The sequence below is a fragment of the Lacibacter sp. H407 genome (genome assembly GCF_037892605.1).
Taxonomy (GTDB): Bacteria; Bacteroidota; Bacteroidia; order Chitinophagales; family Chitinophagaceae; genus Lacibacter.
In genome coordinates this window covers 2479875-2595217 of record NZ_JBBKTU010000001.1, presented here as the reverse complement: position 1 = coordinate 2595217, position 115343 = coordinate 2479875, and the positions used below count along the sequence as shown (strand labels likewise).

Annotated in this window: 94 protein-coding genes, 2 tRNA genes and 1 riboswitch (2 of these 97 cut by a window edge); of the genes, 35 read left to right on the top strand and 61 right to left on the bottom strand. The window is 40.4% G+C overall.

Translation table 11 applies throughout. The annotated features are described in order from the left end of the window. The 3 genes from WG989_RS11320 to WG989_RS11310 all read right to left on the bottom strand — a co-directional run. Positions 1-895, bottom strand: the 5' portion of a protein-coding gene (locus tag WG989_RS11320) for a sulfatase-like hydrolase/transferase (protein WP_340429497.1). 587 nt of this gene lie to the left of the window's left edge; the window shows 895 of its 1482 coding nt (coding positions 1-895); it begins with the start codon at positions 893-895; the stop codon falls past the left edge of the window. Positions 896-1057: 162 nt separating this feature from the next. Continuing rightward, on the bottom strand, positions 1058-6112 hold the full coding sequence (porU2, locus tag WG989_RS11315) for a putative type IX secretion system sortase PorU2 (RefSeq protein WP_340429496.1): 5055 nt from the start codon (positions 6110-6112) through the stop codon (positions 1058-1060). Positions 6113-6115: 3 nt separating this feature from the next. Then, a complete protein-coding gene (locus WG989_RS11310) occupies positions 6116-7237 on the bottom strand; it encodes a putative type IX sorting system protein PorV2 (protein ID WP_340429494.1) in 1122 nt (373 codons plus the stop codon). A gap of 220 nt (positions 7238-7457) precedes the next feature. Between WG989_RS11310 and tyrS the strand changes: the two genes are divergently transcribed. After that, a complete protein-coding gene (tyrS, locus tag WG989_RS11305; protein ID WP_340429493.1) occupies positions 7458-8735 on the top strand; it encodes a tyrosine--tRNA ligase in 1278 nt (425 codons plus the stop codon). Here the strand turns inward: tyrS and WG989_RS11300 are convergent. Together WG989_RS11300 and WG989_RS11295 are read right to left on the bottom strand one after the other, a co-directional pair. Next, on the bottom strand, positions 8732-9397 hold the full coding sequence (locus tag WG989_RS11300) for an SGNH/GDSL hydrolase family protein (RefSeq protein WP_340429492.1): 666 nt from the start codon (positions 9395-9397) through the stop codon (positions 8732-8734). The genes tyrS and WG989_RS11300 overlap by 4 nt on opposite strands. A gap of 38 nt (positions 9398-9435) precedes the next feature. Then, the gene (locus WG989_RS11295) at positions 9436-10332 is read right to left on the bottom strand and encodes a cyanophycinase (protein ID WP_340429490.1); all 897 of its coding nucleotides are present in this window, start codon (positions 10330-10332) and stop codon (positions 9436-9438) included. A gap of 122 nt (positions 10333-10454) precedes the next feature. On the opposite strand from WG989_RS11295, the gene cphA reads away from it, so the two are divergent. Together cphA and WG989_RS11285 are read left to right on the top strand one after the other, a co-directional pair. Further along, complete coding sequence (gene cphA / locus WG989_RS11290) at positions 10455-13085, top strand: cyanophycin synthetase (RefSeq protein WP_340429489.1); 2631 nt, start codon at positions 10455-10457, stop codon at positions 13083-13085. A 57-nt stretch (positions 13086-13142) separates the two neighbouring features. Beyond that, a tRNA-Gln gene (locus WG989_RS11285) sits at positions 13143-13213 on the top strand. Positions 13214-13271: 58 nt separating this feature from the next. On the opposite strand, the gene rfbD is transcribed toward WG989_RS11285, so the two are convergent. The 7 genes from rfbD to WG989_RS11250 form a co-directional block, all read right to left on the bottom strand. Then, positions 13272-14138, bottom strand: a complete 867-nt coding sequence (gene rfbD, locus WG989_RS11280; protein ID WP_340429488.1) for a dTDP-4-dehydrorhamnose reductase — start codon at positions 14136-14138, stop codon at positions 13272-13274. 9 nt (positions 14139-14147) lie between these two features. Further along, a complete protein-coding gene (rfbC, locus tag WG989_RS11275; protein ID WP_340429486.1) occupies positions 14148-14702 on the bottom strand; it encodes a dTDP-4-dehydrorhamnose 3,5-epimerase in 555 nt (184 codons plus the stop codon). Between the two features lie 66 nt (positions 14703-14768). Next, entirely contained in the window at positions 14769-15833 is a 1065-nt protein-coding gene (gene rfbB, locus WG989_RS11270) for a dTDP-glucose 4,6-dehydratase (protein ID WP_340429485.1), read from the bottom strand. Beyond that, positions 15833-17122, bottom strand: a complete 1290-nt coding sequence (locus tag WG989_RS11265) for a nucleotide sugar dehydrogenase (protein ID WP_340429483.1) — start codon at positions 17120-17122, stop codon at positions 15833-15835. Before WG989_RS11265 ends, rfbB begins: the two co-directional genes overlap by 1 nt. Positions 17123-17166: 44 nt before the next feature. Next, positions 17167-18150: a UDP-glucuronic acid decarboxylase family protein gene (locus WG989_RS11260; protein ID WP_340429482.1), complete on the bottom strand. Its 984-nt coding sequence runs from the start codon at positions 18148-18150 to the stop codon at positions 17167-17169. Between the two features lie 32 nt (positions 18151-18182). Next, a complete protein-coding gene (locus WG989_RS11255; RefSeq protein ID WP_340429480.1) occupies positions 18183-19493 on the bottom strand; it encodes a UDP-glucose dehydrogenase family protein in 1311 nt (436 codons plus the stop codon). A gap of 14 nt (positions 19494-19507) precedes the next feature. Continuing rightward, entirely contained in the window at positions 19508-20659 is a 1152-nt protein-coding gene (locus tag WG989_RS11250) for a DegT/DnrJ/EryC1/StrS family aminotransferase (RefSeq protein WP_340429479.1), read from the bottom strand. 64 nt (positions 20660-20723) lie between these two features. Between WG989_RS11250 and WG989_RS11245 the strand changes: the two genes are divergently transcribed. After that, positions 20724-22025: a 3-deoxy-D-manno-octulosonic acid transferase gene (locus WG989_RS11245; RefSeq protein WP_340429478.1), complete on the top strand. Its 1302-nt coding sequence runs from the start codon at positions 20724-20726 to the stop codon at positions 22023-22025. Here the strand turns inward: WG989_RS11245 and WG989_RS11240 are convergent. Continuing rightward, positions 21995-22804 carry a DUF8457 domain-containing protein gene (locus tag WG989_RS11240; RefSeq protein WP_340429477.1) on the bottom strand — a complete coding sequence of 270 codons (810 nt, stop codon included), beginning with the start codon at positions 22802-22804 and terminating at the stop codon, positions 21995-21997. The genes WG989_RS11245 and WG989_RS11240 overlap by 31 nt on opposite strands. A 73-nt stretch (positions 22805-22877) precedes the next feature. On the opposite strand from WG989_RS11240, the gene WG989_RS11235 reads away from it, so the two are divergent. The 6 genes from WG989_RS11235 to WG989_RS11210 all read left to right on the top strand — a co-directional run bounded on the left by WG989_RS11235 (position 22878) and on the right by WG989_RS11210 (position 28403). Continuing rightward, a complete protein-coding gene (locus WG989_RS11235; protein ID WP_340429475.1) occupies positions 22878-23447 on the top strand; it encodes a thymidine kinase in 570 nt (189 codons plus the stop codon). Between the two features lie 60 nt (positions 23448-23507). Continuing rightward, positions 23508-24170 carry a heme exporter protein CcmB gene (locus WG989_RS11230; RefSeq protein WP_340429474.1) on the top strand — a complete coding sequence of 221 codons (663 nt, stop codon included), beginning with the start codon at positions 23508-23510 and terminating at the stop codon, positions 24168-24170. An 88-nt stretch (positions 24171-24258) separates the two neighbouring features. After that, on the top strand, positions 24259-24933 hold the full coding sequence (gene ccsA, locus WG989_RS11225) for a cytochrome c biogenesis protein CcsA (protein ID WP_340429473.1): 675 nt from the start codon (positions 24259-24261) through the stop codon (positions 24931-24933). Beyond that, entirely contained in the window at positions 24926-25132 is a 207-nt protein-coding gene (locus tag WG989_RS11220) for a CcmD family protein (RefSeq protein WP_340429472.1), read from the top strand. Before ccsA ends, WG989_RS11220 begins: the two co-directional genes overlap by 8 nt. A 35-nt stretch (positions 25133-25167) precedes the next feature. Then, positions 25168-26586, top strand: coding sequence for a Glu/Leu/Phe/Val family dehydrogenase (locus WG989_RS11215; protein ID WP_340429471.1), 1419 nt, complete (start codon positions 25168-25170; stop codon positions 26584-26586). Positions 26587-26900: 314 nt separating this feature from the next. Continuing rightward, a complete protein-coding gene (locus WG989_RS11210; RefSeq protein ID WP_340429470.1) occupies positions 26901-28403 on the top strand; it encodes a trypsin-like peptidase domain-containing protein in 1503 nt (500 codons plus the stop codon). Positions 28404-28457: 54 nt separating this feature from the next. Here the strand turns inward: WG989_RS11210 and WG989_RS11205 are convergent, their stop codons facing one another. Continuing rightward, entirely contained in the window at positions 28458-29747 is a 1290-nt protein-coding gene (locus WG989_RS11205) for an alpha-amylase family glycosyl hydrolase (RefSeq protein ID WP_340429469.1), read from the bottom strand. A 104-nt stretch (positions 29748-29851) separates the two neighbouring features. Between WG989_RS11205 and WG989_RS11200 the strand changes: the two genes are divergently transcribed. Beyond that, positions 29852-31099 (top strand): 4-hydroxy-3-methylbut-2-enyl diphosphate reductase, encoded by a 1248-nt coding sequence (locus WG989_RS11200; RefSeq protein WP_340429468.1) that lies wholly within the window; start codon positions 29852-29854, stop codon positions 31097-31099. Positions 31100-31145: 46 nt separating this feature from the next. On the opposite strand, the gene WG989_RS11195 is transcribed toward WG989_RS11200, so the two are convergent. The 5 genes from WG989_RS11195 to WG989_RS11175 form a co-directional block, all read right to left on the bottom strand. Next, positions 31146-32699, bottom strand: coding sequence for a T9SS type A sorting domain-containing protein (locus WG989_RS11195; RefSeq protein ID WP_340429467.1), 1554 nt, complete (start codon positions 32697-32699; stop codon positions 31146-31148). 289 nt (positions 32700-32988) lie between these two features. Continuing rightward, a complete protein-coding gene (locus WG989_RS11190; RefSeq protein WP_340429466.1) occupies positions 32989-34593 on the bottom strand; it encodes a T9SS type A sorting domain-containing protein in 1605 nt (534 codons plus the stop codon). Positions 34594-34968: 375 nt separating this feature from the next. Continuing rightward, entirely contained in the window at positions 34969-36102 is a 1134-nt protein-coding gene (locus WG989_RS11185) for a T9SS type A sorting domain-containing protein (RefSeq protein WP_340429465.1), read from the bottom strand. A 300-nt stretch (positions 36103-36402) separates the two neighbouring features. Continuing rightward, entirely contained in the window at positions 36403-37086 is a 684-nt protein-coding gene (cmk, locus tag WG989_RS11180; protein ID WP_340429464.1) for a (d)CMP kinase, read from the bottom strand. A gap of 110 nt (positions 37087-37196) precedes the next feature. Then, positions 37197-39734, bottom strand: a complete 2538-nt coding sequence (locus WG989_RS11175) for an ATP-dependent Clp protease ATP-binding subunit (RefSeq protein WP_340429462.1) — start codon at positions 39732-39734, stop codon at positions 37197-37199. A gap of 84 nt (positions 39735-39818) precedes the next feature. Here WG989_RS11175 and WG989_RS11170 point away from each other — a divergent pair, with 84 nt between their 5' ends. Together WG989_RS11170 and WG989_RS11165 are read left to right on the top strand one after the other, a co-directional pair. Then, entirely contained in the window at positions 39819-40205 is a 387-nt protein-coding gene (locus WG989_RS11170; protein ID WP_340429461.1) for an STAS domain-containing protein, read from the top strand. Between the two features lie 43 nt (positions 40206-40248). After that, a complete protein-coding gene (locus tag WG989_RS11165) occupies positions 40249-41151 on the top strand; it encodes a ribonuclease Z (RefSeq protein WP_340429460.1) in 903 nt (300 codons plus the stop codon). On the opposite strand, the gene WG989_RS11160 is transcribed toward WG989_RS11165, so the two are convergent. From WG989_RS11160 to WG989_RS11130, 7 genes are all read right to left on the bottom strand, one after another. Beyond that, a complete protein-coding gene (locus WG989_RS11160; protein WP_340429459.1) occupies positions 41139-42200 on the bottom strand; it encodes an alpha/beta hydrolase in 1062 nt (353 codons plus the stop codon). The genes WG989_RS11165 and WG989_RS11160 overlap by 13 nt on opposite strands. A gap of 97 nt (positions 42201-42297) precedes the next feature. Further along, positions 42298-43191, bottom strand: coding sequence for a 4-hydroxy-tetrahydrodipicolinate synthase (gene dapA, locus WG989_RS11155; protein WP_340429458.1), 894 nt, complete (start codon positions 43189-43191; stop codon positions 42298-42300). Between the two features lie 39 nt (positions 43192-43230). Next, on the bottom strand, positions 43231-44205 hold the full coding sequence (locus tag WG989_RS11150) for an acetyl-CoA carboxylase carboxyltransferase subunit alpha (protein ID WP_340429456.1): 975 nt from the start codon (positions 44203-44205) through the stop codon (positions 43231-43233). A gap of 121 nt (positions 44206-44326) precedes the next feature. Continuing rightward, complete coding sequence (locus tag WG989_RS11145; protein ID WP_340429455.1) at positions 44327-45769, bottom strand: SusD/RagB family nutrient-binding outer membrane lipoprotein; 1443 nt, start codon at positions 45767-45769, stop codon at positions 44327-44329. Between the two features lie 18 nt (positions 45770-45787). After that, positions 45788-49009, bottom strand: coding sequence for a SusC/RagA family TonB-linked outer membrane protein (locus WG989_RS11140; protein ID WP_340429454.1), 3222 nt, complete (start codon positions 49007-49009; stop codon positions 45788-45790). Between the two features lie 141 nt (positions 49010-49150). Continuing rightward, the gene (locus WG989_RS11135; RefSeq protein ID WP_340429453.1) at positions 49151-51202 is read right to left on the bottom strand and encodes a ComEA family DNA-binding protein; all 2052 of its coding nucleotides are present in this window, start codon (positions 51200-51202) and stop codon (positions 49151-49153) included. Further along, positions 51199-52029, bottom strand: a complete 831-nt coding sequence (locus tag WG989_RS11130; protein ID WP_340429452.1) for a PorV/PorQ family protein — start codon at positions 52027-52029, stop codon at positions 51199-51201. The genes WG989_RS11135 and WG989_RS11130 overlap by 4 nt, the downstream gene beginning before the upstream one ends. Before the next feature lie 111 nt (positions 52030-52140). On the opposite strand from WG989_RS11130, the gene WG989_RS11125 reads away from it, so the two are divergent. The 4 genes from WG989_RS11125 (at position 52141) to dprA (ending at position 56809) form a co-directional block, all read left to right on the top strand. Then, entirely contained in the window at positions 52141-53016 is an 876-nt protein-coding gene (locus tag WG989_RS11125; protein ID WP_340429451.1) for a bifunctional 5,10-methylenetetrahydrofolate dehydrogenase/5,10-methenyltetrahydrofolate cyclohydrolase, read from the top strand. Positions 53017-53038: 22 nt separating this feature from the next. Then, on the top strand, positions 53039-53692 hold the full coding sequence (locus WG989_RS11120; protein WP_340429450.1) for a 7-carboxy-7-deazaguanine synthase QueE: 654 nt from the start codon (positions 53039-53041) through the stop codon (positions 53690-53692). An 87-nt stretch (positions 53693-53779) separates the two neighbouring features. After that, positions 53780-55684, top strand: coding sequence for an OmpA family protein (locus tag WG989_RS11115; RefSeq protein ID WP_340429448.1), 1905 nt, complete (start codon positions 53780-53782; stop codon positions 55682-55684). Between the two features lie 24 nt (positions 55685-55708). Further along, positions 55709-56809, top strand: a complete 1101-nt coding sequence (dprA, locus tag WG989_RS11110; protein WP_340429446.1) for a DNA-processing protein DprA — start codon at positions 55709-55711, stop codon at positions 56807-56809. A 56-nt stretch (positions 56810-56865) separates the two neighbouring features. On the opposite strand, the gene WG989_RS11105 is transcribed toward dprA, so the two are convergent. Next, positions 56866-57411, bottom strand: a complete 546-nt coding sequence (locus WG989_RS11105; protein WP_340429445.1) for a hypothetical protein — start codon at positions 57409-57411, stop codon at positions 56866-56868. 181 nt (positions 57412-57592) lie between these two features. On the opposite strand from WG989_RS11105, the gene guaB reads away from it, so the two are divergent. The 12 genes from guaB to WG989_RS11045 all read left to right on the top strand — a co-directional run bounded on the left by guaB (position 57593) and on the right by WG989_RS11045 (position 71602). Continuing rightward, positions 57593-59089: an IMP dehydrogenase gene (gene guaB, locus WG989_RS11100; protein ID WP_340429444.1), complete on the top strand. Its 1497-nt coding sequence runs from the start codon at positions 57593-57595 to the stop codon at positions 59087-59089. 111 nt (positions 59090-59200) lie between these two features. Next, positions 59201-60829, top strand: a complete 1629-nt coding sequence (lnt, locus tag WG989_RS11095; RefSeq protein ID WP_340429442.1) for an apolipoprotein N-acyltransferase — start codon at positions 59201-59203, stop codon at positions 60827-60829. A 72-nt stretch (positions 60830-60901) separates the two neighbouring features. Continuing rightward, on the top strand, positions 60902-61711 hold the full coding sequence (locus tag WG989_RS11090; protein WP_340429441.1) for an alpha/beta fold hydrolase: 810 nt from the start codon (positions 60902-60904) through the stop codon (positions 61709-61711). Positions 61712-61721: 10 nt separating this feature from the next. Further along, positions 61722-64367 (top strand): PKD domain-containing protein, encoded by a 2646-nt coding sequence (locus WG989_RS11085; RefSeq protein ID WP_340429440.1) that lies wholly within the window; start codon positions 61722-61724, stop codon positions 64365-64367. 155 nt (positions 64368-64522) lie between these two features. Further along, the gene (locus WG989_RS11080; protein ID WP_340429439.1) at positions 64523-65233 is read left to right on the top strand and encodes a hypothetical protein; all 711 of its coding nucleotides are present in this window, start codon (positions 64523-64525) and stop codon (positions 65231-65233) included. A 50-nt stretch (positions 65234-65283) separates the two neighbouring features. After that, positions 65284-65685: an energy transducer TonB gene (locus tag WG989_RS11075; RefSeq protein WP_340429438.1), complete on the top strand. Its 402-nt coding sequence runs from the start codon at positions 65284-65286 to the stop codon at positions 65683-65685. 243 nt (positions 65686-65928) lie between these two features. Beyond that, complete coding sequence (locus WG989_RS11070) at positions 65929-66513, top strand: hypothetical protein (protein WP_340429437.1); 585 nt, start codon at positions 65929-65931, stop codon at positions 66511-66513. A 252-nt stretch (positions 66514-66765) separates the two neighbouring features. Continuing rightward, positions 66766-67158, top strand: a complete 393-nt coding sequence (locus tag WG989_RS11065) for a hypothetical protein (protein WP_340429436.1) — start codon at positions 66766-66768, stop codon at positions 67156-67158. Positions 67159-67261: 103 nt separating this feature from the next. Beyond that, on the top strand, positions 67262-68563 hold the full coding sequence (locus WG989_RS11060) for a glycerate kinase type-2 family protein (protein ID WP_340429435.1): 1302 nt from the start codon (positions 67262-67264) through the stop codon (positions 68561-68563). A gap of 169 nt (positions 68564-68732) precedes the next feature. Continuing rightward, complete coding sequence (locus WG989_RS11055; protein ID WP_340429433.1) at positions 68733-70109, top strand: Gfo/Idh/MocA family protein; 1377 nt, start codon at positions 68733-68735, stop codon at positions 70107-70109. 52 nt (positions 70110-70161) lie between these two features. Further along, the gene (locus WG989_RS11050) at positions 70162-70923 is read left to right on the top strand and encodes an SDR family NAD(P)-dependent oxidoreductase (RefSeq protein WP_340429431.1); all 762 of its coding nucleotides are present in this window, start codon (positions 70162-70164) and stop codon (positions 70921-70923) included. Between the two features lie 190 nt (positions 70924-71113). After that, on the top strand, positions 71114-71602 hold the full coding sequence (locus WG989_RS11045) for a hypothetical protein (protein ID WP_340429429.1): 489 nt from the start codon (positions 71114-71116) through the stop codon (positions 71600-71602). Between the two features lie 133 nt (positions 71603-71735). Here WG989_RS11045 and WG989_RS11040 read toward each other — a convergent pair whose 3' ends face one another. The 18 genes from WG989_RS11040 to WG989_RS10955 form a co-directional block, all read right to left on the bottom strand. Next, on the bottom strand, positions 71736-72911 hold the full coding sequence (locus WG989_RS11040) for an O-succinylhomoserine sulfhydrylase (protein WP_340429428.1): 1176 nt from the start codon (positions 72909-72911) through the stop codon (positions 71736-71738). Positions 72912-73008: 97 nt separating this feature from the next. Further along, on the bottom strand, positions 73009-74229 hold the full coding sequence (locus WG989_RS11035; protein WP_340429427.1) for a sterol desaturase family protein: 1221 nt from the start codon (positions 74227-74229) through the stop codon (positions 73009-73011). A 10-nt stretch (positions 74230-74239) separates the two neighbouring features. Further along, complete coding sequence (locus WG989_RS11030; RefSeq protein ID WP_340429425.1) at positions 74240-74563, bottom strand: carboxypeptidase-like regulatory domain-containing protein; 324 nt, start codon at positions 74561-74563, stop codon at positions 74240-74242. A 10-nt stretch (positions 74564-74573) separates the two neighbouring features. After that, complete coding sequence (locus WG989_RS11025) at positions 74574-75458, bottom strand: aldo/keto reductase (RefSeq protein WP_340429423.1); 885 nt, start codon at positions 75456-75458, stop codon at positions 74574-74576. After that, positions 75451-76209: a DUF2490 domain-containing protein gene (locus WG989_RS11020; protein ID WP_340429422.1), complete on the bottom strand. Its 759-nt coding sequence runs from the start codon at positions 76207-76209 to the stop codon at positions 75451-75453. The genes WG989_RS11025 and WG989_RS11020 overlap by 8 nt, the downstream gene beginning before the upstream one ends. 19 nt (positions 76210-76228) lie before the next feature. Next, positions 76229-76299 (bottom strand) — tRNA-Cys (locus WG989_RS11015). A gap of 96 nt (positions 76300-76395) precedes the next feature. Beyond that, entirely contained in the window at positions 76396-78978 is a 2583-nt protein-coding gene (locus WG989_RS11010) for a TonB-dependent receptor (protein ID WP_340429420.1), read from the bottom strand. Between the two features lie 228 nt (positions 78979-79206). Next, positions 79207-80694: a TSUP family transporter gene (locus WG989_RS11005; protein ID WP_340429419.1), complete on the bottom strand. Its 1488-nt coding sequence runs from the start codon at positions 80692-80694 to the stop codon at positions 79207-79209. Then, the gene (locus WG989_RS11000; RefSeq protein ID WP_340429417.1) at positions 80678-81358 is read right to left on the bottom strand and encodes a DUF2490 domain-containing protein; all 681 of its coding nucleotides are present in this window, start codon (positions 81356-81358) and stop codon (positions 80678-80680) included. Before WG989_RS11000 ends, WG989_RS11005 begins: the two co-directional genes overlap by 17 nt. A gap of 4 nt (positions 81359-81362) precedes the next feature. After that, positions 81363-83045: an assimilatory sulfite reductase (NADPH) hemoprotein subunit gene (gene cysI / locus WG989_RS10995; RefSeq protein ID WP_340429416.1), complete on the bottom strand. Its 1683-nt coding sequence runs from the start codon at positions 83043-83045 to the stop codon at positions 81363-81365. 29 nt (positions 83046-83074) lie between these two features. After that, positions 83075-84793, bottom strand: coding sequence for a diflavin oxidoreductase (locus WG989_RS10990; RefSeq protein WP_340429414.1), 1719 nt, complete (start codon positions 84791-84793; stop codon positions 83075-83077). A gap of 8 nt (positions 84794-84801) precedes the next feature. After that, on the bottom strand, positions 84802-85611 hold the full coding sequence (cobA, locus tag WG989_RS10985; protein ID WP_340429412.1) for a uroporphyrinogen-III C-methyltransferase: 810 nt from the start codon (positions 85609-85611) through the stop codon (positions 84802-84804). 69 nt (positions 85612-85680) lie between these two features. Next, on the bottom strand, positions 85681-86922 hold the full coding sequence (locus WG989_RS10980; RefSeq protein ID WP_340429410.1) for a sulfate adenylyltransferase subunit 1: 1242 nt from the start codon (positions 86920-86922) through the stop codon (positions 85681-85683). A 71-nt stretch (positions 86923-86993) separates the two neighbouring features. Continuing rightward, a complete protein-coding gene (gene cysD, locus WG989_RS10975; protein ID WP_340429409.1) occupies positions 86994-87902 on the bottom strand; it encodes a sulfate adenylyltransferase subunit CysD in 909 nt (302 codons plus the stop codon). A gap of 102 nt (positions 87903-88004) precedes the next feature. After that, complete coding sequence (locus tag WG989_RS10970; protein WP_340429407.1) at positions 88005-88739, bottom strand: phosphoadenylyl-sulfate reductase; 735 nt, start codon at positions 88737-88739, stop codon at positions 88005-88007. Between the two features lie 2 nt (positions 88740-88741). Beyond that, positions 88742-90004 carry a homoserine dehydrogenase gene (locus WG989_RS10965; protein WP_340429405.1) on the bottom strand — a complete coding sequence of 421 codons (1263 nt, stop codon included), beginning with the start codon at positions 90002-90004 and terminating at the stop codon, positions 88742-88744. A gap of 1 nt (position 90005) precedes the next feature. Beyond that, the gene (locus WG989_RS10960; protein WP_340429403.1) at positions 90006-91058 is read right to left on the bottom strand and encodes a homoserine O-acetyltransferase family protein; all 1053 of its coding nucleotides are present in this window, start codon (positions 91056-91058) and stop codon (positions 90006-90008) included. 151 nt (positions 91059-91209) lie between these two features. After that, positions 91210-92535 carry an O-acetylhomoserine aminocarboxypropyltransferase/cysteine synthase family protein gene (locus WG989_RS10955; RefSeq protein ID WP_340429401.1) on the bottom strand — a complete coding sequence of 442 codons (1326 nt, stop codon included), beginning with the start codon at positions 92533-92535 and terminating at the stop codon, positions 91210-91212. Positions 92536-92796: 261 nt separating this feature from the next. On the opposite strand from WG989_RS10955, the gene WG989_RS10950 reads away from it, so the two are divergent. Continuing rightward, on the top strand, positions 92797-92964 hold the full coding sequence (locus tag WG989_RS10950) for a hypothetical protein (RefSeq protein ID WP_340429400.1): 168 nt from the start codon (positions 92797-92799) through the stop codon (positions 92962-92964). Beyond that, positions 92963-93081, bottom strand: a riboswitch (SAM riboswitch). (Overlaps the previous gene by 2 nt.) Positions 93082-93135: 54 nt before the next feature. Here WG989_RS10950 and WG989_RS10945 read toward each other — a convergent pair. Continuing rightward, positions 93136-93609 carry a hypothetical protein gene (locus tag WG989_RS10945; RefSeq protein WP_340429399.1) on the bottom strand — a complete coding sequence of 158 codons (474 nt, stop codon included), beginning with the start codon at positions 93607-93609 and terminating at the stop codon, positions 93136-93138. Positions 93610-93894: 285 nt separating this feature from the next. On the opposite strand from WG989_RS10945, the gene uvrA reads away from it, so the two are divergent. Then, positions 93895-96729, top strand: a complete 2835-nt coding sequence (gene uvrA, locus WG989_RS10940) for an excinuclease ABC subunit UvrA (RefSeq protein WP_340429397.1) — start codon at positions 93895-93897, stop codon at positions 96727-96729. Positions 96730-97538: 809 nt separating this feature from the next. On the opposite strand, the gene WG989_RS10935 is transcribed toward uvrA, so the two are convergent. The 12 genes from WG989_RS10935 to WG989_RS10880 all read right to left on the bottom strand — a co-directional run bounded on the left by WG989_RS10935 (position 97539) and on the right by WG989_RS10880 (position 108653). Then, entirely contained in the window at positions 97539-97670 is a 132-nt protein-coding gene (locus WG989_RS10935; protein WP_340429395.1) for a hypothetical protein, read from the bottom strand. Positions 97671-97703: 33 nt separating this feature from the next. Beyond that, complete coding sequence (locus tag WG989_RS10930; protein WP_340429394.1) at positions 97704-98699, bottom strand: hypothetical protein; 996 nt, start codon at positions 98697-98699, stop codon at positions 97704-97706. Between the two features lie 156 nt (positions 98700-98855). After that, the gene (locus WG989_RS10925) at positions 98856-99320 is read right to left on the bottom strand and encodes a GNAT family N-acetyltransferase (protein WP_340429393.1); all 465 of its coding nucleotides are present in this window, start codon (positions 99318-99320) and stop codon (positions 98856-98858) included. After that, on the bottom strand, positions 99320-100672 hold the full coding sequence (locus tag WG989_RS10920; RefSeq protein ID WP_340429391.1) for a M28 family metallopeptidase: 1353 nt from the start codon (positions 100670-100672) through the stop codon (positions 99320-99322). The genes WG989_RS10925 and WG989_RS10920 overlap by 1 nt, the downstream gene beginning before the upstream one ends. A gap of 12 nt (positions 100673-100684) precedes the next feature. Then, entirely contained in the window at positions 100685-101941 is a 1257-nt protein-coding gene (locus tag WG989_RS10915) for a replication-associated recombination protein A (RefSeq protein ID WP_340429389.1), read from the bottom strand. A 73-nt stretch (positions 101942-102014) separates the two neighbouring features. Then, on the bottom strand, positions 102015-102860 hold the full coding sequence (locus WG989_RS10910; RefSeq protein WP_340429387.1) for a prolyl oligopeptidase family serine peptidase: 846 nt from the start codon (positions 102858-102860) through the stop codon (positions 102015-102017). Between the two features lie 46 nt (positions 102861-102906). Next, positions 102907-103428, bottom strand: a complete 522-nt coding sequence (locus WG989_RS10905; protein WP_340429386.1) for a hypothetical protein — start codon at positions 103426-103428, stop codon at positions 102907-102909. Between the two features lie 11 nt (positions 103429-103439). Beyond that, positions 103440-105578, bottom strand: a complete 2139-nt coding sequence (gene aspS, locus WG989_RS10900; protein WP_340429384.1) for an aspartate--tRNA ligase — start codon at positions 105576-105578, stop codon at positions 103440-103442. 125 nt (positions 105579-105703) lie between these two features. Then, positions 105704-106150, bottom strand: coding sequence for a hypothetical protein (locus WG989_RS10895; RefSeq protein WP_340429382.1), 447 nt, complete (start codon positions 106148-106150; stop codon positions 105704-105706). Between the two features lie 180 nt (positions 106151-106330). Further along, positions 106331-107494: a molecular chaperone DnaJ gene (gene dnaJ / locus WG989_RS10890; protein WP_340429381.1), complete on the bottom strand. Its 1164-nt coding sequence runs from the start codon at positions 107492-107494 to the stop codon at positions 106331-106333. A 76-nt stretch (positions 107495-107570) separates the two neighbouring features. Next, on the bottom strand, positions 107571-108122 hold the full coding sequence (locus WG989_RS10885) for a nucleotide exchange factor GrpE (protein ID WP_340429379.1): 552 nt from the start codon (positions 108120-108122) through the stop codon (positions 107571-107573). A gap of 168 nt (positions 108123-108290) precedes the next feature. Beyond that, positions 108291-108653, bottom strand: coding sequence for a hypothetical protein (locus WG989_RS10880; RefSeq protein WP_340429378.1), 363 nt, complete (start codon positions 108651-108653; stop codon positions 108291-108293). 79 nt (positions 108654-108732) lie between these two features. On the opposite strand from WG989_RS10880, the gene WG989_RS10875 reads away from it, so the two are divergent. Then, entirely contained in the window at positions 108733-109905 is a 1173-nt protein-coding gene (locus tag WG989_RS10875) for a class I SAM-dependent rRNA methyltransferase (RefSeq protein ID WP_340429377.1), read from the top strand. Between the two features lie 156 nt (positions 109906-110061). Here the strand turns inward: WG989_RS10875 and WG989_RS10870 are convergent, their stop codons facing one another. From WG989_RS10870 to WG989_RS10860, 3 genes are all read right to left on the bottom strand, one after another. Further along, positions 110062-110304: a T9SS type A sorting domain-containing protein gene (locus tag WG989_RS10870; protein ID WP_340429375.1), complete on the bottom strand. Its 243-nt coding sequence runs from the start codon at positions 110302-110304 to the stop codon at positions 110062-110064. Between the two features lie 216 nt (positions 110305-110520). Continuing rightward, positions 110521-110991, bottom strand: a complete 471-nt coding sequence (locus WG989_RS10865) for a redoxin domain-containing protein (protein WP_340429374.1) — start codon at positions 110989-110991, stop codon at positions 110521-110523. Positions 110992-111148: 157 nt separating this feature from the next. Continuing rightward, positions 111149-111574, bottom strand: a complete 426-nt coding sequence (locus WG989_RS10860; RefSeq protein WP_340429372.1) for a hypothetical protein — start codon at positions 111572-111574, stop codon at positions 111149-111151. 142 nt (positions 111575-111716) lie between these two features. Here WG989_RS10860 and WG989_RS10855 point away from each other — a divergent pair, with 142 nt between their 5' ends. From WG989_RS10855 to recN, 3 genes are all read left to right on the top strand, one after another. Beyond that, positions 111717-112811 (top strand): Nif3-like dinuclear metal center hexameric protein, encoded by a 1095-nt coding sequence (locus tag WG989_RS10855; RefSeq protein WP_340429371.1) that lies wholly within the window; start codon positions 111717-111719, stop codon positions 112809-112811. Between the two features lie 91 nt (positions 112812-112902). Next, positions 112903-113655, top strand: a complete 753-nt coding sequence (locus WG989_RS10850) for a zinc ribbon domain-containing protein (RefSeq protein ID WP_340429370.1) — start codon at positions 112903-112905, stop codon at positions 113653-113655. A 110-nt stretch (positions 113656-113765) separates the two neighbouring features. Further along, on the top strand, positions 113766-115343 hold the 5' portion of the coding sequence (gene recN / locus WG989_RS10845; protein WP_340429369.1) for a DNA repair protein RecN. The gene runs 78 nt beyond the window's last position; the window shows 1578 of its 1656 coding nt (coding positions 1-1578); the start codon lies at positions 113766-113768; its stop codon lies off the right edge, out of view.

The window sequence follows — 115343 nt, the reverse complement described above, 5'->3', positions numbered from 1 at the left end:
TTATCCCAATATCGACAGGAATGAAACGATTTGCATAAAATGGTTTGGCATTTTCAATCGCAAAGGGTGAGAAGTTTTGAATTTTATAGCCTAACTCTGAAAAAGTTTTAATAGTTTTATTCTTATAAATTGCTTGCATAGAAATGCGATACCGGTCACCACTATAAATGGAGTATTGATTTGAGAAATCCATAAAGCTACCATTTAGAAGCGAAGCAATTGAAGGTACTGTGTAAGAATAATTACTTTTTGCATTTTTTATCACTTTGAATTCCTGTTCTTCTAGTTGCTTCAAAAAGACATTGTTTGAGAACCCGTATTTTACAAGCGTTTCAGAGCCGGCGTATTCATCCAATAATATTAAATAAACAGAAGGGAGCCGTTCACTATTACTAACTGAGTATGTTTCATCTAAAAATGACTGTTGGACAAACTTCCCCTTTTCAGAAAATTTCATACTCAAACTTATTAGCTCAATAACTAATAAAACACTGAATAGTAAATTTAGAAATAAAACGGTCCGTTCTCCTTTGACAGGTTTTTTTTTGAAATAGAAAAAAGAAATTATTAAAAAAACCACTACTAGCCCCTTTACAAACAACCCTGAATAGTTCCCTATTAGGAGTAAAACAGTTTTCTCAATCACACCAAAGAATAAGAAAAAAGAAAACGATAATGTAGTAAATAACGAGGCGCTTTGTTTATTTCCGAAGAAAAAAACAACAACTCGAAAATAAATTATGGCAACTATGGAGATAACTAACCATAAAATTAAAACAGAAGTTGTTGGAATCATTATTACATAATCACTCCAAGCATGTGCTAAAAAAAACAGGATGAGTAAAATGAAGCAATAATTACTATAATAAAAACGCATCAGTAATGTCCTAACCATAAATCATATTTATCAAAAAAAGTAATCTTAAATTTAAATTGAAGAAAGTCAAAACCTCTGATATCATTAATCCGAATTACCAAAAACATTGCTCAAAAAAAAACAATTTACCAAGGAATTAATTCTTTGGCAAATTGTCCGACTATTCTTTTTAAAGTTGGATTACCTCATCAAATACATCTTTCCATATCCCTTATTAAAATACTGATCTGTATTCTCCCCTTCAGACTTATACCTATCTAGTGACTTACCGTTGAGGTTTGTTATAACACGATAAAGGTAAATCCCATTACCAAGTTTGTTCCCAAACTGATCTGTACCATCCCATTTGAAGTCTGTTATATTTCTACCTATTCGTAATGAACCCAATTCCGCTTTTGTTATTTCCCTTACCACCTTACCAGTAATTGTCAATATCTGAATTCGTAAATTCTGAGGTATTTCGGAACCTGTAATTGTGAACACGAAAGCAGTAGAAGAAGTAAAAGGATTTGGATAATTTAACAGGTTTGAGATCATAGGCTTGTTAATAACCTGAAATGCAACCTTGTAATCAAGTTCGCCGGCTTTGTTACCACTTACGTCATTTCCCGTTACAATCAACTCATACTCTCCATCTTGGGTAAAATAAGGATAAAGGTCGATCGTAGCTGCATTGTTCCCGTTAGTTAGATTTGCTGGTGTAAATCTAACGGAATCTGAATTAGGCTTATATTCTCGAATTGTATTATCAGGGAATCGAATTTTTATCTTCATGCCTGATGTATCATTTAGAGCAAGAAAACGACTATCATCTTTCAATTGAACCAATATATGTGGCTTGGATGAAACAATATCCCTGTTAAGTATGTGTGAACCATCAAACGTTACATCCAACCATGGCTTATAATTGTCTTGCTTTACAAAGAAATCCTTATATATAAAATTATTAAATAGTACTTGCTCCGGCTGATCCTCATCGGGATTAACCATGAGATAAAGCGTATTTAAGCCTTCAAAATCTTTTGTATCAAATATGTAGGAAACTACGATTGAATCCCCTGCTGCAAGAGGCTTCTTTTTAGGCAAGGGAATATTATGCGGCACATTATTTCGATCAGTGACAATCAACTTCAGCTTCAAGCTGTCAAAAGCTGTTTCACTTACATTACGGAATGCAATTGAAAAATCAAGCGGCTCGCCTAAATCAAGCGAATCTTTAAATCGAAATGCCACATTAGGCGCTATAGCACCCTCAGGAACATAATCGGCGTAAAGCCGCCACATACTTAATTGATGAGGGGTTACATTAATCTTATCAAAATTATTTAACCGCAACTTTAAATAAGGGAACGAAAGCGGACTGATGAAATCCAATGTCGTATCCCGAATATTCCTGAGTGTTGATAGTAAAAATTCACTACCTGAATTTGTTCTACCTATTATATCAATTGTAGTGCTATCTGGGGTCTGAGGTTCAATATTACTTCCCTCCCATTTTAGTTCCTTCCATGATTTTACAGGACCAAACCAAGGCGATTCAATTTTACCGGAGGTATAACTACTTGGTAGTTCAAGAACATGTGTCAGCAAATCACGAGGATTGCCTACTATTTGAATTGGCGTAAAGGAAGGGTCGTTCTTCTTGTAAACAAAAATCATTGGCCGATCGCTTCTGAAAGAATCAATCATTGTAAACCCTTGGTTATATAATTTATGGTACAGCGAATTCCCAGGGCCAAGAGTGGCTTCTTCTTCTTTCAAAGCACTGGGTCCAACGATAGAATAAGCTGCTGTACCGTAATTTATAACTATAACATAAGAATTGGCGGGAATTGAATCCATAAAACTCATCGCCCATGATCTATAAGCAGAAAAATAGTAAGAGTATTCAAAATAAATTTCTTTAGTTGAACGTAAACAATTTATAGGATGACTAAAAAACCGTGCCGCCCATGGAAGCTCCATCCAATTCTCCATTGGCTTCAGCGTCTTCTCATTCAAAACATAAAATTTAAAAGCACCAAGATTACAACCTTGCCGTGAGATAATATTATAATCCAACGACAAATCATTACTTGTAATAGGATGATAGGGCGATATAGCGGTTTGAATTTGAAGTTTCGAAATTACAGAATCAAACATATACCTTCTCTTAACAGAATCTAGTAGAATTGTTTCTGAGTTGTTCTGCTGAAGTTGGAAAAAATGTGATTGATTAAATCCAGTTTGATTTGAGCCGGGGATATATACAAAACTGAAATTATTCCAAAGAATATTCGAATTTTGCTCTGGTCTCATTCCTACACGCCAATAATAAACAACACTATCTGCAAAATTTATTCCACTTGGCTTAAACGATATTGAACCGCCTACTGAAGATAACGAATCACTTTTTCTTAGAGCCGAATTAAACTTTTGTGTAGTATCTATTTCAAAATAATATTTCCTTAACGTTCCCAAAGGATTTGCTGTGGACGCATAATAAGTAATGTTTTGCTTATTGACAATAGAATAGTTGTATGGATAAACAGGTCGAATCTCATCTTCAAAAATGAAAAAGTCTTTAATAACCGAATTATTGGTCTCACAATTTTCGTTCACCAAATTATCCGGATCTATTTCAACTTTCAATTTATTACTCCCCTTGTCTTTAAATGGGTCAATTCTCAACTTCAATTGAACTGAATCTGAATAAGGAACACGTTTAATTTTCTGATCAAACGCAATTATTGAGGAACCATTAGGATATATCCTTGTAATCCTTAATTGCACAGAATCTGTCGTTGCCTTTCCGATATTTACAATTTTGATATTTGCATCAAAAGTGCTGTCTGCAATAGAGATGAACTCCGGCGAAACTCTAACCATTGATTCTTCGATTGCATAATCAGGTTTCTCATAACTGAAGAATTTAATAGCTGGATCCCCATGGAGCGTTATTTGCTCAAGGTGATGACGTATGTAAAAATCATTAAACGAATAAATTTTTGATAATGAATCACTTACATTAGCCATAATACGTCCAATTGATTTTCCATATCCATCAGTCTTAGACAGCTGATTGTAAAACTCTTCCGTGTATACATGCAGGTAATTAGCTATTCCAAGATGTGTAGATGCAATAAATGCTACAGATCCTCTATCTGGGGTAAGAACCCATTTCTCAGTAATAATATAATTTCCTGTAAGCCTATTAACATCGGACAAAAACATATTTCCTGCTTGGCACCCGTTCACCATGATAATTGGGTATTTTCCAATAGATGGGTAGTTGGTAGGGTCGTCAAGGTTATACTCTAATGTTGTTGGAGAAGAATGACCATAATATGTAAGTAGAGAGAACCCCTCTTGGAAGAGCCTTGAAATATTTGAATTTGCAATTGTTTGAATATTTGCTACTCCAGTTTTTTGTAAAGAATAAACACTTGCACCAAAGGAGGTATCCTTTAACATGTTGCCATACTGGTTTAAATAAAATCGAATTTGCTCACCCAAATAATCATTGGCTCCAGCTACATGAATTACATTCTTTTTCCAAATTTCATCTTGAATATTACAAGAATTGATATTGTAAAACTGTTCATACTGCTTTACTTTATTCAAATACGCTCTTACTTCGTTTCCATTAACAACTGTTAATCGTCCGATGGGAATTCGAGGTACAATACTACCTTCATTAGATGAAAGTAACATATCGGATGCAGGATGACCAAAGCTTGGGACTAGATTTAATTGGTCAATCACGGGATTTGATTCCGCAGTCCTGTAATTTGTATAAACGACCCCTTTCCCAATAATTAAACAATACGAAGGTTTAACTGCAAATCCGGCATAAGCGAAACGCAGGAAATTTTTTAGCGCATACCCATTATTTTTTATTCCATAGCCAAACTGATCAAGAATGTCCTGTACCTCATAAATTTTAACGTTGTACCCACCTCCTGTAATACTGCTACGATATAACCGATATTGCTCAACCTGATTTACTCCATTTGCGTCGGAATAGAGTTTTGGGTTTGAAATAATTATGTAATTTGACTGATTTACAGGTAATGAAAAATTAGTGAAGTTTCTGGCTACGAAATCCGCAGCTGAACGAATATTACTGGCATTTTGACTAACTAAAACGAGCTTTCTATCAGTGCCGGAGGCAGGGAGTACTACCCTGATTTGTGTAGGAGAAACAATACTAGCGGTAATTCGCAAACCATTTGTAAGATCGTATAGAACTGGGGGCACACCTCCAAAATTAAAATTATCGATTACCAAATTATTACCACCAGCATTACCTGAAAGTTCAAATTCAAAATTAGTTTGACCTCCAAAATTAAACTGCCGTGGATAGCTGAGTTCATACATTCCAACTACCATTCGATCAACCACACTGTCGGATGTATTTGTAAACACTACATTAGCAGTATTGCCTGAAATCAAAGACAGCGGTATATTATTTGCAGATTCATCAACGAGGGAGTTGAAATAATTCATCTGTTTTTCAACTACTATTGTGCCGTTTACAGAAACTCTAACGGAACGTGGATTCAATGCACGACCCACAGCCGAAAACTTCAGCTTCGCATTGGGGCCACTGGCTGCTACAAATAAATTATTTTGTGCCGAAATTAATGGGTTGGCCGGTCTAAATTCGGCGCTTGTAAAGCCCTCACCCTTGTCAAAAGAAGATGAATTTACATAGCTTTCCAAAACCGCCGCAAAACCAAGATTCAAGTTATTACGGTAATACAATGCAGCCTTATGAATAAAATAAGGTTCCGCAGGCAATGGCGACGAAAGATCATTTGTAGTTTCTACAAACCGTTTATTTTCTGAAGCAACTGTATTAACAGTTAAAAAATAGGCTGACGTATCAGTATAAACGCTCCAGTTATCATTTATCTGGTAAGAAGGATCTAGGTACATTCGCTTTTCCCATTTACCGTCATTTACCTGTCCCCAAAATTCAATAAATCCATTCGTTGGCAATGTGCCACTTGCTGCTGAAGTGTAAACGGGCACTTGTTGACCGTTGCGCCACAACTGAAAGTGTGATGCATCGGCATTTGCAATACCCATTGCATTTAATTGCGACTGGGAGATACGGTACACGCCGGTGGCACCAACCTTAAATTTAAAATAGGTTTTATTAAAATCGATCCACTCATTCATGTAAGTTTGAGCGGTAGCTGCTGTGATTCCACAGAACAATATGGTGACGGAAAGTAAAAATCGTTTCATTACTTACTTATTTTTCTTTTGGTTTTTAGGCTTCATAAGGTCGAGACGTAGCGATACTATATGAGTATATAACGGATTTGACTGGTTGGCCAGATTTGTAAAAGCATAATCTACATAAAAAGAATTACCGAGCTTGAAGCCGGCACCTGCACCAGGTTGATAGATCCACACTTTCTTTTGATTCAGCGTGTCGCCATCTGCCAGGGTTTTCTGGAAATTAAACACTCCTCCACGCAGGAAGAATACATCCTTGATATTTAACTCAACACCAATACGTGGATCAGCATTGATCACATCCGAACTGATCAATGTATTCCGCTGTCCATCAAATGTAAGATCAAGATTGGCTTCTGCTTTCAGCGACAATCCTTTGCGGAAACGAAAATCATAAGCACCGCCAATTACCAAACGTGGTGCAGTTAACTCAGTAGATTTAACCGGAATTTCATTATTTGTAAGAAATAAAACTTCTTTTTCTCGTTCAGTAAAACTGAACGACCATGCGTTAAACGTAGTTGTAATATCTCTTGCAGCAGCGCCAATTGACCAATTCTTTCCTTTCATTTGAAATCCCACATCCAACCCAAAACCCCAAGCCGTAGCAAAACTACCCACCTTACGATGGATCACTTTTGCATTTACACCCATACTCATGGATGTAGTTTCTGTTTCTTTAATTTTTTGTGCTACTGAAAGTATTACAGCATAATCCGCTGATGAGAAGGAACGCAGGTTGGCATAGTTCACACTGCCATCTGGCTCGATCAAATAAAGTGTGTTGGGAATATCATCAACTGCAAAGCGCAAAAAAGAAAGACCGATCGTACGTTTATTGTTTGCAACAGGAATTGCTAATGCCCCAAAATCGTATTTACCAATGCCTGCAAAATACTCTGCATGCATTAAAGACAATGAAGGATCATTTTTTACACCTGTTAAGCCGGCAGGATTCCAATAACCAGCCGTTGCATCACTTACAGACGCAACTTGTGCACCACCCATACCAAAAGCACGGGAGCCGGCACCAATATTTAAAAATTCGTTGGAATAAATACGGATCTGTGTGGATGCACGCAAACACATCAACAGGGTAACAGATAGGATCAGGGTTAATCGGGTTATCATCCGGTCAGTTTTCAGATAAACAATTAGTTTCTTATTAAGAGTCAGACCTTCTCTTGAAAGCTGCTCAGGCATTGACAAAAGTAAACATTAAAATACCGAAAGCAAAGCTCTGTTTAAGAAAGTACCAATGTCGACAAACGTTGATTTTCAATGTTTATTGCCCTTGTTTTCGAAAAATGACATTTACTGCCCTACTTTTGCGCAAAATCTCAGCAAAAAAATGAACCTGATTGATGAATTACGCTGGCGGGGAATGATCCAGGATATAATGCCCGGAACCGAGGAACAATTAAACAAAGAAATGACGACCGCATATATTGGCTTCGACCCAACGGCGGACAGTCTTCATATTGGCAGCCTTGTGCCCATTTTATTGCTTGTACACCTCCAAAAAGCGGGGCATAAACCGATTGCCTTGGTGGGTGGAGCAACAGGCATGATCGGAGACCCCAGCGGAAAAAGTCAGGAGCGGAATTTATTGAACGAAGAAACGCTGAACAAAAATGTGGCAGGGGTAAAAGCACAATTAGAGAAATTTCTTGACTTCGATGCTTCGAAAGCCAATGCCGCTGAAATGGCCAATAACTACGATTGGTTCAAAAGCATATCATTCATTGATTTTTTGCGTGATACCGGCAAACATATCACCATCAACTATATGATGGCAAAGGATAGTGTAAAGAAGCGGATTGAAAGTGAGGTTGGTTTAAGCTATACAGAATTTGCTTACCAACTGATGCAGGGCTATGATTTTTATTGGCTGTACGAGCACAAGAATTGCAAACTGCAAATGGGCGGTAGCGATCAGTGGGGAAACATCACCACAGGAACCGAACTGGTCCGCAGAAAAGCAAATGGTGAAGCGTTTGCCTTTACCTGTCCATTGATCAAAAAAGCAGATGGCACCAAGTTTGGCAAAACTGAACAGGGAAACATTTGGTTGGATGCAGATAAAACCACTCCTTATCAGTTTTACCAGTTCTGGTTAAATGCGAGTGATGCTGATGCTGAAGGATGGATCAAGATATTCACCTTTCTTACAAAAGAAGAAGTTGATGGCTTGATAGCTACACATACAGCCGATCGCGGCAAACGTATTCTGCAAAAAAGATTGGCAGAAGAAGTAACAAAATTTGTGCATGGTGAAGAAGCACTGAAAGAAGCTGTTGCAACTACAGAAAAACTATTCGCTAATCAAACAGCATCGGCAGAAAGTTTAAGTGTGGAAGATCTCGAAGCAATGGAAGGTGTAGTGAAATTTGATTTTGCTGCTGATAAGTTGCAGGAAGGCATCGATGTTGTTTCTTTCCTTGCAGAAACAACCATTTTCCCAAGCAAAGGCGAAGCACGCAAAACAGTGCAAGGTGGAGGTGTAAGCATCAACCGTAAAAAAATAGAAGCGATCGATATGAAGATCGACATATCGTTATTGCTTCACAGTAAATACTTACTTGTACAGAAAGGAAAGAAGAATTATTATTTGGTATCGGCTGTTTAAAGAGCCTGAATCGCTTTCCATATTTCATCGGCGACCAGTTGGTTGCCGATTGCGTTTAGATGAACACGATCGGTGGTTAAAATGCCACGGTCTTTATTTTCCTTGTTGTTCTTGTTATTATATTCGATAAATGCTTTCCGCAGATCCACCAATAGTAATCCATTTTTTTGTGCAAGTCCACGAATGATCTTGCTATATTCTGTCAGATCACCATCTTGTTGATTACTACCATCAGTCTTCTCTCCTATTACTGCAGGTGTACATAAAATGATCTTCGCATTTTTTGCTTTTATCTTATCAATCACAGCCTGGTAAAACTTTGCAAATTTATCAGCATCAGTTCCAGTACCGGAAGATGCTTTATGCCACACATCATTCACGCCAATATACAGCACCACTACATTTGGACTTTTCGATAACACATCGTCTTCCATTCGCAGGTACAGGTCGTAAATTTTATTACCACCAATGCCGGCACCAATAAAATCATAATTCATTTTCCCTTGTACACGTGCCATGCTGTCGATACGTTTTACATACCCACCAGGATTAACGCCTGCCTGTGTAATAGAATCACCAAAAAAAATGACTTTGATTTTATCCTGACGGGTGAATGCCATAAGCATGAGAGCGGAAAGAAGAACAAAACTTATTTTTTTCATTTTGATAGTTGATAGATGATTACATTAAACCAATTTACCTATTCGACATGAACTTGCTTTTTGATAAGTGCGCCATCTTTCGCCTCCATTAAGAACTTACGTTCTTTTACCATGTAGCCATTTCCTTTTTCACAGAAATGCACCCGCAGATTTTCGATACTGATCGGATTGCCATCAGGAATATCAGCAATATTGGAATGCATCATATCGTGTCCATCAATAATGATCACCAATCCGCTTCCAATTGCTTCCATCTTATTTCCTTCGGTGATAAGCATGCCTGTATCTTCTCCCAAACCAATACCAATGCAGGATGGGTTTGTGGCAACAGCCTGTGTTAAACGAACAAACCGTCCACGTTTTTCAAAATGACTATCAATAATAACGTTATCAATAAAACCCAGACCCGTCGTCATTTTCACTTCACCTTTCAAATATGCACGAACTGCATTTCCTTCGTAGATCATTGTCTTACTCATTGCCATAGCACCTGCAGATGTACCTGCGACTACAAAACCCGGCTCTTCCTGGTAACGTTTTTTCAGGATAGCCAAAAAATCAGTACCGCCATCAGTTACACTTAAGCGCAACTGATTACCGCCTGAAAACATAACTGCATTGCAAGCTTTAATACGTTCAAGAAATTCAGGATTGGCTGTATCCTGCCTGTTGCGAATATGTAACACGCCAATATTGGTACAACCAATTTTTCCAAACGCATTCATGTAATTATCGCCCACTTCGTATGGAATGGTGGAAGCAGTTGTAATTACTTCTATACGGGCATCAATACCGCCTGCTTCTTCTACTACCCGCCTGAGTATCCCCAGCTCAAAAAAATTAAGATTATTACGGTAAATTTCTCCCGCTTCAAGATTGGTTCCTTTATCTTCTGCACCGCCGATAGCGATCAGCTTTCCTTTTGGATACTGCAATGATTTAGATTTTTAGTTCCAAACAAAATTAAGGGGAAAATATTTCCTGTGCTGCCCTGCTTTTATGAACAGCATCGGATAAATTTTGATATATTCGGAATCCAACATCAACTACAACGTGTATGAAAATTCTTGAACTGAAAATACTTCGTGGTCCCAATTACTGGAGTGTGCGCCGCACAAAACTGATCCAGATGAAATTAGACCTCGAAGAACTGGAGCAACGCCCCACCAATACCATTCCCGGTTTTCGTGAACGGCTGGAGAAATTATTTCCCACCATGTACAGCCACCGTTGCAGTGTTGGCAAACCAGGTGGTTTTTTTGAACGGGTTGATGAAGGCACATGGATGGGCCATGTAATAGAGCATGTGGCATTAGAGCTGCAAACATTGGCAGGTATGGATACAGGATTTGGAAGAACACGTGGCGCCAATGAAAAGGAAGGTGTGTATTATGTTGTGTTTACTTATCTCGAAGAAGATGCAGGTGTGTATGCAGCCAAAGCAGCAGTGCGTATTGCAGATGCGTTGGTTGCAGGAGAAGAATATAATCTTGAAGATGACATACAAAAACTGAGAGAAATAAGGGAAGATACAAGGCTTGGCCCATCTACCGGTTGTATTGTTGATGAAGCAGCCAAACGAAACATTCCTTACATACGATTGAATAAACAAAGTTTGGTGCAGTTGGGTTATGGTGTTCATCAAAAACGAATCCGTGCAACCATCGCATCAACCACATCAAACATTGCAGTAGATATTGCATGTGATAAAGAAGAAACAAAACTATTGCTTGAAGCTGCTGAAATTCCTGTACCAAGAGGAACAGTGGTTCGTACTGAAGTGGGTTTAGATGAAGCGATTGAAAAATTCGGTTATCCTTTAGTGATCAAACCAATTGATGGTAATCATGGAAAAGGAAACACCACCAACATTACCAATAAAGAACAGGCATTAAAAGCATTTGAAGCAGCGAAAGTATATAGCCGTAGTGTTATTGTTGAACGTTTTATTACAGGTTTTGATTTTCGTATTCTCGTCATCAACCATAAATTTATTTGTGCAGCCCTGCGTACACCAGCCAGTGTAATTGGTGATGGCGAACATACCATTCAATTGCTGATCGATGAAACCAACAAAGATCCACGACGTGGTTACGGTCATGAAAAAGTGTTGACACAAATAACGGTTGATGGCAGCACCATGAAGATGCTGGAAGAAAAAGGCTACACATTAGAAACAGTTCCACCAAAAGGAGAATTGGTACTGTTAAAAACTACTGCTAATCTTTCAACCGGCGGTACATCAACTGATGTTACAGATGAAGTGCATCCTGCAAATGTGTTTATGTGCGAACGAATCAGCAAGATCATCGGTCTTGACATTTGTGGTATTGATATAATGGCAACAGACTTGCGCACTCCTGTAAACGAAAATGGCGGTGCAATACTTGAAGTAAATGCAGCACCGGGTTTCCGTATGCACATTGATCCGGCTGAAGGTTTGCCACGTAATGTTGCAGAGCCTGTAATTGACATGTTATTTCCGAAGGGAACTGAAGGACGCATTCCGATCATCGCTATTACCGGAACAAACGGGAAAACAACCACTACACGGTTAACGGCGCATATTGCAAAAAGCGCAGGTAAGAAAGTTGGTTACACTACCAGTGATGGTGTGTATATCCAAAACCATTTAATGATGAAGGGGGATTGTACTGGTCCAATCTCGTCAACTTTTGTGTTGAAAGATCCAACTGTTGATTTTGCTGTATTGGAATGTGCCAGAGGCGGTATACTCAAATCAGGTCTTGCATTTCAAAATTGCGATGTAGCCATTGTTACAAACGTGGCTGCGGATCATATTGGATTGGGCGGCATTTACACGGTTGAACAAATGGCAAAAGTAAAAGCAGTTGTGCCCGAAACTGTTTTTCCGCATGGATATGCGATTCTGAATGCAGAAGATGATCTGGTGTATAAAATGAAAGCCGATCTGAAATGTAATGTTGCATTATTCAGCATGGATGAAAACAATCCCCGAATTAAAGAACACTGTGCAAAAGGTGGTTTGGCCACTGTTTTTGAGAATGGTTACATCAGTATTATGAAAGGCACATGGAAGATCCGTGTAATGCTGGCAAAAGATATACCCTTAACGTATGAGGGGAAAGCAGTTCATAATATCGCCAACTGTTTACCTGCTGTACTTGCTACTTATCTCTACAGAGATATCAGTATTGATGATATTCGGCAGGGATTGCTAACGTTCATACCGGGAGAAAGTTTAACTCCGGGACGTTTGAATTTTTTCCACTTTAAAAATTATACGTTCCTTGCTGACTTTGCACATAACCCTCACGGTTTACAATTGCTGTGCGATTTTGTGAGCAAGCTTGATTACAAACACAAAGTGGGTGTGATCAGCGGTACTGGTGACAGAAGAGATGAAGACATCCGTGAGTTAGGCGAGATCAGTGCCCGCCATTTTGATGAGATCATTATCCGTTGCGATAAAAACCTGCGTGGCCGAACTGCCGATGAAATTATTGCACTGCTGAAAGAAGGGATCGAGAAAGTGAATTCAAATGTTCCAACAAAGGTGATTGCGAATGAGAATGAAGCGCTGGAATATATTTACGCAAATCCGGTTCAAGGTGCTTTGTACACGATCATGTGCGATGTGGTGGCCGGAGCATTGGATAAAATCAGGGAATTGAAAGATCGGGAAGACAATAGTTCACCAAATTGATAAAATTTTTGGTTGATCTTGTGTAGCGCCTTATTTTTGCAACCCCGAAAGGGAGATTGGCCTATAGTATAATGGTAGTACGACAGATTTTGGTTCTGTTTGTCTTGGTTCGAATCCAGGTAGGCCAACAAAAACCCTCCACAATGTGGAGGGTTTTTGATTTTACTCGCTTTTCAGGAAGTGGTATCAGGCATTTTGTAAGATGCTGATGCATTTCTGCAAACTTTCTTTCCACTCGGGAACAGTCAGGGCGTATGTTGACTTTATCTTGTCTTTACTAAGTAAGGAGAATTTTGGTCGCCTTGCCGGCGTTGGATACTCGGCTGTTAAAATGGGATGTACAACGGCCTTGCTGCCAGTTAATTCTTTAATCGCCTGCGCAAATTCAAACCAACTGATCTTTCCTTCATTGCTGTAATGATAAATACCACTCTCCCATTTCCCGGAAGAAATTATGTCCATGATCGCTTTTGCCAAATCAGCAGCATAAGTTGGAGAACCAATTTGATCACTCACTACATTCAGTTCATTGCGTTCATTCATTAACCGCATCATCGTTTTCACAAAGTTGTGACCGAACGATGAATACACCCATGAAGTTCGTATGATGATTGCATCTGCATCTTCTTTGATGCACAACTGCTCACCCAGCAATTTTGATTTACCATAGGTATTTATGGGACCGGTTGTATCATCTTCTTTGTAAGGTGTTTCACTTTCACCATCAAATACATAATCAGTGGAGATATGAATAACCTTTGTTTGATACTTTTTACAAACAGCTGCCAGATTGCCAACAGCTTCGCCATTTACAAGCATCGCCATATCCTGCTCTGCCTCTGCTTTATCAACAGCCGTATATGCAGCACAGTTGATGCAGTAATGCGGTTTGGCAGCAATAAAGAAATTTTCTACTAAACCAAAATGATGAAGCTTTAGATCTTCCCGTGAAGCAAATACGAAATTGAATTGAGAATAGTTATCAGCAATTTGTTTCAACTCTTTTCCGAGCTGACCATTGCTACCTGTAACAAGTATAACCGGCTTCTCCATATGTATGAGTTAAAAGAAACTATCTTCCTGTAAATCGGCCATTGCTGAATTGACCAAATCTTTTCCTGAAACAATCTCCTTCCCTGCCTCTATTTTCCAATCAATTTTTAAAGATGGATCGTTGTACAACAATCCGCCTTCGCTTTGTTTATTGTAGAAATTATCGCACTTGTATAACACCTCGGCCGTTTCGCTTAATACAGAAAAACCATGTGCAAAACCACGTGGCACTAACAATGCATTCTTTTTCTCTGAATTCAATTCAACAGCATACACCTGTTTAAAAGTGGGTGAATCTTTACGCAGGTCGACTACGACGTCTAAAATTTTTCCGCTTAAACAACGAACCAGCTTTGCCTGCGCATGTTCGCCTTTTTGAAAATGCAAACCACGGATAACACCATAAGTTGAACTGGATTGATTATCCTGTACCCAGTTATAGTGAATTCCCTCTTTTTCAAAAGACTGTTGATTGTATGATTCAAAGAAATAACCCCGCTCGTCGCCAAAAACATTTGGCTCGAACACTACTAATCCGGGGAAACCTGTTTGTAAAAAAGCCATAAAGCTATGTCTGATTTAGAATGTATGATTGCTGATTTTAACTACACGCCATTCACTACTCACCACTCACCTTTTTTCATACTGAACATCATAGTATTTCTGATAATCACCACTCGTTACATGATTGATCCATTCTTCATTACTCAAATACCACTCGACTGTTTTTTCTAAGCCTTCTTCGAACTGTAATGATGGACTCCAGCCTAATTCTTTATTAAGTTTGGTTGCATCAATTGCATAACGCAGGTCATGACCGGCACGGTCTTTCACATAAGTGATAAGCTTCGCACTCTCTCCTTCTGCACGACCAAGTTTTTTATCCATGATGCTGCAGAGCAAATGAACAAGATCAATATTTTTCCATTCGTTAAAACCACCTACGTTATAGCTTTGGCCGAGTTTCCCGTTATGGAAAATGGTATCAATAGCTCTTGCATGATCTTCTACAAATAACCAGTCACGTACATTTTCACCTTTACCATAAACCGGCAATGGTTTGTTGTTCTTAATATTGTTGATCATTAACGGAATTAATTTTTCCGGAAAATGATGCGAACCATAGTTGTTGCTGCAATTACTCATTACCACCGGCAAACCATAGGTATCATGATAAGCCATCACAAAATGATCAGATGCAGCCTTCGATGCAGAGTAAGGTGAATGCGGATCGTAAGGTGTTTCTTCAGTAAAGAAACCTGTTTCACCTAATGAACCGTATACCTCATCTGTTGAAACATGATAGAACAGCTTGCCTTCATGATTACCCGCCCAATGCTTGCGACATGCATTCAGCAAAATAGCAGTACCCAATACATTTGTTTTTACAAACGCTAATGGATCAAGAATGCTGCGGTCAACATGACTTTCAGCTGCCAGATGAATCACTGCATCAAAATGATATTGATTGAACAACTCTTCCACTCCTGCTTCATCAGTAATATCAATTTTCGCAAATGCATAATTTGGTTGATTCTGTACATCTTTCAGATTTTCCAGATTACCTGCATAGGTTAATGCATCGCCATTTACGATTTTGTAATTGGGATATTTATTTACAAACAGGCGAATTACATGACTGCCGATAAAACCGGCGCCGCCTGTTACCAATATTGTTTTGTCAAATGTGCTCATTATAAACTCCAGTATTTGAGTTTTGAAATTTTATTACGGTAGATGCCTTTGAGATCAGCAAACATGGCCTTCTCATTAGCAATAGACAACAAATATTCTTCTGTAAATGCTGTGTACGGATGATGCGCTACTGCTAACACAATTGCATCGTATCCTGTTCCAATTTCAGCAGCAAGTGTTAACCCATATTCATGATGTACTTCAGTAGCATCTGCATGCGGGTCAACAAAATCAACTGACACATGATATTCCAGTAATTCTTTCACCATGTCTGCCACTTTTGAATTGCGGATATCAGAAACGTTTTCTTTAAACGTTGCACCCAACACCAACACTTTCGCAGTAGCAGGATTTGGTGCATGTTTAATGATATGCTGAATAATTTTCTTTGCTACATAACGTGGCATCTCATCATTTACAAAACGTCCACTTGCAATTACTTTTGAATTGTAACCAAGCTGTTGTGCTTTGTAGGTTAAGTAGTATGGATCAACGCCAATACAATGTCCGCCAACCAAACCCGGTGTGTATTTATGAAAGTTCCATTTAGTTCCTGCAGCTTCCACCACATCAAATGTGTTGATGCCGATGCGATCAAAAATGATCGACAGTTCATTCATCAATGAAATGTTCAGATCACGCTGTGCATTTTCAATGATCTTTCCTGCTTCTGCTACTTTAATATTTGGTGCTCGGTGTACACCAACGGTCACTACACTTTCATACACCGCAGCAATCTCCTGTAACGATTCATCATCGCAACCGGAAACGATCTTGATGGTGTTGCTTAATGTATGGTGTTTATCACCCGGATTAATTCGCTCAGGTGAGTAGCCAATTTTAAAATCAACTTTTCCTTTTAAACCGGAAAACTGTTCAAGGATCGGCATGCAATCTTCCTCGGTGCAACCGGGATAGGTAGTGCTTTCGTAAATTACATAATCACCTTTCTTCAACACCTTACCCACCGTTTCACTTGCTTTCTCCAATGGCGTGAGATCAGGAACTTTATGATCATCAACCGGTGTTGGCACAGTCACAATAAAGAAAGAAGCTTCTTTCAATACATTGATATCATCTGTAAATACAATATCCTTCTCTGCAAATCGATCAGCTTCTACTTCCTTGCTCGGATCTTCATTCCGATGCATCATTTCAATGCGCTTCTTGTTGATATCAAAACCGATCACCTGCATGTGCACAGCCAGTTCCAATGCCAATGGCAATCCCACATAGCCCAACCCAACGACTGCTACTTTCTTTTCTTTATTAATTAATGATTGATACATTTTCGATTTCTGATTTAAACTCATCGCTTATCACTCACTACTCATCATTTCATACTCACAAACTCTTTCGGCAATTTGCTCCACTCTTCCTGCGGAAGATTCTTGAAATACTCATAGGTGATCTTCAATCCTTCTGCACGACTTACCTTTGGCTCCCAACCAAGCAATGTCTTTGCTTTTGTAATATCCGGCTTGCGTTGTTTCGGATCATCAACAGGCAAATCTTTGTAAACAATTTTTTGTGATGTACCTGTTAACTTGATTACTTCTTCTGCAAATTCTTTCAATGTAATTTCAGTTGGATTACCAATATTCACCGGCATATCATAATCGCTCATAAGTAACCGATAAATACCTTCAACCAGGTCATCCACATAACAAAAACTTCTTGTTTGGCTTCCATCACCAAACACAGTTAAGTCTTCGCCACGTAAAGCTTGTCCGATAAAAGCAGGTAACGCACGACCATCATTGAGTCGCATACGTGGACCATATGTATTAAAGATGCGGATGATTCTTGTCTCAACACCATGAAAGCGGTTATACGCCATCGTAATACTTTCCATGAAACGTTTTGCTTCATCATACACACCACGTGGACCAACAGGATTTACATTCCCCCAATATTCTTCAGTTTGCGGATGCACCAACGGATCGCCATATACTTCAGAAGTTGAAGCAACAAGAATGCGTGCACCTTTTGCTTTTGCCAAACCTAAACAATTGTGCGTTCCATGTGCACCAACTTTCAATGTCTGAATAGGAATTTTTAAATAATCGATCGGGCTTGCAGGCGATGCAAAGTGCAGGATATAATCAAGCTTGCCGGGAATGTGAATGAACTTGGTTATATCGTGATGATAGAACTCAAATTGTTCCAGCTTGAACAGGTGTTCAATATTTTTCAAATCACCGGTAATGAGATTATCCATTGCAATTACATGATAACCTTCTTTGATTGCACGGTCGCATAAATGCGAACCAAGAAAACCTGCAGCACCCGTAATTAATATTCGTTTGCGATCCATTATGTTGTTATTATGCTATTCGTTAATCAGAATTATTTCACTGCTTCTCTTCCTACACTTTCGTAGAAGAACCCGAGTTGCTTCATTTGCTCTCTGTCGTACACATTTCTTCCGTCAAAAATTACTTTGTTTTTTAAGGTCGAAGATATTTTTTCAAACTCGGGCGTGCGGAACTCACTCCACTCAGTTGCAATGATCAATGCATCAGCATTTACCAATGCATCATACTGGCTCTCTGCAAAATCGATCTTATCACCTACTACCTGTTTTACATTTGGCATAGCTTCCGGATCGTACGCATGAACTGTTGCACCTGCTTCTGTTAATGCATCAATCATGTATAAAGCCGGTGCTTCACGGATATCATCGGTGTTAGGCTTAAAGGCCAATCCCCACAATGCAAAACGCTTTCCTTTGAGATCGCCGTTGAAATACGAGTTGATCTTTGGCATGAGGAATAATTTCTGTTCTTCATTCACCTTCATCACTGCATTCAGTATTTCAAAATCATAATTCACTTCGCTGGATGATTTTACCAATGCCTGCACATCTTTCGGGAAGCAACTTCCACCATAACCAATACCCGGAAACAAGAAGCGTTTACCAATGCGTTCATCGCTACCAATTCCTTTACGCACCATATCCACATCAGCACCCAACAATTCACATAACCTGGCTACCTCATTCATGAACGAAATCTTTACAGCAAGAAAAGAGTTAGCTGCATACTTTGTCAATTCTGCACTTTTCTCATCCATAAAGATCACCGGATTACCGCTGCGAACAAAAGGTGCATATAATTCTGTCATGATTTTTTTTGCACGCTCATCGCTTGTACCAACAACTACACGATCAGGTTTCATAAAATCTTCTACCGCCACACCTTCACGCAAAAATTCCGGGTTACTTACTACCGCAAAGGCTCCTTTGAAGTTTTTCGCAATTGCTGCCTGTACTTTATCGGCTGTACCAACCGGCACAGTGCTCTTATCAACGATCACTTTATAATCTGTCAGAATTTTTCCGAGATCATCGGCCACACCTAAAATGTATTTCAGATCAGCACTTCCATCCTCACCGGGAGGTGTTGGCAAAGCAAGAAATATGATTGTTGCATCTTTCACTCCTTCTGCTAAGTTTGTGGTAAAATGCAAACGACCTTCTTTGAGGTTACGGAGAAATATTTTTTCAAGTCCGGGTTCGTAAATAGTGATTTGCCCGTTCGATAATTTATCAACTTTGATCTTGTCAATATCAACACAAATTACCTGGTTACCTGTTTCTGCAAAACATGTTCCTGTTACGAGGCCTACATAACCTGTTCCTACTACTGCGATTTTCATCTGTTAATTTCTGTTTATGATTTTGTATTAAGGTATTCTAACACTTTGCTTGTGATCAATTGCAATTGCTCTTCTTCCAATTCGGTATGCATAGGCAAAGAAATTACACGATCAGTTAACCAATCAGTAATTGGTAAATTGTAATCAGCACCACCAAACGAAGCAAACATTTGCTGACGATGAGCCGGCACCGGATAATAGATCATGGATGGGATTTTCTGTTCAGCTAAAAATGCATTCAGCCCATTTCTTACTTCCGCTACATTCTCAAATCCATCGAGCGTTAATGTGTATTGATGAAACACATGATTACTGTATGGCGCACGATAAGGTGTTGTGATGTTCTTATGGCCTGCAAATGCAGCATCATAATAATCCGCAGCCTTCCGACGTGCAGCAATGTATTCATCAAGTTTTTTCAATTTGATCTTCAATACAGCTGCCTGCACAGTATCAAGTCGTGAGTTGCATCCCACTACTTCGTGGTAATAACGAACTTTTTGACCGTGATTCGCAACCATCTTCAACTGATCAGCCAATGCATCATCGTTGGTAAACATGGCACCACCATCACCATAACAACCTAAATTTTTTGATGGGAAGAAGGAAGTGCAACCAATGGTACCAATTGAACCTGTTTTCTTTTTTGTGCCATCGGGATAAATATAATCTGCACCAATGGCCTGCGCATTATCTTCAATTACAAACAGGTTATGTTCTGCAGCAATCTTCATGATTTCATCCATATTGGCAGCGTGACCATACAAGTGAACCGGAACAATCGCTTTTGTTTTTGGGGTGATGGCTTTGCGGATCGCATCCGGATCAATGCAAAATGTTTTGGGATCAACTTCCACAAACACCGGTTTTAAACGGAGCAATGCCACCACCTCAACAGTTGCGATATACGTGAAGGATGCTGTAATTACTTCGTCTCCGGGTTGCAGGTTAAGTGCCATCATGGCAATCTGCAACGCATCAGTTCCATTCGCACAGGGAATTGTATGTTTTGAACCCAGGTACTGGCTCAGATCGCCGGCCAGTTCCTGCACGGGTTTACCATTAATAAAAGCTGAACTGTCAAGAACATCGAGAACTGCAGCGTCCACTTCCTGCTTAATGGCAAGGTATTGCTGCTTAAGGTCAACCATCTGTATAGGTCGCATAAATAAGCTTGTTTAAACGGTGGCGAAAGTACGTGAAAAATGCCGTTTTGCGACTTACAAACCAATGCAATACGTTAAGTTTTCACGATCCATTCCATTCCACTTAGATTTGTGGCGCATGATCTTCTTTTACAACATATTTCGGGTTATATACAAAACAGCTATCGGCTTGGCCGCTAATTGGAATACAAAGGCGAAAAATTGGGTCGATGGACGTAAGAATTGGAAGGAAGAATTAACAGCTAACTGGAAAAATGAATCCGGCAAGCCGGTTGTTTGGATGCATTGCGCCTCTTTGGGTGAATTTGAACAAGGACGACCGATTATTGAAGAAATCAAAACCAAATATCCGAATACAAAAATTCTTCTTACTTTCTTCTCTCCATCGGGTTATGAAGTGAGGAAGAATTACAAGGGAGCTGATCATGTAATGTATTTGCCAATGGATAGTTCTGTGAATGCAAAAGATCTTCTCGATCTGGTGAAGCCGAAGCTGGCCATTTTTGTGAAATACGAATTTTGGCATTATTACCTCGCTGAGTTGCATAATAGAAAAATCGAAACCATTCTGGTTTCGGGCATTTTTCGTCCCTCACAAGCGTTTTTTCAGTGGTGGGGAGGTTTTAACAGAAATATGCTGCAACAGTTTTCACACCTGTTTGTACAAAATGCCGCTTCAAAGGAATTATTGGATGGAATCGGACAGGGCGATAAAACAACCGTAGCCGGTGATACCCGCTTTGATCGTGTACTAACTGCAGCTGAACAATGGAAACCAATTGACATTGTTGATACTTTTTGCGGGACTGATTCTGTGCTGGTGGCGGGAAGCACGTGGGCCGAAGATGAAAACATCCTTGCAGATTGGATGAAAGAAAACAATCGGTACAAACTCATCATTGCCCCACATGAGATCAAAGCAGAAAACATCGATCGTTTAAAAACATTATTCCCTGACTCAATAAAGTTCTCCGACCTATCTACACATAACTCACAACCCATAACTCATAACTGCCTTATTGTTGACAACATCGGCTACCTCTCTCGTCTTTACAAATACGCATCGGTTTGTTATGTTGGTGGAGGTTTTAACAAAAGCGGTCATCATAACATTTTAGAAGCCGCAGTCTTTGGCAAGCCCGTAATAACCGGTCCTAATTTTGAAAAGTTTAAAGAAAGTGTTGAGTTGAAAAAACTCGGCGGAAGTTTCTCCATCAATAATGTTATTGAATTGAAAGAAGTAATGCTGAAAATGGATAGTTCAGCAGCAGGAACAATTGCAGAAAACTATGTAAAGGAAAATGCGGGAGCAACCACAGCCATACTCAACTGGCTTCAGGAAAAACGTCTTTTAACCAACGCATAAAACTCCTGTGTTGCAGGACGCTCATTATCCCAACCTAATTTAATTTTTAATTCACGCTCCATCCAATATTGCGCTTCGGGGTAAATCGAAAAATTATTGATGGTTTTAATGCTGCGTTCGTACATCACTTCATCACCACGGAACAATTCATTGATGAAAACAAAGCGATCGTTGATTCCAATCGCCTTTTTCAAATCCTTGATGGAATTTGATTCTGTAAGCCTGTGTCCAAGCTCAGTCTTTTTTTCACTCAACTGTTCATTCAATGAAAGCTGTGAACCTGTTGATGCATCATTTACTTCTTTGGAAGGTGCAGTTTTTACAGGCTCCGTATAATTTGGCTGATGAATAAGCGTTGGAATCTCCGGCTCGTCTTCAAATAATAAAACCGGTTTATGTTGTTGCTGTTGCTGAACCTGTACTTTCTTGGCGAATTCAGCTTTGCGGCGAATTTCTTCCAGTTCAGCTTCCAGTTCTTCTTCATCAACCTGTAGAACTTCTACAATTTTTTCTACGGCTTTCTCTTCTGTTTTTACAATAGCAGGTGGAACGAGTTTGGTTGCCACTGCAGGTTCAGAAACAATTTCTGCAGGTTGAGACACTCTGGCCGCCGGCATCACCACTGCTACACTTTTACTACCCGACGATTCTTGTTTTTGTTGAGAAGTATGTTCAAGTTCAGCTCGCAGCATATTGGTGAGCACCAGCATATGTGCCGGATCAGCATTGCGTTGTAAAGCTTGTTGTAATTGATCGATAAGAGAAGCAATTCGTTCCATGAATAGTGCTTACTTTTGGCGGTATTGGAAATTTGCCGTTAAGTTACAAACTGTTTGGCATAAAATATTGATAATGTTTATTGAACCGAATATAAAAGGCGACCGTAGAGGATGGATAGAAGTGATCTGCGGATCCATGTTCAGTGGAAAAACAGAAGAGCTTATCCGCCGTTTAAAACGTGCCCGTATTGCAAATTTAAAAACGGAAATTTTTAAACCGGCTGTGGATGTCCGTTATGATGATATAAAAATTGTATCACATGATGAGAACGCAATCCAATCAACCCCTATTGATAATTCTCAAAAAATCTTATTGCTGTCGCAGGATGTGGAAGTGATCGGCATTGACGAAGCCCAGTTTTTTGATGTGGAGATCACCAATGTATGTGAACAATTAGCGTTGCGTGGTGCTCGTGTAATAGTGGCTGGTCTTGATATGGATTACAAAGCGCAGCCGTTCGGTCAAATGCCCAACCTGCTTGCAGTAGCCGATTATATTACCAAGCTTCATGCTATTTGTGTGGTGTGCGGTAATATTGCAAATTACTCCTACCGTACATCAACTGAAGGCGGACAGGTAGTATTGGGCGAAAAAGATAAATACGAACCACGATGCAGGCATTGTTATCATCTGAAATCGTAATCCGTTGAGCAAACATCAAACTAAAAACCATTTCAACTTCAATCAACTTTCATATTCACATTGGCTTCAACAAATAAAATAGTTGCACTTTTTAAAAAGGATCTCTTGCTTGAAATCAGGCAACAGTACACCTTCTATGGCATCTTGCTTTATATTGCCAGTACCATTTTTGTGTTATATCTCGCCATGGGTCAGCCGGAAGCAGCTGCATGGAATGGGTTATTTTGGATGAATCTCTTGTTCATTTGTATTAATGCCGTTGCAAAGAGTTTTTTGCAGGAGAGCAGGGGCCGCATGCTTTACTATTACAGCATTGCAGGTGCATTGGATTTTATACTGGCCAAGTTGTTATACAATGTTTTATTGATGCTGGTAATGAGTTTGCTCAGCCTTTTAATGTTCAGTTTTTTTCTTGGCTCTCCATTTCTCAACAACCTTCAGTTTATCGGAATCACAATACTGGGCGGTGTCAGTATCAGTCTTGTTTTTACATTGTTGGCGGCCATTGCTGCCAGGGCAAACCAAAATGCAGCACTCATGGCCATCCTTGGTTTCCCCTTGATTATTCCACAATTACTATTACTGGTAAAAATTTCGAAAAGTGCTTTTGGTGAAGTATTTAATGATGGTGCTCTCCGCCAAATGGTTTTATTGTTGAGCGGTTTAGACATCATGGTTGTGTTCCTCAGCCTCATTTTGTTTCCCTTTTTGTGGAAAGATTAGACCCAACACCCTAACTTTGCCGCACCGAAAACGAAGGATAGTAAGTTTAATAAAACCTACGTGACCGGTAAAAGAATAATCACTCCATATGCAAAAATCCTGGTGGAAGATATTGGCAGTCCTGCTTTTGCTCTACACATTTACCGCAGGCTTCCTTATTCAAGTTCCGATCACTGGCAATTTATATCAAACAATCCGCAACCTGTTTTTTCATGTACCGATGTGGTTTGGGCAAATGATCCTGTTGCTGGTTTCTATGATTTTCTCCATCCGTTACTTACGCAGCGGTAACCTGGCCGATGATATTAAGGCAAGAGAATATGCACGTACCGGAATTATTTTCGGTTTTTTAGGACTGATCACGGGTGCTATCTGGGCCAACTATACCTGGGGCGAACCATGGAGTAACGATCCCAAACAAATTGCCGTAGCAATTGCCTTACTTATTTATCTGGCTTATTTTGTTTTACGTAATTCGATGCCCGACATGGACAAGCGTGCAAGAGTAAGCAGTGTCTATAACATTTTTGCCTATTTTATTTATGTACCTCTTATTATGGTGTTGCCACGGTTAGTGCAATCACTGCATCCGGGTGGAGAAGGTGTTGAAGGTAACCCTGCGTTGAACGGACAAGATCTTGACCCTGCTATGCGAATGGTATTTTGGCCTGCCGTAATGGGCTGGACCTTATTAGGTGTTTGGATGACAACATTACTCATCCGTGTTTCAAAACTCAAAGAAAAAAACTGGATCCATGCGTAAATATTTTGCCCTGCTGATTTTATTTCTCAACTCAGCACTTTTATCATCAGCCCAAACTCCAACTGATGGAACAGCCATGGAAGCCCATGGGAAAATATATGTAGTGATGGCCGTATGCCTCACCGTTCTGGTTGGGTTGATCATTTATCTTGTTATGATCGATCGAAAAGTGGCAGCACTGGAAAAAAAGAAAGATTAAACGATTGCTATATTAAATATTAAAAAAACGATTGTATGTCAACTACGAATTACAGTTTTTTCGGAGCAGTAGAACAAAGCTTCGATAAAGCAGCAGGATTTACCAAATGGGACAAAGGAATTCTTGAACAGATCAAGCAGTGTAACAGTGTGTACCAGATGCGCTTCCCCGTTAAGATGGACGACGGAAATATTGAAGTAATTGAAGCTTACCGTGTACAACACTCTCAGCACAAATCGCCATGTAAAGGTGGTATCCGTTTCAGTGAAGAAGTTAATCAGGATGAGGTAATGGCATTAGCGGCTTTAATGACTTATAAATGTGCCATTGTTAACGTTCCTTTCGGTGGTGGCAAAGGCGGTATCAAGATCAATCCACGTAACCACTCAGCTTATGAACTTGAAAAGATCACTCGCCGCTATACTTCAGAGCTGGTAAAGAAAAATTTCATTGGCCCCGGTATTGATGTTCCTGCTCCGGATTATGGAACAGGCGAACGTGAAATGGCATGGATAGTTGATACGTATTCATCCCTACGCCCCGGCGAAATTGATGCGGCAGGTTGTGTTACGGGTAAACCAATTTCACAAGGCGGTGTACGTGGCCGTAAAGAAGCTACTGGCTTAGGTGTATTTTTTGGTATCCGTGAGGTTTGTAATATGGAAGATGTGATGAGTAAGCTTGGCTTGCCAACGGGTGTAAAAGATAAAAAAGTAGTTGTACAGGGTATTGGTAACGTAGGTTATCACTCGGCAAAATTCTTTCGGGAAAATGGCGCAAAGATCATTGCCATTTCTGAGCACGATGGTGCCGTATATAATCCCGATGGATTGCATGAAGATGAGCTGATCGAGTTCCGGAAAAAAACCGGTTCTATTATTAATTTCCCCGGTGCCACAACATTGGCAAAAACAACGGATGCATTGGAGCTGGAATGTGACATTTTAATTCCTGCTGCATTAGAGAACGTGATCAATGGAGATAATGCACCACGCATCAAAGCAAAAATTATTGGTGAAGCAGCCAACGGACCTTTAACACCTGAAGCTGACGAAATATTTGCTGCAAAAGGTGTATTGGTAGTACCTGATATGTTTTTGAATGCCGGTGGTGTTACCGTTTCGTACTTCGAATGGTTAAAGAATTTAAGTCACGTTCGCTATGGCCGTTTGGAAAAACGCTTTACTGAAAACCTCAATACAAACATTCTTGGCCAGATGGAATTCCTGAGTGGCAAGAAGGTAAAGAAAGAACATAGAGATATCATTACGCATGGCCCGGATGAAGTAGATCTGGTTTACAGCGGTTTGGAAGAGACCATGATCACGGCCGTAAATGAAGTAATGGAGTGCTGGAAACAAAACCCGTCTATTCCCGATATGCGTACAGCAGCGTACGTAGTAGCTATTAACAAAGTTGCTACGAGTTATGCTGAACTTGGCATATTCCCATAATTCTTCAACTGCTGTTGGAGAAACAGACCAATTGCTTATTCTCATCCCGTTGGATTACCAACGGGATTTTTTGTGCTCATATTTCCGTCGTTGAACTAAACCATCGAATACAACGTTAAATGAGCTGAAGTTTGGCAGTTTGACAACATCTTGCCGACCAGAAATCTGTAACTTTAGCATGAACTACGAAGGCCTTCATAACTGTTTGTTAAATGTGGCTTCATGGTAGTTCTGAAATGATGTCAGGTTTGTTATTTTACAAACAGAAAGGCACATGCTTTGATTCAGAAACACAATAAAATCAGATAATAAATATGAAAGCAAAACACATTTTAGTAACCGTACTTGTGAGTGCCGTTACAGCTCTCTCAAGTGTTTTCCTCTATGCAAAACTCAGTAACAAAGGCAACTCGGTTTCACAAAGCCAAGGTCAGCTTCCTGTAAATTATGCAGGTTTGTTTGATAGTGGTGGTGGAACTCCCGGCCCTGTTAGTTTTGAAGGAGCTGCTACTACTTCCATCCCGGCCGTAGTACACATCAAAACAAAAACAAACCCTACACAAACAAACAATACAAAACGTAAGAGCCCATTTGGCGAAATGTTTGGTGATGATTTCTTTGATGATTTCTTTGGGGGACCAAATAGTAACCGTCCGCAAATGGCAAGTGGAAGTGGTGTGTTTATTTCTGCTGACGGGTATATTGTTACCAATAATCACGTAATTGATGGTGCAGATGAAGTGACTGTTACTCTGCACAACAAAAAGCAATACAAAGCAAAAGTGCTTGCAACTGATGCAAATACAGATCTGGCCGTTGTGAAAATTGAAGGCAATGGTTTCCCTTATCTTTTATATGGTAATTCAGATGAACTGAATGTTGGTCAGTGGGTATTGGCAGTTGGTTATCCGCTCACATTGGAAACTACTGTTACTGCCGGTATCATCAGTGCCAAGTATCGTTTCCTCGGTATTAACCAACGGAAGGCTGGACGTAATGCAAATGTGGTTGAAAGTTTTATTCAAACAGATGCTGCCGTAAATCAAGGTAACAGTGGTGGTGCGTTGGTAAATACCAACGGGCAATTGATCGGTATCAATGCAGCCATTGCATCTCCTACTGGCACCTACGCTGGTTATTCATATGCAATTCCTGTAAACATTGTGAAAAAAGTAGTGGATGATTTGATCAAATTCGGAACGGTTCAACGTGCATTCCTGGGTATTCGTCCTGAAGCAAATGCAGATGAGAATACTGATTCACAAATTAAAGAAGGCGATGGTGTTGTTGTAGGTGAAGTAATGAGCAAAAGTGCAGCAGAAGATGCAGGCTTGAAAAAAGGTGATAAGATCGTTAAGCTGGATGGTAAAACGGTATCAACCTGGTATGAGTTAACAGGTACGGTGGCAAGTTATCGTCCCGGTCAAAAAATAAATGTTACATACTTGCGCAATGGTAAAGAAGGTGTAGCGGTTCTTACATTGAAAAACAGCAGTGGTAATACGGAGATCGTTAAAACATCTGCTGCTGATAAATTAGGTGTAGAATTAGAAACACTGGATTCCAAGAAAGCAAAAGAATACGGCGTTGAAGGTGGTGTGGTTGTAAAAACATTAAGCGACGGTTTAATTGCGGAGCAAACAACCATTAAGAAAGGATTTATCATTATCCGTGCAGGTGGTAAAACAGTGAAATCAGTTGATGATCTCAAAGCTGCAATTGAAAGCGCAGGCAACAGTATCATCATTGAAGGTATCTATCCCGGATATGAAGGAGTTTACCAGTATGCAATCAACGATTTAAGAAATGAGCCATAAATGCTCAACAGCGAATACATAAAAAAATCCCCGGAAAAATTCCGGGGATTTTTTTTATTTCACCATTACTTTATAACCCCACGGGGCAAGCGATAGCTGATCGGTACTTTGTAATTCTTCTTCTGTAAAAATGTCTTTAAATAATCCTCTTACACGTAAATCATGGAGAAGGCAGACGATGGGCTGATCGGAAAAATTGATCAACACCAATACTTCATCTTCTTTGTTCTTACGTACAAAACAAAAAATCTGTTCAGGATGATCGGTTGCTATACGCCATGTAATACCATGTTCATGTCCGCTTTGCATCGCTGGATTTTGTTTCCGTAACAACAACAGCTTTTGATAAAACTGATGTAATGCAGGTGCATCTTTCCATTCTATTTCATCTTTTTCAAAAAACTGGAGCCGCTTCGTGTTGGGCAATTCCTGTCCGCTGTACAATAGTGGAATTCCATCCCATGTACAACTGAAAACCGCTAATGGCAATGCCATTGCACCATACTTTTCATACTCACTTCCATTCCAGCTGTTCTCATCATGATTGCTGGTAAAAAAAGAATGTAAATGTTGAGCAGGTTGTTTTTTGTTGTAGTCGCTCAGCACTTTATCTAATTCAACCATCCTTCGATGATTTTTATAATATTCTTCCGAAATATGCATCCAATGCCAACTGTAACTCACATCAAATGCATGTGCATACGGTTCATCATTCCACTGATCAAATTCGCCGAGCCAAAATAAAGGACGCAGCTTGTCTAAAGCAGTTCTCGCTTCAAACCAAAAATCTGCAGGAACGAGCATCGCCATATCGCAACGAAAACCATCGATACCACATTCATCCACCCAAAATTGCATGGCATCGATCATAGCTTTCCGCATAGCCGGGTTGTAGAAGTTGAGATGAATTACATCTTCCCAATTATCGACCGGTGGTTTAAAATTTCCATGATGGTCCTGCGTATAAAAGTCGGGATTTGAAATCGTCCATTCATGATCCCAACCTGTATGGTTGGCAACCCAATCGATGATCACTTTCATGCCTAACGATTGAATTTGCTGGACCAGTTCTTTAAACTCATCGGTTGTTCCAAACTCCGGATTCGTAGTTACATAACTGGAGCAGGCATAATAACTGCCCAATGTTCCCTTTCGGTTTTTTACTGATATGGGAGTGATTGGCATAAACCATAATACTTCCACACCCATCTCCTTGAGTCGGGGTAAATGCTTTGTAAAAGCAGCAAATGTTCCCTCCGCAGTATATTGACGCAGGTTTACCTCATAAATATTCGTGGAATGTACCCACGCAGCCGGTTTAAATACAGTTGACAGTTCACTCATAATTCGCCTCAATGATACGAACCAATCGGCAAACGAAGCGTAGTCAATTGTGTGAAAATCGACTTGGACCGAATTGGATAAACCAACTTTCAAACCTTGTACCTTTGCAACTGTTATTATCCACCATGAAGAAATTTGAAGTCCCGAATATTTACCGCAGCGATCTCATCACAGCAATTAAGGCCAGGCGAAAGGAAGAAGATAAATTGAAGAAAGACTTCTCCCCTACACTTCTGGATCTGGGTGCTGTACAATTCTATCTGGCCCGCCATTTTGGCTTTTGTTACGGAGTAGAAAATGCCATTGAAATTGCGTTTAAAACAATTGAAGAAAACCCCGGCAAACGGATTTTTCTTTTGAGTGAAATGATTCACAACCCACAGGTGAATGCAACACTGGTCGAGAAGGGTGTTCAGTTTTTACAAGACACTTATGGGAAACAGGTAATTCCGTTTGAAGAAGTTACTGCAGATGATGTAGTGATCATCCCTGCATTCGGCACAACAATAGCAATTGAACAAATGCTGAATGCGAAAGGCATCAGCACAGAAAAATACAATACCACCTGCCCCTTTGTAGAAAAAGTATGGAACCGTAGTGAGCAGATTGCGGCAAAAGGTTATTCAATAGTAGTACACGGTAAACCGAAACACGAAGAAACAAGAGCTACATTTTCGCATGCAAGTTCACACACACCTACTGTGATTGTAAATGACATGAAAGAAACAATTGAGCTTGGCAAATACATTACCGGCGAAAAACCGGCAGAACAATTCTACGAAGAGTTCAACGGACTTTATTCAGACGGGTTTGATATCAGTAAAGACTTACAACGCTTTGGTGTAGTTAACCAAACCACACAACTTGCAAGCGACACACAAGCTATTGCTGAATATTTGAAAACATTGGTGATGAATCACTATGGTTTAACTGCACAAAACATCAATGAACGGTTTGCTGATACCAGAGATACACTTTGTTATGCCACGAACGATAACCAAACTGCAGTAACCGGCATGCTTGAAACAGCTGCAGATATTGCAATCATTGTAGGTGGCTATAACAGCTCTAACACGACGCACTTGGTTGAATTGTGTGAAGAGAAATTACCCACGTATTTTATTAACAGCGTTGACAAAATAATATCACCCACAGAAATTCTGCACTTCAATTTTCATGATAAAAAAGAATATCTCACAAGAGATTTTCTACCTGCAACGTCGCCTGCAAAAATACTGATCAGCAGCGGTGCATCCTGTCCGGACTCATTAGTGGAGGCTGTGATGGAGAAGTTAGCTTCGCTTTATAAAAGTGAACATGCATTCAGGCAACTAAAAGAAACCTATCAATAAAAAGCGGGGCCATTCGGCCCCGCAATCTCAATCAACCTCTCCGTTCTTATTGAACGATTACTCTCTCTGTAACAGTTTCGCCTGTTTCACGGAACCATATCTTCAACATATAAACGCCTGGTAAAAGTTTATTTACTTGGAAGGACTGAATTCTTAAAGAACGTTCTACTCTAATCATTCGTCCACTATAATCTGTAAGAATCATATCATACAAACCGGCATCGGCAGGAACTGCGATTGTGAACATACCTTTTGTTGGATTTGGATAAATGGCTACCAACAGTTTTTTCGCATTGTTGCGAATCGCTTTCACATCACTGTAAGTAAAGCTGCCGTCTTTGTCTAACAAACGTAAACGATACAACAGCACTTCGCCTGAAGGCAGATTGGCATCTGTAAATTGATAAGAAGCTCTTTCACCTTCCATTGCTCTTGCCTGCACAAATCCAATGCTTGTAAAATTTCCGTTACCAGCTTTTCTTTCAACATCATATCCGCTGAAATTAAATTCCTGCGCAGTTTCCCACGTTAGTTTCACTTTACTTGAATGTGCAATTGCAGAAAAGCTTGTGATAGTTACCGGTAATGGGGCACAAGGGTTCACAAGAATACCGGTTGTACCTGCACCGATGTAACCGGGAGTTGTTACGTTCACCAATGCAATCAAATTTTTCGTTTGATTTGTATCTCCAACTGTGTAAACATAATTATTAAATGGTAAGAGAGACGCTACATATGCACTTTGGAAACCCGGACGAACTGTGCCCGGTACCAATGCAGTTGTAAAGTTTGTGCTTGTTTGTACCAGTATGTCGGTCTCTTCATTGAGCAACTCATTACGATCAACGTCAATATACAAACGATAACTACCTGTAATTGTTTGAATACCGGGAATTGTTACATCATCAAACTTACTTTGAATGTTGATGTTGTATGTTCTTGGACTGGTGCAGTTTACTGTACCGGACACATTTGGATCACCTACTACAAATGTTTGACCACAGCCCCAACATTGCGGCCTGTTGTCGCCAACTGTAGACCAGCTGAATGCCCTTACCTGTAGAAAATCAATTACTCCATTACTTACTACAAATGTGAGATTCTCAACATAGATATGGTCTACGTTGGGGTCTGTAGCATGGGCAACTCTGTAAATAGTGGTTCCCTGAGAATTCGGAAAAACCGCAGGGTCATAATGGTAAGCAGTAAAAATGCCGGCTGTTCCGGGAACATCACGATTAATGGCGTTATCATCGAATCCAAATGTAAGAAAGGCTTTGTCCAACACATCCAGATGAGTATTGGCTTGTGTAAAAGTTGAAGGGGTCGGGGCTACACTTTGATTACCGGTACAATTATACCGCTCCATTGGTACTGAAGGATAATCACTCTCCCTCCACATGTGCAGCCATATATCCTTGTTACCATTATTTACAGAGGCATTAAATTGCAAATCGATCGTGTACATCATACTATCAGGACCATAAGGATTGGAACGAACGTTGCTGACAACCACATTTGTTACGTTACATTGTGCAGATATCATGTTATACCAAGGCATTAATACCAACAGCAATAACAGGAGTAAATTCTTTTTCATAAAGAACAGTTTAGAAGTTGAAGAATTCCGGCTTGTTGTAAGATGGTTTGAGCTACTGTTCTTTTTTTTGATTACGCCGGACTATCAGAAACCAGTAGCGTGGAGTAGATGTTGCATGTCACTTATTTTGATAAAGATATGTAGCGTAAGATGGTAAAAACAATGATACGGGTTAGAAGAATCACTTTAAAAGCTGACAGTTATCACTCTGGCAGAAAAACGAAGAAGCCCCCTTTCGGAGGCCTCTTCTTCTTCGGTTTTATCTGGTTTTTCCTGTCCAAAGAACTATTTATTGAACTACGATTCGCTCAGTAATAATTTCGCCGCTTTCACGCAGGTTAATACGCAACATATAAATACCTGGCTTCATGTTATTGATTTGCAGATTACGAACGCTGATACCGTTCCAGCGTTGAATAGATTTACCAGTGTAATCATCTAATGAAACATCCATCTTACCTGAACCTTCAGGAATAGCAACATTCGCTGTACCACGGCTTGGGTTAGGATAAATTGAAATAACCAGATTACTGTTACCGGCTCTTACAGCTTTTATTTCACTGTAAGTAACACGCCCATCCAGATCAACCTGACGTAACCGATAGTATGTTACACCTTTTGATAATGTAAGGTTATCATCAAAACTGTATGAATAAACAGCAGTACCAGTTCCGTTTGGAGCTTTAGAATCAACAAATGCAATTTTTTGGTATTGACTGTTGCCAGCACTTCTTCGCTCAACTTCAAAACCATCATTATTGCTTTCCTGATCAGTTTCCCATGTTAAGAATGCCTTATTATTTCTTTGAGTAGCATTAAAACTTTTTAAAGAAACAGGAAGTGTGGCGCAACTGTTAAACAGACTACCTTCAATATTTCCTGAATACCCAACAGTAGTTACGGTAACTCGGACAATCAGCGGATCAGTTGACTTCTCATCTCCCAATCCCAGCACAACCCCTTCATAAGGCTGGTTAAATGCAGTAAATCTGCTTGTAAAACCAGACGGAGCTCCGGCCAAAGATGTTGTAAAGTTTTTTGGAGTGTTTGTAATTTTTAAATTCGCTTCTTCAGTGGGATCGACTAATCCATTTCTGTTATCGTCAATAAACACGTTGTATGTTCCGCTAATCGTAGCAGCTGTACCAAGTGGGTTTTCAAATTTCGAATCAATAAATACATTATAGGTTCTTGGATTAGTGCAGTTAACTGAACCTGAAATTGCCGGGTCACCATATACCTGACGATTTCCGCAAAAATAGCATTGTGCTTTTGAACTAGCTGCATTGCTGTTACTTGCCCAAACGAACGATTTTACAGCAAGCAAATTACTTCCACATAGATAATTTGGAATTGTAAATTTTAAATTTTGGATCGTAACACGAACATAACCTGACCCAAGTGGTGATGTATTTTTTGAGATCAGAGTAGGGTTATTAGGGTCTCCAGATGTAGCGTTCATTAATACGCTTCCATCAGGCCCATAAGTGGTAAAAATACCTGTAGCAGCCGGAGTACTTGTAACTAGATCAACGTTAAATCCGAAATTTATAAACGAATTGTTCAACATACCTGCTGCATTTCCACCCACCTTAGTTGGTGGATCTTTAGCCGGCGTTTGGTTATTGGTTACTCCACACGTAATTCCATAAACGTTAGAAACAATCGTTTGAGGAAACTGAGATTCCGTCCAAACATGAAAAAAGGTAAACTTGTTTCCAGAATTGGTTTGAAGATCAAAAATTACATCAATCAAAACCTCGCAATTTGCATTTACCTGTGTCAATCGAATGTCAGAAGTTGTTGGGTTCTGAACATCACACTGTGCAATAGTAACGTTCGATAATGTCAAAGCAATAACAAAGAAAGAAATGAATTGTAAAAACTTTTTCATAAAAAGGTTTTTTGAGGTGAAAAAAATCAGAGGTTATTCGAAGGACACCTTTTGAAAAAGTTAATCATTGGGATATAGGTGAATAGCAACTTTATCTAAAAAGATTCAGATAATTCAAAGGAAGCTTGGAATACTTAACAACTAATAGTTCGGCTGAAAATGAGTCTTGTAAAAAATTTCAGGTTAGTCGTAGGATGAAGAAATTAATGGAAAGGTGTTCGTAGGATGGAGAGTAGATTAGGCTGTAAAAATAGCAGTGAATATTTATATAAGCAAGCTATTTCTAAAATAATTTTTTAAATAAAAGCAAAAAGCCTCACTTGCGTGAGGCTTTCCTTTTGTCTTTATCTTATCTGGTTTTTCCTGTCCCGTATTTTATTGCACTGCAATTCTTTCTGTGATCGTTTCACCAGTTGCACGAATGCTTACACGCAACATGTACATACCTGGTTTCAAATTATTCAGCTGCATGTTACGTGAAGTTAATCCACTGAAACGTTGCACTGATTTTCCTGTAAAGTCATCAACTGAAACATCAAACGTACCAATACCATCAGGAATTGCAACATTTACAGTTCCACGACTTGGGTTTGGATATACTGAAAGGATGATTGCACCATTGCCTGTTCTTACAGCTTTAATTTCGCTATATGTAGCACGGCCATCAAAATCAACCTGACGTAAGCGGTAGTAAGAAACTCCTTTTGGCAATACAGTGTTGTCTTCAAAAGAATATGAAAACTCTGCGCCATTTCCGCCCGGAGCTTTTGAATCTACGAATGCAATTTTTTGATAAGCACCAGCACCAATACGACGCTCAATTTCAAAACCATCATTATTCAGCTCAGTTGAAGTTTCCCAAGTAAGGCTTACTTTACTGCTACGTTGAACTGCATTGAAATTTTTCAAAGTTACTGGCAGCGGACCATCAACAGTAGTGATAACTTTGAACTCATCTAAAATATATTTTGTGCCATTCTGATTGCAGTTGTCAGCAACACTGAAATCATACAACACACGATAGCTACCTCCTACCGGGACATTCGTGGAAGGGACTACAAGAATATTTGCAGTATTTGCCTGTACAATCTGCACTTGACTTTCATTGTAAATTTCACTTGCGGGTGGAATTGATGCGCTTGTCCATGTTGGTTTCACCAAATATACTTTTACGAAAGTTACGCATGGAAGATCTTTTTTACTTTCACATTTAAGATTTGAGTCAAAAATGTAAATTGTAAAACCCGCATTTACAAAGGATGAAGCCACAGTATATGCAACCGATGGAGTCAAAACTTTAGCTGGATTATTTCCGCCGACACCAGGAGTTAATAACCCAAAATCACTTGCACAATTATTGTCTGGATTGTTGTAGGAAGTAACTTGCATTCCCTGTGCAACATCCCATCCGGTCGGCAAAACACCGCCATTAAAACTTTCAATAACCTGAGCATTAGACGATAAAATTATCGCCAACATTAAAACCGAAGAGAGTAAAAACTTTTTCATAAAAAAGGTTTAGAGGTAAAAAATAGATTGGCGGTTCAAAGGACACCTTTTGAAAAAGCAATTCAATGGAGGATATAGTGATTACTGTGCCGTAAAACGACATAGCTCATCACAGGAAGATGGACAGTATAACCAGAAATTAAATTAGATTCAGAAAAAATTGGATTGTTCGGATGAACGGATTTAAGGGGAGGTTAGTCGGATATGAGGATCAGATAGAAGACGAAGATAGAGGTTGGTTTTGAATTAGCAAAGCTTTTGTGAAAAATATTTTTCGCAGGAGGATACCAGTCTCTCACTTTACTGCTTCATCCTTACATACTTAAGGGCAACTTGCAATTGCTGCTGAGGGGTGATATCAGTATTATCAATTACAATGGCATCAGTTGCTTTTTGCAAAGGACTCACCTCACGGTGTGAATCGATGTAGTCCCGCATTTCAAGATTCGCCTTTACTTCTTCAATGGTAATATTTGGGTTTTTCTCATACAATTCTTTAAATCGGCGCTCTACCCGCACTGCATTATCGGCCGTCATGAATATTTTCAGCTCTGCTGATGGGAAAACCGTGGTGCCAATATCTCGCCCATCCATTACAATTCCTTTCCCAGCACCCATTTGCTGTTGCCGCTCCACGGCAAATGAGCGAACAGCAGCAATTGCAGCCACATCACTTACCTTCTCAGCAACCACCAGGTCCCGAATTACATATTCAATGTTCTCACCATTGAGGTATATTTCAGATGCACCGGTTTGGCTATTGGGCTTAAACTCTAATTCAATATCGTTCAACGCTTCCTTCACCTCTTCTTCACTGGTCCAGTCAATGTGATTCCTCAGAAAATAAAGTGTAATGGCCCGGTACATGGCTCCGCTATCTATATATATATATCCAAGTTCCTTGGCTAACTGTTTTGCCAGTGTGCTTTTACCACAACTGGACCACCCATCAATGGCAATTGTAATCTTCTTAGTTTGTTCCACCGGGCAAAACTAATTAAAAAACCCCGCTGAATAAGCGGGGTTTGGTTAAGGTTGCCAACCTTTTAAATTAATGTGAATACGTAAATTCTGCGTTCTAAGGTTGGCAACCCTTATGCCTCTGATGACTTCGCTGATTTTTTCGCTTTTTCTTTGAATGTGAATTTAATGATCTGATTTTCTTTATCAAGATCAGCAATCAACACATCTCCATCTTTAATATTCATGTTCAAAATTTCCTCTGCTAACGGATCTTCCAAATACTTCTGGATAGCTCTGTGCAACGGACGGGCACCAAACTGTGCATCATACCCTTTATCAGAAATAAATTCCTTCGCTTCTTCCGTGAGCTCAAGAGCAAAGCCAAGGTTTTTCAACCGTGCACTTACTCCTTTCATCAATATATCAATGATGCGGAAGATATGATCTCTAGTAAGTGAGTTGAAGATCATTACATCATCGATCCTGTTCAGGAATTCAGGTGAGAAGGTTTTCTTCAATGCTTTTTCAATCACCGCTTTGTTATTCTCATCGGCATTCTGCATACGGGTTGCTGTGGCAAAACCTACACCCTCTCCAAAATCTTTCAATTGGCGAACACCAATATTTGATGTCATGATAATGAGTGTATTCTTGAAATCAACTTTACGTCCAAGGCCATCGGTTAATTGTCCATCATCCAGCACCTGTAACAGAATATTGTAAATATCCGGATGTGCTTTTTCAATTTCATCTAACAAAACAACGGAGTAAGGTTTACGACGAACACGTTCTGTCAATTGACCACCTTCTTCATAACCTACATAACCCGGAGGTGCACCAATTAAACGACTTACAGTGAATTTTTCCATGTACTCACTCATATCAATACGAATCAGTGCATCATCACTATCGAACATGTAACGTGCAAGGGCACGTGCCAATTCGGTTTTACCAACACCGGTAGGGCCAAGGAATATAAATGTACCGATCGGCTTCTTTGGATCTTTCAACCCTACTCTGTTACGCTGAATGGCTTTTACTACTTTGCTGATGGCTTCATCCTGACCAATTACTGCACCTTGCAGATCATCAGCCATACGACGAAGCTTATCGGTCTCAGCCTGTACCATTCGCTTCACAGGAATACCTGTCATCATACTTACGACTTCAGCAATTGCTTCTTCATCGATTGGATAACGCTTGTGCTTACTTTCTTCTTCCCACTTTGCTTTTGCTTTTTCCAACTCTTCTCCCAATCGCTTCTCGGTATCACGAAGTGAAGCAGCTTCTTCAAAGCGCTGACTCTTCACCACTTTATTCTTTTCCAGTTTGATGTCTTCGATCTTTTTCTCCAGATCAAGAATTTCCTGCGGCACATTGATATTCTTCAGATGCACTCTTGCACCCACTTCATCCAACACATCAATTGCTTTGTCGGGTAACAGTCTGTCGGTCATATAACGATCGCTCAACTTTACGCAAGCATTGATGGCTTCATCGTTATAAGCAACATTGTGAAACTCTTCGTACTTCGATTTGATGTTATGAAGAATCTGAATGGTTTCATCGATACTTGGTGGGTCAATGATCACTTTTTGAAAACGACGATCTAATGCACCATCTTTCTCAATATACATTCTGTATTCGTCCAAAGTTGATGCACCAATACATTGCAATTCACCTCTTGACAACGCCGGTTTGAAAATATTTGAAGCATCCAAAGAACCACTGGCGCCACCTGCACCAACAATGGTATGGATCTCATCAATGAACAAGATCACATCTCTGTTCTTCTCTAATTCATTCATGATCGCTTTCATCCGCTCTTCGAACTGACCACGGTATTTTGTACCAGCCACCAATGCTGCAAGATCAAGCGATACTACACGCTTATCATATAACACACGTGAAACTTTACGTTGAACAATACGAAGTGCAAGACCTTCCACGATCGCCGTTTTACCAACACCAGGTTCTCCAATCAGAATAGGGTTGTTTTTTTTACGACGGGAGAGAATTTGAGATACACGTTCAATTTCTGCTTCACGACCAACAATGGGATCCAATGAGCCGTTTTCTGCAAGACGTGTTATATCTCTTCCGAAATTATCCAATACAGGTGTTTTGCTTTTTGCACCAGCCTGCTGTTTGGAACGTGATTGTGAATACTTCGACTTTTCGTCGTCAAAGTCTTCTTCGCCGGGATCGTCATACTCGGCACGGGGATCGTTTGATTTTACCATACCTAATTCATTTCTGAAAATATCGTAATCAATTTCAAACTGGTTCAAAATCTGTGTAGCGATATTTTCCTTGTTTTTTAATATTGATAACATCAGGTGTTCTGTTTCCACCTGCGGACTTTTCAATGCTTTTGCTTCGAGTACCGTAACACGAATAACTTTCTCAGCCTGCTTGGTTAATGGCAAGCTATTGATGTTGGCAATGTTCTTTCCTGTTTTATCTTTAACTGCCAGTTCAATTTCCTTTCGCAGTTCATAGAGGTCAACATGAAGGTTTTTTAATACTTTAATTGCAGTGTTTTCTCCTTCCCTGATCATCCCTAAAACGAGATGTTCAGTTCCGATGAAATCATTTCCAAGCCTCAACGCTTCTTCCCTGCTGAACGAAATGATCTCTTTTACTTGTGTTGAAAAATTATGATCCATAGATGGATATTCGGTTTTTACAATTATAACGAATAATTTTGATCGAAGTTTGCTTTAAGTTACACACTATCTGTTAATAAAACTATGACTGTCAAAATTGATACCAAGGAGAAATTCCATGTTTTAACACCCATGGAAACAGCGCTTTCTGAAAATATGACAGAAGAATTCAGACAATTGTTGCTTGACTGCCTGAAAAAGGAAGTAAAAAACGTTGTGTTGAACCTTGGCAACGTAACATTGCTGGATCAACAGATAGCCGAAACCATGCTCAACTGTCAACAGGAGTTTTATGAACAACAATACTCCTTTGTGATCTGTGAGATGAAACCTGAGGTGGAGCAATTCTTTGATGACAAAGAAATGCTTGATCTTATTAATTTCACACCTACCGAAAGTGAAGCCTGGGATATTGTGCAGATGGAAGAGATCGAACGGGAATTATTCGGCGATGAAGAAGAAACAAATTAACATTTGAAAAACATACTTACTAACCACAAAACTATCTCTGTTCATGTTGGCTGTTACAATTCTTGGAAATAATTCTGCCATTCCTGCATTTGGTCGCCACCCTACTTCACAAATCATTACAACAGCTGATGATCTGCTGATGTTTGATTGTGGTGAAGGAACACAAATACAAATCCTGAACTATCGGATCAAACGTAGCCGCATCAACCACATCTTTATATCGCACCTGCATGGTGATCATTATTTTGGTTTAATTGGATTGCTGAACAGTTTTGCTTTGTTGGGTCGTATTCAGCCATTACATGTGTACGGCCCTGCTCCATTAATTGAAATTATTGAACTGCAATTCCGCATCTCCAACACAATGCTTCCGTTTTCATTTACATTTCATGCAATTGAACAACCGGGATTGTTGCTCGATGCAAAAAGTTATACTGTAGAATGTTTTTCTACACAACATCGTATTGAATGCTGGGGGTTTGTTGTAAAAGAAAAAAGACATGCACGTAAAATTGATATTGAAAAAGTAACTGCTTACAATATTCCAACTGCCTCTTACCAAAAACTGCAGGATGGTGAAGACCATATAAATGCCGATGGATCGATCATCAAAAATGAATTGCTTACCATCGAAAATGTAAAACCAAAGAGTTATGCATTTTGTGCCGATACAATTTATGATGAAAGCCTGTGCAGTATCATTGCTGATGCAGACCTGATGTATCATGAAAGCACATACCCCGCAGCACTTGTTGAAAAAGCTGCAGAACGCTTTCACTCCACAACAAAACAAGCTGCAACTATTGCAGTAAAAGCCAATGCAAAAAAATTACTCATTGGTCATTTTTCAGCAAAGTTTGAGAATTTATTACAATTTGAAAGTGAAGCGAGAGAAGTGTTCAGTAATACAGAACTGGCAGCTGAAGGAACTACTTATCTTGTTTGATCAAATAACCATTCGTAAAAGTCATCCATTTCTGTTTGCCAGAAGCGTTCATTATGCTGGCCGTCTTTTACTTGCTTATAGACGGTACGTTTGAGTCCTTTTTGTTGTAACAACAGGTAAAGCTGTCGCATATCTTTTGTCATTTGATCGCCTTCCAATTCACCACAAACAAAATATACCGCTTGCTTGAAGCCTGTCATACTTTCAATTTTTTTTGTCAACTCCGGTGCGATCCAGAAAGCCGGCGAAAACACTCCTGCGTTTCCAAATACAGCTGGATATTTCAATACTGCATACAGCGAAATCAAACCACCCATTGAACTGCCTGCAATAGACGTATTAGCCATATCAGCTTTTGTACGAAACCGTTGATCAATTTGCGGTTTCAGCGTTTGAACAAGAAAATCAACGTATGCATCACCTTCGCCATCACCAAATCTCGACTTGTAAGGATTATACTCTGTCAATCGCTTTGAATCTCCATGATCGATGCCAACAATAATGCATTGCTTTCGCAGCTTTACTGTATCCATCATTTCATCAACTCCCCATTCTCCAAACGATGAGGTAAGTGCATCAAATAGGTTTTGCCCATCGTGCATGTATAATACAGGATATCGTTTATTTGAGAATGCATAATTCTCAGGCAGGTACACCCAGATGCGCCGTTTCCGATTCAATTGCGGCATAAAGAAAGCCGTATCAAGCACAAATACATTTTTTGTTCGGGTTGAAACAGGAGGACGACCGGGAATATCATCGGCCCATGCTTGTACATTAATATAGAGTGTAGTATCGGAACTGATTTGTGCAATGCGATTTTCAATTGAAGTACCATTGGCAGCACATTCAACTTTTGTCCAGGAGCCCCGGGTTATTTTGTATTCGAGCAAACCCTTCGCAACGCCAGTTAATTCAAGTTTGTTTTGATTGGCAAATTGTGAAAAACGATAGTTGCCAAGGCCGGGGTTCCATCCGTTAAAATTTCCGGCAATAAAAAGTGTGTCAGTTTTATGTGTACCAGGTCTGTTTTGTATTTCAATCCTCACATTATACTGAGCAAATAATGCAGTACTCAATAACACAGCAGCAGAAAAGAACAGTATCTTCTTGTTTAGTTTTTGCCAACTATGGTTATTGCAATGCTCAACCATTTGTAAGCTGCCCCATGTATTTTTTTACAGATGTATGTAAACCCTCGCTTAATGGAACTACCGGCAAACGAAGATTATTTTCGATCAATCCTAATTCAGTTAAAAATGCTTTTACACCAGCGGGGTTATTTTCAGCAAATAACAAATCGTACGCCTCGAGCATTTGATCATTCAATTGTTTTGCTCGGGCAAAATCACCTTTCAATGACAAACGAACCATTTCACTGAATTCGTAAGGCAGGCAGTTTGCCGCAACGCTGATCACACCATCCATACCACATGCAATTTGCGGCATTGCCAATCCATCATCGCCACTCACAACTAAAAAATCAGCCGGTTTGTCTTTCAATATCTGCATGCTTTGCAACATATCACCGCTGGCTTCTTTAATACCTGCGATCATTTCAAAATCTTTGGCTAACCGCAAGGTTGTGGCTGCTGACATATTTCGCCCCGTACGTCCGGGCACATTGTATAAAATGATTGGCTTAGGCGTTACCTCAGCCAATGCTTTGTAATGCTGGTAAATACCTTCCTGTGATGGTTTGTTATAATAAGGGCTGGCACTTAATATAGCCGCCGCATTTTCCAATGGAAATGTTTCCAGATCCTTAATGATCGATAATGTGTTGTTACCGCCAATACCCACAACAACCGGCACTCTGTTGGCAACAATTTCATTTGTAAACCTGATCAATTCAAGTTTTTCATCTTTACTCAAGGTTGGTGTTTCGCCAGTTGTTCCTAACGTAACAACATATTCAACACCTTTATCAATAACAAAATTGATAACACGTTCAAGGGCAACAAAATCGATCTCCATATTCTGTTTAAATGGAGTAACCAAAGCAACACCTGTACCTCGTAATTGATCCTGAAGATTCATATAAAAAAAAGGAAATTATAATTGTAAAGTTGATATCATTTAAAGTTCATCCCAGAAACCCATCTTACTATACCGTTCAATGCGTTGATTAATGCGATCTTCCGGTGAAATTGTTTTTAATTGTTGCAACACGGGGATCAATTCTTTTTTTAGCATTTGAGCCGCTTCGTCATAATCCCAATGTGCTCCGCCATCCGGTTCGGGGATGATGCCATCCACAATACCAAATTTGTACATATGGTCGGGCGTAAGCTTCAATTGTTCTGCTGCAATTTCTTTTTTATCCCAGCTTCTCCATAAAATGGAACTGCAACTTTCAGGTGATATTACTGTGTACCATGTATTCTCCATCATCAATACTTTATCGCCTACTCCAATTCCTAATGCACCGCCACTGGCACCTTCGCCAATCACTACGCAAATAACCGGCACCTTCAACCGGATCATTTCATAAATGTTGCGTGCAATAGCCTCACCTTGTCCTCTTTCTTCGGCTTCAAGACCGGGAAAAGCTCCCGGCGTATCGATCAATGTAATAACGGGTTTATTAAATTTTTCAGCCAGCTTCATCAAGCGAAGTGCTTTACGATAACCTTCGGGATTGGCCATTCCAAAATTCCGTTGTTGACGCATTTTGGTATTGATCCCTTTCTGCTGCCCAATGATCATCACTGTTTCGCCGTCCAGCTGTGCAAAACCTCCGACCATTGCCTTGTCGTCTTTCACGCCACGGTCGCCATAGAGTTCAACAAAGTTGTCGCACATTTTTGTGATGTACTTAAGCGTATATGGCCGATCGGGATGCCGGCTCAACTGTACTTTTTGCCAACTGGTGAGATGTTGTGTGATTTCTTTTCGTTTTGCAACAATGCCTTCTTCCAGTTGCTGGATAGTTGCAGAATAATCCACTTTTGCATTCTTCTCTGCCCTGTGACGGATCTCCTTTAATTCATCCACCAATTCCTTAATGGGCTTTTCGATTTCGATGAACTGACGGTTTTCGAGTGATGGCATAATAATATGAGAATATTAGAATGATAAAATTAACTGATTGGGCTGCAATATTAATGAAAAAGGCCGCCTCTTTTGAGAGGCGGCCTTGATATCAATAAAATTCACTAAAAAATCCTTGTAATTATGGTTTATCCCACCAAACTCTTGCATCCTGAGAGTTGTTTGAATATCCTGCAGCTGCTGCAGAATAATTCTCAGGGTTATACAATGGTTCGTTAGGTCCATAAGGGATACGACGTGGCACTTGCTTTCCTGAACCTGGGGCAGGTGCTAATACAGGGAAGCCAGTTCTGCGCCATTCAGCCCAGCCTTGGTTTCCATCAGGGAAGTGTGATACCCAACGTTGCTCAGCAATTTTTTTAGCATCACCAACGCCGGTAAGTGCTACCGAAGGTTGAAGAAGGTAAGCTGCAATTGCAGCACCATCAGTAATACCCCAACGGTTCATTTCCGCTGTAATTCCGCTTGCATACATTGTTGCAGCAACTTCAGCAGTCCAGCCAAGTCTCGCAGCTTCAGCACGTGCCAAAAACATTTGACCTGCTGTTACAAGATATACTGGCATTGTTTGCGGTGTACCGGTGAACCCAAGTAAGAATGCAAAATTTGGGTTTAACGTTTGCCATGCTAATGCATCGTTACGGGTTAAACCGTAAGGGAACCCTTGTGAAGTGTTTCCAAATTTAGAGATCCGGGGATCATTTAAACCACTTAGGTGATTGGTCATTGTTTCACTTACTGCAAAGTCAAAACGCTGTGTGATCACATAATAGTTGTAAATCGGATTTCTGTAGTTACCACCCGGGTAAGGGATACCTGCATTATCTGCATTCGCATCAATTACGCCCGCAGCCACAGCTGCCGCAAATTCAGTTTTACCTAAAGTTGCATTGGCTTTTGACATACGTAAAGCTGCAATTGCACGAATTGAATTTGCAAACTTCTTCCATTTTGTTGTGTTACCACTAAACATTACATCACCTTGTGCTGTTGCACCGGCATCAAACTGAGCCGCAGCTTCCTTCAACTCGTTGATGATTGCAGGATATACATTCTCCTGTTTATCGTAAGGGATCGTACTCTTACCCTGTAATGCTTCTGTAAAAGGAAGATCACCAAAAGCATCAGTCAATATCAAATAATAATACGCCTTCAAAATGCGTGCAATTGCAATTTGATTTGCATTTGATCCAAACTGAGCAGCAATAGGAGCTGTTGCAGGATCTGTATTGGTATTGATGATATTCTGAAGATCATACATATCGCCCGCATAAAAACCATCCCAGTTGAGTGTTGGAGTAGCATAACGGGAAATATCTGTGTACTGCGTTTCAGACATGTACTGTGCGTACAAGCCGGCTGTTGTATTCACACCATCGCCCCATACTGTATTGCCCACATTTGCCAACACGTTTGTTAACAAGGCAGAAGTAATAGGAACTGTAGTTGCGTTAGGGTTTCGATTAAGGTCACCAAAATCATCGATTCCTTTTTTACAACCCGTAAAGGCTAAAGCGGAAACCCCTAACACGATCGCTATTTGTTTTATGTTCATTCGTTTCATATTCTGTATTTAAGGGTATTAGAAAATAAGTTTCAGGTTAAAACCAACCGAACGTGAACCAGTCAACTGGCCATCTTCTCCAAATACACCGCTGATCTCAGATGGATCGAAGTTTTTGGAATCACGATAGAAGAAGAACAGGTTACGTCCTATTACAGAGATATTTGCTCCCTGGAATGCTTTTCCAAATTTGCCCATTTTTTCTACCGGTATTTGATATCCCAAACTCATTTCACGCATTTTGGCAAATGACAAACTGTGTACAAATGGTTCAGCGATCTGCTGGTAGTAGAATTGGTGATAGTAATCGTAAGCAGAAATGTACACATCAACAGGAGTTCTGCCATCAGAAGCCTGTACCCCAGTAACACGTACACCACCACCGCTTGCAGGATCATCACGTTTAGGATTACCCTTATCGTTTAAACCTGCAGTTGCTTCAAACAAACCAGAGAAATGACCCCACTGTTCTGACAATGAGAAGAATTTACCACCAATCTGGTAGTCCATCGTCATACCCAATGAGAAGTTTTTATAAGTAATGAAGTTTTGTAACCCACCAGTTGTTTTTGGAACAACAGGGCCCCATCTTTTTGTAGCATCACGTTGATACCAACCGAGACCACCACTGAAGCCATTTGTAGTAATCAATGGCTGACCTGCATCGTTACGTGCAATTCCACCACCGGTTAACATACCCCATTGCTCACCCACATAATGGAACGCACGGGCAAAACGAGTTCCAAATGAACCACCTGCCAATGTATAACTTGAAAGGCCTGGCGCCAATGCTTTCACTTTGTTATCAATCAGATAAGCAAAGGTTGTGTTTACATTCCAGGTGAAATTCTTTTGCTTAACAATAGCAGCACCAACTTCAACTTCAATACCTGAACGTTGTACCCAAGCTGCGTTGATTGTTTGAGAAGTAAAGCCACTAACACCACTTACAGTTACACCCAAAGGTTCGTCTTTGTTATCTTCTTTATAGTAAGTAAGTGTAACATTGAGTCTGTTCTTTAAGAACCGCAGATCTAATCCTGTTTCCCATGTAGTTGTTAATGCTCCACGAAGATTTGGATCTGGAGAGCCATTTGGTGTACTCATCAGGAAGTTCGTTCCCCATAACAATGGATTTACGCCGTAATTCAGATTCAATGCATATGGATCCAATGTTTTTGGTTTCTTTCCCCATGAAGCAAACACTTTACCAAAGTTTAACCAGGATAATTTATCCTGTGTGAACTCGGTAAATACAAATGATGCTCCGATTGATGGCGACAACAACGAGTTGTTACCCGCTGGAAGTGTAGAGAACCAGTCGTTACGAACAGCCCATGTAACACTTGCAAACTTTCTGTATTCAAAATCACCGAAAGCAAACAATGAATTTGCAGCCTGACCAGAACGGGCGTTACTAATTGTTGGTGTCGTTTTAGAGTTTGAGATCGCATACAATTCCGGAACACTTAATCCATTATTTGTATTTGCAGCTATTTGTCTGTTTCTGATTTGCAAACGGTTTGCACCGGCATTTACAGAAACACCCAGGTCACCAAAAGTTTTGTTGTAGCTGGCAACACCTTCAAAGTTCCATTCTCTGTTAACTGTATTGCTTGTACCATAACCGGCAAGTATACCTGTTTGCACACCAGAATATTCCAGAATATTTGGAATAATGTTTTCTACGTTGCCATTGAACTGATCTGTACGTACCGTACCCTTGATCTTAAAGTTATTGTTTAACTTAAAGAGAAGGTTCACGTCACCATAAATACGATCACGTTTTTGAGCGTAGTTAATATTCTCGTAGTAAGAATTCATATTGTACCAATAGTTTCCACCCCATACACTGTTACGTGGTGCAGCTGCACTCCATGAACCCGGATTACGACGGAAATTCCATGAAGCCAATGTTCCAATTGGTGTTTTTAATCCTGATAACTCTTTCAATTTGTTCATGTCAAGGTCACGATGGAACCATTGGTTGAAGTTACCAGATGAATTGTTAGCGTAGCCATCACCAAATTCACCATTGATCTGTTGGTTGGTGTAAGTTACGTTTGCACCAACGGTAAAGAATTTACCAAGATCCATATTGAACGTGGTAAAGAGGTTATGCCTTACTGATTTTGTATTCGGCAACATCCCTTTGATTGTCTGATTTGTGTATGAAACACGCAGACTTTGGCCAGTGCCACTGCTTTGCGTAAAGCTTACATTGGTATTATTCGTAATACCGGTTTCCCAGAAATCACGTGAGTTATTTGGCTGTGGAGTAAACGCAGCTGTTTTACCAGATGCATCATGACCCGGGATAAATGCATACCAGGGAATATATTCACTGCCATCCATTTTAGGACCCCAGCTTGCATCATCTGTAAAATCATGATATCTTTTACCATTCAAAGCCTGCCATTCTGCGGGCATCGTATTGTTGTAAGTAAACGTTAACCAATCGCCATCACCACCACCATATTCATTCTGGTAACGTGGCAAGAAAGCTGCTTTGTCAAAAGTTACACTTTGGTTTACTTCAATACCAATCCCTTTTTTACCAGTACCTTTTTTAGTTGTGATCACTATGGCACCGGCAGCAGCACGGCTTCCAAATAAGGCAGTTGCATTAGCCCCTTTTAACACAGTAATATCCTGTACATCATCTGGGTTAATATCAAATGAGTTGGTGAGTGTACCATCAACTACATAGATAGGAGCCGCATCAGTAAGTGAACCACCACCTCTGATACGCAGGAAACCCTGATCGTTCAACTTTACAGAAGACTGACCACGAAATTGCACACCAGCAACTTTACCGGCTAATGCATTATTCAGATTTGGCTGACGAATTACAGTCAACTGCTCAGCATTAATAACCTGTGAACTGAATGCAGTTGTACGTTGTGATTTCTTTACGCCGAAGGCGCTTGTAACTAATACTTCCTGCAGTTCGTCGGCTTTGGTTTTAACCGAGATGTTCATGTAAGTTGAGGAAGCATCCACTTCTGTGGTTTCGAAACCAACCGCTGTAATAATGAGCTTAGCGCCCTGCTTTACCCGGATGGTGAATGTTCCGTTCGCTTCTGCGGTAACGGAGTTTTTGGTGCCTTTTTCCTGTACTGTAGCGTTTGGTACCGGGCCGTTTTCGTCGGACACCCGTCCTTGCACTACAACTGTTTGGGCACTTACTGCTATAGCACTAACCAGCAGCAATGCCACCATTGCAAGAATTTTTCTCATGTTGATTTATTTAGTTTAAGAATCAGACCAAATATAAGCCTTCATATTAAAAAACAAAAAATTGTTAATTTTTTTAAAAGGCATATCGAAGTTATTGACAGTATCTTCTGATGATAAGCTGCCCAAGTGGAGAAAAAAAAGCTATAACCGCCACAATACCTGCATTTTCAACTCACTACGCCGGTTACCCGGGATAGCATCCAACCCAGATCCCACTTCTGTTCGATTTCGATAAATAAATTGTGCCCAGCGGGCCCAAACGGAGATCTTTTTAGACAGGTCGTAGTTTAAGTTGAGATAATAGCGGAACCCTTTATCTGAAAAAGGGGGAATTGAAAACCCATACAACACATCATTTTCATAGGCGTAGATCCGGCTGTTAAAATCGTCGGTTTCAAAATACTGCAGCCGCATATTGGCCGAAAAAGGTTTGAGCATGGGTTTGTAAAACACATCAAAAAAACTTAGAAAGCCACGACTTTCCAGCGGTCCGCCTACATCGTACCACATCGCATCGAACCGTTGGCGCAGGGTAACAGATGGGCTTACTTTAAATTGAATTTGTGTTCGCCAGTTCTTTCGTACAACGGGATCAACCAAGGCTGTTACAAACTCACCATTTTCACCGGTATAATTTAATGCTTTACTCTCCTGCCGGAAACGGGTATAAATTTCAATTTGTTTATTGGGCCGATGCGTTAACTGAACCAAATAATCCTGTCCGTTAGAAGGTGCATCAACACGAAAACGCAGATACGGAAACCGATAAAAATCAAGGTATGCATCCAATTTCCATTTAGCTGATGGTTTGATCGATGTACCTGCAAACAATCCTTTTTCATTTGTTGGAAACGTACCTTCAGTAAATGCATTACCGAAAATGGATTGATAGCCTTTCTGCATATTGCGGTACACAAATGAAAGATCAACTTTCGGATCAGCACTAATGAGTAAGCCGCTCATCATCGCATAATTTGTTGTGTTATGGTTGGCTGCTTCGCCAAACCAATGCATGTTTCGCCAGGTATAACTCCAGTCAACACTTACATTGGTAAGCTTTGTACCACGAAATGCAAAACGATTGTATGGTTGATCATCACGGTTAAAAGGTTTGTCAAATTGAAAATGTACTGCGTTAATACCGATATGCAGATTCCCATCATTGTAACCAACATTCCCACCAAATGAATTCATCTGTACCGCATTTTTATCGGACTGTTCATTCGGCGTTCGATGCAAACCAGATGTAATGAGTGATGTGAAATAATCTTCCGAGTTCAATGTATCAACAGTTAAATTTCCACTAACCTTTCGAAATGAGGCGAACCCTGTTACCTGAAAACGATTTTTCTCCAACGTAATGCCCGCCCCTCTGTTGAAAAAATATTCGTTGGTTGAGTTGAATGGACGAAGGATGGCTGCCTGCCGTTTTGTATTAATTACTTCCACACTTTTTTTAAACGCAAGCGATTGCCATTGGATCAACCCTTGCCCCATGTTTACTGTAAAGTCGCCAAGTGCCAGATGTTTGATGACGCCGGCATTTCGTACAAACAAATGCGCCGAGTAATAATCAAATCCATTTCGTTGTGCACCTTTAAACCATTGCTCACCAGGATCTTTCTCTGCTGTAACTCCATACTGCAATAAATTCTTATAAACATATTTGTAGCGAAACAACACACGTTCTCTGCCACCTGGATAAAAAGTGGTAGATGCTGTATCTTTTTTTCTTCGGAAACCTTCCGACTCTTCCAACACATAAGTGAGCCTTGATAAAATAGAATGTTCTCCATCCTTGAAACGCTGACCAATATCCTGTGTAATTGAAACGGCGGGACCTGTGATTACAAACGGCAGTATTTTTTGAATCAATTCATTATCCCATGTTGGAATAGCCTGCAATTCATAGATGCTGATGAATTTTCCAAACAACCGACGATAGTTTAAAAAATTAGCGATCTGCAACGGAGATATAAAAGGAAATTCCTTCAACTCTGTTTCAGAAGCTGTATTCAGATTTAGTTTATTGCGTTGATAATGCCGCAGCGATTGGATGTAGGAATCATCTTCTGTTTCCGATTCATTTACTTCGGTAATATTCTCGATCTGCTGTTCGGTAGTTTGGGTTTCCTGCGCAAAAGATCGCAGTATGCAAAGAGAGAAAAATAATATGAAAGTGGTTGTTCTCACTCTCCGCTATTGTCTTTCTTTTTCAAATCAAACAACAACATTACCGCAGGTGAAACACCTAACTGCGGATGATATGCCGTGGCCACATCAACTCTGAATTGTCCAAACTTCAATCCCACCCCGGCAAATGGTTGCTTACTTACAGTATTGATCCCTGCACGTAACAAAAATTGTTTCACCAGTTCATATTGCAGCACTGCATTTACACCTGCATTCTTATTTTCTTCTTTAATAATTTCTGCACTGATGAAAAAACGATCTGATACTTCATATCCAAGCCCGCCTCTGTACACCGAGGCAATTTTTTCATTAGCCGATTTATTCAATTCGCCGCCAACCGGATTAAATACACTAAAACCTGCATGAAGCTTTTCACTGAGATGCAGCAACACACCTGCTTCAAAATGAAAGGCAGAAGCCGAGGTATAAGCAGGAATGCGGAGATTGTAATAATTAAACTTTGCCCCAACATCCACCTTGCTTCCTAACGACCGTGCATAACCGAGACCGATCTGGGTTTCGTTGTAATTGGAATAGCCAAAATAATCAGCCTGCAATCCAAATGATCCCGAATTGGTTTGAAAGCCTGCAACTGCTGTGTATTGACTGAAGGCGTTGAGTAGAAACCTGCGTTCGCTGTAAACACCTGCGCCACCATTTTTTAGATTTGCTAAAGCAGCAGGATTTACAATAAACGAAAATGCATCTGCTTCGTTTTTGCTATAGGCCCCTAAACCCGGGTAGCTGCTCATCAAAGGCTGACGCACTGTTTGAGCTGTAAGCTCACTACCAATCACACACACTATAAGTAATAGAAATGTTCTCAAGCAGAAAGTTTTGAAACTGAAATTTAAGCGTTTCGGTTGTATAGCCGAAGGGAATTGATTTTATTTTTTGTGTGCTTCAAAAGCAATTGCCTGCTGCGTTATTTTTGCAGCATGCAACTACTCGACGGAAAGCTGGCTGCCCAGGCCATTAAAGAAGACCTCAAATTAAAAACAGCCGCATTACAGGAAAAAGGAAAACGATCGCCACACCTGGCAGCTATTTTAGTGGGAACCGATGGTGCCAGTGAAACTTATGTGGCATCAAAAGTAAAAACCTGTGCAGAGATCGGGTTTGAATCTACTCTGAAACGTTTTCCATCTACCATTACGGAGGAAGAGTTGTTACGTGAAATTGAAGAGCTCAATCAAACAGAAGAGATCGACGGCATTTTGGTGCAGCTTCCGTTACCAAAACATATCAGCGACGACAAAGTGATCAATGCTATCAACCCGTCAAAAGACGTAGATGGTTTTCATCCCGTAAGTGTGGGCAACATGGTAAGTGGTACGCCTACGTTCATACCCGCAACTCCTTATGGCATTTTGTTGCTGTTGGAACATTTCAAAGTTGAAACAAAAGGAAAGCATGCGGTTGTAATTGGCCGCAGCCATATAGTTGGCACCCCCATGAGTATTTTGCTGAGCCGCAAAGCATACCCCGGCAACTGTACGGTTACCATTTGCCACTCTGCCACCACCAATCTCAAAGAAATTTGTTTGCAGGGCGATATTATTGTAGCTGCATTGGGTCAGGCTGAATTCTTAACGGCTGATATGGTGAAAGACGGTGCTGTCATCATTGATGTAGGTATTACACGTGTGGCCGATGCATCAAAGAAAAGTGGCTTTGCTTTAAAAGGAGATGTAAAGTTTGATGAAGTAGCTCCTAAAAGCAGCGCTATTACTCCTGTTCCCGGTGGTGTTGGGCCAATGACCATCGCCGGTTTATTGATGAATACCTACAATGCTTACATGAAGAAGCAGTAAGCCTTTGTTATCTTTGCATTTCATGAATGAAACAATAATTGAAACAACACAACAGGTATTGCCTGTAATGGAATCGTTCTACACTTTACAGGGTGAAGGATTTCATCAAGGCCGTGCTGCGTATTTTATTCGCCTAGGCGGATGTGATGTTGGTTGTGTGTGGTGTGATGTGAAAGACAGTTGGGATGCAGAGAAACATCCAAAGTTTCGTGTTGATGAGATTGTAGAAACACTTGTTGAAGAAACAGGCAATAAGCAACATGCAACAAGCCATAAACCCATTGTTGTTATTACCGGTGGAGAACCATTAATGCATGATTTAACAGAACTCACAAAAGCTATTCATGCAGCGGGTTTTCAAACAAATATTGAAACGTCGGGAGCACATCCATTAAGTGGTGAATGGGACTGGATCTGTTTATCGCCCAAAAAATTTAAAGCACCATTGCCGGAAGTTGTGCCACATGCCAATGAATTAAAAGTGGTGATCTTCAATAAATCTGATTTTAAGTGGGCCGAAGAATACGCAGCACAAGTATTGCCCAGCTGTAAATTATATCTGCAACCGGAGTGGGACAAAGCAGCAGAAATGACACCACTCATTATCGACTACATCAAAGCACATCCACAGTGGGAATTGAGTCTGCAGTTGCATAAATACATCAATGTGCCGTAAACGTAACACACTTTAGCAGCAATTTATAGCTTCAGAAACGTTCGCTTTGTTGATTCATTTGTATATTGAACCACAAATTCAATGTGCATGAAAACGATCTTCACCTGTATCACTATATTCATTTGTTTTTTTTCCTCGGCACAGTGGTACGATCCAACCAAAGTAAATACAAAGCTGGGCTATAAATATGCAGAAGCGATCAATGAAGCACGCAGCAGAAATTACACAAAAGCTATTCAATTATTAGATGAATGTATTGCAACAGATGCAAAATTTGTTGATGCCTATTTAAGCAAAGCAGGCGTTTTTTCTGAACAAAAGAAATACAAGCCGGCTGTTGAATTTTACAACAAAGGACGGGCACTTGATTCAGTTTATTTTTCTACCTATCTGCTTCCTTACTCCATTGCGTTAGCAGGCAATGGCGATTTTACTGATGCATTAACTGCCATCAACCGTTTTTTGCAAAAACCAAATCTCAACGAACGCATTACAAAATCAGCAGAGTACCGGAAACGCAGTTATGAATTTGCTGTAAAGCAACAGGCAGATGTTCCGATCGGCGATTATGTATTTACACCTGAAAATTTAGGCGACAGCATCAATTCCAAACTACTGGAATATTTTCCATCTGTAACAATTGATGGTAACACGTTGGTATTTACACGCCGTATTGGACAGGAAGATTTTTTTGTAAGCGAAAAGAAGAATGGTGTGTGGAGTACGGCGGTTTCATTACCCGGCAATTTAAATACGGAAGAAAACGAAGGTGCACAAACCATTTCGCAAGATGGCCGCATGCTCATTTTCACCGGTTGTAATATGGAAGATGGACAAGGCAGTTGTGATCTTTATTTTTCTTATCTCACCAAAAATGGTTGGGGCGAACGTATCAATATGGGCCGCATTATCAATACAGAATATTGGGAAAGCCAACCAAGTTTATCACCCGATAAACGCACCTTATACTTTGCGGCTCGTGATCCGTCAGGCTTTGGCGGCAGCGATTTATTTGTGTGCTATCTGCAAGCAAATGGACAATGGGGAACACCACGTAATATGGGGCCGGAAATCAATACCAGTGGCGATGAAAGTTGTCCGTTCATTCATGCAGATAATCAAACATTTTATTTTACCAGCAACGGACATCCCGGTTATGGTGGCACAGATCTTTATTTCATGCGTCAACAGCCCGATGGAAAATGGGGCAAGCCGCAAAACTTAGGTTATCCTGTCAACACGATTGACGATGAAGGTTCGCTCATTATTGCCAGTGATGGTAAAACAGCGTACTATGCAAGTGATGGTGCCGATAGCAGGGGCGGCTTGGATATTTACAGTTTTCAATTACCCAATCAGGTGCGTCCGTTTAAAACATTGTGGGTAAAAGGAAATGTGTTTGATGAAAAAACAAAACAAGGCTTGCCGTCGGCTGTTGAGTTGATCAATTTAGCAACCGCACAAACCATCAGCAAAGTACAAACCGATGAAGAAGGAAATTACCTGATCACATTACCGATCGGAAATGATTATGCATTCAATGTAAACCGAAAAGGTTATTTGTTTTATTCGGAAAACTTTTTTCTGAAACAATCCAGCACCGATACAACCTACACGATCGATATTCCACTTACGCCTATTGAAATCAATGCAAGCATTGTACTGAAGAATATTTTCTTTGATGTAAACAAAGCTGAGCTGAAACAGGAATCGATGATTGAATTAGACAGAGTGATACAACTCTTGAAAGAGAACCCGGCTGTAAAAATTGAAATTGGCGGACATACTGATAATGTTGGCAAACCGGCCGATAATTTAGTGTTGTCGAATAACCGTGCAAAGTCTGTGATCAATTACTTCTTGTACAAAGGCATACCGGCCGATCGTATTTCGTCGAAAGGATTTGGTGAAACAAAACCGGTTGCAGAAAATACAAGTGAAGCGGGCCGTGCAAAAAACAGGCGCACAGAATTGCGGGTAGTGGCGAAATAAATTTTGTGTTATCTTAGAAATAAGATGAACACCGAACTGATCTATCAACTCGCCTTAACCCAGGTACCACATATCGGAAATGTGCAGGCAAAACTGCTGGCCGAAGAACTCGGCTCTGCAGAAGCGATTTTCAAAGCAAAAAAATCATCACTCGAAAAAATTGAAGGCATTGGCGAAGTGCGTGCCAACAGTATTAAAAAATTTGATGGCTTTGCAAATCAGGAAGACGAAATCAAATTCATTGAGAAGTATAAGATCAAACCATTGTTTCTCACAGACGATGATTACCCCAAACGTTTATTGCATTGTTACGATCCGCCAACAGTTTTATTTTACAGAGGAACTGCAAATCTCAACACATCAAAGATCATATCCATCATCGGCACACGCAGCAATACAGATTATGGAAAAATGATCACCGAAAAAATTCTTGATACCCTTGTTCCCCATCAACCATTGGTCGTAAGCGGACTTGCCTATGGTATTGATGCAATTGCCCACAAGTATTCAGTAAAACAACAATTGCCAACTGTTGCGGTATTAGCACATGGGCTTGATAAAATCTATCCATCGCAACACACAGCACTTGCAAAAGAAATGATTGCAGAAGGTGGCGGCATCTTAACTGAATTCAGAAAAGAAACGAAACCCGACCGACATAATTTTCCTACAAGAAACAGAATTGTTGCCGGCATGTGCGACGCAACAATTGTAATAGAAACAGGATCCAAAGGTGGCAGTATGATCACTGCTAATCTTGCATACAGTTACAACAGGGATGTATTTGCCGTGCCCGGCAAAACAACCGATAGTAAAAGTGAAGGCTGCAACTATTTAATTCAAAGTAATAAAGCAGTGCTCATCCGAAACGGAGACGATGTAATTGAACAGATGGGCTGGGAAGAAAAGCAAAAGAAAAAAAATATTCAGCAACAACTTTTTGTTGATCTGGATGAGAATGAGAAAACAATCATTCAACTCCTGCAGCAAAAAGAACACATGCACATTGATGAGTTAAATATTTTAAGCAATATCAACAGCAGTTTGGTAGCAGCAGCCGTATTACAACTTGAATTAAAAAATATTGTTGATTCATTGCCGGGAAAACTCTACAAACTAAAATGACCGTTACTGTATAATCACTTTTACAGCAACGGTCATCAATTATTCTTTCTAAAAATTTAATGAACAGGTAAGCTGAATGTTTGTGCTACCTGTAAATAATTCTTATAGTCAATACTATAGCGGCCATTAACAACAGTTGCTGCGGGAATTACTACAATACGAAGCGCCGTAAAAGCCTGGTCACCAGTACCGGTTAAACGGGTCATATAAAAGCGGGAAGTAGTTGTAGTGGGGCTACCGTAATACGCTCTGTATTCAAATGTGCTTGTAACCGACCCCGGAATAGGATACCAAAAGCCTCCTGCTGTTTTTACATAGGCGTGTACAATACTTTTATCGAGGTTCGCTTGCGTAACAGCAAAATCCCTGCTGATCTCAACACCGGAATGAGTAAATCCCGGAAAACTGTATTGGGTAACATTTGCAGAACCTGTTGCACCGGTAGCACCCGTGGCACCTGCAGGACCGGCAGCACCTGTGGCACCAGTAGCACCAGCAGGGCCGGCAGGACCTGCTGGACCGGCAGGACCCGCATCCCCTTTACATGAACTTAAAAAAGAAACCGAAAGAAATAAGATCGCAGCTGAAAATAAAATTTTCATGATGAATGATTTTGATTTAATGATTAATATTTGATTAACAGGACAAAACTATTTTTTAAAAATATGTTCAGCAATACCACAATTGGGTAATCAGCATACAACTTTGCGGGTATAAATTGTCTTGATGTTCGTTTAAAAGAGTCGATTTGGAAGCAATACTATCCTCCCCTTACCTTTGCACATGGCATCAAGAAATAATTCCACACTAAGCAAAGCGGTTCTCAACAAATTTTTTGGCGAAGGTTACACGTTTGACGATGTACTACTAATGCCGGCCTATTCACAGGTACTTCCAAGAGAAACCAACATCAGCACACAACTCACAAAATCAGTACGGCTCAACATTCCCATGCTGTCGGCAGCAATGGATACTGTTACCGAAGCTACATTGGCAATAGCCCTCGCAAGAGAGGGCGGCATTGGTATACTTCATAAGAATATGAGCATTGAAGAACAGGCCGCACAGGTACGTAAAGTAAAACGTAGTGAGAGCGGACTCATTCTCGACCCCATCACCTTACATATCGAAGCTACACTGGCCGATGCGTTACAATTAATGAAAGAAAATAAGATCGGCGGTATTCCAATTGTTGATCAAAAAAATAAACTGGTGGGAATTCTCACCAATCGTGATCTGCGATTTGAAACCAATTACAAAAAGAAGGTGAGTGAAGTAATGACTTCCACCAACCTCATTACTGCACCGGAAGGAACAGATCTAAAAAAAGCACAAACGATACTCAGTCACCATAAAATTGAAAAGCTGCCTGTTGTAAAAAAAGACGGCACACTTGCAGGCTTAATTACATACCGTGATATGCTGCAGGTGCAAAGTCATCCCAGTGCAGTAAAAGATTCATTTGGAAGATTATTAGTAGGCGCTGCCCTCGGCATTACGGCTGATATGCTCGACAGAGCTGCCGCTTTACAAACCGTAGGCGTTGATATTGTTACGCTTGATAGTGCACATGGTCACAGCAAAGGCGTAATTGATTCATTGAAACTATTGAAAAAGAATTTCAAAAAATTACAAGTGATTGCCGGCAATGCTGGTACAGGTGCCGGAGCAAAAGCATTGGCAGATGCCGGTGCAGATGCTGTGAAAATTGGTATTGGTCCCGGTTCTATTTGTACCACACGTATCGTTGCGGGCACAGGCGTTCCGCAGTTAACCGCAATTATGGAAGCGGCACATGCAGTAAAAGGAAAAGGCATTCCAGTAATTGCGGATGGTGGTATCCGTTATACAGGTGATATGGTAAAAGCATTGGCTGCAGGTGCATCCACTGTAATGATGGGTAGTGTGTTTGCAGGTACAGAAGAAAGCCCCGGCGAAACCATTATTTACGAAGGACGGAAATTCAAACAATACCGTGGTATGGGATCGATCGGTGCCATGCAGCAAGGAAGTGGTGACCGTTATTTCCAGGATGTGGAAGATGGCATCAAGAAATTAGTACCCGAAGGAATTGAAGGCCGTGTTCCGTTTAAAGGAAACGTTAGTGAGATCGTTCATCAGTTCACCGGTGGGCTTCGTGCCGGTATGGGTTATTGTGGTGCACAAACCATCAAAGACTTACAAGGCGCACAATTCATCAAGATCAGTAATGCAGGTATGAAAGAAAGTCATGCACATGATGTGATCATTACCAAAGAAAGTCCGAATTATTCAAGATAATAGTTCAATTAGCACGAGCGTCCTTCGACTTCGCTCAGGATCGAAATCTTTTAACATACAAAATGCCGGATGTATTCGTCCGGCATTCCTATTTTTACAAAAATCAGTTACTTGAAAAAGTTCCAACCTATTCTGCTTTCATTACTGTCGGGCTTATTGTTTTTTCTTGCATGGCCGATGATCAACATCACTGTTGCTATCTTCTTTGCATTTATTCCCTTGCTCGTTCTTGAACAGCAGAACTATTCAAGGCTGAAATTTTTCGGACTCATCTATCTTGCTCTCTTCATCTGGAACATCAGCACAACGTGGTGGATCTGGAATGCGTCCATGGTAGGAGCATGGCTGGCCATTTTTGTCAACAGTTTGCTCATGAGTATTCCGTTGATGGGCTTTCGATACATGAAGAATCGTTTTGGTTCTCTGATCGGCTATACATCCTTCATCATTTTCTGGATGAGCTTTGAATATTTACACTTGCAGGATTGGGGACTCAGTTGGCCCTGGCTCACACTGGGCAATGTATTTGCCGGTCGCATCAACTGGATTCAGTGGTATGAATATACAGGAACAAGTGGTGGAACCTTGTGGGTGTTGTTGGTGAATGTGATGTTGTTCCAACTGATTCGTGTACGAAGTAAGAAAGATGATGTACGAGGTACGATGTACGATGTACGAATGTCATCACTCCTGCTAATTTCAGCGGTATTGGCGTTGCCCATCATTCTGTCACTATTCATCAACAAAAACCAAACGTCAAAACATCCGACATCCGACATCATCAATCCTACATCTCCCAACATAGTAGTTATTCAACCCAACATCGATCCATACGAAAAACTTTCAACCGGAACATTTGAAGCACAACTACAAAAACTCATCCGCTTAAGCGAATCAAAAATTGACAGCAACACTACGTTGTTGGTTTGGCCCGAAACAGCTTTGTACTCACCCAATGGTTTTGATGAAGTAAATCTCAAACAAAATTTCTTTCTCAATCCACTCTTTGATTTTTTACGACGTCATCCAAAAATAAATCTGTTTACGGGTATTGAAAGTTATCGTGTGTATCCGGAACGTGTATCCGCATCTGCACGACCTATTGACGGCACTTCCGATTTTTACGAAGTATATAACGGCAGCGCCGTACTCGACAGCAGCGGCGCAATTCAACTCTATCATAAATCGATGCTGGTACCCGGTGTAGAAACATTGCCACGCTTTTTATTATTCCTCGGACCTGTATTTGAAAAACTCGGCGGCACAGCAGGCGGTTATGCAAGGCAGGAAGAACGCACCCCACTTCCTACCAACAATGGTTATGTAATTGCACCCGCTATTTGTTACGAAAGTATTTATGGCGAATACATGAGTCGTTATGTAAAAGCCGGCGCCAACATTATTGCGGTGATCACCAACGATGGATGGTGGGGCAACACGCCCGGCTACAAACATCACATGTTGTATGGAAAACTGCGAGCCATTGAAACACGGAAATGGGTGTTACGCAGCGCCAATACAGGCATCAGTTGTTTTATTGATCCAACAGGGAACGATTATCAATCACAACCCTGGTGGACCGAAGCCGCCATTAAAATGAATATACCCGTCAACAAACAGCAAACATTCTTTGTCCGTTTTGGCGATCTGTTCAGCAAACTGGCACTGATCCTTACTGCATTGCTGTTATTATTTGCGCTCTATCACAAGTTTACAGGCAACCGCAGCAAACAGTTGTAAACATCTGGTAAAATTCATCGATTTGTTACACAAACGGCATTGCCAGCCTTTATTTTTTTGTAATTTCCCCACATGCAACATAAGATGTCAGAAGGCACTCATTCGCTATCCTACTCAAACACCGGAACCGGCGATACAATTGTGCTCATCCACGGCTTTGGAGAAGATAACCGCATCTGGAATCATCAGGTTGCATTTCTGCAAAACAATTATCACTTACTCATTCCGAATTTACCCGGCACCGGACAATCAGCAATCGGCAACAGCGAATTATCAGTGGAGTCAATGGCCACCGGCATCAAACAAATGCTGGATCAAGAAAAGATCGATCGATGTATCATGCTCGGGCATTCCATGGGCGGATATGTAACGTTAGCATTTGCAGAAAAATATCCCGAACGTTTACAGGCATTCGGATTGATCCATTCAACTGCATATGCAGACGGCAATGAAAAAAAAGAAGCACGGCAAAAGTCGATCGGCTTCATTAAGGAACATGGTGCAGCGGAATTTATGAAAACCACCATCCCTAATTTATTTGCAAAAAAATTCAATGAAGAACAGAAGCCGCTCGTAGATGAACTCATCGAACAAGGCAATCAATTTACTGCCGAAACGTTAATAGCTTATTATACGGCCATGATCAACCGGCCCAACCGATCCCATATCCTGCAAAAAACAACTGTACCTGTTTTATTTTTTATTGGTGAAGAAGACAAAGCCGTAAGTCCCACCGATGCCTTGGAACAAACCGCATTACCTGCTGTGTGCATGGTAAAATTGGTGCCGGGTATTGCACATATGGGTATGTTGGAAGCAACAGATGAATTAAACAGAACCATCGGAGAATTTTGTACAACAGTAAAGGAACAATCACTGTAACCACAATTGCATGAAACGAATTTTATTGGTCTTATCTATTTTATTGCTGCTGCAGGAAACCAAAGCCGGGCATATATCAGGAGGAGAAATGTATTATGTGTATGTTGGTCCGGGTACAGCGGGCAACAGTATCTACCGTGTAACACTCCGTTTGTTTCGTGATTGTAATCCTATCAATACCGGCGGTGCTCAAATTGCACCACTGCCCGGAAACGTAGCAGTGGGTTTTTTCAACAGAGGAACCAATGCAACAGTGATCGACAGTATATTGGTACAACGAACCGATTTCAGAACCATCACATTGCAAAATCCATTCAGTTGTATCATCAATGCCCCGCCAGTTTGTTACGAAGTAGGATTATATACTGTAGAAGTTCAATTGCCCATCAATACACAAGGTTACACAGCTGCTTTTCAAACCTGTTGCCGTATTAACGGTTTATCCAATGTAAGTGGTGGAACCACTGGTGCAACTTATGTTACCAATATTCCCGGCACAGCTATTCTTGGAAATGAAACCAACAGCAGTCCCGTGTTTGATGTAAATGATACCGCACTTGTTTGCCGCAACAAACGTTTTGTACTTCCCTTCAGTGCGAAAGATCCCGACGCAGGCGATTCGTTGAGTTATAGTTTTTGTGATGCCTACACCAGCACCGGGCCCACCAACTCTGCCACAGTAAAACCAAATAACCCCACCTATCCATCTGTTCCCTACAATCCGGGATATAGCGGCAGCTCACCACTTGGTGCCAATGTAACTATCAACCCGATTACGGGTGTAATTTCAGGTATTGCTCCAACGGGTGTTGTAAACCCAAGTGGTGCATCGTTCTTTGTAGTAAATGTGTGTATTACCGAATGGCGCAGAGGTGTTGCCATTTCAACACATCGAAAAGATTTTACCATCCGTATTTCTGATTGTGATTTTGCAGATGCAGAACTTCCATTGGAAAACAGAAGCTGCGATGGCTTTACACAAACATTCAACAATCTTACACCGAGTACTGAAATTAAAAGCTGGTATTGGGATTTTGGCGTGCCCTCCTCCACTACTGATACGTCAACACAAAGCATTCCAACATTTGTATATGCCGATACAGGTGTTTACAAAGTGATGCTGATCGTTAACCGTGGTGATATTTGTACCGATACTTCCTATTCTGATATTTATGTATATCCCGGTTTCTTTCCTGCATTTGATTCGTATGATGGATGTAAAGATGTACCCATTCAATTCACCGATCAAACAACATCCAACTATGGTTTCCCCAACAGTTGGAAATGGAATTTCGGAAACCCCGCCACCACTGCCGATACATCCCGACTTCGAAATCCCTTGTACACGTATCCTGCAAATGGAAGTTATAACGTACAGTTAATAACGGGAAGTAACAAAGGTTGTTTGGATACCATTACAAAACCGATCAACATCACCGATAAACCGGCGTTGCAATTAACGAACGATACATTGATCTGCTCCATTGATACGTTGCAATTAAATGCAGTAGGACAAGGAACTTTTCAATGGTCGCCCTCTTACAATATCAACAATCAAACAATTGGCAATCCTTTGGTGAGTCCTGATGTGCCAACAAAATATTATGTAACCGTTACATTGGCACCGGGTTGTTTTAATACCGATTCGGTGTTGGTAAATGTGGTCGACTTTGTTACACTGCTTGCACCAAACGATACAACCATTTGCAGAGGAGATTCGGTTGTACTGAAACCTAGTACCGATGGCTTGCAATATACCTGGAGCCCGCCCAATTTGTTTTCAAATCCGAATGTGCGTGATGCAGTAGCTTATCCAACCGATCCATCAACGGTGTTTACGGTTGTATCAACCATTGGAAAATGTAATCAAACAAGAACAGTAACCGTAAATACAGTTCCCTATCCACTGGTAAATGCTGGACCGGATGATGCGATTTGTTTTGGTGATACCACGTTGCTCACGGCCAATGGTGATGCAGAAAATTGGTTATGGTCGCCGGCAGCAACATTGGGCACTCCCACAAATGCTGTTACAACCGCCTTTCCATTATCTACAACAAATTATATTCTGAGGGGTACGTCTACGTTAGGTTGTCCAAAGCCTGTGTTTGATACAGTGCTGGTGCAGGTAGTGCCACCGGTACCTGCCTTTGCAGGAAACGATACATTGGTGGTGGTAGGCCAACCGTTGCAATTGAACGGAAGCGGCGGAACGATTTATCAATGGACGCCTCCTGATTTTCTAAATAATACCGGTATTCCGAATCCCGTTGCCATATTTGATGCATCACGTGAAAACTTCAGCTATATCATGCGCACCGAAACACCCGAAGGATGTTTTGCATACGATACCATCAACATCCGCATTTTTAAAACAGCACCGGATATTTTTGTACCCACCGGTTTTACACCCGATGGGAATGGACTCAACGATGTATTGCGACCCTTTGCCGTAGGTATTGCACAGTTTGATTATTTCCGTGTGTTCAACCGTTGGGGACAGGAAGTATTTGCCACCACTTCCTTAGAGAACGGATGGGATGGAACATTTAAAAGTATTCAACAAGACCCCGGCACTTATGCTTGGATGGTGAGCGGTATTGATTTTCTTGGAAGACGAATATTGAAGAAGGGGACAGTGGTGTTGATACGATGAGGAAGGATTGTACTAATGACAATACAAAATATATAACACTAAGGCCTTGTATTTCAATTTATCGTTTTTAATCAATATCACATATTTATATCATAAATTATAGCGCTAGCAATAAGCAAGGGAGGCCATATCCTATCAGACAGAAATTAAAGACAATGAATATTCTTCAAATTATAGCTCGGACAATTATTAAGAAGTCGTTTCATTTATCGGTTTGGACAATTGAACAATTTCACGACATTGCAATCTATGAACAAAAGGCGAGGGAACTTCAAGAACTTCCAGACGGAACACTTGGGAAAGACATTGCAGACTGTTTAGAAAAAAACAAACTAAGACTTGTTGCAAACTTCGAAAGCCACGATTTAAAACACGTTTTACTTGACTTTAAAATGACACCTGTTGACGAAATAAGAATGCAGGCATTTATGTTGGGAAATGGCAACTACTCTATTCCGAGTTTTGCGATTTTTCTTTTTGGTGCTTTGCTTTTACCTGACTTATGGGCGACTTTTTTTAAAGACTTTAAGAACGGATTAAACTCAAAACCAATCAAAACTTGGACAATTGAGGAATATGCACATTGTCAAACTTCAACTTTAAAACAAATTGTTTTAAACTATTCGACGCAGCAACAAACAGAATTCAATATGAAATCACTTATAAAATTTGGTGCTTACACAGCGATAATTCTTGGGACTTTTGGAATGTTATTTTGTTTGCCATTCTTATTTTCAAACAATATCGCTGACTTAGTTGGTGCAGGTTTCCCATTTTTAGGTGGTGCAGTTATCGCAAGTGGCGGACTTATAACATTATCTAATTTGACAAAACAAGCACGACAATTAAGCACAACAACAGCATAACAAAAAATTTGCCAGCCGCTAACATTGCATTCAACAATAAATCTTAACTAATGAGACACATCCTAATAACGATCCTATTTTTTTCTATCTACCACAATTGCTTTTCACAGACGTGGGGCGACAGCACTCTGAAATCAGATCCCATTTTTTATGCAACAGAAATTCCTCCTATGTTCCCTGGCGGACTCAGCGGATTCTACACTTTCGTTGCAAAACATTTAAAGGCACCGCAGAATAAAAGAGCAAATACATTGGCAAGAACGGTAACGGTAGAAATTATCATCGACAAAACAGGCAAAGTAGCATATGCAGAAATTAAAAGTGGAATTAATGAAACTTTCAATCTAAAAGTGATCGAAATGGTCCAAGCTATGCCTTTGTGGACCCCCGCCACACAAAACAACCGGCCAGTTCCAACTTGGAAATCACTTTCGGTGACTTTTATTGACTGAAGTAATAACGACTAGAAACCAAGGGTGCGTCATTTCGAATCACATTATCATTAGAACTTAACTTGTAGTGGTTAAGAAGGGATAAGAAATCTCTGCACACCCACACTGCTTCAGTAAAAGATTTGTTTTAAATATCTTCACACGTTGGCGCAAGCGTCTCGCTTGTGCCCATTAACAAACAAATGATTTCGATATATTGCACAAGCAAAATACTTACGTTATGAGAAGCTGGTATTCTTTTTAATGAAAACACTAATTACAATATTTACAGTTCTGTTTTTTCTTAGTTGTATTAACAATAAAGAAAATGAAACCTCAACTGATTTACCTGATCCCGAACATGACAGTACTCTCCTAACAGACAATATAAAATCAAACCAAGGCTTAAAAAGTGAAACGACAGCATGCAACATCGCTGCGACGGATATTCAAAAACTTAGAGACGCAACAATTCAAGCTGATTTTTTTCATCAGCTAGACTCAATACGAAAAATTCAGTATCCCAACAACGACCAAGACACGGCAATTTTTGTAGACCTTACGCCAATATTAGTTGACAGGTTTCTAAAAGATTTAAATAAGGAGCAATTAACGAACACAGGTGAATTTGAAAAAGAGTACAACTTTAATATTTCTCCTCCTCATTATAAAGACTCAAAAGAATGCAGAGACAAAATATCACTTACATTCGACAACATAACTTGTGACTTTCGTATTACAATTTTTAATGAGTTTTTTGCCGAGGGGTGCCAAGAGTCGACTGTAACTTATGTCTTTCAAATAAGGAGTAACAAAATTTCAAACTTTGGTCGCTACGAAACCGGATAAAAAGAATGCTAATTTCTCTACTGTTAGTATGCCCACCATCAAAAATACGCCGTGGTTGCGTCGCCTGACCAACCACTTGAACTACTTTCTCTGTTTCACTGAAATCTCCCACAAAACGAAACAGATTGATATCGGAGAGATGTCTCCTGCCGTCGACATGACGTGTAAGAGGTTGAATAATTGTAATACTTCTTCTCCGTAAGCCTGAAAGCTCTATTGTATATTCGCATATCAGCACAATCATTTCAACGTATGCTCAACCAGCTAATCAACAACCCAAAGCAAATCTTTCTGACAGACAGTATTGGTGCAATGCTGACTGCTTCCATACTCTGCAGCATTGCGATTGGCTTCCCCACTTTTTTTGGAATACCTCCACACATAGTTTTTATTTTATCAGCTATTGCGTTTACGTTCGCTGTTTATTCGTTCTGTTGTTCTTATTTCATGCCGGCCCGTTGGCGAGGGTATTTAATGGCCATCATGATCGCAAATGCCTTTTATGCTGTGGTAACAACCGGGCTTGTTTATAATTTCTACAGCAGCATCACCCGCTTGGGCTTATTTTATTTTATTGCTGAGATAGTAGTGATACTGTTTTTGATTCTACTCGAATACAAGGTTCTCTCAAAAAGCCGTTCCTGAGAAGCTGTATCTTTAGAACAGAAGTACATCTGAACAAAACGGTTCATGCAAACTAATTGATCATTGCAGCCAACGATCGTTTCAATCTTATCGTCGTACAACCATGCAACAACGGAACAATGCAAAAAAAATATACGAAGCTGCAGTCGCTGCTGTACAACCTGCTTTATTGCTGCGGCAGCACCTGGCAGTAACGGCTACAGGTATATGCATCGGCACGCAACAATTCAATATTCCCATAAAATCTGTTGTGGTGATCGGTGCAGGCAAAGCTGCAGCAGCCATGGCACAAACAACAGAAACAATTCTTGGCAGTTACATCAAAGCAGGGATCATCAGTACAAAATACGAGCATGCATTGCCATTGCAAACGATTCACTGCATGGAAGCAGCACACCCAGTTCCCGATGAAAAAAGTCTGGAAGCCATTCAACAAACCATTCAACTGCTGCAACAAACAAAACCCGGCGACATTGTTCTCTGTTTGATCAGCGGCGGTGCATCGTCGCTCTGGGCCGATGTGCCGCACGGTTGTACATTACAGGAACTACAGGAAACATTTCAGCTGTTGTTAAAAAGTGGTGCCGCCATTGATGAAATGAATTGTATTCGCCGCCATCTTTCTTCCATCAAGGGCGGTCAACTGTTGCGTTATGCGCCAAAGGCAACATGGTTTACACTCATGATATCAGATGTACCAGGCGATAAAGCCGAAGCGATTGCCAGCGGACCCACCACAGCCGATCCTTCAACCTTTGCAGATGCATGGACCGTTGTTGAACAATATCAACTGCAACAGCGCTTACCCGCCACCGTGATCAACCATTTGCAAAACGGATTGAAGGGAATTGTTGCTGAAACAATAAAACCAAATGATCCGTTATTGCAACAGGTGCAGAACCAGATCATCGGCAGCAACAACGTTGCATTAACCGCAGCTGCTGCTAAAGCCGAAGAGCTTGGTTATACTGTACTGTTGCAACAGGAACTACTCACTGGTGACGCTGCTGCAACGGCTGAAGCAATTGTACAACAGGCGAAGCAATACAGGGGGCTAAAACCTGCCTGTTTATTGTTTGGTGGTGAAACAACCGTAACGGTTACCGGTAATGGCAAGGGGGGCCGTAATCAACATCTTGCCTTATGTGCATTGAAACATCTGTTGCCTGATGACAAGATCACATTGCTTGCTGCAGGCACCGATGGTACCGATGGCCCAACCGATGCAGCGGGTGCTTTTGCAGATGCTGCAAGTGCAAAAGCAATCAACGAGAATAAAAACCTTCTACTTGAGGCAATTCAGCAAAACGATGCATATCATTTCTTTGAAAATGTAAATGGTTTACTAAAAACAGGTGCCACACAAACAAATGTGATGGATATTATCACTGTTCTGCTGGATTAAAAAAAATCTTCCGTTAACTTTAATGTACAGGATTGTGATACCGGTGCAAACAGTTGTTGAGAATAAATAAAACTCACTTGCCACCGATCTTTGTTACAATTCGTCTCATAACAAATCAGCAAATTGGCTGACAAGGAATTATTCGTTTAACAGGAGAATTGTGTAAGTTATGTCGCTACGTCAATTTATTGCATCACGAAAATTATTACGTCATATTGAATCGTTCACCAGCCTTGCCACACTCGGCTGGAAGGAAGTAGCCGGTTTATTTGGTTTACAGGATGATATTTTCTTCAATCCGCTGCATAAGAAAATTGAAAAGCCGGTTACGGCTATTCTTATCGGCGCCGGACATCGGGGAAGTATTTATGCCGATTATGCTATCAAAAATGAAGATGAATTACAAATTGTAGCTGTAGCCGACAGCAACCCCGAACGCAGAAAAAAAACCGGACGATTACACAAAATACCGGCCGATCATTGCTTTAAAGATTGGAAGGAAGTATTTGTAAAAGAGAAAATGGCGGATGCTGTAATTATTGCTACGCCTGATCAATTGCACACAGCACCATGTCTTGCAGCATTGGAAGCAGGTTATGATATTTTATTGGAAAAACCAATTGCTCCAACAGAAGAAGAATGCAGATTGATCTTGCAAAAGGCAAGAGAAACCGGTCGCATCGTAGGTGTATGTCATGTTTTACGCTATTCACCTTATTTCCGTGAATTGAAAGAAGTGATCAATGCAGGATTGATCGGTGAGATCATCAGCATACAACATATGGAGCCCATTGAACATGTGCACATGAGTCATTCGTATGTGCGTGGTAAATGGCGTAACAGTAAAATGGCGGCTCCCATCATCCTTGCAAAATCATCACACGATACAGATATTATCCGTTGGTTGGTGAACAGTCCCGTACACGATGTGCATTGCTTTGGTAATCTTCGCTGGTTTAAAAATGCGAATGCACCGGAAGGCAGCACAGAACGTTGCACCGACGGTTGTAAAGTGGAAGACAGTTGTGCTTATTCTGCATTGCAGATCTATTACCGTGATCGTAAACGAACCTATGTGTTCGATTTGCCGGAAGATGAAGATGAGCAAGGACCGTTTATTTTAGAGCAATTAAAAACGAGTGACTACGGAAGATGTGTGTACAGGATGGATAATGATCAGCCTGATCATCTCACGGTGAACATGTTGTTTGAAAACGGAACTACTGCCGCTTTCTCTATGGAAGCACATGTATCGTATGAAGGAAGAAAGACAAGGATCATGGGGTCGAAGGGTGATATTATAGGTGACATGGAAAGCTTTGTACTCACCGATTTTAAAACCCGCAAACAAACTTCCTGGAGTTTAAAAACAGATGCACATGGCGGTGGCGATCATCGCCTGGTGAAAGATTGGGTGCAGGCTGTATATCAACAAAACAAAGACTTACTCAGTTCTTCCATTGAAGTTTCGGTTGAAAGTCATCTCATGGCTTTTGGTGCCGAACGCAGCCGCCAGAACAGGACCATCGAAGATATTAAGCTTTAAAAAATCATTCATATCCCGTTCGCTCAATTCAGTTTCTCTGTACATTCACGGCATGAGCAAACTTGTTTTTATTACCGGTGCCACATCAGGTTTTGGAAAAGCCTGTGCTGAAGTATTTGCAGCCAACAACTGGAATATTATTTTAAATGGTCGCAGGCTCAATCGCTTGCAGGAAATCAAAACGCAGTTAGAAGAACAGTATGGTGTTAACATTTTTTTGTTGCCATTTGATGTGCAGCAGAAAGATGAAGTGTTTGTGGCCATCAACAGTTTACCTGAGGAATGGCAGGGCATTGATTTATTGGTGAACAATGCAGGCCTTGCATTGGGTCGTGATCATTTTGATGAAGCTGATCTGGAAGATTGGGAAATCATGATCGATACAAACCTGAAAGGGCTGTTGTATGTGAGCCGTGCAGTACTACCGTATATGATCAAACGAAATGGAGGCCATGTAATAAATCTTGGATCAACTGCAGGTAAAGAAGCGTATGAAAACGGCAATGTGTATTGTGCAAGTAAGGCAGCTGTTGACAGCATCAGCAAAGGCATGCGTATTGACCTCTTAAAACATAAAATAAAGGTAACGGCCATTCACCCCGGAGCAGCTGAAACAGAGTTTTCAATGGTCCGCTTTAAGGGTGATGAAGACAAGGCAGCATCGGTATATGCCGGCTACACTCCCCTTTCTGCAAAGGATGTGGCCGATGTTATTTTTTATGCGGCCAGCCTGCCTGCGCATGTGTGCATTAACGACCTTGTTCTCACCTGTACAGCCCAGGCCAATTCTTTTTATACCTATAAGGGGTCGTAAGGTTCATCGAGGCACAATTCTTGGTATATTCATCAGGTAAAAATCATAAATCAACATAAGGGGAACTACGTAGTAGTAAAACATAGCATTGAAAAGGCTTCAATATCATAATATATACAGTATCTTGTACTGTAAATCGTACCAAATCCTGCTGAAAAACAGCATTAAAACCCTAATAATCCGTACTAGTATGAAAAACTTATTTTTCATCTGCACATTTGCGTTACTGTGCACATTTGCTTCCGCACAGGATGTTATCCGCCAACGCAGTTGCACAAATCAATCCATCAGTTTACAAGTCGACAGTTTAAAGAAATCATTCGAACAGAGTGGGTTTATGGTATTGAAAGAAGCCAGCATGACCATGGAAAGTGAGTTTGAAATGCCGGTGGTTGTCCCCATGACACAAGGAGCTTGGTATCATATTGTTTTTATTGGCGACCCAAGCAGCAAGATCCAGGAAGTACGCATGTACGATTATGATGAGAAGCAGGTGTATTACAAAAAATTAAAACCTGAATTGGATGGCAATATTATCAGCTACGGTTATATGCCAAAGATCAGTGAGTGGCACATGATCAAACCCGTGCAGGTGAACAAAAAGAATAAAGAATGTTGCGGTTATATTTTACTCCTGAAAAAGGTAAAAGGCACAAACGAAACTATGCCCACACGCTAAAGAGTGTTTTGGTTTTATCAGGTAATAATGTCCCGTCCCTGTGGCGGGGCTTTTTATTTTAAGACTGTTGTATCCACAAATAAAGGAGCCACGCAAAGCGTGGCTCCTTTCCTTTACTATCAGGTTTATTGAATCAGCATTTTTCCAATGCCTGTTCAATATCTGCAATAATATCATCAATATGTTCCAGTCCAACAGAGATACGCACCAAGCCATCCGTTATACCTACTGCTTTCTTTTCATCAACAGATAATTTGGAATGCGTTGTTGAGGCAGGATGAGAAGCGATGCTTCTGCTGTCGCCCAGATTATTGGTCATCGATAACATTTCTAATGCATTTAAAAACTTGCGACCGCTTTCAATGCCTCCTTTTAATTCAAACGTAACAATACCACCGCCGTTACTCATTTGCTTTTTTGCAATTTCGTATTGCGGATGCGATGTGAGAAACGGATATTTTACCGAGTTGAGTTTTGCGTTTCCTTCCAATCGTTGTGCAAGCTTCAACGCATTATCAGCATGTTTATCCATTCGAATGAATAATGTTTCTAAACTCTTCGTCAAAACCCATGCGTTAAACGGACTGAGAGATGGACCGGTGTTACGCACAAACAAATACATTTCATGCACCAGTTCCTTTCTGCCTACCACTACTCCACCTAATACTCTTCCTTGCCCGTCAATAAATTTTGTTGCTGAATGTAACACAAGATCAGCACCGAATTTTATTGGTTGTTGAACAGCAGGTGTTGCAAAACAGTTATCAACTACAAACAGAATATTATGCTTCTTACAAATTGTTGCTACATATTCAAGATCGATAATATCAAGTCCGGGATTTGATGGCGTTTCAACATACAACAACTTGGTGTTGGGTTTGATCAACGCTTCAATTGATTCCGGTGCATTCATATCAAAGTAGCTCGATTCAAAACCCCACTTCGGTAAATACTTTGTAAGAATGGTATGTGTTGAACCAAATACTGCTGATGCAGAAATGATATGATCGCCTTTGCTGAGAAAGGTCATGAAAGTTGAAAACACTGCAGCCATACCCGTGCCGGTACCAATACCAGCTTCTGCACCTTCAAGGGCTGCTATCTTATCAATAAACTCATCAACGGTTGGATTTGAAAAACGGGAATAGATATTTACATCAAGACTGTCATCCGAAAAAGCAGCTGCCATATCTTCTGCACTATCGTACACAAAACTGCTGGTTAAAAACAAAGGAGTACTATGTTCTTTCTCGTTGGTACGATTCATTTGTAACCGGATGGCGTCCGTTTGTGGATGATACTTACTCATATCTTTATTGTTCTTCTGAATGAGCTGCGAAGTTACGGGGAAACCGTTTTTGAGACATCAGAAAGATGACATTCTGCGCAATGGTTTTACCATTTTCTTACGAACGAATGGAAGTATATAGGTAGCCGTTGTATCGCTCACTGAGTGTGCGGCAAAACAACAACAGCCCTCCCAATACAAGCAGAATAAACAGACTGATGCTGTAAGAAGGATAACAGAGATAAATAAAAATACCCATGAGACCCAACCTGAAAAACTCAAGATATACGATCCATCGACGTTGCTCCAGCATGGCACCTGTTGTAACCACACTGAGGATGATGAAAAGTGCACTTGTGATCAATTGAGCTGTATTAAGATAATGTTCAAATAAAATCACCAGGAAAAGTAACAGTAACGATACTACGGTTTGCAGCTTGATATAATTACGTAGCGCATTGGTTTGTGTGAGATCATATTCCTTTCGTGAAAACTTTCGTTCAAGACCGGAACGTATCCTCGGATCAATATCATCCGGTTTGCCAAAAATGCTTTTCCATTTTCCTTTGATTGTTGTGGCACGTTTAAACGAAACGAATATTTCCATAATGAAGTGAAAATGCTGCCATAAAAAGCTATGACTATTCAATGGTTTGGTTAAACCGTAAACCGGTTGTTCCACTTCTTTTGCAAATGTGCCGAAGAGTTTATCCCAGACAATAAGCACATCGCCATAATTCTTATCGAGGTATTGCGGATTCGAGCTATGATGCACACGATGATGTGAAGGCGTAACAAATAAATATTCAACCCAACCCAGTTTACCGATCAACTGTGTATGTGTGAAGAAAGGATACGCACCGTGGATCAACAGCAACGTGGTGATCATCTCAGGAGGAAAACCAAACAAAGGCAATACAGCCCAAAACAAACAACGTGCTGCTGATTGAAATACTGTTATGCGGGCCGATACCGTATAATTAAAATCATCACTTTGATGATGTACTACATGCACACTCCAGAACAAATTCACCTCGTGACCAAAACGATGATACCAGTACCACATAAAATCTGTGAGCAGAAAAAGCAGCACCCATGTAATAGCATTCGGCTTTACATCAAACAAAGCAAAGTTTTGATAGATCCATGCAAAAAAATAATAAAACAACCCTGTTGTAAAAAGATCAGTAAGACGTTCACCAATTCCCACATTAACGTTAGCAACTGCCTCATCGAAAGAAAAATAGTGTTGTTTCTTTTGTTTCACACCCGCATAATATTCCAACAACATTAAGCCGGTGAATAAGGGGACTGCAAATGCCAGGTAATTTAACTGCATGAAGAATTGTTTAATGAATTGGTACAAGCGAAATAGTCAGCTGATCTGTTTCGCTTGTGATGCGAATGGTCTGTTGTTTATAATCTTTATGCTCAACAGTAATTATTACCGGCAACTGATGCCATGTTTTCAATACAAACTCCCCTTTACTGTTGCTGAATATTTCTTCTTCACCTTTTGTAATAAAGATATGAGCAGCCTGCACAGGTTTTCCAGAGCGATTATCAACCACTCTTCCTTTTACTGTGGCTGGTAAAAAATTAACGATCTCGGCTGAAGAAAAAATCATAATCAAAACTGTAAACATGGTTAATACCAATTTTCGCATTCGCATAAGCCAAAGTTTATTCTTTCGATGCCTGATACAATTCATACCAATCCTGGTGATCAAGATCAATTTCAAATGCTTTAGCAATATTGCGTATGCGCTGTTCATTGCTTGAGCCGATCAATGGCAATGCACCCAACTTTGTTAGCCATGCAATAGCTATTGATTCAAAATGTACATTGTACTTTTTTGAAAGTTCCTCCAGTTTTCCTCTTACACGCAAAGGTGTTCGTTCTGCGCTTTCTGCAATTCTGCCCTCTGCCAAGGGAGCTGTTGCCAAAGGCCGGATATACTTCTGCTTAATGTAATCGATCTGTCCATTATCAAACGCTGTTGTGTTCAACAGGTTCAATTCAATATGATTGGTTACAATCGGCACATGCAGATAGGAACTGAGTAACTGATGCTGAAATACAGAAAAATTCACTACACCAATATTTTTTATTTTACCTGCATCTTTCAGGCGACGAAGTGTAAGTGCAGTTTCTTCAAGATCAGATAAAGGATCAAGACCATTTAACAGAAATACATCAATGTAATCTGTCTGCAGGTTTTTCAATGACTGATCAATACTTTCAACAATATGCTTGCTGGAAGTATTGTGATGTGCTACCCTGATCTGCGGCTTTGACGGATGTGGTACATTATAACCGCATTTACTGAAGATCACAATATCTTCCCGTTTAACAGACGAATCTTTAATTACCTTTCCAAATATTTTTTCAGCCTGGTATCCTCCATAAACATCTGCATGATCAAATGTATTAATCCCTAACTCCAAACTAAGGTTCACAATTCGTTCAACATTAGCTATAGTAACTTCTTCTTCTCTCCACCTGTAAAAGCCATAGATGGCAGGTGATACTTTGGGGCCTGAATCGCTAAGATAAATTTTATTCATGTTTCGCTTTTTTTCTTAAATCAAGATTATGGAAATAGAAGACCCGGGCCGCATGTGTACTTCGGTATTGATTACCCGCAGCCAACTGTTGGTAAATGTTCATATAGCCGAATTGCAGATTATCGTGTTTGTTTACATGGTAATGAAACCCTGCGAAGAACCTGTTTTGATCGTACACATTATAAACGATCTGTTTTCCAAAATTTACAAATACTTCATTGCTTAACACAAATGAAAACGTATTTGGCTGAAAGCGTTTCTTGCTCAGTGGAAACTGCGACAGAATATTATATCGAAGCCTGAAGTTAAAATTGTATCCATCAGCTAATTCATCATCATTTTTAATTTTCCTGCGGTAACGTTCTTCTAACCGGAACCACTGCATCAGCTTCAGCCTGGGATATTTTGTATGCCATTGAATTTGTTGCCATGGACGATGTTCAGGCTGTGAAATGTTTTTATGATTATCGGAAGGGAAATGATTCACATATGCATACCCGGCAGTAAGCTTTGCATCATCACTCAGATAATAGGTTAGCCCTAAACGTATAATGCCTTGCGAAAGATTATTGAAATAATTATCCTTTGTCCGCAAGTGTACATCTGTCCAAAAACCCCATTTATCAGTTAAACGGGTTTGATTAAAATAACCTGTCCATAACTGTCGCACATCAACTGTGGTTTTTGTTTGGGCATTGGTTGATGATAAAAGTAATAACACTAAACTGCTTGTTAAAAAAACATATTTCATATTACAATACTTTATATAGACGCTGCAGTCGGATTCGAACCGACGTAAAAAGTTTTGCAGACTTTCACCTCACCACTCGGCCATACAGCTTTTTAAAAATGCATCCCGAAGAATCGGGATGCCTCGCTTTCTTTACGATTGCTTGCTATAGGGAAAACTAAATTCAAAATCTGTTATCATACTTTATTAAAGTGAGTAACGCAATGTTACACCGTACGTAGCCTGATCTCCCAGAACAGCTCCATAATGTCCTGCATTACCACCTGCAGGTAAGAGTTGTTCGTAATAATTTTTATTGAAAATATTTCTACCCCAGACAAAAGCAGAGAACCCGGTATTTGCTGCACGAAAGCCTAGTCTTCCATTCACCAGCGTATAAGCATCAATATTCAGATTCGCTGATGGAGATGGGCTTGAAGAAAACGATGACCGATAAAAACTTTCCAACGCAATAAAGAATTTTGCGGGTTTACTTAAGAATGCAGCGGGTGTAGTAAACTCACCACCCAATGATCCTGACCATTTCGAAATACCGGGAAGCCGACCGCCAGAAATATCTTTAAATGCTTTCTGCACGCCATTTTCTGTTAAGCCTGTTTCCTCAAGCGGAAGCGGTGCATTTGTAAACTTCACATACTTCGCATCAGTATAAGCCAACGCTCCATAGAACAGGAAGTGACTATTTACTTTATAGTTTACATCAACTTCAACGCCGTTTACATTTACTTCTTCAGCATTTGCAATGTAACCACGGTTAACACCTAACTCTGCTGATTGAACATTCGTTTGATAGTTTTTAATATTCGTGTTATGGTATATCACATTAAAAATAAAATTGTCGGTTGGATTTGTCTTAACTCCCACTTCATAATGTCTTACATCCTCTGGTTTTATTACTGCAAGATCAGTTGCTGCCTGACCGTTTACAGTTGGCAAACCTGCAACGTTAACACCAACAGGTTTAAAGCTGGTAGAATAAGTTGCAAACGCATTGATATGCTTATTTGCTCGGTACGATAGTGTAAGTTGATAAGTAAGATTATTCTCATCAGCATTTGCAACATAGGACTGGCTGGTATAAACTCCGTTCTTAAATCCTTGTAAGGTTATTTTTTGAGCGGTTGTACCATTATATGTTGCAGTATCTAAACCACCTGCTGCCAAGCGATTGTAAACAACATCTTTCTTATCATAGTTGTAACGCAACCCTGGTAAGATGTGAAAACCCTCTGCAACTTCCCAATCAATGTTTGTGAATACAGCCGCACTCTGCGATTTGATTGAAGCTTTTGTATAAATTCCAAAGCCTTCAAAAAGACCGGGTGTTTGCCAAAGATTACTGGTGGAGCTTTGTGAAAAACGCCACTGAGCAGAACCAGATTCTTCTGTACCATTGATTTTCACTTCCTGGTCAATATAAAACAAACCAATAACACCACTTAAGCGTGAAGACAACTGACCTGCATAACGAATTTCTTGTGACCAGTTTTGATGCTTAGCCGGATTTTGAGATTTAGCCAATGCCTGTAAACCTGTAAAGTCTCTGTCATTGGATGGATCCCAATTCCAATAACGCCATGCTGTAGTTGCAGTGAGTGTACCAAGTCCTAATTTTTGTTCAATATTCAATGATGCCCCACCTAGATCATTACCAGAATTCCAGGGAACATCATGATCAATTTTACGATCGAAAGCATTTTGGCTTGGCAGTGAATAATTAAGATCAGCAATGATTGCATTGAACTGACGGTATGCTGCACGTTTTGTTTGCACAACTCCTGCCACTACTTGCGCATAACCATCAGGACGTTGACGTGATAGATCACCTGCAACTGTGATAGAAGTATTCACTGAAGGCTTGAATAATAACTGGCCACGTAGGCCAAGGTTATTGATATCATTCGTATACTTTCCTGTTTTAACGTTTTCAATTAAACCATTGCGTTGTGTACCTGAGAAAGACAGACGTCCGGCTATTTTCTTTGTTAATGCTCCTGTTATTGAGCTTTTGGCTTGTATGTATCCATAGTTACCATAACTCACTTCAAAATTTGCACCCGGGTTAAAACTTGGTTTACGTGTTGTGATGTTGAATGCACCTGAAGTGGTGTTCTTACCAAACAGTGTTCCCTGCGGACCACGCAATACTTCGATCTGTTCAATATCAATAAAATCAAGTGTTGCTGCTGCAGGGCGTGCAAAATATACACCATCAACATAAAAACCTACACCCGGATCAAGACCATCATTTGTAAGTCCGAATGGTGAACCAAGACCACGGATATTGATACCGGTGTTACGTGGATTTGATGTATAAAGTTGTACACTTGGTATTAACTCTTTCAAACGGTTTACGTTAAACACACCCGCATTTTCAATTTGTGCACCACCAACTACAGAAATAGCAATAGGAACATTCTGTGCCGTTTCAATACGACGACGTGAAGTAATCACTACTTCCGACAATTGATTATTGTCAATTAAAACAATATTTAATTCAGCCTCTTTTAACTCAGTGATCTCAACTTCGCTTGGGTAATATCCAGCCGAAGAAATAAGCAATGTAAAAGGTAATTCCTTTGGAGCAGGAATACTAAACTGTCCTTTACCATCAGCAACAGCATTAATAGCTGTTCCTTTTACCTTGATACTGGCAGCCTCAACCGGCTGTCCCTTACCATCTTTAATAATTCCTTTTAATGCACTCTGTGCAAACGAAAACTGTGTAAGTACACTCAGGAATAAAACAAAAAGAAAACGCCTTCCCATCATGATTAGTTTTTAGAAATAAATAGATAGATCGCTATTAAGAGCGAAAAGAATGATAGTTATATGGAGGAGCAAATGATCAACAGTTACACATACAACATCGTGTAGCCGATGCAAATCGCATGATCAGGTGAATGTTGAGATGATTGATTTTTTTCATTTATCCTACAAATTTAGTAGGGTATTATTAATCTACCAAAAAGATAGACTTATATTTTAAAAAAAAGCCTAGAAGGCTTTTAGCAAGATCCGTAGACTCCAGATAATTACAAGAATACCTAAAAGGATATAAGCGGTTTTCTTTGGCATTTTACCGGTAAGCTTTGCTGCAATGGGAGCAGCAACAAAACCGCCTATCAATAATGCTGCAATTACCTGCCAATGGCTTACGCCCAATAATGTAAAAAAAGTAAAGGCACTTGCAAGTGTTACAAAGAACTCCGTTAAACTTACAGAACCAATCACATACTTGGGGCTTCGTCCTTTATTGATGAGTGTAGTAGTAACCAAAGGACCCCAACCGCCGCCGCCGAATGAATCGAGGAAACCACCGGCACCTGCGAGAGCACTGTAATGTTTGAATTTCTTTTGCTGACGTTGTTCACGAAATGCATTGATCAAAAACTTGATACCAAGGAACATGGTATAACAGGCAAGTACTGCCCGTAACCAAACAGCATCTGCGTTTCCTAACCATGTAAGCAAAATAGCGCCGAGTATAGCACCAATAACTCCCGGTATTACCAGGGCTTTAAATAATTTTTTATTGACGTTTCCAAATTTGTAGTGACTGTAACCCGATGCTGCACTTGAAAATACTTCTGCTGTGTGCACAGCACCACTGATCGTTGCCGGACTAACACCTGCAGATAATAATACCGTTGCACTCGTAACACCATAACCCATACCTAATGCACCATCAACCAACTGTGCAAGAAAACCAGCTAATACCAGCCAATGGAAATTTTTATCAAGCGTTTTATACCAGGCAACTGTATCTGTTGCTATTTGTCCGAATGGAATGTAGGAGAAAATAAAATGACCGATCAACATAAAGGCAAAAGCGATCAGTGAATACGTAGCGATCTTTTTCCATTGCCGTTCTGTACCCACACGATCTTTTTCAACTAATACCTTTGTGATTGAATTAAGCTTCTTAACCTTGTACTCAAAATTTCCATTCAACTTGTTTCTTACATGGTGGAGGTTCTCGATCACTTCATCCAGTTCACCCGGCAATGCATCATTCAATACTTCCTTGATACGTTTCGCAACGGTGGGTGATTTCCCATTTGTTGAAATGGCTACTTTCAGGTTTCCTTTTTGTACGATACTGCCCAAATAAAAATCGCAGAGGTCAGGTGTGTCTGCTACGTTCACCAACAAACCCTTCTCTTTTGCCAGTAATCTTATTTCCTCATGCAGTTTCCGGTTATCAGTAGCAAGAATAACAATGTCTTTATTTTCAAGATCAGCCGCTTCAAATTCACGTTGAACGATAACAGATGCAGGATGTTTAAATACTAATTTCCTTACTTCATCTTTCACAACGGGAGCAACGATTGTAATACTTGCTTCCGGTGAGTTTGCAAGCAACGAATGTAGTTTCTCTAAACCAACATTCCTTGCACCAACCAGCAGGATGCGTAATTCCTCCAGCTTCAGGAAAACAGGATAAAGCCTGTTTTTTTTATCTGCCTCAGTTCTTGTTTCCATCTGCTGTTATTGTTTTTTGAAATAAGAGTGCCAAAATATGTTGTGATCCCGTTGAACGTTGCTGCCAGATATAAACGGCCTGCAATTGTACGTGTTTTTTCAAATCATGCCCCAACGAAACCAAGGTTCTGTTTTGATTATATAAAAATTGCTTCTGCTGCAACTGGCGCATATACTCATCTGCCACCTGAACTGTCCATTTTTCTGCAAACCGTTTTGTAAGACCAACACGGTAACGTAACCGTAATGCTTTGTAAGCATCCCTGATACTCACCTCTTCAAAAAAACGCTCTTCAGTCCTGAACCGGTTCTGTAAGCTGAAACCATTTTTCCATTCATGCTGGTGATTTACTTCCTGCCAGGCCCGGTATTCATTTCCGAATTCATGATCGTCTTTGTTGTACGATATCCTGGTTGAAAAAAATGCAGCACCGGCAGCTGCGTTCCATTTCGTTGAAAATATCTTACGGATACCTGTGCGATAAAGATATTGATGCGGCACAAGATTTACACCGTTGGTTCTGTAGCCAGCATCATTATGCCATTGCCAATTATTTTGAAATGCAACGGTAACATTTGCACCAATCCACAATTCAGCAGGCGGCGTTTGTGTATAAGCCCTTGCTGAAAGTGCAACTAATCCTATCGTAAGCAATTTGTTCAAGCGATTAATTCAATATCCATTTACGCTGTGAAAAATCGCCAAACGTTTCGCCACTGTTACGTTCTTTGGAATAAACTCCAAATAACTCATCGAGTGTTGTTAGAATTTCTTCTTCGTTTAAGCTGTCTTTATATTTTGTATTCAAACGCTCTCCTTCCCTGTCACCACCAATATGTAAGTTGTATTGACCATACGCCGTACCTACAAACCCGATCTCTGCTGCAGGAGAACGACCGCAACCATTTGGACAACCGGTCATACGCAGAATAATTTCATCATCCTGCAAACCATGTTTGGTGAGTATTGGTTCGATCTTGTCGATCAACGTTGGCAAATAACGTTGTGCTTCTGCCAATGCTAAGGGACAGGTATTGAACGCCACACATGCTATTGCATTCTTACGAAGTGCGCCGGCATTTGCAGTATGTTCATCCAGTTTAAATTCTTTCAATAATTTTTCGATTGCAGGTTTATCTGCTTCCAGCACATCTGCAACGATCACATTCTGGTTGCCGGTAAACCGGAAATTTGCTTTTCCTGTTTTTGCAATTTCCAGCAATGCTGTTTTCATTGCTACCTGTTCATCATCTAACACACGGCCATTTTCTACAAAAAGTGTGAAATACCATTTTCCCTGATGATTCTTTTTCCAGCCATAATGATCTTTACGTGAAGTAAAGTTGTAAGGTTTTATTTCACCAAGCTCAAAACCACAACGCTTTTCCAGTTCTTCTTTTAAACCTTCAACGGTTAAACGATCGATTGTATATTTCAAACGGGCCAGTTTACGATCACTTCTATTTCCATAGTCACGTTGAATAGTGATCACTTCATATACCGCTTTCAATGTTTGCTCAACAGTAACAAAACCCAATACAGTTGCCAAACGTGCATAGGTATTCGGGTTACCGTGTGTTGAACTTAAACCACCACCCGCAGCAATATTGAAACCAATGAGTTTATTATTTTCAATCACAGCGATCAATCCTACATCATTCGTCAACACATCCACATCGTTGTTAGGAGGAATAGCAATACCAATCTTAAATTTACGTGGCAGGTAGCGATCCTGGTATAATGGATCATCTTCTGTTTTCTCTGCCAGTTTTTCTTCGTCAAGCCATATTTCGTAATACGATCTTGTTTTTGGCAACGCCATTACACTGATCTTATCAGCAAATGCAAATACTTGCTCATGAATTTCTGATTCGTTCGGATGTGCACTGCAGGTAACATTACGATTCACATCACCACAAGCTGCAATAGAATCAAGCTTAGCTAAATTAAAATCAGAGATCGTTGGTTTGATGTGTGATTTCAATATACCATGCAACTGCACTGTTTGTCTTGTAGTGATCTTGATGGTACCGGTAGAATGTTCGCCAGCCACTTCGTGCAGAGCCACCCATTGTTTAGGTGATAAAAAACCACCAGGTAAACGCAAACGGATCATATAAGAAAACAGCCATTCTAATTTTTTGGCTGTACGCTCTTCTCTCCTGTCACGGTCATCTTGCTGGTACATACCATGAAACTTGATCAACGATTGATCATCTTCATACAATGCACCTGTGAGTTGGTTCGTTAAACTTTCCTTCAACGTTCCTCTTAAACCTTCACTTGCAGTTTTGATCCGCTCAACTGGTGATAAGGCCACCTTCTCTTTATTTTTTACTTGCTCCGCCATTTCAGTATATAACTTAGTTCGATTATTTATCAATAAACATCCTTTTCATACCTGCCTTCTTTCTTCAGCTGCTCCAGATATTGATGTGCTTCTTCACTTGTTTTCTTTCCGTGCTCTTCAATGATCTGCAATAATGTATGCTCCACATCTTTACTCATTGGATCTTTTGTTCCGCTGATGTAAACAGAAGCACCGCCATCGATCCATTGAAAAAACTCACCTGCTTTTTCTTTGATGCGATGTTGCACATATATTTTCTCCTGCTGATCTCTGGAGAAAGCAAGATCAATATTCGTTAACACACCTGTCTCTACGTAATTCTGTATTTCTGCTTGATAGAGAAAATCTGTTGTGAAATGTTGTTCACCAAAGAAGAACCAGTTACGACCATTTGCACCTGTTGCATCTCTTTCGGCAAGAAATGAACGGAACGGAGCAACACCAGTACCGGGACCGATCATGATCACATCTTTATCAGCAGCAGGTAATTTGAAATTTTTATCCTTGTGCACATAGAAGGTAATTGATGAACCTACCGGCAAATCACCAAGGAACTCACTGCACAAACCATAACGCTGTTCATCCTGCGATAAAAATGCATTCTTCGCTACCGTGATATGAATTTCATTTTCGCCATGCGCTGCAGGTGAGGATGATACCGAGTACAAACGAGGTGCAATCGGCATTAATATCTTAATCACATCTTCAAACTGATCAGCATCTTTTACGGGATAGATACGCAAGAGATCAACAAGATCCATCCTTGTATCAGGAATTTCCTGTTGTGTAAGTATTGCGTATTTTTTTATGGTTGAAGTTAACAGGTAGCAGATGTTCAGATTATGCGACAACAGTTCTTTCACTGTGCCTTCTGCTTTAGCCGTTACAATTACTTTATCAGCAGCTATTCCTGTGAGTGATAAAATACGATCCACTACATCGGCTCTGTTGTTAGGAACAATACCAATTGTATCGCCGGGTTCATAGGCAATCGGCTCATCCGTTCCTATTTCAATATGATAAGTTGCTTTCTTCGATCCACGATCGTTTAAGTTGATATTGGTCAAAATCGTACCGTGGTAATGCTTTTTACCCGTTGGCTTTTTGGCAACAGGTGCAGGTTCAGCAGCAGCCGGAGCAACTGCAGTTTGATTTTCTACAACCTGCAATACTTTAGTAAACCATGCCTGCGCATCTTCTTCATAATCTACATCACATTTTTGAATAGGCACTACTTCTTTTGCACCAAAGGCTTTGAAACGTGCATCTACATCTTCACCTGTTTTGCAAAACATCGGGTAAGAAGTATCGCCCAACGCCAACACACTGAATTTTAAATTGGGAAGTGACAATTCATTCTCATGAATATAATCGTAAAATTTCTTTGCAGGAATTGGTGGTTCACCTTCTCCCTGAGTGCTGATCACCACAAAAAAGAATTCCTCCTTTTGAAGATCAGTAATACGGTATTGACTCAGATCAGTAAGCTTTACATTCATACCGTGTTTCTTACCGGCAGCAGCTAATTGTGTTGCGAGCTTTTTTGAGTTGCCTGTTTCAGTACCAAAAGCAAGTGTGATTTTTTTTGTTGACACGGCTTTATGATCCTGTCCATTTGCATCAGCAGTACCATTCGCTTTGCCATTGCTTACAAGCCCTGACAAATAACCATTCACCCAAATCAATTCTTCTTTGGAATAGCCTTCGAAAAACTCATGTAATTTTTTTAATCGTAAATCGCCAATCATAAAATGCTTTATTTAACAGTCACTAATTCATGAAAAACAGAACCTGCTTTACTGGCTTTGTACCAGCTGAATTGCTCATGCAGTTTCACCACATCACCAATGATGACCAATGAAGGTGAACTGAATTTCTTCGTTGCAAAATCGATGGCGCAATCGCTAACTGTTGTTATATGGACCTGTTGAAATTTTGTTGTGGCCTGCTCAATCACTGCAAGCGGCGTGTTTGGTTTTTTAGAATGACGCAACAGCAACTCTGTTAAACCATCAAGATTGCGTGCAGCCATATAAAACACCAACGTATCGGTTGATGTTGCCCACGCTTTCCATTGCTCACGGCTGTAAAAACTGCATGGGTTAAATGTAATGAACTGAACAGCCTTGGCATAACCTCTTGCTGTTAATGGAATACCTGCATAAGCCGATGCGCCTGATGCAGCAGTAATACCCGGAATAATTTCAAATGGAATATTTTCTTCCTGCAAACTTTGTAATTCATCGAGGACATTGCTGAAGAAAGCAACATCACCACCTTTTAAACGTAAAACAGTTTTACCATTCTTTGCATGACCAACCAAGAGCTTATTGATATCTTCCTGTGCAACGGATCCATCGTGATAACCTTGTTTACCTGTCATCAATACCAACGCATCAGGGCGTGCATATAAATCAGTGATCTTCGGGTTTACCAGTCGATCAACAATAATTACATCTGCTTCTGCCAAACGCTGTTGCAGTTTTACAGTAATAAGGTCGGCATCGCCGGGTCCCGCTCCTGCAAGAATCACTTTGCCGCTTGTTGTATGAGGTTGGTTTGACATGTCTTTTCTTCTCTTTACTATTCTACTCTGTGAGTAGGGTTTTTGATCATAAAAAAAACCTTTCGGTTTTTATTGTATTAAAACTGCAGCAACAGTGCTGTTACTTGTTTCATCAATCAGGACAGCGTTTCCGTTTTCACTAAGCTTACCGTAAGAATCAAACACAATCGGTGAAGCCGTTTTGATCACAGCTTTTACCACTTCGTTCAATTTTACATTTCCTTCAATGGGTTGTTGCTGTAAACTGTTTACATCCAATTTATATTCTACCTGCTTTACCACAGAACGTACGAGACGGCTGCCATGCTGCAGGTAATATTTGTTACCGGGAATCAATGGCTTATCATCCATCCAGCAAAGGATCACATCAAGCTCATTGCTCACCTGTGGTTGATTATCTGATTTTACAATTGAATCGCCACGACTTATATCAATATCATCGGCCAACTGAATAGTTACACTCTGCGGTGCAAATACTTCATTAACCGATTTGCCACCAACTTCCAAAGTGCTTATAGTTGTTTCAATGCCTGCAGGCAATACTGTTACCTTATCGCCTACTTTGTAAATACCACTGCTTACCTGTCCGGCATAGCCACGGTAATCGTGCAGATCTTCTGTTTGCGGACGGATCACCAACTGTACCTGGAAACGTGGATCAGTTAAATTAATATCGTTGTCAATTTCAACAGCTTCAAGGAACTCAAGCAATGGTTTGCCATCGTACCAGGTAATTGTTTCAGATTTATCAACGATGTTATCGCCATTCAATGCGCTGATCGGAATATAAGTCACATCTTTCAATCCTAATTGATTTGCTACATCAGCATAATCAATTACAATATTGTTGTACACATCCTGCGAGTATTCAACCAAATCCATTTTGTTGATGGCTACTACCACGTGCTTGATCTTCAGTAGAGAAGCAATGATCGAATGACGACGAGTTTGCTCAACCACACCTTGTCTTGCATCAACCAAAATAATAATGAGGTTGGCATTACTTGCACCGGTGATCATGTTCCTTGTGTACTGCACATGACCGGGAGCATCAGCAATAATAAACTTACGCTTTGGTGTAGTGAAATAACGATACGCCACATCAATGGTAATTCCTTGTTCTCTTTCTGCACGTAAGCCATCGGTTAACAACGCAAGATCAACAGAACCATCAGTCCGGTTCTTAGTTGATTTTTCCAATGCTTCCAATTGATCGATAAGGATATTCTTGCTATCGTACAACAAACGACCGATCAATGTGCTTTTGCCATCATCTACACTACCTGCGGTTATAAAACGTAATAAGTCCATGTTATCTTAAAAAATTAAAAATCAATAATTGTGAATGAATACTGGCCACTCTCTAGTCACCACTTACTTCTTTAGAAATACCCATTCTTCTTTCTGTCTTCCATTGCAGCTTCTGTTACCTTGTCATCAATACGTGTTTCACCACGTTCGCTGATGCGTGTTGCAATGATCTCTTCAATTACTTCATCTAAGTTTGAAGCATTTGATTCAACAGCTGCAGTACAGGTCATATCACCAACAGTGCGGTAACGAACACGCTTTGTGATGATTTGATCTTCTTCTGATGGCTGCACATGCTCACTCATTGCTACCAACTGACCTTCATGTAAAATCACTTCACGATCGTGTGCGAAATAAATAGAAGGCAGATCAATTTTTTCACTGCGGATATAATTCCAGATATCTAATTCAGTCCAGTTACTGATCGGGAACACACGAACGTTTTCACCTTTATGAATACGGCCGTTGTAGATATTCCACAATTCAGGACGTTGCAGTTTAGGGTTCCATTGTCCAAATTCATCACGCACAGAAAAGATGCGTTCTTTTGCACGGGCCTTTTCTTCATCTCTGCGGGCACCACCAATACATGCATCAAATGCAAATTCTTCAATGGTATCGAGCAATGTATATGTCTGTAACCAGTTACGGCTTGGAAACTTTCCTTTTGGCTCGGTTAAGCTGCGCTGCTTGATGGTATCTTCTACCTTACGCACAACGAGTGTAGCACCTACCTGGTTTGCTAACCAATCACGGAATTCCAATGCTTCGGGGAAATTATGTCCGGTATCAACATGTACCAAAGGAAAAGGAATTTTGCCGGGGGCAAATGCCTTCTTTGCCAAATGAACCATCACGATAGAATCCTTTCCACCACTGAATAAAAGGGCCGGTTTTTCAAACTGCGCCGCAACCTCACGGAAGATCTGAATACTCTCCGCTTCCAACTGCTCTAAATAATTTAAATGATATTGACTCATGATCTGCTTATTATCCTACTTACTGAGTAGGGTTGTATGACTGCAAATATAAGGCTCAAAGTGCCTAACATTTGTTTATTCTTGTGTAAACGTTTGCGTAATTCAGGAATTTGACGTTTGGCTTACATCTGTATGCACATGTAACCCACATTCCTTGTTGCTTTTATCCTCCCACCACCAACGGCCGGCTCGAAAATCTTCGCCGGGGCGGATGGCTCTTGTACAGGGAGCGCAACCAATGCTTACAAAACCTTTATCGTGTAAAGAATTGTATGGAACATGATTTTCACGAATGAACTGGTTCAGCTCTTCCCATGTCCAATGCAGGATGGGGTGAAATTTGATGATCTGGTTACCTTCATCCCACTCTAGCTGAGAAGTGGACTGACGATCAGGACTTTGTTCAGCCCTTAAACCTGTGATCCAAACCTGCTTGCCTTTCAATGCACGTTTTAATGGCTCCACTTTACGGATACCGCAACATTCTTTCCGGTTATCAGTTGATTCGTAGAAAGAATTCGGACCTTTCTCCGTCACAAAAGACTGCAGCTTTTCTGCGTTGGGATAATAAGCGTGAATAGGTTGATTGTATGCTTCCAATGTTGAACGCCAGGTGCTGTATGTTTCGGTGAACATACGACCGGTGTCGAGTGTAAACACATCAATCGGCAATTTTTCAGAAAAGATCAAATGGCTGATGGCCTGATCTTCCAAACCAAAGCTGGTTGAAAAAACGATATTGCCTTTAAAACGTTCGCTTAACAACTGAAGAGCCGCTGCAGGACTTTTATCCTGCAAAAGGCTTTCCAGTTCAGTTATTTGTTGTTGTAAACTCATGATCAATTAAAGTTTAAACCTGCTAATTCAAGACTCTTTTTCTTCAGCTTACGAACCTCTACATCTTCAATGATAGGTTCAGGAGAAAGAATAAGTGATGTTCCGTTTTCTCTCCACCAGTTATTTTCTTTCAGCTCCGTTGCATGCAACACACCCACTAAATACTTACGATCACTTTCTGCATGCCACTCTTCGATCCACTCAAACTTTTCTTTTGGAATATAATTCCAATCGTCAAAGCTCAGGTATACTTTCAGATAGTAATCGTTGGTAAGTTCATTTGGTTGATGATAATACAATTTCTTGTACTCGTATTTATAATCGTAACGCAAAGCAGAAATATCACTCAACACAGCCGATGCTGTTGGGAATGAACCGGCACCTTTACCATAGAAGAATTGCTTATCAGAAAAAGAACTTTCAACCACAGCTCCGTTATATTCGTTCTTCACAAAACTCAAATGATCATCATGCTTTACAAACTGCGGTAGTAAAAACGCAGCTACTTTACCATTCTGTAATTTCTTAGCCTGGCCCACCAAACGGATCTCTAAATTTTTCTCACGGCCAACGGTAGCATCTGAACCCTGGATGTTCTGAATACCTGTAAACAATATATCATTGGGATGCGATACGATGCCGTATGCATGTAATAACAATATCACCCATTTGTTTACTGCATCCCAACCATCTACATCCAATGTAGGATCTGCTTCTGCAAAACCTAATTGCTGTGCCTGTAACAACGCTTGCTTGAAATCAAGTTTCTCTTCAAACATTTTTGTGAGAATGTAGTTGGTGCTGCCGTTTACAATACCACGTATACCGTGCAGAAGATCATTATCGTAATACTCTTCGAGGTTACGGATCACAGGAATCGATGCACAAGCTGATGCTTCGTACAGGAATGAAATACCTGTTTCAGTTTGCAAACGAAGGAGTTCAGGTAAATGCTCAGCGATCATTTTCTTGCTGGCGCTCACAACTTCTTTTCCGCTCTTTAATGCTGTTGAGACGATGTAAAATGCCGGTTCGCTTTCGTTGATCACCTCTACAATCACATTAATTTCAGGATCGTTCAGCAATACATCTCTGTCGGTTGTAAATAATTCTTCGGGAGCATTACGTTTCTTATTCGGATTCTTGATACACACTTTTTTAATGCGTGCATTCAATGATGGCGTTTGTTGCAATACTTTGTACAAACCTTCTCCTACTACTCCAAACCCAAACAGTCCTATGACCAATTGTTTATCTGATGACATATTAATTCGTTAATTGTTTTTTTAAATCTGTTTTCTGCGTTTGCTGTAAAAAATTATTGATGGCTTTACTGATCTGATCGTACTCTAACAAGAATCCATCATGACCATAAAACGATTCAATACTTTTAAAGCTTGCTCCGCTGATGATATTTGCCAGAAATTGCTGCTCACTAACAGGGAACAACACATCATTGCTGATACCGATCACCAATGTTTTGGCGGTAATTTCTTTTAACGCTCCTTCAATAGAAACCCGGCTACGGCCCACATTGTGTGAGTCCATTCCTTTGCTGAGAAAATAATAACTGAACGCATTGTAGCGTTTCACTAATTTATCTCCCTGGTAACGCTGATAAGATTCACTTTTGAATGATTCCAGCACATCATTACTTTCTTCGATCTGGCTGATGCCATACGCATCATAATGACGATAAGATAGCAATGCAATACTTCTTGCAGCTTTCAATCCTTCAGTGCCAGCATCTTCAGCTTTATTCTTCCATGTTGAATCAGCTTCTATTGCTAAACGTTGCGATGCATTGAACGCAATACCCCAGGCTGAATGATAAGCATTCGTTGCTATAGGAATAATATGTTCGAACAACTGCGGCTCTTCAATAGCCCACTCCAATAATTGTTGTCCGCCCATGCTTCCACCAATACCAATGTATATTTTTTCAATACCTAAAAACTTGCGTAACGGATCATAAGCACGGATCATATCCCTTGTAGTAAACCAGGGGAAATCGTGGTAGTATGGCTCATCAGTTAACGGATTAATATCCAACGGACCAATGCTGCCATATGCACTGCCGGGCATGTTCACACATACAATAAAATGTTTTGCAGGATCAAATAGTTTTCCTTGGCCAACTAACCCACTCCACCATTCTGATGGATCGCTGTTGGCTGTTAATGCATGAAAGATCCAAACGGCATTATCTTTTGTTTCATTCAATTCACCCAGCGTTGTGTATGCCAAATGATATTGATTGAGCAAAGCTCCCGACTCAAGTCTGAATGGTTTATTGTATGTAAAAATTTGTATCGACATTTTTTGTTATCATCATTTTGAATACTGGATCAGCTCTTGTTGTGTCACTCACTGCATCGTTCTGTATTTCATTCAGCTGAAGAAAGAACAAAGCGTACAAGTGAGTGACACAACGCAGGCACATAGAAGCACCTGCGTTGGTCACAAAAATTTATCCTACCAATTCTTTTTCAAATACTTTTTGAAAAGCCTGTTCCAGGTCTGCTTTAATATCATCAATATGTTCAATACCTACACTTAAGCGAACGAGATTTGGTGCAACGCCTGCAGCAATTTGTTCTGCTTCACCTAATTGTTCGTGTGTTGTACTTGCAGGATGAATCGCCAATGTTTTTGCATCACCCACATTCGCTAAATGACTGATCAGCTTCAATGAATTGATAAACTTCGCAGCATTTTCTTTTCCACCTTTTATGGCCACTTGTAATACACCACCGTATCCGTTGGTGAGATATTTTTTCGCAAGCTCATGATATGGATTGCTTTTTAAACCGGGATATAATACATACTCAACAGATGGATGTTGCTCCAACCATTCTGCTAAGCTCTGTGCATTATCAACATGACGTTGTACTCTAAGCGACAACGTTTCTAAACCTTGCAATAATAAAAATGAATTGAAAGGACTTTGTGCAGAACCAAAATCACGCAAGCCTTCAACTCTTGCACGAATGATGAACGCAATGTTTGGTAAACCAAGCGGATTGCCTTCGCCAAATATGTCCCAGAATTTCAAACCATGATAACCTTCACTTGGCTCTGTAAACTGAGGAAACTTTCCGTTGCCCCAATTGTAATTACCACCGTCAACAATTACACCGCCTATAGTAGTTCCATGTCCACCGATCCATTTAGTTGCACTTTCAACCACAATGTTTGCACCATGCTCAATTGGGCGGAACAGGTAACCACCTGCACCAAATGTGTTATCTACGATCAACGGCAGATCATATTCTTTTGCTAAGTCAGCGAACTTTTTAAAATCCGGGATATTCAAACGTGGATTACCAATTGTTTCCAGGTAGATTGCCTTTGTATTTTTATCAATGTGCTTTACAAAACTTTCTGCATCATCACCATCAGCAAAACGTGCTTCAATACCTAAACGTTTGAAAGCAACTTTAAATTGGTTGTAAGTACCGCCATACAAATAAGTAGTGGTAACAAAATTATCGCCCGCCTGTAATATATTATTGAGTGCAAGAAACTGTGATGCCTGACCACTACCCACAGCTAATGCTGCAACACCGCCTTCTAAAGCTGCAATGCGTTGTTCAAACACATCGGTAGTTGGGTTCATGATACGTGTATAGATATTACCGAATGCTCTTAAACCAAACAGATCAGCAGCGTGTTCGCTGTTGTCAAATCCATAAGAAGTTGTTTGATAAATAGGCACTGCACGTGCTTTTGTTGTTGGATCAATTTGTTGACCGGCATGCAATTGCAATGTTTCAAAACGAAGAGTGTTGCTCATAATTAAGATTTAATGATTGAAGAATGAAGTAAAAAAGAAGAAGTGTGTGTTACCTCCCTGACAGGCAGGGTCGGAAAAGATATGTATGCCTTACGGCATACAACAAATACAACAACACTGCATGGCTGCAGTTAAAGAAATGTTTGTATTGTTGTTGCTGTTGTACATGAAGTTTGTATACCCGACAAAAGTAGTCGGCTTTACTGATTTATACAAATTCTCATTTGCAAAAGTTTTGTCAATGTGCGAAATAACAATTGTTTGTTTCATCTGCTTGTGCCTTTATATGATGCCCTTGCAACACCTATCAAAGAAAATTTACCGGCGGCTTTTTGCTTCAGCTACACAACTGTAGAAAACAAAAAAGCTCATCCGATACAATCAGATGAGCTTCAGTATTTTGATAAAAACATTGAGCGTGCTATCTGACTTATCTTCCCCTTGTGGGGATGGAATTGGCACCTTTTCTCCAGATTCAGCATTGCTGAATGAGAGAGGTTGCCAAGGCTTCATTGGGCCATTACCCTCTGCCTTTCTTGATAAGTGATGTAAAGAACTGTTGCAAAATTAGCAGCAAATCATCCAAACAACCAAATTTCTTTAGCTAACAACCGTTTTAACGGCTGTATGCAATTCACGTGTAAGTATCAAAGCGGCTAATACAGATGGAATCAACGCCCTGAGTTGTGCCTTCCGCTCCGTATCAGTATGATAATATGCAGGAATGGTTGCACTCACTTTTTTTGAAGGTGTTGCTTCATTTTCCAGCATCACTTCAATGCCGTTTTGCTCACTTATCGTAAAACGAAACTCATCATGTTCTTCTGTAACTGCTGAGCCTTTTCGCATATCATCATCATCGTATTGGATTCGCCCAAGCGTGTATCCATACTCGTTTCGTATAAACTGAAACAGCTTATTAAACATTCGTTTCCCAATGAAAATACTGCGTTTGATGTGACCGCTTTCTAAACGAAAGCTTTCAGTGGCGGGACTCAATTTCAACGTAAAGCGATGTTCCGCCTGTCCATCATGAAGGATCATGGGAACTGCGTTGTAAACTGTAATGCTCATAACTGTATAAGTTTTGTAATCGTTGGTTGGCTCAAAAACCACGTAAAAGTTAGTGTGAACAGCTGCAATTCAAAACAGAAATGGCCTTGAGTTTTCCACATAACAAAAACTTAATATTGAGAATTTTCCAGACTGTGGAAGCATCAGCGTATTTGCAACAAGCTCGCCTCCACAGACAATCGATTGAAAACCATCTATTGACGATTCCTGAAACCTAATAACTTTAGTAAAGGATTTCACGGTAAATTCGCTTCCCGGCAGTTTACATGCCAAAAGAGAAAAAATATGAGCGATACAGTGAATGATCAAATAGAAGTTTCAGGGGCACGGGTACATAACCTGAAAAATATTGATGTAAGTATTCCGAAAAACAAACTGGTAGTAATTACCGGTATCAGCGGCAGCGGCAAATCATCTCTTGCATTCGATACCATTTATGCTGAAGGACAGCGACGCTATATGGAAACATTCGGCGCTTATGCCCGCCAGTTTGTGGGCGATATGGAGCGGCCCGACGTAGATAAGATCACCGGCCTCTCTCCTGTTATTTCAATCGAACAGAAAACGACCAATAAAAATCCACGTTCAACAGTTGGAACCATTACTGAGGTGTATGATTTTTTGCGATTGCTTTATGCAAGAGCCAGCGAAGCTTATTCGTACAACACAGGGAAGAAAATGGTGAAGTGGAGCGAAGAAGAAATTGTAAGTAATATCCTCGATCGTTTTGATGGACAAAAAATTTCTTTACTCGCCCCATTGGTAAGAGGACGAAAAGGACATTACCGTGAATTGTTTGAAGATATCCGAAAGAAAGGATTTGTAAAAGTGCGGATCGATGGGGAGATCAAAGATATTGCTCCAAAGATGCAGCTCGACCGTTACAAGATCCATGATATTGAAGTGGTGGTTGACCGGTTAAAAGCAAGTGATGATTTTAAACTTCGCATTAGCCAAAGCGTACAACAAACGTTGAAATTGGGGAAAGACCTCATGCTGATTGAAACAGAAAAAAACGGCGTTATTTCTTACTCCAAACAATTGATGTGTGAAGATACCGGGCTGAGTTACGAAGAACCATCGCCCAATGCATTTTCATTCAACTCTCCTTATGGTGCATGCCCTACCTGTAAAGGATTGGGCAATGTGTACACTATTGACATGGAACTTGTACTTCCTGATCAAACATTAACTGTGAAAGAAGGTGGTATTGCACCATTAGGTGCAGAGCGTGATGCAAGTGTGTTTCAACAGGTAATTGCATTTGCAAAAAAATACAAGATCAAATTAGATGTACCTGTAAAAAATATTCCACAGGAGCAACTCGACTTGCTGTTGTTTGGCGATAAAAATATCAGTCCCACTTTGGAAGTAGATGTAAATGACGAAACACTTCCATTGGAATATACCGGTAGTTACGAAGGCATTATTCCCATGTTAAAGCGTTGGTTTGCGTCGCCGCAAAGTACCGAAGGCCTGCGTGACTGGGTAACGCAATTTATGACGCTCAAAACATGTGGCAGTTGCAACGGAGCAAGATTAAAAAAAGAAAGTCTTTGGTTTAAAGTTGAAGACCGGAACATCTCTGAATTAAGTGACTTGAATCTTGATAATCTTGCCGCCTGGTTTGATGGACTGGAACTACGCATCAGCAACAAACAAGCGGCCATTGCAAAAGATGTGTTGAAAGAGATCAGGGAACGACTTCAGTTTTTATTGAATGTTGGTTTAACCTATCTCACACTAAACCGTCCCAGCCGAACATTGAGCGGTGGTGAAAGTCAACGTATAAGATTGGCTACGCAGATCGGATCGCAACTGCAAGGCATCACTTATATTTTAGATGAGCCAAGCATTGGTTTACATCAGCGGGACAATCATCGTTTGATCGAAGCATTAAAAAACCTGCGTGATGTTGGCAATAGTGTGTTAGTAGTGGAGCACGACAAAGATATTATGCTGGCAGCCGATCATTTGATCGACGTGGGGCCGCAAGCCGGTAAACATGGTGGTACAATTGTGTCAGCAGGTTCACCAAAAGATGTATTGCTTTCGCACAGTGATACTGCGAAATATCTCAATGGTGAAAAATCAATTCCTGTTCCCGGCGAACGCAGAAAAGGAAATGGAAAATTTATAGAGCTGAAAGGTGCAACAGGTAATAACCTTCGAAATGTAAATACCAAATTTCCATTGGGAAAACTCATCGTTGTTACCGGTGTAAGCGGAAGTGGTAAGAGTACACTCATCAACGAAACACTTTACCCTATTCTCAGTAAATATTGCTACGATTCAAAAGCTAATCCAATGCCTTACAAAAGCATCAAAGGATTGGAACATATTGATAAGGTGATTGAAATTGATCAGTCGCCGATTGGCCGTACACCACGAAGCAATCCTGCAACGTACTGTGGTTTCTTTACGGAGATCAGAACATTGTTCTCTGCAGTACCCGAAGCAAAGATCAGAGGTTACAATGCAGGGCGTTTTTCATTCAATGTAAAAACAGGGCGTTGCGATGTGTGTGAAGGCGGTGGTATGCGTGTAATCGAAATGAACTTTTTACCCGATGTGTATGTGCATTGTGAAAAATGTAATGGCAAGCGCTATAACCGTGAAACTTTAGAAATTCGATACAAAGGAAAATCAATTGCCGATGTATTAGATATGACGGTGGAAGAAGCCGTTGAGTTTTTTCAACCAGTTCCTTATCTCTATCGCAAAATAAAAGTGCTGGAAGATGTGGGGCTGGGTTATATCACACTCGGCCAAAGTGCCGTTACACTAAGTGGTGGTGAAGCACAACGTGTAAAGCTATCAACCGAACTTGCAAAAAAAGATACGGGTAAAACATTTTACATTCTCGATGAACCTACAACAGGTTTACACTTCCAGGATATTCAACATTTGTTGGATGTGCTGAATAAATTAACTGACAGAGGAAATACAGTGTTGGTAATTGAACACAACATGGATGTAATTAAAGTGGCCGATCACATTATTGATCTTGGACCGGAAGGTGGTGATGGTGGCGGACAAATTCTATTTGAAGGAACGCCTGAAGGACTTGTAATGTGTAAAGAAAGTTATACCGGTCAGTTTCTCAAAGCAGAGTTATAACATCTATAAAAAAATAGCCCCCCGACCAAGGGGGGCAACAGGATAGAGTACGGACCAAGAGAAACACAGCAATGCATGGTAAAATAAATATCGGTCACTGGTATCAGGCTCTCTTCCAAACAAGAAAGCTTTTGAGTAGGTACGGACTAACATTTACTGCATACGTTGCCAAAATCATAATTGATCAGTCTTGGTTTACACATGGAATAAAAAATTGAACAAAGCATGGTGAAATAAATATCGATCGTTGGTTCTCTTTTTTTCGCTTTTACCAATATTAGACAACATCGGAAAAAGGGGTACGGATTAACGTTTATTGCATACTTTGTTCAAAGAGTTGAATATTATTTTTAGTTTGATAAGTAAAGAAAAAATTGAGCAAAGCATGGTGAAATAAATATCGATCGTTGGTTCTCTTTTTCGCTTTAACCAATATTAGACAACATCGGAAAAAGGGGTACGGATTAACGTTTATTACATACTTTGCTCAAAGAGTTGAATGTTATTATCAGGTTTAATAAGTAAAGAAAAAAATGAACAAAGCATGGTGAAATAAATATCGATCGTTGGTTCTCTTTTTCGCTTTAACCAATATTAAACAATATCGGAAAAAGGGGTACGGATTAACGTTTATTGCATACTTTGTTCAAAGAGTTAATGCTACTACTATATTTAATTAGTAATAGGAAAAAAGCAAAGCATGGTGAAATAAATATCGGTCACTGGTTCTCTTATTTAGATTTTCACAGGATTGGAAAACTATGAGAAAGGGTACGGACTAACGTTTATTGCATACTTTGCTTATAAATTTACAGGTATAATTTTTTCTTGAAAATGTAAAGGATAACGTACAACGTTATTAAGCCAATACGAAGTAACCAGATGGTGGTTTCAGGACTGGCCAATACTCTGGCCCTTGTTTTCGGGATTTCGGTTTTCATGTTTTGGGTTTGGGTATGGATAAAAAATATAATCTAAAAATACTGCGGACATTTCATCGAATTCTTATTTCGGAACCAGTCTGCGTACACATCACCAATCTTCCACGTTAATCTGAATGTACTGGAGAAATAAGAATCGTTTCTGTTCGGGTTACCTCTCTTCTTGCCAACCCGATACGGTGTATAGGCCGGATTAGAGTTTGGATAAAACGAGCTTGGATTTGAAAGGTACTTCGCCATCACCGCCTGGCTTGGCGTAAGATACTGATCAAACAAAGCCGGATCAATAAACTTGTTACTCACATCATCAATATAATCACTTCCGGTTTTACGATGAATCAATTCAATTGCAAACGTAATTCGTTCCGTGATATCGTATTTAATACCAACACCCATTGGAATGTTGTAATTAATAAGACTGTATTCAGGAATTCCTGTTTCAACCATTCCTTGTCCTTCAAGACGTAATGGTTTCAGATCAACCCACGATTCATTACCGGCAGGATCTTTATAAAGTCCCTGTGGTTTGAATTTAAACACACCAATACCGAGAATACCGTAAGGACGAAAACGTGGTAAGCCTGAGCCGTTTTTCAAACCAATAAATGCTGTAGGGAAAACTTCAACTCCAACATAAGCTTCGTATAAAGGAGAACGGAATGTAATGTTTCTGTATTTCCGTGAGCCTTCGTAGGTATCGGCCGGTTGCTTTTGCTTAACTAAACGATCATCACCTTCCATTTGACCAATATTGCCTGCTAAACGAAAACCCAACCATTCAGATGGATAATAGGATGCAGAAATACCGGCAATCATATTGGTAACAGGTATGTTATTATCTTTTGGGCCATATCCTCCTTTACCACGGTTACCACCGAGATCACCAAGGAAATTCATGGGGCCAATATTCAATCCGATTTCAAAACGGGAATTTGCAGTTGATAATCCAACCTGTGCACTCAGATCATGAGTGTTGACTAGTAGAAGCAGTAATGCGTACAGAGGAAGAAGTAATGTACGTACTTTCATAGAATTGGATATTTGGTTTCTCTTGTATTGGATACGACAAGGCAATATTAGAAAACAAATCTTGAACTTCAAAATTTTTTCTTTGATGAAATCGGTGGAAACCCTTACTGGCATAGGCTTTTAAGCAGTTTTACTTGTGGTGTTAAGTAAAATTACCTATTCCTTTTCACAATTCCGAATCATTTCTATATGCTCGATATTATCTTCCAGATATATTTCACTTGTTTGTTCAAAGCCGAGTGAAGAATAGAATTTCAACAGATAATACTGTGCTCCGATTTTGATGGCTTTCTTGCCAAATAATTCTTTGCATTGCTCAATAGCGATCTGCATCAACTCTCTCCCAACTCCTGTTCCTCTTGCCACCGGATTTGTAACGACCCTCCCTATGGAAGGTTCGCTTTCATACGAAACACCCACGGGCAACAATCGAACATAAGCCATCAGCTTGCCTTCTTCATCAACTCCCATTAAATGCCAACCTTTCTGATCTTTATAATCAGCATCCTGGTACACACAGTTTTGTTCCACAACAAATACTTCATTACGTAGCCACATGATATTGTATAACTCGTATGGCGTTAATGCTTCAAATTTTTTTACGATCCAATTCAGTTTCATTATCGTCCGGGTGTTGGTACAACAGGTAAACTTTCGTTGCCGTTTTCATTTACCGATTGCACTGCAAAAAAATAATTGTCTTTTGAGTAAGGTAGTTTCACATTGGTTTCAGTCGTGAAAATTTTCTTTTGCCAAACGGCACTTGTTGTTTCACGCAGCAACACATAATAACCTTTTACTTTTCCAACTGCTGGTTGCTTCCAATTGATGAGTGAATAGTTCGTCAAACTTCTTGTCTCGATCTTTACTTCCAATGGCATCGAAGGAGCTTTTGCAAGATTTGCTAATGATGCAAGATTGATCCCTGTGTTCTTTGCCAAATACACGAAGTCCATGAACTCGGGTAAGTCGCCATATTGAATTCCTTTATCTGTTCGCAGATCCTGGTGTTGATGATTGAAGTTTTCATTCATTTCAGTAATACGTACGGCTGCAAATCCTTTTTGGATGAAAGGTGTATGATCTCCTCCACGTAAAAACCGATCATTGCGATATACCATTACCACTTCCAGATTATCAACATAACGTTCGCCGATTTCTTTTACATACCGTGCCAGCTGTCTCGACTTGCCATCATTCTCCAAACCAAGATTACGGATATTTGCAGCAGCTTTATCTAATTCATAAGCCGGCAATCCTTCACTGAATACACGCACTTTTGTATTGTTGATGATGTTTGTTTCATTGCTGTTGTTTGAACCCATGATATCATTGTTCAACACGGCTTCAATGATCCAGTTTTGATCTTTTGCTTTTCCTGCCATAAAATTGGCGCCTAACAAACCTTGCTCTTCGCCGCTCACTGCAACAAAAATGATGGTTGCGGAAAATTCATACTTGCTCATGATGCGTGCACATTCAAGTACCGCAGCCACACCACTTGCATCATCATTTGCACCCGGCGCTTCACTTGTTGCATTCATTACATCCGTTACACGACTATCTAAATGACCACTGATCACAAATATGCGTTGGTCAGCTGGATTAGTTCCTTTCAAGATCGCCATTGCATTACCGAGATTTACCGGTTTGCTGATGCGTCTTCCATCGGGTTGCAATGTTGTTGTATCAACAAAGGCCGTCATTCTCCCGTTTGATTGTTTGGCAAACTCTTTAAATTTCGCTACCACCCATTCACGTGCTGCACCGATGCCTTGCTTGGGATCTGTAACCGTACTCATCGTATGGCGTGTGCCAAAACTCACCATTTTCAAAATGTAGGCTTTGAGTGAATCGGAAGAGATAGCTGTGACCATCTTTTCAATTTCAGGATCACGCTGAATAGTGGTTTGAGCATTGATTCCACTTAACAGGAACAGACAAACAAAAACGAACAACGAAACTTGTTTCATAAAGTTGATTGATTAATAATTATATTTTTCTTTCCAGAGTTGTTTCAGAAACCTTCTCAACTCTTCTTCTCTTATATTTTTACCCGGTTCATAAAATTTTGTTCCAACAATTTTCTCCGGAAGATACTCCTGTGAAGAAAAATTGTTTTCATAACTGTGCGAATACTGATACCCTTTCCCGTAGTCCATGTTCTTCATCAGCTTAGTTGGAGCGTTACGGATATGTAGCGGAACAGACAGATCGCCAAATTGTTTAACCGCAGCCATTGCATTTCCAATTGCAACTGTTGCAGTATTACTTTTTGCACTGGAGGCGAGATAGATGACACATTGCGATAAAATAAGCTGCGACTCAGGATAACCGATCTTATTCACAGCATCAAACGTTGCGTTTGCAAGTAACAATGCATTGGGATTTGCATTGCCGATATCTTCACTGGCAAGGATCAATAAACGACGGGCAATAAATTTTACATCTTCACCACCTTCGATCATTCTTGCTAACCAATACACAGCTGCATTGGGATCGCTGCCACGAATGGATTTGATAAACGCAGAAATAATATCGTAATGCTGCTCACCGCTTTTATCATACAAGGCCATTTTTTGCTGAACGGTTTGCAACACGGATTCATCTGTTATCAGCATTTCATTCCCTGAACTATCAGCAACAATTTCTAACAGGTTTAATAATTTCCGTGCATCACCACCACTTAATCGAATGAGTGCTTCAGTTTCTTTTAACTCAATCTTCTTTTCTTTCAATACAACATCATCCGTAATTGCTTTTTGCAATAACTGAACAAGATCGTTTTCATCCAATGCTTTCAACACAAATACCTGGCAACGGCTGAGCAAGGCGCTGTTCACTTCAAACGAAGGGTTCTCCGTTGTAGCGCCAATCAATGTAATGATCCCTTTTTCAACAGCACCTAACAAGGCATCCTGCTGACCTTTATTGAAACGATGAATCTCATCAATAAATAAAATGGCTTTTGTTTCCTGCTTTGCCTGTTCAATAACTTCACGTACATCTTTCACACCACTGCTGATGGCACTTAACTGATAATAAGTTGCACTCACATTGTGTGCAATGATGTTGGCGATGGTTGTTTTCCCAACACCGGGAGGTCCCCACAAGATCATACTGGGAATATTGCCACTGGCAATCGCTTTTTGCAAAATACCGCCTTGTCCTGTAAGATGCTGTTGACCTACAAGATCATTCAATTGCTTTGGCCGTAAACGTTCTGCTAAAGGAGCCTGCATGCAGGCAAGTTAGAGTAATTATAGAAATTTTTTCACAGGAAATGAGCAGTGGTAAACGTATGAATTTTACTTTTTATGGATGATGAATTTTTAAAAAAGCATCTACTTTATTAAATGCATCATGATAAGTAGCCGCATCCCAATCACCATGTCCGCCTCCCGGGTACAATACAAATTGATTGGGAACAGCAACTGTATTCAACTTGTTTTGCAGTATTGTTGATTGCGAAGGCGCAACTACAATATCAAGTCCCCCATGCAACAGCAATGTTGGTGTGCTTGTGTTGGTTACAAAATTAAAGGGCGAGGATTGCTGATAGATGCCTGGATTTGAACTTGGTGTTCCGCCGGTTACAGATGTTAACAGCAATGGGATTAGTGGATTGGGCGGATTGTTATACATCTGCACCAATTCTGTTGGACCAAAGAATGAAACAACCGCTTTCGCTTTTACCGGTGTAATGTATTTGTAAGCATGCAACAAAGCCAGGTGTGCGCCGGCACTTGCTCCCATTAATCCAAAACGATCGGATATTTTATATTCGTCACGTTTACTGAAAATAAATTCAACGGCAGCTTTTACATCCATCTCTTGTGATGGAAAAAGATTTTGTCCGTTTGCTACCAATCGGTAACTGATGTTGAAAATGGCATATTGCGGAGCCCGACGCTTTAGTGTATCAACAAACGCATTGAGATCGGTTCTGTTTCCTTCCACCCAGCCTCCACCATGAATGAGAATCAACACGGGTGTTGATGCAGCACTTCGACCAGACGGAAGATACACATCCATCGACTGCTTTATATCTGTACCGTATTTTACATTCAACAGTGTTTGTGCTGTTATGGCATCCTTGTCCTTTTTCTTGCAGGAAAAAAAACTGATTGTTGAAAGAAGGCAAATAATAATAATGCGCATACACTTCATTTGTATAAAGAAACGAAGAAGCGGGAAATGAATTGTGTTAAAATGGGCTGTTGGAGGTAGAATTGGGCTTATCGCCAAACAGATATGCATACTCTTTCAGATAACGAAAGGTCAATGCAATATGTGCGCCCAGTATCAATGCATAGAAAAGAAGAAACCAAACAACCGCCTTCATAACGTTCATCATGAGTGTTGTTGACAAGGGCGATTTTGTTTGCTGCATGGTTGACACCTGCTTTACAGCATCTGCAAATACAGTGGGATCCTGCAGTACAGCAATCGACTGCACCAGATTCATCACCACAAATACAATGGATACATATGCATTCACTTTGACCCAATCACGCAACTTTGTTTGTTGCTGACGTTTGCCATCGATACCGTTGAGCATAAACAAAAAACTGGCTACAGTATAAATCACAACTGCCACAATCACAAACACACTCAGCAATAATGCAGGGTTCGACAATGCAATTAATAATGCGAAAAGAGCGGCAATGCCTAAGATTACAGCAATTACAAGAAGGAAATAAGAGAAGATGCGGTAGAAAGTCATCATAGAATTTGTGATTAATACGCACCCCACAACTTTGTCAACTTACCTTTCATTAAAACATTGACGTTGTTGAAATTTTCTGGATTAGCTAATGATTCTTTAAATATCAAACTAAGTTCCTCTTTCCTATTTAGAATGTTTTTTGCAGAAGGATAAACTTGTTCAATCCAAATATGATGAATATATCCACCAATGCCTTCCCCTATAAAGTTGCCCCTAACTCCCACAAAACCTACTTTAAATAATTTATCTGCTAGTCTACTAAAAGCAGCATCGTCCAATTTTTCATTTGCAAAAAGCTCAAGAACAAAGTCATTTGTGAATTCAATACTTAATTCATCAAACTGCTTGGTATCAATCGCACTTGGTGCATCCAGCATCACATCTCTTCCTGAATTATTTTTCGGGAAGGCAATGAAATCACGGATGCTTTCGCTGCCGCCGAGGATGGCACACAAACGATCAAAACCAAAGGCAATACCACCATGCGGCGGTGCACCATATTCAAACGCACCCAATAAGAAACCAAATTTGTGTTGTTGTTCCTCTGCATTCATACCCAATGCAGCAAACATTTTTTCCTGCAGCTCACGTTGGTAAATACGGATAGAACCACCACCAATTTCGTTTCCATTCAACACCATATCGTATGCATTGGCTTTGATGCCTGCATACGGGTGCTCCAGATATTTATCCAGATCATCCACTTTCGGACTGTTGTTGATCATTGTTTCAATATGCGATGGCTTTGGACTGGTGAACGGATGATGCCTTGCTACCCAACGACCGGCTCCGCCTCCATCCTGGTCTTCCAATGCAAATTCAAACAATGGAAAGTCGAGCACCCACAATAATTTAAAATCATCCGCTTTACGTAAGCCAAGCTTATCGGCCATGTACATCCGCAGATCGCTGATGGCTTTACGTGTGCGTTCTTCAGCACCAGCTAAAATCAAAATCAAATCACCTGCTTTTGCATTAGTTGCTTCAGCTATTGCTTTTAATTTTTCTTCGCTATAGAATTTATCTACACTGCTTTTGTAAGTTCCGTCAGCATTACACTTGATGAACACCAACCCCTTCATACCAACCTGCGGACGTTTCACCCACTCTGTTAATTCATCAGTTTGCTTCCGTGTATATTCACTGCAACCGGGAGCCGCTATTGCAACTACTGTTTCAGCTTCATCAAATACTTTAAAATCTGCACCATCAATCAACGCCGATTGACTTTGTTTAGTTGGAAATGTATGCGCAGGAAATTTGAGATTGCAGATATTCATTTCAAAACGAATATCCGGCTTGTCGTTTCCGTATTGCCACATGGCTTCTTCCCATGTCATGCGTTCAACTGCTTCTGTGTAATCAATATTCTTTACATCTTTGAAGATCGATTTGATCATTCCTTCAAACATGTTGAGAATATCTTCCTGTTCAACAAATGCCATTTCACAGTCGATCTGTGTAAACTCCGGTTGACGGTCAGCACGCAGATCTTCATCACGAAAACATTTCACTACCTGGTAGTATCGATCGTATCCACTCACCATCAACAATTGTTTGAATGTTTGCGGGCTTTGCGGCAACGCATAAAACTGTCCGGGATTCATGCGGCTCGGCACCACAAAATCTCTTGCTCCTTCGGGAGTCGATTTAATTAGGAATGGTGTTTCAATATCCATAAAACCATTGCCATGCAAATAATTTCTTGCAGCACGGTTCACTGCATAACGCAGTTCAATATTTCGTTTCACTGCATTGCGACGAAGATCGAGGAAACGGTATTTCATCCGCAGATCATCACCACCATCTGTATCGTCCTGGATAGTAAAAGGCGGAACTGCTGATTTATTCAGCACCTTAAATTCAGTGATAAGAATCTCAACATCACCAGTTGCAATATTGGGGTTCTTATTACTACGCTCACTAACGGTGCCGGTTGCCTGCAATACAAACTCACGGCCAAGCGGATTTTCATCCAGTACTTTATTCAGTTCTTCACCAAACAACAACTGCGTAATGCCGTAACGGTCACGCAAATCAACAAACGTGATGCTGCCGAACTTGCGAACGGTTTGCACCCAGCCGGCGAGGGTTACGGTGCTGCCGACATGATTACTTCTTAATTCGCCACAGGTATGAGAACGATACATAGTAAAATTTAAAGTTGAAAGTCGAAAGTGAAAAGTAAGGCTATACCGAAACTTAACAGCTTCAACAGAAAGGTTTGCTAAGGAGCGCAAAGATAACTATTGAGCGGTAACCTTCCGAAGCAGTTTCAGGCTGTTTTTCGTTCTGCCTGATGGCTCAGTTCCTCTTTCAATGCCTCTTCTGTTTGAACAATTACTTTCTCCCTGAATTTTCGGTTCACGAAATACAAGAAGTAATACACGAAGAGAATTAATAAGCCGATACTAAAAGGGATCAGCGACATATTACGAAGTCCAAACTTCCCTTCGTCCCAACCATAGAATTCACCGATCATCCAGGTACAGTTGGCTGTGATCCAGAAAACCACGGCCAGGTTATGTACCAGTTCAGAGAATATTTTTCTTGTTTGCCAGGTAATAATTAACGCTGCCAACATAGTTGGAACGATCATGATCAACGCCGGTATATGAAGGTTCAGCGCCCAACACGCATCTTTAATAAGCCAGAAAAGAATGTGCAGATTTTCTATACGTCGAAACCTTGCAGGAATGGAATAGATCAGGTTATTACTCATGTTTGCGAAGCATTTAAAAAAGCCGTAAAAATAAGGAATCGAACGAAGCGTTGAGCGAACTTGCCCCACTTAAAATGACAACGGAAAACTCAACTTTCCCGTTCGACGGGGCGTATAACCGGGTCATAAAAAAAGTGGCGAGTTAATCACTCGCCACTTACTATTTTCAATTTGCATTACTTAGCTAAACATTTCTTTCACCCGCTCAAAGAATCCTTTGTCGCCCTTTTCAGGTTTGGGTTGAAAGTTCTGGGCCTGCTGCATTTTTTCCAGCATCGCTTTTTCGTCGGATGTAAGATGTTGCGGTGTCCACACATTTACATAAATGAGCTGATCCCCTTTTTCATAACTCTGCAAGGCCGGGAATCCTTTTCCTTTTAAGCGAAACACTTTTCCACTCTGTGTACCCGGCGGTATTTTGATCTTCGCCCGTCCATCGATGGTTGGTACTTCCGCCTGGATTCCGAACACAGCATCAGGGAATGAGATATGCAGATCATACGCCACATTCAGCCCATCTCTGTGTAACTGTGGATGCGCTTCTTCCTCAATCAACACAATTAAATCGCCCGGCGATCCGCCACGCTCACCCATATTTCCTTTGCCTGACACACTTAACTGCATGCCTTCCTGTACACCCGCCGGAATATCGATCGTAATATTTTCTTCGCCATAAACTCTGCCTTCACCTTTGCAGGAAGCGCATTTATGAGCAATGGTTGTTCCTTCGCCGTTACAAGCCGGGCAAGTTGTTACCGTCTGCATCTGGCCAAGAAATGTATTCTGCACTCTGCGCACCTGTCCACTGCCACCGCAGCTTCCGCAGGTTTGCATGCTCGCCTTATCTTTTGCTCCGCTGCCACCACATGTGTTACAGCTAACATGTTTTTTTACTTTGATGGTTTTGCTGGCGCCTTTTGCAATTTCTTCGTAGTTAAGTTTGATTCGTACACGAAGGTTACTTCCTCTCACACCTCGTCCTCTTCCGCCACCACCCCCTCTGCGTTGGCCACCGCCAAAGAAACTGCCGAACACATCATCGCCGAAAATATCTCCAAACTGGCTGAAGATGTCGTCCATGTTCATGTTCTGTCCGCCACCATATCCACCACGGCCGTTGCCACTAACGCCCGCATGTCCGTAACGATCATATTGTGCTTTTTTATCAGCATCGCTTAACACTTCGTAGGCTTCAGCCGCTTCCTTAAATTTTTCTTCGGCTTCTTTATTTCCAGGGTTACGGTCGGGGTGAAATTGCATCGCTACCTTGCGGTACGCTTTTTTAATTTCGTCCGCAGATGCAGTTTTGCCTACGCCCAGTATTTCGTAAAAATCTCTCTTCATAATGTGGAAATTTGAGAATTTGAAGATGTGCTAATGCATAGAATTTTCAAATTGTCAAATTGAATTAATTGTCAAATTATTTTCCGACAACCACTTTTGCAAAGCGGATGATCTTATCGTTGAGTAAATATCCTTTTTCAATTTCGTCAATCACCTTTCCTTTCAATTCGTCTGTGGGAACAGGGATTTCGGTAATGGCTTCGTGCTTGTCTGCATCGAAAGACTGGCCTTTTGTTTCCATTGGTTTTAATCCCCGACCCTGCATTAAGGTGCGAAGCTTATGAAACACCAGTTTTACACCTTCATCTACCGCACCGGTTTTTGCCAGTTCAGCTTCTGCACGGTCGGAATCATCCAATACTTCCAGTAAAGAAATGATCACTTCCTTACCAGCTGTTTGCATTTGCTCAACTCTTTCTTTGGCTGTACGGCGGCGGTAATTATCAAACTCCGCCATCAGGTAGAGATATTTCTTTTTTTCCTCTTCCAATGCTTCCTTAAGCTTTTCTAACTCACTTTCTTCAGCGATCTGTTCGTTGAGGTGATTTACCCCCGCAATATTTTCATCGGTGTTGATATCGGCGCTGAAAGCGGTGTTATTTACTTCGTTTGCGTTTTGTTCTGTCATTTCGTTCGTCTTTTGTACTGTAAAACGTAAAATTGTCGGCAAAGGTAAGCTGGTCAAGAATATTGCCAATGGCTTAATTGGGACAAAATGTCCGCTTATTACTATTCTATCGTTCAAATAAAAAAGCACCCGTTTCCGGATGCCTACCTAAACATAAAACATAAAATTTTAATCGATCACTTTGATATTCCATTGGAGGGGCGGCGTTTCCATAAATCCCATGCATACGCCACATCCGGGCCCTTCTGTTTCACCCGCAATTTCTGCTGTAAATAGTTCGCCTTCTGTAACACCGGCTGCACCAAACTCACAAAAATTCTTTACCGTGAAAACATTTTGATAATGAATTCCTGCCGAATTAGTCCAATCCATCGCTTTCGCATTTCCTTTTGCATCCACAATCTGCACAATGTAAAAAGAGCAAAACGAATCAACCAGCCTGGCTTTGAAGATTCCTTTCGGAAGAGATTCCTTATCACAGGCTTGTAACAAAAACACAACAGCAATGAAATAAAACCGATATAGTTTCATAACGTCATTTTAGAACCTGACTACATTCAGTTTTATTTCGTTGCACGAAACTGGTTTTTTAAAAATACCTTTGCCGGCTATGACAAAAGTGACGCTCAACAGAAAGATCTCTCAACGTGTTGCAAACGGACATCCATGGGTATTTGCAAACGAAGTAAACCGTGTTGAAGGAAATGCAGAGGCTGGTGCCATTGTAGATGTGCATACGCATGATGATAAATTTTTAGGAAGAGGTTACTCCAATCCTAAATCGCAGATATTGGCCCGTATTCTCACAAGGAATAAAAACGAAGAGATCAACGAAGCGTTTTTTCTTAAAAAATTGAGCGAAGCATGGAAGCAGAGGCAACAAATGGGCTATTCCGAAAACTGCCGTTTGATATTTGGTGAAGCAGACGGATTACCCCAACTTATCATTGATAAGTTCAATGATTATTTTGTTTTGCAAACACTTGCTCTTGGTATTGATGTTTGGAAAGATGCGATCGTAAAAGCAATCAATCAAATTTTTCAACCGAAAGGAATTTATGAACGGAACGATGTGCCGATTCGTGAGCTGGAAGGGATGGAACAGAAGAAAGGATTTTTAAGCGAGCCGTTCGACACCAATATCATCATCAACGAAAACGGATTACAATTTCATGTAGATATTGCCAACGGGCAAAAGACCGGTTACTTCCTTGATCAGCAGGATAACCGAAGAGCTATTCAGCATATCGTAAAAGGTGCTGATGTATTAGGTGCGTTTACCTACACGGGTACATTTGAAATTCATGCTGCGCATTATGGTGCAAAGAGTGTGCATGGCCTTGATATTTCTGAAAGTGCAATTGAAATGTGTAATAAAAATGCAGTACTGAACAATGTAAGCGACATCTGCAAATTTGAATGTGTGAATGCATTTGATGTGCTGAAAACATGGGTAAAAGATGGCCGGCAATATGATGTGGTGATGCTTGATCCTCCTTCGTTTTCAAAATCCAGAGCAACCATTCAAAAAGCGATCACCGGTTACAAAGAAATAAATCTGCGTGGTATGAAATTGGTAAAACCGGGTGGATTTTTAGTTACCTCTTCCTGTACCAATCTTGTACAGCCACAATTGTTTCTTGAGATCATTCAAATGGCAGCAAAAGATGCCAAAAGACAGCTACGACAAGTAACCTTTCAAACACAGAGCTCCGACCATCCGATCATTTGGGGTTGGGAGAATACACATTACTTGAAGTTTTTGATTGTGCAGGTGCTTTAATGAAGTACATGTATAAAGTTGGAAGTACGAAACCCCTTCCATGGCTGCAACCCTGACGGCAATTGAAGCGGAAAAAATCGTATGCGATTTGGGGAATTATTTAAATAAAAAAAGACTCTCTCGAGCCTCACCATTTGGTTGAACAAAACGGGAAAATTATTTCACCACCTGAAACTTACCGCTTTCAACAATTTTACCGTTACGGTCAGTTAACTGGAAGATGTAAACACCACGGAAATAATCGTTGAGATTTACAACAGTACGTGGAGTGAGGTTATTGATCTCTAAAACTTTCTTGCCAATAAAGTTGAATACTTTAAAAGAGTACTCAGAGAGTGTAATGTCTTTGAATTCAAAATTGATGAAGGAAGAAGCTGGATTGGGGAAAAAACGAACCACCTTAACCACATTTTCAGCGTTTCCAGCCGGAGTTCTATTGGACTGGGCCGTGGTTGCTGTGGTTATCAAAAGGATACAGGCAATTATGGTAATAATCCGTTTCAACGAAACAAACTTAGTTTTATTATCTGCAATTTACAAGCTTTTTCTCACATTTCTTGAAAATGAGCGGGTTGATTTCTGAATTTCCACCCGCTCATTATATATCTAAGAAACTTAGTTCAACTCAGCTAATCGCTTGTTAATCGCCTCAAAATCAGGTACTCCGTCTTTGCTTTCCACTAATTCTGTGTATTGAACAACCCCTTCTTTGTCAACAATAAAGGCGCTTCTTTTCGAAACTCCCTTCATATCAAAGATCCAGTTTTCAAATAACGAGTCGTAGGCACGTGATACTTCTTTATTGAAATCACTCAATAAAGGAAAGTTATAGCCCTGCTCATCTCTGTAACGCTTCAGGGTAAATACAGAATCGACACTTATTCCGAGAACCACAGCATTGGCACTGTTGTAGCGGGCAATATCATCCCTCACCGTACACAGTTCTTCTGTGCAGGTACTTGAAAATGCCTGCGGGTAAAACAAGATCAGCACATTCTTTCCTTTAAAATCAGCGAGGCTTACTTTATTTCTTTCACTATCGTACAATGAAAATTCCGGAGCTGCTTGTCCAACTTTAATTTGCATAAAAAATGATTATTTAAATGTTCAGTTCGCAATTAAACAAAACAATCTGAAAAAGGTTAAAGAGTTTTTTTTTAAAATGATCAGTGACGTGTTTATCTAAAGCAAAAGAGCGCTTCAATGTTTGAAGCGCTCTTTTGGTTATCAGTATTAAATCAACTTATTTTTTTCGCAACTCAAGGGTCACAAGTTTGCCATCAATGATTTGTTCTGCTTTTACCCACGTCCACTCACTGTCTTTTAGTTTCCATACTCCATCTAACCGCTGGAGGGTTGTGGAAGCCGTTGTTGGATAGTCGGCCATAATTGCAATGTTCACACGGTCTTCATTCCAGGTGCCGGTTGCTTCAACAGATGAATTTTTTACAGCATCCACTTTGCGATCGGTTTTGAACTGAAACTCATATCCATCAAACTCAGGCTTATAATCATTGGCTCCTTCTTTGTAAACACTTACCAACCAACGACCATCGGTAATCGCTTTTACGATCAGCGTTTCGGCAATTTGTTCCTGCGTTCGTTTGATGGCTTTTTTGCAGCCCGCAAGCAACACAACTGAGAGAGTAAGAATAAATAACTGCTTCATAGATTTCAATTAACGGAGTATAAAACTACAATTTGTTTTGTGAACGACTAAAGTAGAAGTACGTAAAAAGACACTAAACAGGTTTTCAGGCACTTATCTGGTTCTGTAAACGCTTCCTGTTGAATTATCTTATTTTTACTGTATGCAAATTGCTGATATCATCCGCTTTTTAGAAACATTGGCCCCTCCTTCTCTTCAGGAAGGTTATGATAATGCCGGATTGCTCACTGGTTCACCTGGCTGGGAGTGTACCGGAGTATTGGTAAGTTTGGACGCTACAGAAGAAGTGGTGATGGAAGCAAAAACCAACGGAGTTAACCTGATCGTGGCGCACCATCCCATTGTTTTCAGCGGACTCAAACGAATTAATGGAAAAAACTATGTAGAACGGGCAGTGATCGCATCCATTAAACATGATATTGCCATTTATGCCATCCATACTAATCTGGATAATATAATGAATGGCGTAAATGGACGGATGGCTGAGAAATTAGGATTGGTCAATTGCCGAATTCTGCAACCAAAAACGGGTTTGCTCAAAAAGTTGTTCAGCTTTGTACCCATTACACATGCCGAATTTGTGAGGGCAGCTATATTTGAAGCAGGCGGTGGACATATTGGTAAGTACAGCGAATGCAGTTTTAATGCCAGCGGAAAAGGAACCTTCAAAGCATCGGAAGGGAGTAAGCCATTTGTGGGTGAGATTGGCCACAGGCATGAAGAAGAAGAAATAAAAATAGAAGTGACCTTTCCTGCCTGGCTGGAGCAAGGGATTCTTTCTGCTATGATCAAAGCACATCCGTATGAGGAAGTAGCTTATGATGTGGTGCGGCTCGATAACAATTATCAATCTACAGGTGCTGGTATCATTGGTGATTTGCCAAACAGCATTTCACCCAATCAATTTTTACAATTACTTCAAAACCAGTTTCATTTACAGGTAATCCGGCATACAAAACGGGAAAAACCGATCCACAAAGTGGCACTTTGCGGCGGTGCTGGCAGCTTTTTAACCAAGGCGGCGCTGGCGGCAAGTGCTGATGCATATGTTACGGGTGATGTGAAATATCATGAATTCTTTGATGCCGAAAACCGGCTGCTGTTGGCGGACATCGGGCATTGGGAAAGCGAACAGTTTACAATCGATTTATTGGCGGAACATTTGAGCGGGAAATTCCCTACCTTTGCCGTCCTCAAAACTGGTGTGAAAACGAACCCTGTCGAGTATTTTAGATGATTGATGTGACGGATGAACAAGTGAGTGACACAACCAATGTTGAGCAAGGCTTTACCGCCGGTATCAAAAACAAAAAACTTCAAACACAAATATGGCTACTACAAAAGAGTATTCTGTAGAAGAAAAACTGAAGGCACTGATTCGTGTGCAGAAAATTGAAAGCAAACTGGATGAGATCCAGATCCTGAAAGGTGAATTACCAATGGAAGTAAAAGACCTTGAAGATGAAATTGAAGGTTTGAATGCACGGAAGAACCGTATTGAAGAAGAGATCAACGGTATTCAGGAATTTATTGAAAGCAAAAAAGAAGCGATCAAAGAAGCACAAGCCCTGGAGAAAAAATACGAGAAGCAAAGTGAGAATGTAAAGAATAACCGTGAGTTTGAAGCGATCAACAAAGAAATCGAAATGCAGGGTTTGGAAATCAAACTTGCAGAGAAGCATATTAAAGATGCTAACGAAGAGTTGATTGAAAAAAGCGAAGTGCTTGAAAAAGCAAAAAAAGCAATTGCTGTAAAAGAAAAGAACCTGGAGCACAAGAAAGGTGAGCTGGATAAAATTGTTGCTGATACAGAAAAAGAAGAAACGCAATTGCGTGGCTTGGTTGATACTGCCAGAGAAGCAGTAGAAGATCGCCTGTTGGCAAGTTTCGATCGTATTCGTACAAGCTACCGTAACGGCTTATCAGTAGTTCCTATTGAGCGTGAAAGCTGTGGTGGTTGTTTCAATACCATTCCTCCGCAACGCCAAAGTGAGATCAAACAACACAAAAAAATCATTGTGTGTGAAAACTGTGGTCGCATTCTCGTTGATGCTGACCTCAACGATACAGTTGAACCTTAATTGATCGGATAGATATTGAGAAGGGCGCTTTCAGCGCCCTTTTTTTATTGCTGATTTTTTTCAACGGCTTCTTTCTTTATCCTTCATTTGATTTAGTTTTGAAATTCTGAATGCTGCAACAATTATCCATACAAAACTTTGCCATTATTGATGAGCTGAAAGTTGATTTTCAACCTCAGCTCAATACCATTACCGGCGAGACCGGTGCAGGAAAGTCAATTTTATTAGGTGCGTTGGGATTGGTATTGGGCAACCGTGCCGATAGCAGCAGTTTACAAAACAGTGAAAAAAAATGCATCGTTGAAGCAGTGTTTTCAACAGCAACGCATAAAAAAGTAAATGCGTGGTTGAAAGAGAATGAAATTGATGAAGAACCGGAACTCATTTTGCGAAGAGAGATCACTGCGAATGGAAAATCAAGAGCTTTTATTAATGATACGCCTGTCAATTTAACGCAACTGAAAGTATTGACGTCGATGCTCGTTGACTTGCATCAACAATTCGATACACTTGAATTGGGTGATGAAGATTTTCAACGTGAAGTGCTGGATGCATTGGCCGGTTGTGATAAAGAGGTAGAACAATACCGCCAGCGTTACATCCAATTTGCCAGGCTGCAAAAAGAACTGCAACAGTTAAAAGATAAACAACAGCAACTGCAGCGTGAACAGGATTACAAATTGTTTTTGCTGGATGAACTCGATCAGGCTTCGTTCAAAGAAAATGAACTGGAAGAGCTGGACCAGGAATTACAACTTCTGAGTAATGCCGGTTCTATTGCAACCGTTCTTACCGATGCTGTTCAGTTGTTGAAAGATGGCGAAACGCCGCTTGTACAACAATTAAAATCATTGTTGCAACGGTTGCAACAATTCAAAAATGTTCATGCGGATCTTACAAGTATAACCGAACGCTTGCAATCGACACAAATAGAGTTAACAGATATTGCCGCCGACCTTGATCACTTACAAAGCAGTATCAATATTGATGAAGCAAGGATGCAACTCATCAATGACCGGTTAGAGATCGGCTATAAATTACAGAAGAAACACAATGTACAATCAACCAATGAACTGCTGACTATACAGCAACAACTGGAAGAGCAAGTACAAGTGGTGTTGAATATGGAACAATCCATTACAACAAAAGAAAAAGAAAAAACACAATTACAACAACAGATGGAAGTAGAAGCTGAACTGATCCATACAAAGCGTATGAAACAATCGGGCAGTTTTACCAAACAGGTAAATGCATTGCTGCAACAGATCGGTATGCCCAATGCACGTTTACAAGTTGAACTGACTACAACATCGCTCAATCAATTCGGGAAAGATGAGATCAGCTTTTTGTTTGATGCCAATAAGAGTAATCGATTTGAACCTATCAGCAAAGTGGCCAGTGGTGGTGAACTTAGTCGATTGATGTTGTGCATTAAATCGTTGGTTGCAAAAAGTATTGCATTGCCAACGATGTTGTTTGATGAGATCGATACGGGCATCAGTGGTGAAGCAGCGAAACAGGTTGGTATCCTGCTCAAGGAACTTTCAGCCAAGCATCAAGTAATCACCATTACGCATCTGCCGCAAATTGCTGCCAAAGCAACGGCGCATTATTTTGTTTACAAACAGGAAGACAAATCAGGAATTAAAACACGTATTCGCTTGTTGAGTAAAGAAGAACAGGTGGAA

What these genes read in the sequence shown, in the direction of transcription:
- porU2 (WP_340429496.1), bottom strand. Translation starts at nt 6,112, where the DNA reads ATGAAACGATTTTTACTTTCCGTCACCATATTGTTCTGTGGAATCACA.
- WG989_RS11310 (WP_340429494.1), bottom strand. Translation starts at nt 7,237, where the DNA reads ATGATAACCCGATTAACCCTGATCCTATCTGTTACCCTGTTGATGTGT.
- tyrS (WP_340429493.1), top strand. Translation starts at nt 7,458, where the DNA reads ATGAACCTGATTGATGAATTACGCTGGCGGGGAATGATCCAGGATATA.
- WG989_RS11300 (WP_340429492.1), bottom strand. Translation starts at nt 9,397, where the DNA reads ATGAAAAAAATAAGTTTTGTTCTTCTTTCCGCTCTCATGCTTATGGCA.
- cphA (WP_340429489.1), top strand. Translation starts at nt 10,455, where the DNA reads ATGAAAATTCTTGAACTGAAAATACTTCGTGGTCCCAATTACTGGAGT.
- rfbD (WP_340429488.1), bottom strand. Translation starts at nt 14,138, where the DNA reads ATGGAGAAGCCGGTTATACTTGTTACAGGTAGCAATGGTCAGCTCGGA.
- rfbC (WP_340429486.1), bottom strand. Translation starts at nt 14,702, where the DNA reads ATGGCTTTTTTACAAACAGGTTTCCCCGGATTAGTAGTGTTCGAGCCA.
- rfbB (WP_340429485.1), bottom strand. Translation starts at nt 15,833, where the DNA reads ATGAGCACATTTGACAAAACAATATTGGTAACAGGCGGCGCCGGTTTT.
- WG989_RS11265 (WP_340429483.1), bottom strand. Translation starts at nt 17,122, where the DNA reads ATGTATCAATCATTAATTAATAAAGAAAAGAAAGTAGCAGTCGTTGGG.
- WG989_RS11260 (WP_340429482.1), bottom strand. Translation starts at nt 18,150, where the DNA reads ATGGATCGCAAACGAATATTAATTACGGGTGCTGCAGGTTTTCTTGGT.
- WG989_RS11255 (WP_340429480.1), bottom strand. Translation starts at nt 19,493, where the DNA reads ATGAAAATCGCAGTAGTAGGAACAGGTTATGTAGGCCTCGTAACAGGA.
- WG989_RS11250 (WP_340429479.1), bottom strand. Translation starts at nt 20,659, where the DNA reads ATGCGACCTATACAGATGGTTGACCTTAAGCAGCAATACCTTGCCATT.
- WG989_RS11245 (WP_340429478.1), top strand. Translation starts at nt 20,724, where the DNA reads ATGCAATACGTTAAGTTTTCACGATCCATTCCATTCCACTTAGATTTG.
- WG989_RS11240 (WP_340429477.1), bottom strand. Translation starts at nt 22,804, where the DNA reads ATGGAACGAATTGCTTCTCTTATCGATCAATTACAACAAGCTTTACAA.
- WG989_RS11235 (WP_340429475.1), top strand. Translation starts at nt 22,878, where the DNA reads ATGTTTATTGAACCGAATATAAAAGGCGACCGTAGAGGATGGATAGAA.
- ccsA (WP_340429473.1), top strand. Translation starts at nt 24,259, where the DNA reads ATGCAAAAATCCTGGTGGAAGATATTGGCAGTCCTGCTTTTGCTCTAC.
- WG989_RS11220 (WP_340429472.1), top strand. Translation starts at nt 24,926, where the DNA reads ATGCGTAAATATTTTGCCCTGCTGATTTTATTTCTCAACTCAGCACTT.
- WG989_RS11215 (WP_340429471.1), top strand. Translation starts at nt 25,168, where the DNA reads ATGTCAACTACGAATTACAGTTTTTTCGGAGCAGTAGAACAAAGCTTC.
- WG989_RS11210 (WP_340429470.1), top strand. Translation starts at nt 26,901, where the DNA reads ATGAAAGCAAAACACATTTTAGTAACCGTACTTGTGAGTGCCGTTACA.
- WG989_RS11205 (WP_340429469.1), bottom strand. Translation starts at nt 29,747, where the DNA reads ATGAGTGAACTGTCAACTGTATTTAAACCGGCTGCGTGGGTACATTCC.
- WG989_RS11195 (WP_340429467.1), bottom strand. Translation starts at nt 32,699, where the DNA reads ATGAAAAAGAATTTACTCCTGTTATTGCTGTTGGTATTAATGCCTTGG.
- WG989_RS11190 (WP_340429466.1), bottom strand. Translation starts at nt 34,593, where the DNA reads ATGAAAAAGTTTTTACAATTCATTTCTTTCTTTGTTATTGCTTTGACA.
- WG989_RS11185 (WP_340429465.1), bottom strand. Translation starts at nt 36,102, where the DNA reads ATGAAAAAGTTTTTACTCTCTTCGGTTTTAATGTTGGCGATAATTTTA.
- WG989_RS11175 (WP_340429462.1), bottom strand. Translation starts at nt 39,734, where the DNA reads ATGGATCATAATTTTTCAACACAAGTAAAAGAGATCATTTCGTTCAGC.
- WG989_RS11170 (WP_340429461.1), top strand. Translation starts at nt 39,819, where the DNA reads ATGACTGTCAAAATTGATACCAAGGAGAAATTCCATGTTTTAACACCC.
- WG989_RS11165 (WP_340429460.1), top strand. Translation starts at nt 40,249, where the DNA reads ATGTTGGCTGTTACAATTCTTGGAAATAATTCTGCCATTCCTGCATTT.
- dapA (WP_340429458.1), bottom strand. Translation starts at nt 43,191, where the DNA reads ATGAATCTTCAGGATCAATTACGAGGTACAGGTGTTGCTTTGGTTACT.
- WG989_RS11150 (WP_340429456.1), bottom strand. Translation starts at nt 44,205, where the DNA reads ATGCCATCACTCGAAAACCGTCAGTTCATCGAAATCGAAAAGCCCATT.
- WG989_RS11145 (WP_340429455.1), bottom strand. Translation starts at nt 45,769, where the DNA reads ATGAAACGAATGAACATAAAACAAATAGCGATCGTGTTAGGGGTTTCC.
- WG989_RS11140 (WP_340429454.1), bottom strand. Translation starts at nt 49,009, where the DNA reads ATGAGAAAAATTCTTGCAATGGTGGCATTGCTGCTGGTTAGTGCTATA.
- WG989_RS11125 (WP_340429451.1), top strand. Translation starts at nt 52,141, where the DNA reads ATGCAACTACTCGACGGAAAGCTGGCTGCCCAGGCCATTAAAGAAGAC.
- WG989_RS11120 (WP_340429450.1), top strand. Translation starts at nt 53,039, where the DNA reads ATGAATGAAACAATAATTGAAACAACACAACAGGTATTGCCTGTAATG.
- WG989_RS11115 (WP_340429448.1), top strand. Translation starts at nt 53,780, where the DNA reads ATGAAAACGATCTTCACCTGTATCACTATATTCATTTGTTTTTTTTCC.
- dprA (WP_340429446.1), top strand. Translation starts at nt 55,709, where the DNA reads ATGAACACCGAACTGATCTATCAACTCGCCTTAACCCAGGTACCACAT.
- WG989_RS11105 (WP_340429445.1), bottom strand. Translation starts at nt 57,411, where the DNA reads ATGAAAATTTTATTTTCAGCTGCGATCTTATTTCTTTCGGTTTCTTTT.
- guaB (WP_340429444.1), top strand. Translation starts at nt 57,593, where the DNA reads ATGGCATCAAGAAATAATTCCACACTAAGCAAAGCGGTTCTCAACAAA.
- WG989_RS11090 (WP_340429441.1), top strand. Translation starts at nt 60,902, where the DNA reads ATGCAACATAAGATGTCAGAAGGCACTCATTCGCTATCCTACTCAAAC.
- WG989_RS11085 (WP_340429440.1), top strand. Translation starts at nt 61,722, where the DNA reads ATGAAACGAATTTTATTGGTCTTATCTATTTTATTGCTGCTGCAGGAA.
- WG989_RS11080 (WP_340429439.1), top strand. Translation starts at nt 64,523, where the DNA reads ATGAATATTCTTCAAATTATAGCTCGGACAATTATTAAGAAGTCGTTT.
- WG989_RS11075 (WP_340429438.1), top strand. Translation starts at nt 65,284, where the DNA reads ATGAGACACATCCTAATAACGATCCTATTTTTTTCTATCTACCACAAT.
- WG989_RS11070 (WP_340429437.1), top strand. Translation starts at nt 65,929, where the DNA reads ATGAAAACACTAATTACAATATTTACAGTTCTGTTTTTTCTTAGTTGT.
- WG989_RS11065 (WP_340429436.1), top strand. Translation starts at nt 66,766, where the DNA reads ATGCTCAACCAGCTAATCAACAACCCAAAGCAAATCTTTCTGACAGAC.
- WG989_RS11060 (WP_340429435.1), top strand. Translation starts at nt 67,262, where the DNA reads ATGCAACAACGGAACAATGCAAAAAAAATATACGAAGCTGCAGTCGCT.
- WG989_RS11055 (WP_340429433.1), top strand. Translation starts at nt 68,733, where the DNA reads ATGTCGCTACGTCAATTTATTGCATCACGAAAATTATTACGTCATATT.
- WG989_RS11050 (WP_340429431.1), top strand. Translation starts at nt 70,162, where the DNA reads ATGAGCAAACTTGTTTTTATTACCGGTGCCACATCAGGTTTTGGAAAA.
- WG989_RS11045 (WP_340429429.1), top strand. Translation starts at nt 71,114, where the DNA reads ATGAAAAACTTATTTTTCATCTGCACATTTGCGTTACTGTGCACATTT.
- WG989_RS11040 (WP_340429428.1), bottom strand. Translation starts at nt 72,911, where the DNA reads ATGAGTAAGTATCATCCACAAACGGACGCCATCCGGTTACAAATGAAT.
- WG989_RS11035 (WP_340429427.1), bottom strand. Translation starts at nt 74,229, where the DNA reads ATGCAGTTAAATTACCTGGCATTTGCAGTCCCCTTATTCACCGGCTTA.
- WG989_RS11030 (WP_340429425.1), bottom strand. Translation starts at nt 74,563, where the DNA reads ATGCGAATGCGAAAATTGGTATTAACCATGTTTACAGTTTTGATTATG.
- WG989_RS11025 (WP_340429423.1), bottom strand. Translation starts at nt 75,458, where the DNA reads ATGAATAAAATTTATCTTAGCGATTCAGGCCCCAAAGTATCACCTGCC.
- WG989_RS11020 (WP_340429422.1), bottom strand. Translation starts at nt 76,209, where the DNA reads ATGAAATATGTTTTTTTAACAAGCAGTTTAGTGTTATTACTTTTATCA.
- WG989_RS11010 (WP_340429420.1), bottom strand. Translation starts at nt 78,978, where the DNA reads ATGGGAAGGCGTTTTCTTTTTGTTTTATTCCTGAGTGTACTTACACAG.
- WG989_RS11005 (WP_340429419.1), bottom strand. Translation starts at nt 80,694, where the DNA reads ATGGAAACAAGAACTGAGGCAGATAAAAAAAACAGGCTTTATCCTGTT.
- cysI (WP_340429416.1), bottom strand. Translation starts at nt 83,045, where the DNA reads ATGGCGGAGCAAGTAAAAAATAAAGAGAAGGTGGCCTTATCACCAGTT.
- WG989_RS10990 (WP_340429414.1), bottom strand. Translation starts at nt 84,793, where the DNA reads ATGATTGGCGATTTACGATTAAAAAAATTACATGAGTTTTTCGAAGGC.
- cobA (WP_340429412.1), bottom strand. Translation starts at nt 85,611, where the DNA reads ATGTCAAACCAACCTCATACAACAAGCGGCAAAGTGATTCTTGCAGGA.
- WG989_RS10980 (WP_340429410.1), bottom strand. Translation starts at nt 86,922, where the DNA reads ATGGACTTATTACGTTTTATAACCGCAGGTAGTGTAGATGATGGCAAA.
- cysD (WP_340429409.1), bottom strand. Translation starts at nt 87,902, where the DNA reads ATGAGTCAATATCATTTAAATTATTTAGAGCAGTTGGAAGCGGAGAGT.
- WG989_RS10970 (WP_340429407.1), bottom strand. Translation starts at nt 88,739, where the DNA reads ATGAGTTTACAACAACAAATAACTGAACTGGAAAGCCTTTTGCAGGAT.
- WG989_RS10965 (WP_340429405.1), bottom strand. Translation starts at nt 90,004, where the DNA reads ATGTCATCAGATAAACAATTGGTCATAGGACTGTTTGGGTTTGGAGTA.
- WG989_RS10960 (WP_340429403.1), bottom strand. Translation starts at nt 91,058, where the DNA reads ATGTCGATACAAATTTTTACATACAATAAACCATTCAGACTTGAGTCG.
- WG989_RS10955 (WP_340429401.1), bottom strand. Translation starts at nt 92,535, where the DNA reads ATGAGCAACACTCTTCGTTTTGAAACATTGCAATTGCATGCCGGTCAA.
- WG989_RS10945 (WP_340429399.1), bottom strand. Translation starts at nt 93,609, where the DNA reads ATGAGCATTACAGTTTACAACGCAGTTCCCATGATCCTTCATGATGGA.
- uvrA (WP_340429397.1), top strand. Translation starts at nt 93,895, where the DNA reads ATGAGCGATACAGTGAATGATCAAATAGAAGTTTCAGGGGCACGGGTA.
- WG989_RS10935 (WP_340429395.1), bottom strand. Translation starts at nt 97,670, where the DNA reads ATGAAAACCGAAATCCCGAAAACAAGGGCCAGAGTATTGGCCAGTCCT.
- WG989_RS10930 (WP_340429394.1), bottom strand. Translation starts at nt 98,699, where the DNA reads ATGAAAGTACGTACATTACTTCTTCCTCTGTACGCATTACTGCTTCTA.
- WG989_RS10925 (WP_340429393.1), bottom strand. Translation starts at nt 99,320, where the DNA reads ATGAAACTGAATTGGATCGTAAAAAAATTTGAAGCATTAACGCCATAC.
- WG989_RS10920 (WP_340429391.1), bottom strand. Translation starts at nt 100,672, where the DNA reads ATGAAACAAGTTTCGTTGTTCGTTTTTGTTTGTCTGTTCCTGTTAAGT.
- WG989_RS10915 (WP_340429389.1), bottom strand. Translation starts at nt 101,941, where the DNA reads ATGCAGGCTCCTTTAGCAGAACGTTTACGGCCAAAGCAATTGAATGAT.
- WG989_RS10910 (WP_340429387.1), bottom strand. Translation starts at nt 102,860, where the DNA reads ATGCGCATTATTATTATTTGCCTTCTTTCAACAATCAGTTTTTTTTCC.
- WG989_RS10905 (WP_340429386.1), bottom strand. Translation starts at nt 103,428, where the DNA reads ATGATGACTTTCTACCGCATCTTCTCTTATTTCCTTCTTGTAATTGCT.
- aspS (WP_340429384.1), bottom strand. Translation starts at nt 105,578, where the DNA reads ATGTATCGTTCTCATACCTGTGGCGAATTAAGAAGTAATCATGTCGGC.
- WG989_RS10895 (WP_340429382.1), bottom strand. Translation starts at nt 106,150, where the DNA reads ATGAGTAATAACCTGATCTATTCCATTCCTGCAAGGTTTCGACGTATA.
- dnaJ (WP_340429381.1), bottom strand. Translation starts at nt 107,494, where the DNA reads ATGAAGAGAGATTTTTACGAAATACTGGGCGTAGGCAAAACTGCATCT.
- WG989_RS10885 (WP_340429379.1), bottom strand. Translation starts at nt 108,122, where the DNA reads ATGACAGAACAAAACGCAAACGAAGTAAATAACACCGCTTTCAGCGCC.
- WG989_RS10880 (WP_340429378.1), bottom strand. Translation starts at nt 108,653, where the DNA reads ATGAAACTATATCGGTTTTATTTCATTGCTGTTGTGTTTTTGTTACAA.
- WG989_RS10875 (WP_340429377.1), top strand. Translation starts at nt 108,733, where the DNA reads ATGACAAAAGTGACGCTCAACAGAAAGATCTCTCAACGTGTTGCAAAC.
- WG989_RS10865 (WP_340429374.1), bottom strand. Translation starts at nt 110,991, where the DNA reads ATGCAAATTAAAGTTGGACAAGCAGCTCCGGAATTTTCATTGTACGAT.
- WG989_RS10860 (WP_340429372.1), bottom strand. Translation starts at nt 111,574, where the DNA reads ATGAAGCAGTTATTTATTCTTACTCTCTCAGTTGTGTTGCTTGCGGGC.
- WG989_RS10855 (WP_340429371.1), top strand. Translation starts at nt 111,717, where the DNA reads ATGCAAATTGCTGATATCATCCGCTTTTTAGAAACATTGGCCCCTCCT.
- WG989_RS10850 (WP_340429370.1), top strand. Translation starts at nt 112,903, where the DNA reads ATGGCTACTACAAAAGAGTATTCTGTAGAAGAAAAACTGAAGGCACTG.